This window comes from Rubrivivax albus, from assembly GCF_004016515.1.
Lineage (GTDB): Bacteria > Pseudomonadota > Gammaproteobacteria > Burkholderiales > Burkholderiaceae_C > Rubrivivax > Rubrivivax albus.
This window is the reverse complement of record NZ_SACT01000009.1, coordinates 165,702-257,152: the sequence shown is the minus strand read 5'-3', so window position 1 is coordinate 257,152 and position 91,451 is coordinate 165,702. Positions and strand designations below refer to the sequence as shown.

The 91,451-nt window shown below is 71.0% G+C and carries 77 protein-coding genes and 1 pseudogene (1 of these 78 only partly in view); 41 read left to right on the top strand and 37 right to left on the bottom strand.

What is annotated here, in order from left to right; genetic code table 11:
* The 6 genes from ENE75_RS21910 to ENE75_RS24940 all read right to left on the bottom strand — a co-directional run.
* On the bottom strand, positions 1-1,515 hold a 1,515-nt coding region (locus ENE75_RS21910; RefSeq protein ID WP_158289047.1), incomplete at its 3' end, for a HAMP domain-containing protein.
* Between the two features lie 33 nt (positions 1,516-1,548).
* Positions 1,549-3,762, bottom strand: a complete 2,214-nt coding sequence (locus tag ENE75_RS21905; protein WP_128200674.1) for a chemotaxis protein CheA — start codon at positions 3,760-3,762, stop codon at positions 1,549-1,551.
* A 12-nt stretch (positions 3,763-3,774) separates the two neighbouring features.
* A complete protein-coding gene (locus tag ENE75_RS21900; protein ID WP_128200672.1) occupies positions 3,775-4,047 on the bottom strand; it encodes an STAS domain-containing protein in 273 nt (90 codons plus the stop codon).
* Positions 4,048-4,058: 11 nt separating this feature from the next.
* Positions 4,059-4,427 (bottom strand): response regulator, encoded by a 369-nt coding sequence (locus ENE75_RS21895; protein ID WP_128200670.1) that lies wholly within the window; start codon positions 4,425-4,427, stop codon positions 4,059-4,061.
* Between the two features lie 25 nt (positions 4,428-4,452).
* The gene (locus ENE75_RS21890; protein ID WP_128200668.1) at positions 4,453-4,818 is read right to left on the bottom strand and encodes a response regulator; all 366 of its coding nucleotides are present in this window, start codon (positions 4,816-4,818) and stop codon (positions 4,453-4,455) included.
* 16 nt (positions 4,819-4,834) lie between these two features.
* On the bottom strand, positions 4,835-5,869 hold the full coding sequence (locus ENE75_RS24940; protein WP_158289046.1) for a methyl-accepting chemotaxis protein: 1,035 nt from the start codon (positions 5,867-5,869) through the stop codon (positions 4,835-4,837).
* Between the two features lie 494 nt (positions 5,870-6,363).
* Here ENE75_RS24940 and ENE75_RS21875 point away from each other — a divergent pair, with 494 nt between their 5' ends.
* Complete coding sequence (locus ENE75_RS21875; RefSeq protein ID WP_158289045.1) at positions 6,364-8,232, top strand: methyl-accepting chemotaxis protein; 1,869 nt, start codon at positions 6,364-6,366, stop codon at positions 8,230-8,232.
* A 98-nt stretch (positions 8,233-8,330) separates the two neighbouring features.
* Here the strand turns inward: ENE75_RS21875 and ENE75_RS21870 are convergent, their stop codons facing one another.
* The 13 genes from ENE75_RS21870 to aptA all read right to left on the bottom strand — a co-directional run bounded on the left by ENE75_RS21870 (position 8,331) and on the right by aptA (position 23,005).
* The gene (locus ENE75_RS21870; protein WP_128200660.1) at positions 8,331-8,714 is read right to left on the bottom strand and encodes a hypothetical protein; all 384 of its coding nucleotides are present in this window, start codon (positions 8,712-8,714) and stop codon (positions 8,331-8,333) included.
* A gap of 48 nt (positions 8,715-8,762) precedes the next feature.
* On the bottom strand, positions 8,763-9,626 hold the full coding sequence (locus ENE75_RS21865) for a DMT family transporter (protein ID WP_128200714.1): 864 nt from the start codon (positions 9,624-9,626) through the stop codon (positions 8,763-8,765).
* A 68-nt stretch (positions 9,627-9,694) separates the two neighbouring features.
* Positions 9,695-11,197 (bottom strand): aldehyde dehydrogenase, encoded by a 1,503-nt coding sequence (locus ENE75_RS21860; RefSeq protein ID WP_128200658.1) that lies wholly within the window; start codon positions 11,195-11,197, stop codon positions 9,695-9,697.
* 17 nt (positions 11,198-11,214) lie between these two features.
* Complete coding sequence (locus ENE75_RS21855; protein ID WP_128200656.1) at positions 11,215-12,591, bottom strand: DUF3138 family protein; 1,377 nt, start codon at positions 12,589-12,591, stop codon at positions 11,215-11,217.
* Positions 12,592-12,620: 29 nt separating this feature from the next.
* Complete coding sequence (locus ENE75_RS21850; protein WP_128200655.1) at positions 12,621-13,460, bottom strand: ABC transporter permease; 840 nt, start codon at positions 13,458-13,460, stop codon at positions 12,621-12,623.
* Positions 13,457-14,377, bottom strand: a complete 921-nt coding sequence (locus ENE75_RS21845) for an ABC transporter permease (protein ID WP_128200653.1) — start codon at positions 14,375-14,377, stop codon at positions 13,457-13,459. Before ENE75_RS21845 ends, ENE75_RS21850 begins: the two co-directional genes overlap by 4 nt.
* 13 nt (positions 14,378-14,390) lie before the next feature.
* Complete coding sequence (locus ENE75_RS21840; RefSeq protein WP_128200651.1) at positions 14,391-15,494, bottom strand: ABC transporter ATP-binding protein; 1,104 nt, start codon at positions 15,492-15,494, stop codon at positions 14,391-14,393.
* A 17-nt stretch (positions 15,495-15,511) separates the two neighbouring features.
* Positions 15,512-16,624, bottom strand: a complete 1,113-nt coding sequence (locus tag ENE75_RS21835) for a polyamine ABC transporter substrate-binding protein (RefSeq protein ID WP_128200649.1) — start codon at positions 16,622-16,624, stop codon at positions 15,512-15,514.
* A 59-nt stretch (positions 16,625-16,683) separates the two neighbouring features.
* Positions 16,684-18,066, bottom strand: coding sequence for an aspartate aminotransferase family protein (locus ENE75_RS21830; RefSeq protein ID WP_128200647.1), 1,383 nt, complete (start codon positions 18,064-18,066; stop codon positions 16,684-16,686).
* Between the two features lie 10 nt (positions 18,067-18,076).
* Positions 18,077-19,444 (bottom strand): glutamine synthetase family protein, encoded by a 1,368-nt coding sequence (locus ENE75_RS21825; protein ID WP_128200645.1) that lies wholly within the window; start codon positions 19,442-19,444, stop codon positions 18,077-18,079.
* A gap of 47 nt (positions 19,445-19,491) precedes the next feature.
* On the bottom strand, positions 19,492-20,259 hold the full coding sequence (locus ENE75_RS21820) for a gamma-glutamyl-gamma-aminobutyrate hydrolase family protein (RefSeq protein WP_128200643.1): 768 nt from the start codon (positions 20,257-20,259) through the stop codon (positions 19,492-19,494).
* 12 nt (positions 20,260-20,271) lie between these two features.
* A complete protein-coding gene (locus ENE75_RS21815; protein ID WP_128200641.1) occupies positions 20,272-21,588 on the bottom strand; it encodes an NAD(P)/FAD-dependent oxidoreductase in 1,317 nt (438 codons plus the stop codon).
* 49 nt (positions 21,589-21,637) lie between these two features.
* Positions 21,638-23,005 carry an omega-aminotransferase AptA gene (aptA, locus tag ENE75_RS21810; protein ID WP_128200639.1) on the bottom strand — a complete coding sequence of 456 codons (1,368 nt, stop codon included), beginning with the start codon at positions 23,003-23,005 and terminating at the stop codon, positions 21,638-21,640.
* Positions 23,006-23,152: 147 nt separating this feature from the next.
* Here aptA and ENE75_RS21805 point away from each other — a divergent pair, with 147 nt between their 5' ends.
* Positions 23,153-23,647: an Lrp/AsnC family transcriptional regulator gene (locus ENE75_RS21805; RefSeq protein WP_233259208.1), complete on the top strand. Its 495-nt coding sequence runs from the start codon at positions 23,153-23,155 to the stop codon at positions 23,645-23,647.
* A gap of 36 nt (positions 23,648-23,683) precedes the next feature.
* Here ENE75_RS21805 and ENE75_RS21800 read toward each other — a convergent pair whose 3' ends face one another.
* Both ENE75_RS21800 and ENE75_RS21795 read right to left on the bottom strand, forming a co-directional pair.
* Positions 23,684-24,247 (bottom strand): hemerythrin domain-containing protein, encoded by a 564-nt coding sequence (locus tag ENE75_RS21800; protein WP_128200635.1) that lies wholly within the window; start codon positions 24,245-24,247, stop codon positions 23,684-23,686.
* Between the two features lie 90 nt (positions 24,248-24,337).
* Positions 24,338-25,303 carry an agmatinase gene (locus tag ENE75_RS21795; RefSeq protein WP_259371720.1) on the bottom strand — a complete coding sequence of 322 codons (966 nt, stop codon included), beginning with the start codon at positions 25,301-25,303 and terminating at the stop codon, positions 24,338-24,340.
* On the opposite strand from ENE75_RS21795, the pseudogene ENE75_RS21790 reads away from it, so the two are divergent.
* Positions 25,302-26,645: pseudogene (locus ENE75_RS21790) on the top strand (transaminase). The gene ENE75_RS21795 and the pseudogene ENE75_RS21790 sit on opposite strands and share 2 nt — an antisense overlap.
* Positions 26,646-26,948: 303 nt before the next feature.
* Positions 26,949-28,265 carry an isocitrate lyase gene (aceA, locus tag ENE75_RS21785; RefSeq protein WP_128200632.1) on the top strand — a complete coding sequence of 439 codons (1,317 nt, stop codon included), beginning with the start codon at positions 26,949-26,951 and terminating at the stop codon, positions 28,263-28,265.
* 109 nt (positions 28,266-28,374) lie between these two features.
* Here the strand turns inward: aceA and ENE75_RS21780 are convergent, their stop codons facing one another.
* From ENE75_RS21780 to gbd, 6 genes are all read right to left on the bottom strand, one after another.
* A complete protein-coding gene (locus ENE75_RS21780) occupies positions 28,375-28,947 on the bottom strand; it encodes a PEP-CTERM sorting domain-containing protein (RefSeq protein WP_128200629.1) in 573 nt (190 codons plus the stop codon).
* A gap of 201 nt (positions 28,948-29,148) precedes the next feature.
* Positions 29,149-30,054 carry a hypothetical protein gene (locus ENE75_RS21775; RefSeq protein WP_128200628.1) on the bottom strand — a complete coding sequence of 302 codons (906 nt, stop codon included), beginning with the start codon at positions 30,052-30,054 and terminating at the stop codon, positions 29,149-29,151.
* Between the two features lie 16 nt (positions 30,055-30,070).
* On the bottom strand, positions 30,071-30,961 hold the full coding sequence (locus tag ENE75_RS21770; protein WP_128200626.1) for an ABC transporter ATP-binding protein: 891 nt from the start codon (positions 30,959-30,961) through the stop codon (positions 30,071-30,073).
* The gene (locus ENE75_RS21765) at positions 30,958-31,311 is read right to left on the bottom strand and encodes a GntR family transcriptional regulator (RefSeq protein ID WP_128200624.1); all 354 of its coding nucleotides are present in this window, start codon (positions 31,309-31,311) and stop codon (positions 30,958-30,960) included. Before ENE75_RS21765 ends, ENE75_RS21770 begins: the two co-directional genes overlap by 4 nt.
* 160 nt (positions 31,312-31,471) lie before the next feature.
* The gene (locus ENE75_RS21760; protein ID WP_128200622.1) at positions 31,472-32,008 is read right to left on the bottom strand and encodes a PEP-CTERM sorting domain-containing protein; all 537 of its coding nucleotides are present in this window, start codon (positions 32,006-32,008) and stop codon (positions 31,472-31,474) included.
* 124 nt (positions 32,009-32,132) lie between these two features.
* Positions 32,133-33,281 (bottom strand): 4-hydroxybutyrate dehydrogenase, encoded by a 1,149-nt coding sequence (gene gbd / locus ENE75_RS21755; RefSeq protein WP_128200620.1) that lies wholly within the window; start codon positions 33,279-33,281, stop codon positions 32,133-32,135.
* Positions 33,282-33,411: 130 nt separating this feature from the next.
* Here gbd and ENE75_RS21750 point away from each other — a divergent pair, with 130 nt between their 5' ends.
* Both ENE75_RS21750 and ENE75_RS21745 read left to right on the top strand, forming a co-directional pair.
* Positions 33,412-34,320: an alpha/beta hydrolase gene (locus tag ENE75_RS21750; protein WP_128200712.1), complete on the top strand. Its 909-nt coding sequence runs from the start codon at positions 33,412-33,414 to the stop codon at positions 34,318-34,320.
* Positions 34,307-35,164 carry a YbgC/FadM family acyl-CoA thioesterase gene (locus tag ENE75_RS21745; RefSeq protein ID WP_128200618.1) on the top strand — a complete coding sequence of 286 codons (858 nt, stop codon included), beginning with the start codon at positions 34,307-34,309 and terminating at the stop codon, positions 35,162-35,164. The genes ENE75_RS21750 and ENE75_RS21745 overlap by 14 nt, the downstream gene beginning before the upstream one ends.
* Here the strand turns inward: ENE75_RS21745 and ENE75_RS21740 are convergent.
* Both ENE75_RS21740 and ygfZ read right to left on the bottom strand, forming a co-directional pair.
* Entirely contained in the window at positions 35,154-35,450 is a 297-nt protein-coding gene (locus ENE75_RS21740; protein WP_158289044.1) for a DUF4936 family protein, read from the bottom strand. The two genes, ENE75_RS21745 and ENE75_RS21740, sit on opposite strands and share 11 nt — an antisense overlap.
* A gap of 37 nt (positions 35,451-35,487) precedes the next feature.
* Entirely contained in the window at positions 35,488-36,384 is an 897-nt protein-coding gene (gene ygfZ / locus ENE75_RS21735) for a CAF17-like 4Fe-4S cluster assembly/insertion protein YgfZ (RefSeq protein ID WP_233259205.1), read from the bottom strand.
* A 22-nt stretch (positions 36,385-36,406) separates the two neighbouring features.
* On the opposite strand from ygfZ, the gene mltG reads away from it, so the two are divergent.
* From mltG to ENE75_RS21660, 16 genes are all read left to right on the top strand, one after another.
* Positions 36,407-37,444, top strand: a complete 1,038-nt coding sequence (mltG, locus tag ENE75_RS25505; RefSeq protein WP_233259204.1) for an endolytic transglycosylase MltG — start codon at positions 36,407-36,409, stop codon at positions 37,442-37,444.
* Positions 37,441-38,064 carry a dTMP kinase gene (gene tmk, locus ENE75_RS25500; RefSeq protein WP_233259203.1) on the top strand — a complete coding sequence of 208 codons (624 nt, stop codon included), beginning with the start codon at positions 37,441-37,443 and terminating at the stop codon, positions 38,062-38,064. Before mltG ends, tmk begins: the two co-directional genes overlap by 4 nt.
* A complete protein-coding gene (locus ENE75_RS21725) occupies positions 38,048-39,073 on the top strand; it encodes a DNA polymerase III delta subunit-related protein (RefSeq protein WP_128200614.1) in 1,026 nt (341 codons plus the stop codon). Before tmk ends, ENE75_RS21725 begins: the two co-directional genes overlap by 17 nt.
* A complete protein-coding gene (locus ENE75_RS21720) occupies positions 39,070-39,438 on the top strand; it encodes a PilZ domain-containing protein (protein ID WP_128200612.1) in 369 nt (122 codons plus the stop codon). Before ENE75_RS21725 ends, ENE75_RS21720 begins: the two co-directional genes overlap by 4 nt.
* A 50-nt stretch (positions 39,439-39,488) precedes the next feature.
* Positions 39,489-40,283, top strand: coding sequence for a TatD family hydrolase (locus tag ENE75_RS21715; RefSeq protein WP_128200610.1), 795 nt, complete (start codon positions 39,489-39,491; stop codon positions 40,281-40,283).
* The gene (locus tag ENE75_RS21710; protein WP_128200608.1) at positions 40,280-40,909 is read left to right on the top strand and encodes an ankyrin repeat domain-containing protein; all 630 of its coding nucleotides are present in this window, start codon (positions 40,280-40,282) and stop codon (positions 40,907-40,909) included. Before ENE75_RS21715 ends, ENE75_RS21710 begins: the two co-directional genes overlap by 4 nt.
* Before the next feature lie 108 nt (positions 40,910-41,017).
* Complete coding sequence (locus ENE75_RS21705; RefSeq protein ID WP_128200606.1) at positions 41,018-41,215, top strand: hypothetical protein; 198 nt, start codon at positions 41,018-41,020, stop codon at positions 41,213-41,215.
* A 77-nt stretch (positions 41,216-41,292) separates the two neighbouring features.
* Positions 41,293-42,060, top strand: a complete 768-nt coding sequence (locus ENE75_RS21700; protein WP_128200604.1) for a winged helix-turn-helix domain-containing protein — start codon at positions 41,293-41,295, stop codon at positions 42,058-42,060.
* A gap of 175 nt (positions 42,061-42,235) precedes the next feature.
* Positions 42,236-43,021, top strand: a complete 786-nt coding sequence (locus tag ENE75_RS21695; RefSeq protein ID WP_128200602.1) for a hypothetical protein — start codon at positions 42,236-42,238, stop codon at positions 43,019-43,021.
* Positions 43,022-43,040: 19 nt separating this feature from the next.
* On the top strand, positions 43,041-44,843 hold the full coding sequence (locus ENE75_RS21690) for a cytochrome c3 family protein (protein WP_128200600.1): 1,803 nt from the start codon (positions 43,041-43,043) through the stop codon (positions 44,841-44,843).
* Entirely contained in the window at positions 44,840-47,788 is a 2,949-nt protein-coding gene (locus ENE75_RS21685) for a cytochrome c3 family protein (protein WP_128200598.1), read from the top strand. The genes ENE75_RS21690 and ENE75_RS21685 overlap by 4 nt, the downstream gene beginning before the upstream one ends.
* A gap of 9 nt (positions 47,789-47,797) precedes the next feature.
* A complete protein-coding gene (locus ENE75_RS21680) occupies positions 47,798-50,026 on the top strand; it encodes an outer membrane protein assembly factor BamD (RefSeq protein WP_158289043.1) in 2,229 nt (742 codons plus the stop codon).
* Between the two features lie 16 nt (positions 50,027-50,042).
* Positions 50,043-52,025, top strand: coding sequence for a heme lyase CcmF/NrfE family subunit (locus ENE75_RS21675; protein ID WP_128200594.1), 1,983 nt, complete (start codon positions 50,043-50,045; stop codon positions 52,023-52,025).
* Positions 52,022-52,483, top strand: coding sequence for a cytochrome c-type biogenesis protein (locus tag ENE75_RS21670; protein WP_128200592.1), 462 nt, complete (start codon positions 52,022-52,024; stop codon positions 52,481-52,483). Before ENE75_RS21675 ends, ENE75_RS21670 begins: the two co-directional genes overlap by 4 nt.
* Positions 52,480-53,754: a c-type cytochrome biogenesis protein CcmI gene (gene ccmI, locus ENE75_RS21665; RefSeq protein ID WP_128200590.1), complete on the top strand. Its 1,275-nt coding sequence runs from the start codon at positions 52,480-52,482 to the stop codon at positions 53,752-53,754. Before ENE75_RS21670 ends, ccmI begins: the two co-directional genes overlap by 4 nt.
* Positions 53,755-53,826: 72 nt before the next feature.
* Positions 53,827-55,116, top strand: a complete 1,290-nt coding sequence (locus ENE75_RS21660; RefSeq protein ID WP_128200588.1) for an NAD(P)-binding domain-containing protein — start codon at positions 53,827-53,829, stop codon at positions 55,114-55,116.
* Between the two features lie 123 nt (positions 55,117-55,239).
* Here the strand turns inward: ENE75_RS21660 and ENE75_RS24935 are convergent, their stop codons facing one another.
* Positions 55,240-55,389, bottom strand: a complete 150-nt coding sequence (locus ENE75_RS24935) for a hypothetical protein (protein WP_158289042.1) — start codon at positions 55,387-55,389, stop codon at positions 55,240-55,242.
* 269 nt (positions 55,390-55,658) lie between these two features.
* Here ENE75_RS24935 and ENE75_RS21655 point away from each other — a divergent pair, with 269 nt between their 5' ends.
* Both ENE75_RS21655 and ENE75_RS21650 read left to right on the top strand, forming a co-directional pair.
* Positions 55,659-56,831 (top strand): saccharopine dehydrogenase family protein, encoded by a 1,173-nt coding sequence (locus ENE75_RS21655; protein WP_128200586.1) that lies wholly within the window; start codon positions 55,659-55,661, stop codon positions 56,829-56,831.
* A gap of 156 nt (positions 56,832-56,987) precedes the next feature.
* Positions 56,988-58,730 (top strand): PHA/PHB synthase family protein, encoded by a 1,743-nt coding sequence (locus ENE75_RS21650; protein WP_233259202.1) that lies wholly within the window; start codon positions 56,988-56,990, stop codon positions 58,728-58,730.
* 82 nt (positions 58,731-58,812) lie between these two features.
* Here the strand turns inward: ENE75_RS21650 and ENE75_RS21645 are convergent, their stop codons facing one another.
* The 5 genes from ENE75_RS21645 to ENE75_RS21625 all read right to left on the bottom strand — a co-directional run bounded on the left by ENE75_RS21645 (position 58,813) and on the right by ENE75_RS21625 (position 66,406).
* Positions 58,813-59,019, bottom strand: coding sequence for a hypothetical protein (locus ENE75_RS21645; protein ID WP_128200582.1), 207 nt, complete (start codon positions 59,017-59,019; stop codon positions 58,813-58,815).
* A gap of 342 nt (positions 59,020-59,361) precedes the next feature.
* Entirely contained in the window at positions 59,362-60,609 is a 1,248-nt protein-coding gene (locus tag ENE75_RS21640) for an MFS transporter (protein ID WP_128200581.1), read from the bottom strand.
* A gap of 7 nt (positions 60,610-60,616) precedes the next feature.
* Positions 60,617-62,020, bottom strand: coding sequence for an efflux transporter outer membrane subunit (locus ENE75_RS21635; protein ID WP_128200579.1), 1,404 nt, complete (start codon positions 62,018-62,020; stop codon positions 60,617-60,619).
* A complete protein-coding gene (locus ENE75_RS21630; RefSeq protein WP_128200577.1) occupies positions 62,017-65,181 on the bottom strand; it encodes an efflux RND transporter permease subunit in 3,165 nt (1,054 codons plus the stop codon). The genes ENE75_RS21635 and ENE75_RS21630 overlap by 4 nt, the downstream gene beginning before the upstream one ends.
* Positions 65,182-65,194: 13 nt before the next feature.
* Positions 65,195-66,406 carry an efflux RND transporter periplasmic adaptor subunit gene (locus tag ENE75_RS21625; protein WP_128200575.1) on the bottom strand — a complete coding sequence of 404 codons (1,212 nt, stop codon included), beginning with the start codon at positions 66,404-66,406 and terminating at the stop codon, positions 65,195-65,197.
* Positions 66,407-66,527: 121 nt separating this feature from the next.
* Between ENE75_RS21625 and ENE75_RS21620 the strand changes: the two genes are divergently transcribed.
* Positions 66,528-67,163, top strand: a complete 636-nt coding sequence (locus tag ENE75_RS21620) for a TetR family transcriptional regulator (protein WP_310733648.1) — start codon at positions 66,528-66,530, stop codon at positions 67,161-67,163.
* Here ENE75_RS21620 and ENE75_RS21615 read toward each other — a convergent pair.
* Entirely contained in the window at positions 67,144-68,025 is an 882-nt protein-coding gene (locus ENE75_RS21615; protein ID WP_233259201.1) for a DMT family transporter, read from the bottom strand. The genes ENE75_RS21620 and ENE75_RS21615 overlap by 20 nt on opposite strands.
* Positions 68,026-68,216: 191 nt before the next feature.
* Between ENE75_RS21615 and ENE75_RS21610 the strand changes: the two genes are divergently transcribed.
* Both ENE75_RS21610 and ENE75_RS21605 read left to right on the top strand, forming a co-directional pair.
* A complete protein-coding gene (locus tag ENE75_RS21610; protein WP_158289041.1) occupies positions 68,217-69,206 on the top strand; it encodes an efflux RND transporter periplasmic adaptor subunit in 990 nt (329 codons plus the stop codon).
* Positions 69,203-72,328, top strand: a complete 3,126-nt coding sequence (locus tag ENE75_RS21605) for an efflux RND transporter permease subunit (protein WP_128200569.1) — start codon at positions 69,203-69,205, stop codon at positions 72,326-72,328. The genes ENE75_RS21610 and ENE75_RS21605 overlap by 4 nt, the downstream gene beginning before the upstream one ends.
* A gap of 13 nt (positions 72,329-72,341) precedes the next feature.
* Here the strand turns inward: ENE75_RS21605 and ENE75_RS21600 are convergent, their stop codons facing one another.
* Complete coding sequence (locus tag ENE75_RS21600; protein WP_128200567.1) at positions 72,342-73,349, bottom strand: metal-dependent hydrolase; 1,008 nt, start codon at positions 73,347-73,349, stop codon at positions 72,342-72,344.
* 140 nt (positions 73,350-73,489) lie between these two features.
* On the opposite strand from ENE75_RS21600, the gene ENE75_RS21595 reads away from it, so the two are divergent.
* The 14 genes in view from ENE75_RS21595 to ENE75_RS21535 are tightly spaced (at most 22 nt apart) and all read left to right on the top strand, a layout consistent with a single transcriptional unit that may run on beyond the window.
* On the top strand, positions 73,490-74,059 hold the full coding sequence (locus tag ENE75_RS21595) for a contractile injection system cap protein (RefSeq protein ID WP_158289040.1): 570 nt from the start codon (positions 73,490-73,492) through the stop codon (positions 74,057-74,059).
* Between the two features lie 10 nt (positions 74,060-74,069).
* Positions 74,070-75,074 (top strand): hypothetical protein, encoded by a 1,005-nt coding sequence (locus tag ENE75_RS21590; protein WP_128200563.1) that lies wholly within the window; start codon positions 74,070-74,072, stop codon positions 75,072-75,074.
* A 19-nt stretch (positions 75,075-75,093) separates the two neighbouring features.
* Entirely contained in the window at positions 75,094-76,494 is a 1,401-nt protein-coding gene (locus ENE75_RS21585; protein WP_128200561.1) for a phage tail sheath family protein, read from the top strand.
* Between the two features lie 22 nt (positions 76,495-76,516).
* Positions 76,517-76,951, top strand: coding sequence for a phage tail protein (locus ENE75_RS21580; protein ID WP_128200559.1), 435 nt, complete (start codon positions 76,517-76,519; stop codon positions 76,949-76,951).
* Positions 76,952-76,961: 10 nt separating this feature from the next.
* Positions 76,962-77,405: a phage tail protein gene (locus ENE75_RS21575; RefSeq protein WP_128200557.1), complete on the top strand. Its 444-nt coding sequence runs from the start codon at positions 76,962-76,964 to the stop codon at positions 77,403-77,405.
* Positions 77,406-77,414: 9 nt separating this feature from the next.
* Complete coding sequence (locus ENE75_RS25135) at positions 77,415-77,576, top strand: DUF5908 family protein (protein ID WP_199232385.1); 162 nt, start codon at positions 77,415-77,417, stop codon at positions 77,574-77,576.
* Between the two features lie 3 nt (positions 77,577-77,579).
* Complete coding sequence (locus ENE75_RS21570; RefSeq protein ID WP_128200555.1) at positions 77,580-78,248, top strand: CIS tube protein; 669 nt, start codon at positions 77,580-77,582, stop codon at positions 78,246-78,248.
* Positions 78,249-78,252: 4 nt separating this feature from the next.
* Positions 78,253-79,947, top strand: coding sequence for a type VI secretion system tip protein VgrG (gene vgrG, locus ENE75_RS21565; protein WP_128200553.1), 1,695 nt, complete (start codon positions 78,253-78,255; stop codon positions 79,945-79,947).
* Positions 79,948-79,969: 22 nt separating this feature from the next.
* Positions 79,970-80,419: a gp25 family contractile injection system sheath assembly initiator gene (locus ENE75_RS21560; RefSeq protein ID WP_128200551.1), complete on the top strand. Its 450-nt coding sequence runs from the start codon at positions 79,970-79,972 to the stop codon at positions 80,417-80,419.
* Positions 80,420-80,421: 2 nt separating this feature from the next.
* Positions 80,422-83,523: a baseplate J/gp47 family protein gene (locus ENE75_RS21555; RefSeq protein WP_128200550.1), complete on the top strand. Its 3,102-nt coding sequence runs from the start codon at positions 80,422-80,424 to the stop codon at positions 83,521-83,523.
* On the top strand, positions 83,516-86,209 hold the full coding sequence (locus ENE75_RS21550) for a contractile injection system baseplate wedge protein (protein WP_128200547.1): 2,694 nt from the start codon (positions 83,516-83,518) through the stop codon (positions 86,207-86,209). Before ENE75_RS21555 ends, ENE75_RS21550 begins: the two co-directional genes overlap by 8 nt.
* 16 nt (positions 86,210-86,225) lie before the next feature.
* A complete protein-coding gene (locus ENE75_RS21545; protein ID WP_128200545.1) occupies positions 86,226-88,952 on the top strand; it encodes a hypothetical protein in 2,727 nt (908 codons plus the stop codon).
* Positions 88,953-88,967: 15 nt separating this feature from the next.
* A complete protein-coding gene (locus ENE75_RS21540; RefSeq protein ID WP_128200543.1) occupies positions 88,968-90,467 on the top strand; it encodes a contractile injection system tape measure protein in 1,500 nt (499 codons plus the stop codon).
* 11 nt (positions 90,468-90,478) lie between these two features.
* A protein-coding gene (locus ENE75_RS21535; protein ID WP_128200705.1) for an ATP-binding protein crosses the window boundary here: on the top strand, positions 90,479-91,451 show its 5' portion. It continues 401 nt past the right edge of the window; only the first 973 of its 1,374 coding nucleotides appear in the window; it begins with the start codon at positions 90,479-90,481; the stop codon falls past the right edge of the window.

Here is a 91,451-nt window from a genome sequence, read left to right as displayed (position 1 = left end):
GTTGTCGGCGTTGCCCTTGACCGAGGCGTTCATCTCCTGCAGCGAGGCGGTGGTCTCCTCCACGCTGGCAGCCTGCTGGCTGGCCGAGTGCGCCAGGCTCTGCGAGGTCTGCGAGACCTGCGCGCTGGCCGCCCCCAGGTGGTCGGCCGCACTGCGCACCTCGCGGATCGTGCCGCTGACGGTCTCGATCAACTCATTGAACTTGCCGCACAGCTCGGCATGGAAGGCTTCCTTGCCCTGCAGGCCGATGCGGCGGCTGAAGTCACCGCCCACGGCGGCGTCCACTGCGCTGCCGATCTCCTGGGCGACCTGCGTGGCCGCAGCGCTGGCGGCTTCGGTGGCGGCCATGCGCTCGCGGTCCTCCTGCTGACGCGTCTGCAGGTTCCGCTGCATGGCCTGCAGGCTGCGCAGCAGCTGCGCGGCCTCGTCCGAGCCGCTGGCGTCGATGACGTGGTTGAGGTCGCCCGAGGCCACGGCGTCGGCGGCGGCCACGGCCTGGCCCAGCGGCCGGGTGACCGAACGCGACAGCAGCACTGCCACGATGCCGCCAAAAAGCAGCAAGGCCGCGCTGAAGGCCAGGAACGCGAACTGGGCTTGCCGTTCTACCGCGACACGTTCGTGCAGCAGTTGCTCCAGGGCCGCGGTGGCCACGGTGTGGAAGGCAACCTGGGCATCCACGGCTTCGTCACCAAGCCGCCGGAATTCAGCGGCCGTCAGTGTTGCGCTGCCTTTGTCGGCCATGTCCTCTGCCAGTTCATGGAGTTCGTCCGCCTTGTCCAGCGCCAGCTTCAGCGGTTCGGCCAGCGCGGTCTTCATTGCGGGCGCGATGTCCAGTGACTTCTCTACCTGCGTCGCCACGCGTCCCTGCAAGTAGTGGATGCGATGCGAAGCCTGGGCCAGGTCGGCGCGCTGGGTCTCGCTCATGCGCTTTGCCGCGATGGCCTCGCTGCCCAGTTCACGCAGACGGTGGACCTCGCCCGACAGGCGCGGCAGATGGTCGACCAGCACCGTCATCAGGTAGTAGCTCTCGGACACCGGATCCAGCGACAGGCCGGAGGCGTCGGCGATCTGATCCATCAGGCTGAACGTGCGTTGGACCAGGTCCTCATGGTGCTGCGCCGAACGCCCTGCGTCGGCAGCGCCGCTGTTGACCTGGGTCTTGATGGACTCCCAATCGGCGCGCCAGGCCTGTGCGTTCTTCACCGCGAGCTCATACTCGAGTGCCTGAACGTCTGCCGTCGTGCCCTGGAACTGTTGTTCCACGCGCTCCTGGGCCGCCTGCCGCGCGGCTGCGTTGGCGGCGCCCACAGACGTGTCGTGCTGTTGCAGTGCCACCTGCAGTGCAAAGGCCTTCTTCAACGGGTCGAGGCCGGCATCCTCGGCCTCGGCCACGTCGATGTTGGCGTTCTGCAGCGCGACGACCTTGTACAGCGGCACCGCGGCCAGCGTGAGGCCGACGCTGCCGAGGATCGCGAACTTCTGCCACAGCTTCAGACGGCGGAGTACGGTGTTCATGGTGGTGATTCCTTGGGCGAAGAGGGGCCGGTTTCAGTGGGCGGCCGAAGACGGGCGAACGGTGGGGCGGCTGCGTGTGGCAGCCATGACCAGCCCCTGGATGTCGAGGACCAGGGCGACGTCGCCCGAGCCCAGGATGGTGGAACCGGCCAGCGCCTGCAGCGGCCGGAACATCGGTGACAGCGGCTTGATCACCGTCTGGTGCTCGCCCAGCAGGCGGTCGACGATCAGGCCGATGCGGGTGGCGCCATCGCGCACCACGATCAGGCTGCGGCGCGAACCCTCGTCGGGCATGCCGCCGTAGAACGGTGCCAGATCCAGCCAGGGCAGGACCTCGCCGCGCAGGTCGAAGGTGCCGGTGACGGCGCCGCCGGCGGCGCGGCACTCGGCCGGCACGTCGATGCATTCGCTGACCACGGCCAGCGGCAGCACGTAGTGCACACCGCCCACGCGGGCCAGGAAGCCGTCGATCATCGCCAGCGTCAACGGCAGACGGATCTGCGTGGTGGTGCCGCGGCCGGGTGTGGTGGCCAGCGAGATGTGGCCGCGCAGCGATTCGATGTTGCGCTTGACGACGTCCATCCCCACGCCACGGCCAGACAGGTCGGTCACCGCTTCCTTGGTGGAGAAGCCGGGGGCGAAGATCAGCTGCCAGACCTCCTGCTCGGTGAGCACCGTGTCGGCGTCGACCAGGCCGCGTTCGCGGGCCTTGGCCAGGATGCGGTCACGGTCCAGGCCGCGGCCGTCGTCGCTGACCTCGATGACGATGCTGCCGGCCTCGTGGTAGGCGTGCAGCGCCAGGCGCCCGGTGCCGGGCTTGCCGGCCTCGGCGCGCTCGGCGGCCGTCTCGATGCCGTGGTCCAGGCTGTTGCGCACCAGGTGCATCAGCGGGTCGCCGATGCGCTCGACCATGGACTTGTCGAGTTCCGTGTCGCCGCCGGTGACCACGAGCTCGATGTCCTTGCCCAGTTGCTTGGCCGTGTCGCGCACCACCCGCTGGAAGCGGGCGAAGGTCTCGCCCACGGGCACCATGCGCAGTGCCAGGGCGCCGTCCCGCGTGGACTGGATCAGGTCCGAGACGCGCTGCGTGGCCTCCAGGATGGCGGCGGCTCCTTCGGCGCTGGCGGCCATCTGGGCGCCCGAGCCGGCGATCACGAGTTCGCCGATCAGGTCGATCAGGTGGTCCAGCTTGTCGGCACGCACCTTGACGTAGCGGGCCTCGTCGGCACGGCGGTCGCGCGGGGCCAGGCGGCGGTCAGGCGTGGCCGCCGCGGTGTCGGACTGTTCGGCCTGCGCCGCCGCGGTGGACGATGTGTCCTTTGCCGGTGCTGCGGACGCTGCCTGTGTCTCGTGCGCGGCCACCGGCGCGGCGCCGGTCTGCCACGGGCCCAGCCCGTCCCAGGCCCTCTGCAGAGTGGTCCGCGCATCCTCATCGCCACCGCAGCGGGCGTCGAGCAGCGCCGCGAACAGTGCCGGGTCGCTGCCCGGCTCGAGAATGGTCAGCTCGCAGTCGTCGATGGCGAACTCGAAGACCTGCTCGATGGCGGCGCGGTCCTGCGCCGTGGACAGGCGCAGTTCGAAGCCCAGGTGGCAGTCTTCGGCGTCGATGTCGGCCAGCGTGGGCACGGCGCCGGCCAGCGTGTGCACCGCGTCGACGCTGCCGACCTGGCGCAGGTAACGCAGGAAAGCCATCGGGTCGAGGCCGTTGCGCAGGGCATCCCGGCCGAAACGCAGCGACAGGTGCCAGCACGGCTCCGCGGCGTCGGCAGACGGCGCCGGCTCGGCAACGTGTCCGGAACTGGAGGCGGCCGAGCCCGCCGGAGTGTCCGAGGTTTCGCCACCGTAGAGGGCGCGGATCTCCGCACCGAGGCTGGCACTGCGCGCGGCCACGTCGGGGTCGGTCTGGCCGGAACGCACCTCGTCGATGAGCGCCTCGATCTGATCGCGCCCCTGGAGCAGGGCGGCGATGATGGTGTCGTTCACCTGCTTCTGCCCGCTGCGCAGGCCTTCGAGCAGCGTCTCGACCTCGTGCGTGAACAGCACCACCGCGTCGCAACCGAACAGCCCGGCGGTGCCCTTGATGGTGTGTGCGGCGCGGAAGGCGGCGTTGAGGTTCTCGGCGTCGTCGGGCGCCGTCTCCATGACCAGCAGCGCCTGTTCGAACTGCGCCAGCATGTCGGCCGCTTCATCGAGGAAGCCGGCACGGGCGGCGGCGATGATCTCCGCGTCGTCGTCGTAGTTGGACATCGGCCGTTCTCCTCAGTCGTCCAGAAGCGATTGCAGGCCGAAGACCTGCAGCCCGTCGCGGACGACCGGCGACGCGGTGGCAACCTGCAACTGCTGGCCACGCTCGGCCAGGCTGCGCCGAGCGGCCAGCAGCAGCTGCACGCCGGCACTGTCGAAGTCGGTGACCTCGCCGAGGTCCAGCGTCAGGTTGCCGCCGGCATTCACCGCATCGGCCAACGTTTCGCGCCAGGTGGCGGCGAAGGCGATGGTGAGTTCGGGGCCCAGGGGGAGGGCAGGGGTGGTCATGGGTGTGGGGCTCAGTGGACGAGGCGCTGCACGGCGGCCACGAGATCGCCAGGCCGGCAGGGCTTGTTGAGGAAGGCCTGCGCGCCTTGCACCCTGGCCTGGTCCTTCACCTGTTGCCGCGATTCGGTCGTCAGCAGCATCAGCGGAACCCTGCGCAGGCTGGGGTGATGGCGCAGGTAGCGCAGGAAGCCCAGGCCGTCCAGGCGGGGCATGGTCAGGTCGCAGACGATGCCGTCGGGTGTGCTGTCGACGAGGCGGTCGATCGCGTCCTGGCCGTCGCAGGCCTCCACGACCCGGTAGCCTGCCTGTTCCAGCGCCATGCGCATGAGCGCGCGAATGGACGCCGAGTCGTCCACCAGCATGATCGTTTGTCCTGGCATGGTCAGGTGCCCCTCTGGCCGGATCTCAGACGCACAGCCGGTTGACGGCGTCGACCAACTGAGAAGGTTGGAACGGCTTGGTGATCCACGCGCGTGCACCCGCGGCACGGCCTTCGGCCTTCTTGGCCTCCTGGCTCTCGGTGGTCAGCATGATCACCGGGGTGAACTTGTAGCCACCGGTCGTCTTCAGGTGCTTCAGGAACGAAAGCCCGTCCATGTTGGGCATGTTCACGTCGCAGACGATCAGGTTGAGCTTGCGCCCGTCGAGCTTGCCGACGGCGTCCTTGCCGTCGACCGCCTCGACGGTCTGGTAGCCGGCCTTCTGCAGCGCCAGCTTGACGACGGTTCGGAAGCTGCCCGAATCGTCCACGATCATCACGGTCTTGCTCATGGGGTCCCCCGGTTCCTCAGAAAAACTCGACGCCGGCGCTCTGCTGCACGTGCACGTTGCCGTGGTGCCCCGAGCGCTGCTCTTCCATCGTGTAGGCCGCTTCCAGTGCTTCCAGCCAGCGCGCGGCGTCGCTCTGCGTGGCCGTCGGGTTGGTGGCCACCCATTGCGCGAAGTTGCCCATGTCGCTGGAGACGATGGCCAGCATCTGGCTGATGCGGTCGCCGAACTGGAAGTGGATGAAGCTCTCGTCCAGTTCGTTGCGCAGCGTGGAAACGGTCTGTGCCACTTCGTCGGAGCCGGCCAGCGCGGCACCCAAGCCGGCGATCAGCGTGTGCAAAGACTGCCGTGCGGCCAGGTCGATTTCCAGGCGAAGCTCCTCGTCGGACGTGTCGCCGGTGGAGCCGCGGCAATGGGCCTGGGCTAGGGGTGCCTCCAGTGCGGAGATCACCTGCTCGATGCGTTCGGCCGCTTCACCGATGCGCGTGGCCAGCATGCGGACTTCGGTCGCCACGGCCTGCTGGCCATCGTCGCGGCCATGGCCGGCCATTGCGCCGTCGCCATGCCGCCGCTGGGCCTCGATGCTGGCGTTGAACGCCACCAGGCGGGTGTGGCGCGCCAGCTCGCGTGCGGTTTTCGCGTGCTGCTTCAGCTCGGCCACGCCTTCGGCACAACTTGCCAGGACGGCAAACGCATCGTCACGCTGGGCGAACGCCCGCTGGCTGGCGACCAGCAGCGGCTCGAGCGCGGCCGACTCGCGGTCCACGGTGGCGGCCACCATGCCGGGCTCCGCTGCGATGCTCTGGGCCTGCAGCTTGTCGGTCAGTTCGTGCAGGGCGCCGGATATCGCCGAGAAGCTGTTGAGGATGCCGCCCACGCCTTCTGCCGAAGCCTCTCGCGTCAGGTCCAGCTGCCGGCTCCAGACCGGCACCACCTGGCTGACCATCACCTCGGCGCCGTGGCGGCCGGCGACCGGCGTTGCACCCGCTGCGCGGGTGGCCGGTTCGGTCGGCCCCGGGCTTGCGCGCAGAATCCAGACAGCGCCGGCCGTCATCAGTCCGAGCCCAAGCAGGCCGAGCCAGCCGCCCGACCACACCATGACGGTTGCGGCCGCACCGGCGGTTCCGGCGAGCAGCGGGCGTGTCCATCGCGAGTGGGCGTGCCGACGCGCCGGGGGCGCGTCCAGGTTCAACACATGGTCTGGCATGGCATTCGTGAACAGGGCGTCAAGGCCTTATCGGCAGTACCCGGACATGCTGAAGCCGCTCGGCAATGCAGAAGTCCTGATGAAAGGGGCGAATAAATCCTTCTTCCTGGGATGACAAGTGATGACATGCCGAAAATCCACTTCACCTGACTCGCCCCGTGCCGATACAGGAACAGCGTCGCGGGCACGGGTATCGATGCACCGTGGCTTGACACGCACCGAGGAGTGCCATGCTGCTGTCTTTGTCTGCTCTGCGTTCCGCCCGCCCCAAGGGCAACGGGTCCGCCGCCCCTCGGGCGTGGCGTGATTTCTTCGCCTATCACGGGATCTGGGCCCTGGGGGTGCGTCCCCTTCGTCGCATCAGCGTGCGCGCCAAGGTGATGCTGTTGCTGGGCATCCTCGGCGTGCCTCTGGCCGCACTGAGCGTCAATCTGCTGCTGCAGTACCAGCAGTCCTATTCATTGGCGCAACAGCGGTTGGCCGGTGTGCGTCTGGTGGCCGCGGTGTCGCAGTTCCGGGTCGAACTTGGCACGGGTGCCCGCGCCGTGGAGACCGGACAGACCCCGGGCAACGACGACCGCGTGGCCGTCCACGGCCGTCTCGTGACGGCCATGGACGATGCGCTGGCCACCGGGCTGGGCCTGGGCGCCAGCTGGGAACGCGCGCGCGCCGCCGTGGAGCGGGCGGTGCAGGCCGCAGATCTGCCGCATGCCGCGCGGCGCCCGGTCGATGCGCAGGCGCTGCTGGCCACCCAGGCGCTGCGCGACGATGCAGTGGCAGCCACCCAGGCCCAGGCCAGCCGTGACAGCGCGCTGAGTGCCACGGCTGACCTGGCGCTGGGCGAACTGCCGACGCTGCAGACCTCGCTGGCGCTGCTGCGCCGTGCGGTGGTGGGGCTGGCCGGCCAGGACGGTGCCGCCTCGGCCGATCGCCTGGTGAAAGCCGCCGTCACCTTCGGCGAGGTGCAGCGCCTGTGGACACAGGTTCAACAACCGATCGATCTGCTCGAAGGCGGCAAGGCGACGACCGGCGCGCTGCGCCTGGAGGCCACGCGCCAGTATCTGGACTGGGCACAACGCGAGGCCCTGGCACAGGCCGGCACCATCGACCTCCAGCGCCACGCCGCGCTCTACGACGCGGCCCGCACGGAGGTCAGCGGCTTGCGCACTGGCCTGACCAACCGGCTGGAGGCCGCGCTGGCGGTGGCAATGGACCGGGCGCGCCAGGCGCGCAACGGCGTGGCCATCGTGGTTGCCGTCTGCCTGGTGACGGCGGCGTTCATCGTCTACAGCTTCTTCCTGGTGATGAACGGTGGGCTGCGCCAGCTGTCAGTGCAGATGGAGCGCATGGCCGACGGGAAGCTGACCGCGCGGCTGCACCCCCGTGGCGACGACGAGGTGGCGCAGACCATGCGGGACATGACACGCGCGCTGGTGCGGCTGTCGGACCTGCTGGCGTCGGTGCGCCAGACCGCGGCGTCGGTGAACCAGTCGGCGCAGACCGTGGCCCACGGCAATGCCGACCTGTCCCGCCGCAACGCCGAGACCGCACAGCATCTGGCCGCCGTGCTGGACGGGGTGGAACGCTATGCGCGCGAACTGACCGCCTGTGGTCGCGACGTGGAGCAGGTGGTCGACCGGGTGCAGAACCTGCGGCTGGCGTCGACACGCAACCGCAAGCACATGGGCCGACTGAGCCAACGGATGGACCAGCTGCGCGTGAGCAGCCGCGAGATCGGCGAGATCGTGCGGGTCATCGACGGCATCGCGTTCCGCACCAACATCCTGGCACTCAATGCGTCGGTGGAGGCCAGCAAGGCCGGTGATGCCGGCCGTGGTTTCGCCATCGTCGCGCAGGAAGTCCGCAGCCTGGCCCTGCGCAGCGCCGACGCGTCGCGCCGGATCGGCGACATCGTCGCCCGGTCAGGGCAGGACGTGGATGCCTGCGGCGCGCTGGTGCAGGAGACCAGCGCGGCACTGGCGGGGAGCGACGAGCAGATCGATGCCATCCACCAGTCGGTCGAGCGTGTGGCCGCGATGTCGCGCGATGGGCAGAGCGAAGCCTCGGCGCTCAAGGGCGGCCTGGTGGAGATCAATGGTGCGTCGGAGGAAAACCTTCGGCTCGTGAAGCAACTGGCCGAGGCGTCCGGGCAGCTGCAGTCGCACGGCGACCGCCTGCTGCACAAGATCGGCCAGTTCGAGCTCTCCTGACCCGACTTGCCGCGGCTACGGGCCACGGCTGGCAGGGGCACCACGGGGGCCGGCGTCGCGCTGCTCGCGCGGTAGCGCTCCAAGCCGCGAGGCGACGGTCAGTACATCGGGTAGGTGTTGGTGCGCAGCACGTCGCGCGGCAGCGGCGGCGCCTTGATGATGCGCGTCTGGGCCGTGATCAGGCCCGGTTCGTCGGCCGACCAGCGTGCCTTGGTGCGCGCGGTGCCCAGGGCGCGCGCGGGGCTGGTGGACGGCTGTGTCTTCAGAAAGGCAGAGGCACCACCGGCGCTGGCGAAATAGCGGACACGGCGGGTGCCGACGGTGGCGCGGTGCAGCCTGCCGGCCGCCACCAGGGCCTGCGCGGCGCGGCGAACCTGTTCCGGGGCATGCCCAGTGACGTCGCTGACGGAGAAGCCCGCAGGCGTCGCGGCTAGGGTTTCGAGGGTGTGGTGCAGTGTGGTGTTCAGGCGTGAATCAGTCATGCACCATTGTGGCACGAAAGCCACAAAAAAGCAATTGCTCAAATGTAATTAAGCTGTTGCACCACTTCCTGGCTTGACACCGGCGGGCCAGACCGCCAGCAACAGGCCCGCCAGCGCCAGGCTGCCGGCCAGGGCCTGCCGCAGCCCGAATGGCTCGCCCAGGGCCAGCACGCCCACGGCCGTGGCCGAAACCGGCAGTAGAACGGAGAACACGCCGGCGCGCGGCGCGGGCACGGTGCGCAAGCCCTGCATCCACAGCCAGACCGACACCACGCTGGCTGCCAGTGCGTAGAACACCATCAGTCCCCACGTGGGCGCATCCACCTTCGAGAAGTCGAAGGACAGGGCCTGCCACAGCCCGAGCGGCGTGACCAGCAACAGACCCCAGCCGTTGATGAGGGCGCTGATACGCCGCGGCGAGACGGCGCCGGTGAGTTGCTTGCCGATGACGACATAGCTGGCCTCGCACAGCACCGCGCCAACGAGCAGGGCGTAGCCCCACCAAGGGCCGGGTGCGGCCGAGCCGCCGCGCAGCAGGGCCAGCACGCCGATGCCGCCAACGGCGCAGGCGATGGCTGCCGCCATCCTGCGGTCCAGCCGATCGCCCAGAAACAGCCACGACAGCAGCGCCACCATCGCCGGCATCGTCGCCATCACGACGCCGGCGGCCACCGCCGAGGTGGCGGCCACGCCGAACAGCATGCAGATGGAGAAGCCGAAGTTGCCGAGAAAGCTTTCCCAGAACAGCAGGCGGCGGTCGCGCGCGGAAAGGGCCGGTTCGCCCGGCGCGCGACGCAGCCAGTGCGGCATGGCCAGCGCGGCGATGCCGAAGCGCAGCCAGGCCAGAAGGAAGACCGGGAACACCCCGACGAGCAGCTTGGAAAGCCCCACGTAGCTGCCCACCAGAACCATGCTGGACGCCAGGGCGGCATAGGCCAAGGGGGCTGCGCCGGACGTGCCCGGGGACGTGCCGCGGGCCGTCACGCCGGGTCGATGCGCAGCCAGGTGGTCTTCAGCTCGGTGTACTTGTCCAGCGCGTGCAGGCTCTTGTCACGCCCGTTGCCGCTTTGCTTGTAGCCGCCGAAGGGCACGGTGATGTCGTCCTCGTCGTACTGGTTCACGTGCACGGTGCCGGCGCGCAGTGCCCGCGCCACGCGGTGGGCCCGGTTGACGTTGTCGCTCCAGACGCTGGCCTGCAGGCCGTAGGCGTTGGCGTTCGCCAGCGCGATGGCTTCGGCCTCGGTCTCGAAGCGGATGATCGACAGCACCGGCCCGAATATCTCCTCGCGGGCGATGGTCATGCCGTTGAGCACACCGTCGAACACCGTGGGTTCGACGTAGCAGCCACCGGTCTCGGCACGCGCCTGGCGCCCGCCGGCCACCAGCCGCGCGCCCTCGGACTGGCCGGCCTCGATGTAGCCGAGCACGGTCTTGAGCTGGGTGCCGTCCACCAGCGCGCCCATCACCGTGGCTGGATCCAGCGGGTCGGCCGGCTGGTACTGCGGCACCTCGGCCCGGACGACGTCGACGAACTGATCGGCGATGCTCGCGTGCACCAGCACGCGTGACGGTGCATTGCAGCTCTCGCCCTGGTTGAAGAAGATGCTGCCGGCCACGGTCTTCGCGGCGCGTTCGACGTCGGCGAAGTCCGGGAAGACGAGGAAGGCCGATTTGCCACCGAGCTCGTTGTAGACCCGCTTGAGGTTGCTGCGCCCTGCGTACTCCAGCATGCGGCGGCCGGTGCGGGTGCTGCCGGTGAAGCCGATGGCGTCGACCTCCATGTGCAGCGCCAACGCTTCGCCGGCTTCATGGCCGTAGCCCGGCACGACGTTGAAGACACCCGGCGGGATGCCGGCCTCCACCGCCAACTCGGCCAGCCGCAGAGCCGTGTAGGGGCTCTTCTCGCTGGGTTTCAGCACCACGGAGTTGCCCGTGGCCAGGGCCGGGCCGAGCTTCCAGGCGGCCATGATCATCGGGTAGTTCCAGGGCACGATGACACCCACGACGCCCATGGGCTCGCGCGTGATCAGCGCCAGGGCGTTCGCCGCGGTGGGCGCGATCTCGTCGTAGACCTTGTCGATGGCCTCGGCGTACCAGCCGATGGTGCGCGCCGCGGCCGGCACGTCCACGCTCAGCGCGTACTGGATGGGCTTGCCCATGTCCAGCGTCTCCAGCAGCGCGAGTTCGTCCTTCGCCGCGAGGATCTTCTCGGCAAAGCGCTGCAGGATCTTCTTGCGTGCCGCTGGTGCCTTGCTCGACCAGCGGCCGTCGTCGAAGGCGGCGCGCGCGCTGCGGACGGCTGCATCGATGTCCGCCGCCTGGCCGCGGGCCACGGCGCCGAGCCGCCGGCCGTCGATGGGCGAGTGCTTGTCGAAGACCTGCCCGTCTGCGGCGTCGATGCGGCGGCCATCGATCACGGCGCGCCCGTCGGGTGCGAGGCCGGACGCGCGGGCGGTCCAGTCGATGCGTTCGTTGGCGCCCATCGCCCGACTCCTTCAGGTCAGAACGTCACGACTACCGAGGTGCCGAGCAGGTGGTTGGTCTTGCGGTAGTTGCCCTGGGCACCGATGAAGGCGTTGCCGCTGGCGCCATCGAGGCGGTACTCGACCTTGAACGTGGTGTTCAGGCCGTAGAGGTAGGACAGGCCCAGCGACAGCGCGTAGCGATTGTTGCCCTTGCCCGATGGGTCGGCGCCCCAAGTGCCGGTGCCGCTGTCGAACACCATCTCCGGGCCGAAGCCGTTGCGGCCATCGGCGACCAGCAGGTTGCAGTCGTCGTCGGCACAGGCCGGTACCGAGCCGAAGATGCCGCCACCGTTCTTGTCGTTCTTGACATAGTCGGCGCGCACGATGCCCTTCAGGCGAGGCGTGAAGTTGTAGGCGGCCAGGCCGGACAGACCCGTCCATTCGGCGTCCCCGTTCGCGGCACCGTCCTCAATGCGGCCCCATGCCAGCTGGCCCTGCAGTGTCCAGTCGCCGCGGATGTAGTAGCCGTCGACCTCCAGTGCGTGGATGCCGGCGCCGAAGCTCTTGCCGTGCACGCCGGCAAAGCCCCAGCCGTCGAATTCGCCCTTGGAATAGTCGACGCGGTAGGCCAGCACCTCGGCCTTGTTGTCGCGGTCGTAGCGGCTGGCGTTCATGTTGCCCAGGAACACCCGCGTCCACCACTTCCCGCGCGTGATGTCGATGGCCGCGCCGGTGTAGAAGCTCGGCAGCGTGAAGTCGAACAGCAGGTTGTGCGTGATCAGCGGCTGCTGGTCGCTCCAGGCGTATTCGTAGCCCGACCAGTCGGGGATCTGGCCCACCCAAAGGCGCGTCTGGTTGTCGGTGAGTTCCATCGAGACGCTGGCCTCGTGCACGATGGAGCCGATGTTGTAGCCGGAGCTGGCGTTCTTCTGCGGCGCCAGGGTCAGCCGCCACTTGGTGCCGTCCTCGGTCTCCTTCTGGAAGTCGAGCCGCACCTGGCCGAAGTAGGAGTTGTCGTAGCCGAAGCCGTCGTCGGGGTAGGAGAAGTCGCTGCCGCTGCCGCCGAAGGCGTTCAGGAAGGCGAAGCTGCCTCCGCGCGTGTTCGTCCAGATGAACGTGGGGTCCATCATCCCGTTGATCACCAGGCCCTTGAATCCCTGGTCGGTGAAGCTGTCCTGCAGCGACTCGGTCTTGATGGCGATGCGGTTGAATTCCTGCACCTGCTCGGGCGTCATGCCCCACTGGGCTTCCTTGGGCTTCTCCTGTGCCGCCTTCAGCTGGGCTTCCAGCTGGTTGACCCGCTCGCGCAGGGCGCGCAGCTCCTGCAGGATCTGGTCGTTGCTGGTCTGCGCCAGCGCCGGGAAGGCGGCGGCCAGGGCCAGCGCCATCAGGGTGGGACGAACGGTGTTCATCAGTCGCTCTCCTCGAAGAATCCTTGGGTTCAGCCGCGCGTGGCAGCCGCCATCTCCTGCGCGCGCCGACGCTCGGCACGTGCGATCAACCAGCTCGCCAGCACCACGCCGACGGCCACGACGGCCACGATGATCGTGGCCACGGCATTGACGCTGGGGTCCAGCCCCAGGCGTGCGCGCGAAAAGATCACCAGCGGCATCGTCGTCGCGCCCGGCCCGGACAGGAAGGCGGAGATGACGACATCGTCCAGCGAGATCGTGAAGGTCAGCAGCCATGCCGAGGCCAGTGCCTGCGCGATCATCGGCAGGGTGACCAGCCAGAAGACCTGCGGCGGCTTCGCGCCGAGATCCATCGCGGCTTCCTCCAGCTGCGGATTCAGATCGCGCAACCTCGCCTGGATGACCACGGTGGCGTAGGCCACGCCCAGCAGCAGGTGGCCGAACCAGATCGTCATCATGCCGCGGTCGGGCCAGCCGACTGCGCGCTGCACGCTCACCAGCATCAGCAGCAGCGACAGGCCCACCACCACTTCGGGCATCACCAGCGGCGCGTTGACCATGCCGGAGAACACCGTGCGACCGAAGAAGCGCTTGTACTTGACGAGCGAGAACGCGGCCAGCGTGCCCAGCACCACCGCGCCGCAGGCGGTGAAGAAGGCGATCTTCAGGCTCAGCCACAGGCCGGCGATGATCTCGCCGTCGGTGGCGAGATCGCGGTACCACTTGAGCGTGAAGCCGCGCCAGGCATTGGGCACCGGCGAGTCGTTGAACGAAAAGACCACCAGCGCCACGATGGGCAGGTACAGGAACACGAAGCCCGCGGCCAGCCAGCCGCGCGCGAACCAGCGGTTGATGTCCGCGGTCCTCATCGCTGCGACTCCTGGCTTTCCGCCTGGTACTTGTTGAACAGCGCCAGCGGCACGATGATGAGCAGGATCATCACCACGGCGACGCTGGACGCCATCGGCCAGTCGTTGTTGGCGAAGAACTCGTCCCACATCACGCGGCCGATCATCAGCGTCTCCGGCCCGCCCAGCAGTTCCGGGATCACGTACTCGCCGACGCAGGGGATGAACACCAGCATCGAGCCGGCGATGATGCCGGCGCGCGACAGCGGCACCGTCACCTTCCAGAACGCCGTCCACGGGCTGGCACCGAGGTCGGCCGCGGCTTCGAGCAGCCGCAGGTCCAGCTTGGCCAGGTTGCCGTACAGCGGCAGGATCATGAACGGCAGGTAGGTGTAGGCCATGCCCAGCACCAGCGAGAACGGCGTGTTCATCAGCTTGCCCGGTGCCGGGATCAGGCCGAGCGCGAACAGCAGCTGGTCCACGCCGGTGCCTACCAGCGCGTCGTGAACCCAGCCGTTCTCCGACAGCAGGCCCTTCCAGGCGTAGACGCGCAGCAGGAAGCTCGTCCAGAACGGCAGCATCACCAGCATCAGCAGCGCGGGCTGCAGGGTCGGCTTGGCCCGTGCCATGAAGTACGCGAACGGGTAGCCGATGAGCAGGCAAAGCGCCGTGGTGGCGGCCGCGTACTTGACGCTGGACAGGTAGGTGCTGACGTAGAGCGGATCCTCGAGGATGTAGAGGTAGTTGCCGAACTTCAGCGTCAGCTGCAACACGCCTTCTTCCCAGGTCAGCAGGTCCTTGAAGGTCACGACCTCCATCTCGGACACGCTGATCTTCATCACCACCAGGAAGGGCAGCAGGAAGAAGACGAGCAGGAACGCGTACGGCACGCCGATCACCGGCGCGCGGCTGCTGAAGATCGACTTGAGGCGCTCCATGGGCGTCAGGCCGTCATTGGGTCAGCACGATGTGGGCCGAGCGCGACCAGTGCGCCCAGACCTCGTCGCCCCAGGTCAGCTCGTCGTCCTTGTGGCGCTGCACGTTGGCCTGGCTGACCTTGAGCATGGCGCCGCTGGCCAGCTGCAGGTGGTAGACGGTGAAGCTGCCGAAGTACGACATCTCCTTGATCGTGCCGCGCGTGGTGTTGAAGTCGTCGGAAGGCTTCTGCCGCGAGACGTGGATCTTCTCCGGCCGCAGCGCCACCGTCACCGCCATGCCTTCGTTGCCGGTGATGCCGTGGCCCACGTAATGGCGGCAGTCGGCGCTGTCGATGATCACGTGGTCCGGCTCGTCCACCGCCAGCGTGCCGTCCATCAGGTTCACGTTGCCGATGAAGTCGGCCACGAAGCGCGAGCTCGGCGTCTCGTAGATCTCGCCCGGCGGCCCCACCTGCAGGAAGCGGCCTTCGCTCATCACCGCGATGCGCGAGGCCATGGTCATGGCCTCCTCCTGGTCGTGGGTGACCATCACGCAGGTCACGCCCACGCTCTCGATGATGTTGACCAGCTCGATCTGCGTCTGCTCGCGCAGCTTCTTGTCCAGCGCGCCCAGCGGTTCGTCCAGCAGCAGGAGCTGCGGCTGCTTGGCCAGGCTGCGCGCCAACGCCACGCGCTGCTGCTGGCCGCCGGAGAGCTGGTGCGGCTTGCGCTTGGCGAAGCGTTCCAGCTGCACCAGCTTGAGCATGGCCTCCACGCGAGAGCCCACCTCGTCCTTGGGCAGACCCTCGCGCCGCAGGCCGAACGCGATGTTGTCCCACACCGTCAGGTGCGGGAACAGCGCGTAGCTCTGGAACATCATGTTGATCGGCCGCTGGTAGGGCGGCAGATCGGCGAGGTCCCGCCCGTCGAGGATGATCTGCCCGCTGGTCGGTGTCTCGAACCCCGCCAGCATGCGCAGCAGCGTGCTCTTGCCGCAGCCCGAGGACCCCAGCAGCGCAAAGATCTCGCCCTTGGCGATGTCCAGGCTGACGTGGTTGACGGCCTTGAAGCCGCCGAAGTCCTTGACGACGTCGCGGATCTGCAGGTAGCCGGCGCCGGGCGCGGTGGCGGGGGACATCGCGGGCGGGCTCCCGGTCAGAGGCCGGTCTTGAAGGACGTGAAGGTGCGCGTCATCAGACGCCGCAGGTCGTTGTTGATGGCATCGGGCGCCACCATCTTGCCCAGGTCGGCCGGCGACAGGAACACGCTGGGGTTGTTGGCCACATCGGCGCGCACGAACTTCTTGGACGCCGGGTTCGGGTTGGCGTAGAGCACCTTGTTGGTCAGGCCGGCGTGCACCTCGGGTCGCAGGATGTAGTCGATGAACTTCTGCGCGTTGCCGGGGCGCGGCGCATCGGCCGGGATCACCATCACGTCGAAGAACAGGATGCCGCCGGTGGACGGAATCAGCGTCTCGATGTTCTGGCCGGTCTTGCCGTCGATGGCGCGCTGGCGGGCCTGGCTGATGTCTCCCGACCAGCCGATGGCCACGCAGATCGAGCCGCCGGCCATGTCGTTGATGTAGCCCGACGAGCTGAACAGCGTGACGTAGGGCCGCACCTTCTTGAGCATCTGAGCGGCCGCAGCGTAGTCCGACGCCGTCTTGCTGTAGGCCGGCTTGCCGATGTAGTGCAGTGCCGCGGGCAGGATCTCGGTGGCGGAATCGAGGAACGACACGCCGCAGCTGCGCAGCTTGCTGACGTACTCCGGGTTGAAGACCAGGTCCCAGGCGTTGGCCGGCATCGGCGTGCTGCCCAGTGCAGCCTTGACCTTGTCGACGTTGATGCCCACCGTGGTGTAGCCCCACAGCCAGTTCACCATGTACTGGTTGCCCGGGTCCATCTTGGCCAGCTGGGCCTGCAGCGCCGGATCCAGGTTCTTCAGGTTGGGGATCTTGTCCTTGTCCAGCTTGCGCAGCAGGCCGCCGTCGATCTGCAGCTTGGCCCAGTTCGACGAAGGCACGATCAGGTCGTAGCCGGTCTTTCCGGCCACGAGTTTGGCGTGAACGATCTCGTTGTTGTCGAAGTTGTCGTAGCGGACCTTGATGCCGGTTTCCTTCTCGAAATTGGCGATCGTGTCTTCGGCGATGTAGTCCGACCAGTTGTAGATGTTGAGGACCTTTTCCTCCTCCTGGGCGACGGCCGGCGCGGACACCAGGGTCAGCGCGGACGCGATGGCACCGAGGGCGAGAAGGGGCTTCAGCGACATGGTGGGAACCTCCAGGGGGAAGGACAGGTCGGGGCGGTTGCCGATGTTGGGGCGGGAGTCTAAGCGAGCCAGCCGTGTGCCCGGGCATCGGCCAGCGTGAGATCGAGGCAGCGGTGGATCAGGTCCATCATGTGGTCGACGTCGGCGCGCGTCATCACCAGCGGCGGCGCCACGATCATGCGGTCGCCCACGGCGCGCATGATCAGGCCTTCGCGGAAGCAGTGGCCGCGGCAGACCATGCCCAAGCCCAGGTCGGGCGTGAACGGCGTGCCATCGGTCTTGTCCTTCACGAGCAGCAGGGCGGCCATCATTCCGCAGGTGTCGACGTCGCCCACGAGCGGGTGCCCGCGCAGCGCTTCGAAGCGTTCAGCAAGATACGGGCCGACGTCGTCTCGCACGTGCTCCACCAGACCCAGCGACTGGATCAGCCGGATGTTGGCCAGGGCCACTGCGCAGGCCACCGGGTGGCCGGAGTAGGTGTAGCCGTGGTTGAACTCACCGCCGTGCTCGATCAGCACCCGGGCCACGCGTTCGCCCACCATCACGCCGCCCAGCGGCAGGTAGCCGCTGGTCACGCCCTTGGCGAAGGTCATCAGGTCAGGTCGAAAGCCCTGGGTCTCGCAGCCGAACCAGTGGCCGGTGCGGCCGAAGCCGGTGATGACCTCGTCGCTCACGAGCAGGATGCCGTGGCGGTCGCAGATGCGCTGGATCTCGGGCCAGTAGGTGGCCGGAGGCACGATGACGCCGCCGGCACCCTGCACCGGCTCGCCGATGAAGGCGGCCACCTTGTCGGGGCCGACCTCCAGGATCTTGTCTTCCAGCCAGCGTGCGGCGACGAACCCGAACTCGTCCTTCGACAGGTGTCGGCCATGCTCATGCCAGTACGGTTGCTGGATGTGCACGATGCCGGGAATCGGCAACCCACCCTGGGCGTGCATGCCGCTCATGCCGCCCAGCGAGGCGCCGGCCATGGTGCTGCCGTGGTAGGCGTTGACGCGACTGATGATGACCTGGCGTTGCGGCTGGCCCATCAGGTCCCAGTAGCGGCGCACCATGCGCACCACCGTGTCGTTGCCTTCGCTGCCGCTGCCGGCGAAGAACACGTGCCTGAACTGCGGCGGCGTCACCTCGGCCAGCAGCGCGGCCAGTTCGATGGCCGGCGGCGTGGCGGTCTGGAAGAAGGCGTTGTAGAACGGCAGTTCGCGCAGCTGCTGCGTGGCCGCGTCAACCAGGGCCTGCTGCCCATAGCCGACGTTGACGCACCACAGGCCCGACATCGCGTCCAGGATGCGCTGCCCGTCGCTGTCGGTCAGCCAGATGCCGTCTGCCTTGGTGATCACGCGGCTGCCGCGTGCGGCCAGCGACTGGAAGTCGGTGAACGGGTGCAGGAAGTGAGCGGCGTCAAGCGCCTGCCACTCCGCCGTGCTGCGGGAGGTCGTCATCGTGTCCAGCTCAAACGTGCAGCAGCAGGTGTTCGCGTTCCCACGGCGAAATCACCTTCATGAATTCTTCGACCTCCGTTTCCTTAATCTCGGTGTAGACGGTGACGAACTCTCGGCCCAGGGCCTCGGCCAGGTCGGCCTCGTCACGCAGAAGGGCCAGGGCCTCCCCCAGGCTGCGAGGGAGCGCGAAGTCGCCCAGGTAGGCGTCGCCGCGGAATTCCGGCTTGGGCTCGATGCGGTTCTGGATGCCGAGCCAGCCGCAGGCCAGCGTGGCCGCCAACGCCACATAGGGGTTGGCGTCGGCGCCGATCACGCGGTTCTCGATGCGCCGCGCGGCGGGTGCGGCCACCGGGCTGCGGAAGCCCACGGTGCGGTTGTCGGTGCCCCACTGGATGTTGATGGGTGCGGCGGCGCGGCGGGCCAGGCGGCGATAGCTGTTGACATAGGGTGCGAACAACGCCATGGCCGCGGGCACGTAGCGCTGCAGGCCCCCGATGTACCAGAAGAACTCCCGGCTGGGCGATCCGTCCTCGTTGCTGAAGATGTTTCGGCCGCTGACCTTGTCGACCACGCTCTGGTGCACGTGCATGGCGCTGCCGGGCTCGCCGGCGATGGGCTTGGCCATGAAGGTGGCGAACATGTCGTGGCGCAGCGCGGCCTCGCGCACCGTGCGCTTGAACATGAAGACCTCATCGGCCAGACCCAGCGGGTGCGCATGGAAGAAGTTGATCTCCATCTGGCCGGCGCCGATCTCGTGGATCAGTGTGTCCACGTTGAGCTCCATCTGGTCGCAGTAGGCGTAGACGTCCTCGAACAGCGGGTCGAACTCGTTCACGGCATCGATGGAATAGGCCTGGCGGCTGGTCTCGCTGCGTCCACTGCGGCCGATGGGCGGCTTCAATGGCACGTCGGGGTCGGTGTTCCGGGCCACGAGATAGAACTCCAGCTCCGGCGCCACGACTGGGCTCCAGCCCGCGGCGTCGAATCGCTCGCAGACGCGACGCAGGACCGAGCGGGGTGCGAACGGGATCAGCTGCCCTTCACGGTCGTAGCAGTCGTGGATCACCTGCGCCGTGGGGTCGCTGGCCCAGGGCACGATGCGTGCGGTGCCCGGGTCGGGGCGCAGGTGCATGTCGCGGTCGGTGGAGTCGATGACATCGAAGTAAGGCCCCTCGGTCGGGAACTCGCCTGTCACGCCCATGGCCACCACGCCCTCGGGCAAGCGCATGCCGCGGTCCTCGGTGAACTTCTGGCGCGGCAGGATCTTGCCCCGTGCGACGCCGGTGAGGTCGGGCACGAGGCACTCGATCTCGGTGACTCGGTTCTGGTCGAGCCATTGCTCGAGCTGGTTGAAGTTGTGGGGTTCGCGGTCGATCATGAGGTACCTGTGGCGGCTGTGTTCGGTTCGTGGTTCGGCGGCTCTGGTCATGCCCCAGGCAAGGGACCACGCACCCGGTCGCGGTAGGCGCGTACGGCGCGCCCGAAGGCCTCGAAGATCTGCACCGACACCGGGTTGTCGGCTGCTCGCCATTCCGGGTGCCACTGGACGCAGAGGTTGAAGCCGGGCGCAGCAGGCTGTGTGAAGGCCTCGACGAGGCCGTCCGGCGCATGAGCTTCGGCACGCAGGCCCGGTGCCAGCGATGCCACGGCCTGGCCATGGACCGAGTTCACCTCGAAGCGATCACGGCCGACGATGTCGTGCAGAACCCCCCCGGGCACCACGTGCAACACGTGCGCCGGACCGTACTGCACGGCTGCGGGCTCGGCATCGTCGGCGCGATGGTCGGCATAGGGCCCGACCTCGTGCACCGCCTGGTGCAGCGTACCGCCCAGCGCCACGTTGACCTCCTGCGTGCCGCGGCAGATGGCCAGCAGCGGGATGCCGCGCGCCAGCAGTTGCGGGATCAGCGGCAGCGTCCAGTCGTCTCGCACCGGGTCCAGCGGCAGTGACGGGTCGCGCACGTCCTCGTCGAAGTGGCGCGGGTGCACGTTGGACGGCGAGCCCGTCAGCAGCACGCCGTCGGCGATCTGCAGCAGCGTCTCGACCTCGGCAGGCTCGGCGCGCGGCACGACCAGGGGCAGCGCGCCCGCCAGGCGCACGGCGTCGACGTACTTGCGGCCCGCGATGTGGAAGGGGTGCTCGCCGAGCATGCGGTTGCAGGCGGGCACGAGGACGATGGGCAGTTGGGGCATGCTCGGGCGGTGTCAGCCGATCAGGTCGCGCAGACGGTACCAGGCCATGCCCAGCACCAGGGCCGGCGTGCGCAGGGCCCGCCCGCCCGGGAACGGGCGGTGCTTCAAGCGGCCGAGGAGATCGAAGCGGCCCGCGTCGCCGGCCATGGCCTCGGACACCAGACGCCCAGCCAGGCCGGTGAGCGCCAGCCCGTGGCCGGAGAAGCCCTGCAGGTAGTAGACCTGCGGCGCTGCGGCCAGCCGGCCGAAGTCCGGCGCCCGGTTCATCGTGATGTCGACGAAGCCGCCCCAGGCGTAGTCCACCTTCACGCCGGCCAGCTGCGGGAAGGTGGTCAGCATGCGCTGGCGCATGCTCTCGGGCAGGTCGGCCGGCGTCATGGTGCTGTAGCTGACGCGGCCGCCGTAGAGCACGCGGTGGTCGGCGGTGGTGCGGAAGTAGTCGAGCACGAAGTCGGTGTCGCAGACGGCGGAGCGGCTGGGCACCAGTGCGGTGGCGCGGGCCTCGCCCAGCGGTTCTGAACACGCAATGTACGTGCCGACCGGCATGATGCGCGGCCCGAGCTCCGGCGCGAGGCCGGGGGCGATGTCCTGCAGGTAGACGTTGCCGGCCAGCAGCACCTGCCGGGCCTGCAAATCACCCTGCGGCGTGCGCAGCACGGCGCCGTCGCGATGGGTCTGCAGCCCGAGCACCGGTGTCCCTTCGTGCAGGCGTACGCCTGCACGCTGCGCCGCCTCGGCCAGGCCGTAGGTGTACTTCAGCGGGTGCAGATGGCCCGACTGCGGGTCGTGCACGCCGCTGTGGAAGCGCTCGCTGGCGATCCAGTCCGGCACCTCGGCCGGCGTGATGCGGGTCAGCGGGTACCCATACACCGCTTCGATGCGGTCGGCCCAGCCGGCCAGCGCGCGACCCTTGCGTGCGCTGGTGGCCAGGCCCAGGTAGCCGTCGCGCCAGTCGCAGGCGATGCGATGATCGCTGATGCGCGCGCGCAGCAGGTCCAGCGCCTCGATGGACATGGCCCAGACGCGGCGCGCCTCGTCCAGCCCGAGCTGGGCCTCGATCACGTCCTGATCGCAGGCCAGGCCGTGGATGGCCTGGCCGCCGTTGCGGCCGCTGGCGCCGAAACCGATCTCGCGCGCCTCGAGCAGGGCGACGTCGAATCCTCGCGCCTTCAGGTCCAGCGCGGCGCTGAGCCCCGCCAGGCCACCGCCGACCACCGCCACGTCGCAGGTGGCGGACCCCGACAGTGGCGGGTGGGCGGCTCCGCGCGCCGCGGTGGCGGCGTAGTAGGAGTTCCGCGTCAGCGCACGGTCGGTGTCCAGCCACGGCATACGATAGGCAGTGTCCTTGTCTGGCCCGTAGGAATCGGCGTCGGCGGGTTCAGGCCACGCGGCCGAGCGCTGCGCGCACGGTGTCGACGATCTGGTCGATCTGCGCCGGCTCGATGATCAGCGGCGGCGACATCGCGATCGTGTCCCCGGTGGTGCGGATCAGCACGCCATTCGCATAGCAGTCCAGGAACACCTCGAAGCCGCGCTTGCCCGGCTCGCCGGGGCGCGGTGCCAGTTCCACGCCGCCGACCAGGCCGTAATTGCGCACGTCGATCACGTTGGGCGCGTCACGCAGGGCGTGCAGCCGCTCGGCGAGCTGCCCCTGCAACTGCTGCGCGCGCGTGAGCAGGCCTTCTTCGGCATAGGTCTGCAGCGTGGCCAGGCCGGCGGCGCAGGCCAGCGGGTGGGCGCTGTAGGTGTAGCCGTGGAAGAACTCGATCAGGTGCTCCGGACCATCCATGAAGGCGTCGTGGATCATGTCCTTCGCGATCACCGCGCCCATCGGCACCGCGCCGTTGGTCAGCCCCTTGGCGACCGTCATCAGGTCGGGCGTGACGCCGAAGGTCTGGGCCGCGAACGGTTGGCCCGTGCGGCCGAAGCCGGTGATGACCTCGTCGAAGATCAGCAGGATGCCGTGACGGTCGCAGATCTCGCGCAGGCGCTGAAGATAGCCCTGCGGCGGGATCAGCACGCCGGTGGAGCCGGCAATGGGCTCGACGATGACCGCCGCGATGGTGCTCGGGTCGTGCAGCGCGCACAGGCGCTCGAGGTCGTCGGCAAAGTCTGCGCCGTGGGCCGGCTGGCCCACCGAGAAGGCATTGCGCGCAGGGTCGTGGGTGTGGCGGATGTGGTCCACGCCGGCCAGCATGGCGCCGAACATCTTGCGGTTGGCAACGATGCCGCCCACCGAGATGCCGCCGAAGTTCACGCCGTGGTAGCCGCGCTCGCGGCCGATGAGCCGGGTGCGCTGGCCCTCGCCGCGCACGCGGTGGTAGGCCAGGGCCATCTTCAGCGCCGTCTCCACCGATTCCGAGCCGGAGTTGGTGAAGAAGACCTTGCCCATGCCCGCCGGTGCGATCCTGGTGATCTGGCCGGCCAGTTCGAAGGCCAGCGGGTGGCCCATCTGAAAGGTCGGCGCAAAGTCCAGTTCGGCCGCCTGGGCCTGGATGGCGGCGACGATTTTCGGCCGGGTGTGGCCGGCGTTGACGCACCACAGCCCCGCGCAGCCGTCGAGGATCTCGCGGCCGTCGGCGTCCCAGTAGTGCATGCCCGAGGCCTTGGCCAGCAGGCGTGGCGATTTCTTGAACTGCCGGTTCGCCGTGAACGGCATCCAGAACGCGTCGAGGGCGGCATCGCCGCCGGTGGTCGCCGCAGCAGCCGCAGCAGCGGCCAGGGGGAGGTCTTGGGGCTTGTTCATGAGGGCTCCTCGAGCAGTCGCACGCCAAGGCATGGCGAAGCCTTCGCAGTCTATGCTGGCGGCTGCGCAATGTGCGTGCGTCCGGAGGGTGGGCTTGCCCGTACTGGCGCACAATCCTGCGATCACCAGCCGCCTTCGCGCCACTTCGTGCCCTCGGCAACACCCCTCACGCAACTCGATGCGATCGACGTCGAGATCCTGAACCTGCTGCAGGCCGAAGGCCGGTTGTCGAACGTGGAACTCGCGCAGCGCGTGCACCTGTCGCCGTCGGCCTGCCTGAGGCGCGTGAAGGCGCTGGAGGAGGCCGGCGTCATCGCCCGCTACGTGGCGCTGCTGAACCCGCGCAGCCTGGGCCGGCATGGCACCAGCTACACCATCATCAACCTGGAAAGCACCCAGCCCAGGCGGCTCGAGGCCTTCGAGCAGGCCGTGCGCGACCAGCCGGCGATCCTGGACTGCTTCTACGTGGCCGGCACGAACGACTACCTGGTGCGCTTCATGTACCGGGACGCGGCTGACCTGGAGCGCTTCCACGCCGAGGTGCTGCCGCGCCTGCCGGGCGTGGTGCGCTCCAACTCGATGCTGGTGCTGCGCACGGTCAAGCAGACGACGGCACTGCCACTGGACGACCTGGAAGGCTGACCGACCGCCGACCGCCCACGGGGTTGCCCCCGGTCGTCAACTGCCGGTACGGGCCGAAACCCCTGCGGCCAGGGCCTGCTGGTGGCCCTTGGCGGCGGGGTAGACCACGGTTTCCTCGAGCACGATGTGCTCGTCGTACAACGCGGCGAACACTGGCAGCGCGTGGCGCAGCATGGGCAGGTCGTACCAGTTGTAGCCGCGCTCGATGGCCTCGATCTGCGGCGCCAGTTCCAGCCAGTCCTCCTCCAGCCAGCCGTGGTCCTGCTGCAGGCGCTTGACGTGGTGCACCAGGTCGGCGTTCCCGCTGTTCAGCAGCGACGGGAACACCAGGCGCTCCTCGTCGGCGTGATGCTGGCGGGCATGACCGTCGAAGAAGGCACGGATCTCGGCCGCCATGCGGCGGGCCTCCTCGTCGGGGCCGTTGTCGTCGACGTGGTCCAACAATGCGGAGAAGCGCCCCAGCATGGCCTGAACCTCGCGGTGGGTGCGGTCCAGGGCCTCGAAGCCCTCGGGCGCCGGCACATGCACCCGTTCGGGGCGGGTCGGTCGGGCGGCCCGTGCGGTGGTGGGGACGGACGAAACGGCAGCATCGGCAGACATGGCAACACCTCCTGTTGCAGCCGATCTTGGCGGCCGTGACCAGGCAGGTCCTTGAGGCTTGTCAAGGCCGCGGCCGATCCTTGGGCCGTTTCAGCCGCCGGATCGCGGGTCCATGGCCTTCACCCGACCGCAGAGGTAGGTCCAGACGAAGTGGGCCGCGGCCTGGCTGCTGAGTTCGGCGTGGTCGTAGGGCGGCGAGACCTCCACGCAGTCCATGCCCACCCAGGGCAGATCGGCACCATCTTCGAGCAGCGTCAGCACCTGGCTGGTGCTCAGCCCGCCCGGCTCCGGCGTGCCGGTGCCCGGGGCGAAGGCCGGGTCCAGGCAGTCGATGTCCAGTGTCAGGTACAGCGGCGGCTGCCCGGCGGCAGCCAGCCGGGCGCGCAGGTCGTCGAGTACCGGGCGCAGGGCGTCGCTGCCGTCGCGGCCGCGCAGGTCGCGGGCGGTCCACACGCGGCCACCGGCGTGGGTCACGTAGTCTCGGGCCGCGGCTTCGGCCGCCGAGCGGATGCCCACCTGCACCAGGCAGCGCGCGTCCACCAGGCCCTCGCTCACGGCCTCGCTGACCCAGGTGCCATGGCCGCTGGGTTCGCCGAAATGGTCGGTCCAGGTGTCGCAGTGGGCGTCGAAGTGCAGCACGGCCAGCGGCCGGCCCAGCCACGCGCGGTAGGCGCGCAGCAAGGGCAGGGTGATCGAGTGGTCGCCGCCCAGCCAGGCCATGTGGTGGCGGCGGATCAGCGCCGCCACCGGCTCGGCCATGGCGGCGCGCATGCGTTCCAGCGACGTGTTGGGCAGGGCCAGGTCGCCGGCGTCGCCGAGCCGAGCGCCCGGCGCACAACCGAACCAGGGGTGGGTGCCGTCGCAGAGCATGTGGCTGGCCTCGCGGATGCTGCGTGGCGCCATGCGGGCCCCGGGCCGGTTCGTGGTCGAGCCGTCCCAGGCAATGCCGGCCACGGCCAGCGGCTGGCCAGCCGCGGTGTCGGCGCGCAGGAAGGTGGTCTGGGACAGGAACGCGAAGTCGCTCATGGTGTGGGTGCTGGTCGAGAATTCACCCATGATTAGAGCCGACCTGCTGACGCAGCTTCAGCGTGCCGAGGCCGAGCGCTACCGCGAGACCCACCCGCGCAGTGCGGCGTTGGCCGCCGCGGCCCAACCGCACTGGCTGTACGGCCTGCCGACGCACTGGATGCGCGACTGGCCGCTGCCGCACCCGCTGTTCGTGTCCCGGGCCCAGGGCGCCGAGCTCTGATGCGCCGACGGGCATCGCCACGCGGACTTCTGCCTGGGCGATACCGGTGCCATGTTCGGGCACTCGCCGCCGGCCGTGGCCCGTGCGCTGGCTACACAGGCCGCCGCCGGCCTGACGACCATGCTGCCCGGCGAACTGCTGACGGACGTCGGTGCCTTGCTGGCCGGCACCTTCGGCCTGCCGCGCTGGCAGCTGGCGCTGTCGGCCAGCGACGCCAATCGCTTCGCGATCCGCTGGGCGCGTGCCGTCACCGGCCGGCCCAGGCTGCTCGTGTTCGACGGCTGCTACCACGGCACGGTGGACGACACCTTGGTGGACCTGCGTGACGGCCGCACCGTCACCCGGGTCAGCCTGCTGGGGCAGGTGCACGACCTGGCACTGGGAACGGTGGTGGTGCCCTTCAACGACCTCGCGGCGGTGGAACGGGCGTTGGCCAGCGGTGACGTGGCGGCCGTGCTCACCGAACCGGCGCTGACCAACTGCGGCCTGGTGCCGCCGCTGCCCGGTTTCATCGAAGGCGTGCAGGCGGCCTGCCGCCGCCACGGCAGCCTGCTGCTGCTGGACGAGACGCACACGGTGAGCACCGGGCATGGCGGCTGGGCACGGTTGCATGGCGTGGTGCCGGACCTGCTGGTGGTGGGCAAGGCGGTGGCCGGCGGCATGCCCTGCGCCGTCTATGGCTTCTCCGACGAACTGGCCGACCGCATGCAGGCGGCCAAGGGCGCGGCGCCGGAGGGGCACTCGGGCATTGGCACCACGCTGTCGGCCAACCTGCTGGCGCTGGCGGCCCTGAAGGCGACGCTCGCGGAGGTCAACACGCCGGCGGCAGCCCAGGCCATGGCCCGTGGTGCCGAGCGCCTGCAGGCCGGGCTGCAGGCCGCCATCACCGGGCGCAGGCTGCCCTGGACCGTGACCCGGCTGGGCGCGCGGATGGAACTGCAGTTCCGGCCCACCGCGCCGCGCGATGCCGCCGAGGCCCGCGGCGCCATGGCGGGCGATGTGGAAGCGGCGCTGCACCTGTGGTGGCTCAACCGCGGCGTGCTCGTCACGCCCTTCCACGACATGCTGCTGGTGCCGCCGATGGCCACGGACAACGACCTGGCGGCCGTCTGCGCGCACTTCGACGCGTTCCTGGGCGCGTTGATCTGACCGGATTCAGCGCTGCGACCGGCCGGCTGGACACAGGACGGTCCGGGCCGGACCGGGCGCCCGCCATTTCACGGATGACACTTTCATTTCATATCGCGGGATTCGACGCTGTTGCGTCGCAGCACGGCGTTTCAACAGATTGACCACCGTTCCGCATCATGAGATGCAAGGTCTAAGTTGTTGATTTTTATAACTTGCATCTTTTGTCTTATATAAGACATAAGTATTGCGCACTGCAGCATGGACCGGATAGCCTTGAGGCCTGCTTTCGAGCTTTTCCGCAACCTCCCAGGAGCTGTTTCCATGACGCAAGCCACCCGCCAACAACAGATCGCCGCCCTCGAGAAGGACTGGGCCGAGAACCCGCGCTGGAAGGGCGTCAAGCGCGGCTATTCCGCCGAGGACGTGGTCCGCCTGCGCGGCTCGGTGAACATCGAGCACACGCTGGCCAAGCGCGGCGCCGAGAAGCTGTGGTCGCTGGTCAACGGCGGCGCGGCCAAGGGCTATGTCAACGCCTTTGGTGCCATCACCGCCGGCCAGGCCATGCAGCAGGCCAAGGCTGGCCTCGAGGCCGTGTACCTGTCGGGCTGGCAGGTGGCCGCCGACGGCAACACCAGCGAGACCATGTACCCCGACCAGTCGCTGTACGCGTACGACTCGGTGCCGACCATGGTCCGCCGCATCAACAACACCTTCAAGCGCGCCGACGAAATCCAGTGGAGCCGTGGCATCGAGCCGGGCAGCAAGGACTACGTCGACTACTTCCTGCCCATCGTGGCCGACGCCGAAGCCGGCTTCGGCGGCGTGCTTAACGCCTTCGAGCTGATGAAGAACATGATCGCCAGCGGCGCTGCCGGCGTGCACTTCGAAGACCAGCTCGCCGCGGTCAAGAAGTGCGGCCACATGGGCGGCAAGGTGCTGGTGCCGACGCAGGAAGCCTGCGAGAAGCTGATCGCCGCCCGCTTCGCGGCCGACGTGATGGGCGTGCCCACCATCGTGCTGGCGCGCACCGACGCCGAGGCGGCCAACCTGATCACCAGCGACCACGACGCCAACGACAAGCCTTTCCTGACCGGCGAGCGCACGCAGGAAGGCTTCTACCGCGTGAAGAACGGCCTGGAGCAGGCCATCAGCCGCGGCGTGGCCTACGCCGCCTACGCCGACCTGGTGTGGTGCGAGACCGGCACGCCGGACCTGGGCTTCGCCCGCGAGTTCGCGCAGGCCGTGCACGCCGCCCACCCGGGCAAGCTGCTGAGCTACAACTGCTCGCCCAGCTTCAACTGGAAGAAGAACCTGGACGACAAGACCATCGCCGCCTTCCAGGACGAGCTCTCGGCACTGGGCTACAAGTACCAGTTCATCACCCTCGCGGGCATCCACCTCAACTGGTACAACACCTTCAAGTTCGCGCACGACTACGCCCGCGGCGAAGGCATGAAGCACTATGTGGAGCAGGTGCAGGAGCCGGAATTCAAGGCGCGCGACCTGGGCTACACCTTCGTGTCGCACCAGCAGGAGGTCGGCGCCGGCTACTTCGACGACGTGACCACCGTGATCCAGGGCGGTTCGTCCAGCGTCAAGGCGCTGACCGGCTCGACCGAGGAAGAGCAGTTCCACTGATGACGCGCCGGCCAGGCCTTATGGCCTGGCAGCCATCGCGACAGCAGAAAGGCCCGGCAATGCCGGGCCTTCTTTTCGTGGGGTGGTGTGTCGTCGGGCGGTGTCGGCCTCAGTCCTTCAGGCCCTGTGTGCGGCGGCGCACGGCCAGCGACACGGCAAACAGGCCCATCGCCAGCATGGCGTAGGTCTCCGGCTCCGGCACCACCGGCAGGATGTCGCCCGGGCCGCGCACGATGTTCAGGAAGCGGCCGGCGTCGTCGTTGTCGAAGCCGGTGGTGACGAGGTAGTAGGCGGTGCCCGTGGACAGCGACACGTCGAAGCCGCTGCGCCCGATGGTACTGTTGAAGTCGTCGTTCGCGATGACCCCGTTCAGCAGCGGTGCCGACGGATCGAAGCTGCCTTCGTAGAGGAACAGGAACTGGTCCCAGGGGTCCTCGACGCGCAGGCCCTCGGCAAAGCTGCGCACCGTGTAGAGACCGTCGGCCCCCACGGAAAAGGCATAGACGTCGTAGGCGACATCGGTACCGACCCCGGACAGCGCGCTGAAGTCGACCAGTGCGCGGTTGAAGGTCGGGGCATCGGTGGTGTCGTCGACATAGAACGCGGCCGATGCCGGCAGAGCGACACCAAGAGCCAGGGCGGTGGCCGCCAAGGCGGTGCGGACGGGGGCAAGCAGCTTCATGAGCAGTCCTCCAGTTGGTGCGCCGATCGACGCATGCCGTGAGGTTTGCACGATGCGTGCCTGCTTCCCGTGTCGAGCCGTCAGCAGACGTGTGAGGACGGGCTCTGGCTCACATCTGTTGACCAGAGCCCCCTATGCCTAGGGGGGCACGCGGCGATTCGGCCGACTTCTGCGGGCCGGACCGGCCGGCGCCTGCAGGACTCAGCCGCTGTGCTGTGCACCGCGTTGGCGCCACTGCACCAGCATGGCGAAGCAGCCCGTGGCCAGCGCCAGGCCGACCACCAGGACCGGCGACGCGAGCTGGCCCAGCGCCTGGAGGGCGTCGTGCCATGCCCAGGCGGGCACATCGCCGAGCACGCCGGCGAGGTCGCCGGAGGTCTCGACGACCAGGGAGCCCGATCCCGTGTTGGCCACGGCCTGCCCGGCCTCTGTGAAGATGCGCACCAGCCAGGCGGCCGGCCAGTGGATGCCGAACGCGCTGTCCAGCACCGCGCTGCCCACGCCGACGCCGAGCGCCAGGATCACCAGCCCCCAGCGGCCGAACCAGGCGGTCAGCGTCACCATGATCAGCAGCAGTGGTGCCAGCCACAAGGTGGCCAGGACCAGCCCCAGCGCCAGGCGGGTGGCCATGGCCAGCGCTGCGACCAGCAGCGTGCCCCAGGGCAGACTGAACCATGCCCAGGCGCCTTCAACGCGGCTGACCAGCACCAGCGACGCCACCAGTCCACCCACCAGGCCGACCGCCAGCGCCACCATGGGGGCCAGCAGCAGGTGCACCAGAAGCGGCACGGCCAAGCTTTCACCATGCCCGGTGGGCAGGGACAGCCAGAACTCGACCGAGCGGTCGCCATGGTCACGCCGGGCCAGGCCGGCGGTGATGAGCAGGGCCACGATCCACAGGATCAGCATGTGCAGCCCCATGCTGCCGATCAGGCTGGCTGAGGCCAGCGCCACCGGCAGGTGCTCGCCCCGTTCCTCGGTCGACAGGTGGATCTCGCCGAAGCTCAGCAGCAGCACCGCCAGCAGGGTGGGAACGAGTGCCATCAGCATCCAGGCGAAGCGGTGCTGCAGCCATTCGCGCTGCATCAGCGCCAGGGTGTTCTTCATCGTTTGTCTCCGCGGTTCAGAACTGCGTGCGGTCCATCTCGGGCCGGCGGGTGAGGGCGACGAACAGGTCCACCAGACTGGGCCGCACGCGCTGGCCCAGGGCCTGCAGGTCGGCCGGCGGTTCGCCGTCGAAGAGCGCGGCGTGCGTGCGTGCACCGCTGCCCTGCAGCCGGTAGCGCAGCAGCGGGTGCGCCGCGGCCATCTGTTCGGCGGCACCCGCGTCGTGGCTCAGCGCCACGAAGCGCCGGTCCATGGCCTCCAGGCTGATGTCGAGCACGACCTTGCCCTCGTTGAGCATGATCACGTCCGACAGCAGGCTCTCGATCTCCTCGACCTGGTGGGTGCTGATCAGCACACTGCGCTCGCCGTCGCACCACTCGTCGATCAGCATCTCGTAGAAGCTCTTGCGCGACAGCACGTCCAGGCCGAGCGTGGGTTCGTCCAGGATCATCAGCCGCGCGTCGATGCTGGCGACCAGCGCCAGGTGGGCCTGCACCACCATGCCCTTGGACAGGTTCTTCACCTTGTCCGACGGGTTCACGCTGGTGCGGCGCAGCAGGGCACGGGCGCGCTCGGCCGAGAAACGCGGGTGCAGCGCAGCCATCAGCGTGATCAACTCCGACACCCGCGCCCAGCGCGGCAGGATGGCCACGTCGGGGATGTAGCAGGCCGACTGCAGCAGGGCCACGCGGTCGCGCACCGGGTCCATGCCCAGGACTGTCAGCGTGCCCTCGGCGCGCTTGAGGCCCACGAGGGCCTTCATCAGCGTGGTCTTGCCGGCGCCGTTGTGGCCCAGCAGGCCGACCACCCGGCCCTTGGGGATCGTGAAGTTCAGGTCGTCGAGCGCGGTCTTGGCGCCGTAGCGCACGCTCAGGCCGCTCGCCTGGACCAGCAGGTCCGTGCTCATCGGGGGTCCTCCCATGAGAGTTGTTCGGGTTGGATGTCCAGGCGCTTCAGGCGCTCGCGCAGCCGTGGCCACTCGTGATGCAGGAAACGTTCGCGTTCCAGGGCCCGCAGCTGTTCGCGCGCACCTTCACGCACGAACATGCCCAGGCCGCGTCGGCTTTCCACCAGGCCGGCATCGGCCAGCGCCTGCAGCGCACGGTTCACGGTCAGCGGGTTCAGCAGGTGTTCGCTGGCCAGCGTGCGCACCGAGGGCATGGCTTCGCCGTCGCCCGGCTGGCCGTCCAGCAGGCGCGCGGCCAGCAGGTCGGCGAGCTGCTGGTAGATCGGTTGTCGGTCGTCCCAGGTGGTCATCGGGTAGCGCCGGTGTGTTGGTGAGGTAGCACACCATATCGGCCCGCCCGGCAGCAAACCAGCGGCGTGCGACAGGCTGCATCGCCGCGCGACGAACTGCAGCGGCGCCCGCCCACGAAAAAGCCCGGCCTCGGCCGGGCTGTCGCTGGCGCGATGACGGTCAGCCCGCGCGACGCTGTCGGCGGGCCAGGCCGCCAACGGCCAGCAGGCCCAGGGCCATCAAGGCGTAGGTGCCCGGCTCGGGCACGGCCACCACGTTGCCGATGCCGCTGATGGTGTTGGTGTAGTCACCGAAGTCACTGTTGCCGAAGCCGGTGGTGACCAGCACGTAGGACACGCCGGCCGTCAGGGCCACGTTGTCGAAGCCGGACACACCGACGTTAGGGAAGTCGTCGTTGCCGGCCACGCCATTGCTCAGCGCAGCGCCCGGGTCGAAGCTGGGCGAGTACAGGAACAGGAAGTTGTCCCAGCCCGACGCCACGCTCAGGAAGGCGTAGTCACCGCTGTCGGTGACGGTGAACGCCAAGGTGTCGTAGGCCACGTTGGACCCGATGCCGGACAGCCCCGAAAAGTCCGAGAAGGCCCGGTTGTAGGTTGGTGCGCCGGTGGTGTCCCCACCATAGACGTAGTCCGCGGCCTGTGCGCCGGCAGCCACGAATGCGGCTGCCACGGCCAGCCCCAGTTTCTTCAATTGCATGCTTACTCCTCCAGGAATCGCTCGGCAGCATTGCCAGGGCGATCGACGCAATTTATGGACCGGGCTGTCCGGCGTCACGGGTCTGCCACCGTGAACCCCCGTGACCCAGGGGGCGGTCTAACCCTCAAAGGCTGGCCACCAGCATCGCCCGATAGTCGTCCCGTGTGGCCAGGCGCGGGTTGGTCTTGTGGCAGTGGTCGGCCATGGCACCGTCGATGATGCGCTCGAACGCGTCCTCGCCCACGCCCATCTCGCGCAGGCTGCGTGGCAGGCCCAGGCGGGCGTTCATGGCCTGCAGCGCTTCGGCCAGTTCCGTACCCCGGGCATCGCAGCCGGGCAGGCCGATGGCCTGCGCCATGCGCTGCAGGCGCTGGTCGCGCTGGATGGAGTCTGCCTCGGCGTTGAAGCGCACCACCGCCGGCAGGAACACGGCGTTGAGCGTGCCGTGGTGCAGCCGCGGGTTCACGCCCCCCAGGCTGTGGCTGAGCGAATGCACGCAGCCCAGGCCCTTCTGGAAGGCCAGCGCGCCCTGGGCGCTGGCGCTCATCATGTGCCAGCGCGCGTCGCGGTCGCTGCCGTCGCGGGTGGCGCGCTCGATGTGGGCCCACCCGCGCCACAGGCCATCCAGCGCGATGCCATCGGCCGGCGGATTGGTCGCCGGCGCCATGAAGGTCTCCATGCAGTGGGCGATGGCGTCCATGCCCGTGGCCGCGGTCATGATCGGCGGCAGGCCCAGCGTGAGTTCCGGGTCCAGGATGGCGGTCTTGGGCACCAGGTACCAGCTGTGGAAGCCGAGCTTTCGGCCGTCGTCGACGATGACGATGGCGCCGCGCGCCACCTCGCTGCCGGTGCCGGCGGTGGTGGGCACGGCGATCAGCGGCAGTACGCGGTCGGTGATCTTCGGGCTGCCGCCTTCGATGGTGGCGTAGGTCTTCAGCGGCCCCTCGTGCGTGGCGGCGATGGCCACGCCCTTGGCCAGGTCGATGCTGGAGCCGCCGCCCACGGCCACCAGGCCGTCGCAGCCTTCGCGTTGGAGCACGTCCACCGCGGCGCGCACGCCGGCTTCGGTGGGATTGGACGGCGTGCCGTCGAACACGGCGTGCGGCAGGTCACCGAGCGCGTCGCGTGCGCGCTGCAGCACACCGGCGTCACGCACGCCGGGGTCGGTGACGATCAACGGGCGGCGCATGCCATGGGCGGCGCATTCGGCCGGCAACGTGCGCACGGCGCCGAAGTCGATCTCGATCTGGGTGATGTAGAGGATGCGGCTCATGGTTCGAGTATCGGTCGCTCGTGGTGCTGGCGGCCAGCGCGACAACCCGGGCCGGGCCGTCACGGGCGCGACAACGCGATGCCTGCCGATAATCCCGGCGGTGACCCGGACCGCTTTGCTCACGCCTGCCATGCAGGCCCTGCTGGAACGCATCGCGCGCGCCAAGCGCCGCCCCTGGCATGCGATGACGCCGGCCGATGCGCGCGCGGCCTACCTCGCCGCCGCCGAGGTGCTGGAGCCGCCGCGGGCGCCCTTGCCGCGGGTCGAGGACCTGACGCTCGCCGGCCGGCCGGCGCGCATGTATGCCGCGTCAACCGCCGGTCCGTTGCCCACACTGCTGTACCTGCACGGCGGCGGCTTCGTGATCGGTAGCCTCGAAACCCACGACAGCCTGTGCCGGCAGCTGGCACGGCGCAGCGGCGGTGCTGTGGTGGCACTGGACTACCGGCTGGCGCCTGAGCATCCGTTCCCGGCCGCGGTGGACGACACCTGGGCGGCGCTGGCCGAACTGGCTGCGCGAGGAGACCGGTTGGGCCTGGACCCGACGCGCCTGGCCATCGGCGGCGACAGCGCCGGCGGCACGCTGGCCGCCGTCGGTGCGATCCATGCGCGCGACCAGGGTCTGCCGCTGGCGCTGCAGCTGCTGATCACGCCCGGCACCACGGCAAATGCCGACACGGCATCGCACCGCCTGTACGCCCAGGGTGTCCTGCTCGATGCGGCCGACATCGCGTGGTTCTTCGACCACTACGTGCCGCACCACCACCGCCGCGACTGGCGTTTCGCCCCGCTGGAGGCGGCCGACCTCGAAGGCGTGGCGCCGGCGTGCCTGCTGCTGGCCGAGTGCGACCCGCTCGTCGACGAAGGCCTGGCCTATGGCGACCGCCTGCGCGCGGCAGGCGTGCCGGTGCAGCTGGAGATCGGCCATGGCCTGACCCACGACTTCATCAAGATGGGCCGCGCGCTGAAGGAAGCCGCGGCCTTCCAGCAACTGGCGGCCGACGCCCTGAAGAAAGCCTGGCAGCATGAACCGCACTGATTTCCGATTTGCCGAGCGCCTGCGCGTGCGCTGGGTCGAGGTGGACCTGCAGAAGATCGTCTTCAACGGCCACTACCTGATGTACTTCGACACCGCCGTGGCCGGCTGGTGGCGGGCCATGGCGCTACCCTACGAGGCCACCATGCACGACCTGGGCGGCGACTTCTTCGTGCGCAAGGCCAGTGTGGAATACGAGGACTCGGCGCGCTACGACGACCAGCTCGAGGTCGGCATCCGCTGCGAGCGCATCGGCAACAGCTCGATGCTGCTGCGTGGTGGCGTGTTCCGCGACGGCCGGCTGCTGGTCAGCGGCGAACTCGTCTACGTGTATGCCGACCCGACCACGAAGCGCTCGATGCCGGTGCCGGGGCCGTTGCGCGAGCTGTTCCTGGGCTACGAGTCGGGCGAGCCGGTGCTCGACGTGCAGGTCGGCACCTGGGACACGCTGGGCCGGCAGGCTCAGCCGATCCGGCAGGCGGTGTTCGTCGACGAGCAGGGCATCCCGGCCGACCTGGAGTACGACGCCGCCGACGCGACCGCGGTGCATGCCGTGGCGGTCAACCGGCTCGGCCGCGCGGTGGCCACCGGGAGGCTGCTGGAGCACGCGCCAAAGGTGTCGAAGATCGGGCGCATGGCCGTGATCCGCGCCCTGCGTGGCGGTGGCGCCGGAGCCACGGTACTGCAGGCGCTGGTGGACACGGCCTGCGCGCGCGGCGACCGCGAGGTGCTGCTGCACGCGCAGGCGTCGGCCGTGGGCTTCTACCTGCGGCGCGGGTTCCGGCCGGTGGGCGAGGCCTTCGAGGAGGCCGGCATCCCGCACCAGGCGATGGCGGTCAGTCTCTGAATCCGCTGTCGGCGGGCAGGAAGGCCTCCACGTGCCGCTGCGCCGGCACGTGGCCGGCCACGGCGGCGTCGATGCGCGCCTGGGCCGCGGCGTCGATGCCGTCGGGGGCGGCGTAGGTCTCCATCACCGTGGCCGGCACGCCCGGGTCGCTGCGCTGCCACAGGCGCGCCTGCAGGCCGGGCCAGGCTGAGGCAAGCTGCGCCTGGGCGGCGCGCACCGCGGCCACGGTCGCCGGCAGGTCGCCGGCGTCGATGCGCCAGTAGACGAACAGCGCGCGCCCTGTCATGGCGTGTGCCCGATGACCGGTGGTCGCCGCCCCGTCGTCATTCGGCGGCAGGCAGCGCGTAGGGCTGGTCACCCAACCGCAGCAAGGGGCCATCGGGGCTGCCGGCGTGCAACCGTTCGTCGGTGGCGGCGATCTTCAGCTCCACCAGCGCCGCCGGTGCCATGCCCGCCGGCGCCGCCGCCAGGACCACGCGGCCAGCCGGCTGGTCGGCATCCGAAGCAGCGAACACGTCCTGTCCCGCCGCCAGCGCGCCATCGGCCTGCACCACATAGGCCCTGCGCTTGGTCGTGCCGCGGTACTGGCTGCGGGCAACGACCTCCTGGCCGGGGTAGCAGCCCTTCTGGAAGTTCACGCCGCCCACCAGTTCCCAGTTCACCATCTGCGGCACGAACTGCTCGCTGTTGGCGGCCACCACGCGTGCAATGCCGCTGCGCGCCTCCAGCCAGCGCCAGAGCTCCGGGTCCAGCGCAGCCGCCGCGGGCGAAGCGCCCGCCACCAGCGCGCGCCGCACACCGTTGACGGCCGGCAGGATCACGACGCGGTGGTCAACCACCTGCCAGTCGTCACCCGCCGGCACGGCGCTGCCGACCAGGCCATGCAGCGGCAGTTCGGCCGTGGCGTCGGTGAGCTTGCACTTGGCGCGCAGCACGAACATCGACAGCCGCTTCAGCGTGGCCGGCAGCACGTCGGCACTGCAGGCCAGCAGCAGGTCGCCACCGGCGTCGGCCCAGACCACGAAACTGGCCAGCAGGCGGCCCTTGGCGCTGCAGTAGCCGGCCAGGCGGGCGCGCCCGGGCTGCAGGCCCTGGATGTCCTGGGTCAGCTGGCCGTGCAGGAAGCTGCGGGCATCGTCGCCGCTGGCGCGGATCAGGCCCCAGTCGGTCAGAGGCATCGAGCCTTCGAGGGCGGAGAGGGCGGCAGGGGTCGTCGACATGCCCTGATTATCATTTCGTCCCATGGGCCGACGCGCGTCATGGATTCGCCGCACCGCCTGGGCCCTGGGGCTCGGCGTGTTGCTGGCCGCATTGCTGGCCGCCGCCGCGAGCTGGTGGGCCTGGCGCTGGCTGGATCAGCCGCTGCCGCTGCGCCAGCCGGTGGTCGAACTCTCCGTGGAGCCCGGCACGGCACCGCGCGCGGTGGCCGAGGCCTGGGTGCGTGCCGGCATCGACACCGACCCGCGCCTGCTGTTCGCCTGGTTCCGCCTGTCCGGCCAGGCTGCGCGCATCCGCGCTGGCAGCTACGAAGTCGAACCCGGCGTCACCCCGCGAACGCTGCTGGACATGCTGGTGCAGGGGCGCGAAGCGCTGCTCACCCTGCGCCTGCCCGAGGGCGCCACACTGCGCGAGTGGCGCGCTGTGCTGGCCGCGGCGCCGGACCTGACGTCGGCCAGCGCCGGCCTCGACGACGCGGCGCTGCTGGCCGCCGTGGGCGCGGCGGCCGACGGCCCGCGCTGGGCCGAGGGCCGGTTCTTCCCGGACACCTACGCCTACAGCCGGCGCGTCAGCGATCTGACCGTGCTGCGCCGTGCCTTCGCCGCCATGCAGCGCCACCTTCAGGCAGCCTGGGCCACCCGCGCGCCCGACCTGCCGCTGAAGACCCCCGAGGACGCGCTGATCCTGGCCTCCATCATCGAGAAGGAGACCGGCCGTGCCGACGAGCGCGCACTCGTGTCGGCGGTCTTCATCAACCGCCTGCGCATCGGCATGCCGCTGCAGACCGACCCGACCATCATCTACGGGCTCGGGGAGGCCTTCGACGGCAACCTGCGCAAGCGCGACCTGACCACCGACGGCCCCTACAACACCTACCTGCGTGGTGGCCTGCCACCGAGCCCGATCGCGATGCCCAGCCTGGCGTCGATCCAGGCGGCCCTGAACCCGGCCGCGAGCAAGGCGCTGTACTTCGTGGCCCGCGGCGACGGCAGCAGCCAGTTCAGCGAAACGCTGGACGCGCACAATCGGGCGGTGAACAAGTACCAGCGGGGCGGCCGGTGAACGCGCCGGGCCGATTCATCACCGCCGAGGGCATCGACGGGGCGGGCAAGACCACCCACCTCGACGCCGTGGAAGCCTGGCTGCGACAGCGTGGCCATGGCGTGCTGCGCACGCGCGAGCCCGGCGGCACGGCCCTGGCCGAGACCCTGCGCGAATTGGTGCTGCACCGCCCGATGGACGCGCTGACCGAGGCGCTGCTGGTCTTCGCCGCCCGGCGCGACCATCTCCAGCAGACCATCGAGCCGGCACTGGCGGCCGGCACCTGGGTGCTGTGCGACCGGTTCACCGACGCCACCTTCGCCTACCAGGGGCACGGCCGCGGATTCGACACCGGCGTGCTGGCCGCGCTGGAAACCTGGGTGCAGCAGGGCAGGCAGCCCGACCTGACGCTGTGGTTCGACGTCGACCCGGCCGTCGCCGCCGCCCGCCGCAGCGCCGTGCGCACCGCCGACCGTTTCGAAGCGGAGGACCTGGCCTTCTTCCGCCGCGTGCGCGACGGCTATGCGGCGCGGGCCGGCGCCGCGCCGGCCCGGTTCGTGCGCATCGACGCCGCCGGCGCCCCCGACACCGTGCGCCAGGCGGTGCTGGCTGCCCTGGAGACGCATGCCGCCACGGCCTGACACCCTGGTCGGGCCCGACGGCGCGCTGCCGCTGCCCTGGCTGGCGCCCGCCCTGGGCGCCGCCACCGGCCAGCGCGGCCATGCGCTGCTGATCGTGGCCGCGCCGGGTGACGGCGCGCTGGCCCTGTTGCGCACGCTGGCCCAGGGCTGGCTTTGCGAAGGCCCGGTGGTCGACGGCCGACCCTGCGGCCAGTGCGCCGCCTGCCGGCTGGTGCAGGCTGGCGCCCACCCGGACCTGAAGCAGCTGCTGCCCGGCGCACAGGCGCTGGCCCACGGTCTGGCCAGCGAAGAGGAGGTCACCAACGGCGGCAAGCGCAAGCCCAGCAAGTGGATCCTGATCGACGACGTGCGCGACACCCTGGCCTGGGTGGCCACCACGCGCTCGCGCGAACGCGGCAAGGTGATCGTGCTCCACCCTGCGGAGGCATTGCAGGGTCCCTCGGCGAACGCCCTGCTCAAGGCGCTGGAGGAACCGCCGGCCGGCGTGCGCTGGCTGTTGTCCTGCAGCGACCCGGAGCGCCTGCTGCCCACGGTGCGCAGCCGCTGCCAGCGTCTGGTGATGCCTTCGCCGGACACGCCCACCGCCGAGGCCTGGCTGAAGGGGCAGGGCGTGGCGGAGCCCGCGGCGCTGCTGGCGGCCTGTGCCGGCCGGCCGCTGGATGCGCTGGCGCTGCAGGTCGATGGCGTGGACGCCAGGGCCTGGGCCGCGTTGCCTGCCGCCCTGGCCCGTGGCCAGGTCGCCGCCTGGGCCGGCTGGCCGTTGACGCGCACGCTGGACGCGCTGCAGAAGCTCTGCCACGACCTTCTGGCGCAGGCCGCCGGTGCGCCACCGCGCTACTTCCCGGCATCGGCCCTTCCGGCCGCGCGGGGCGGCGTGGCGCCGCTGCTGGCCTGGGCCGCGGAACTCAACCGCGTCGTGCGGCAGGCGGAACATCCGTGGAACGAGTCGCTGCTGGTCGAGGCCCTGGTCGGTCGCGGACGTGACGCCTTGGCTACACTGAAATCATGAGCACCGCGCCCACGCCCGCCGCCGGCGGCCGCCCCAGCGTCATCCAGTTGGTCTTCCGCGAGAAGGGGGCGCTGTACGCCGCCTACATCCCGGCGCTGACCGACGGTGGCCTGTTCGTGCCGTCCACCCGCGACTACCGCCTGGGCGACGACATTTACCTGCTGCTGTCGCTGCCCGACGACCCGCAGCGCTACCCGGTGGCCGGCAAGGTGGCCTGGATCACGCCGGCCAATGCGTCCGGCGGCCGCACCCAGGGCGTGGGTGTGCGGTTTCCGAACGACGAGAAGACCCGCCAGCTCAAGATCAAGATCGAGGAGATCCTGGGCACGTCGATCTCCTCGGCCAAGCCGACCCAGACGATCTGACCGCGGTGGTGGCCTTGTGCCACCGCGGCCCGCCCCGGTTTCCCCGCCCGATGTACGTCGATTCCCACTGCCACCTCAGCTTCCCCGACTTCGCCGGCCGCATGCCGGAGATTCGCGCGGCGATGCACGCCGCCGGCGTGACCCGTGCGCTGACCATCTGCACCACGCTCGAGGAGTTCGAGCAGGTGCACGCCCTTGCCATGGCGCACGACGACCTCTGGTGCAGCGTGGGCGTGCACCCCGACAACGAAGGCGTGGCCGAACCGTCGCTGGACGACCTGCTCAGGCGCGCCGCGCGCCCGCGGGTGGTGGCCATCGGCGAGACCGGGCTCGACTACTACCGGCTCGACGGCCGCAGCGTGGCCGACATGGCCTGGCAGCGCGAACGCTTCCGCGTGCACATCCGCGCCGCGCGGGCCACCGGCCTGCCACTGGTGGTGCACACGCGCAGCGCCAGCGACGACACCGTGGCCATCCTGCGCGAGGAAGGCGAGGGCGCCGTGCGCGGCGTCTTCCACTGCTTCACCGAAACCCAGGCCGTGGCCGAGGCGGCCCTGGCCCTGGGCTTTCACATCTCGTTTTCAGGCATCCTGACCTTCCGCAACGCCGAGGCGCTGCGCGAGGTGGCACGCCAGGTGCCTTTGGAGCGCTGCCTGATCGAGACCGACAGCCCCTACCTGGCGCCCGTGCCCTACCGGGGCAAGACCAACCAGCCGGCCTATGTGCCCCACGTGGCCGCCGAACTCGCGCGGCTGAAGGGGCTGCCGGTGGACACGGTGGCCGCGGCGACCACGCGCAACTTCGAGCAGTTGTTCAGCCTGCCGGTCGTCGAGCACGCATCATGAGAATTCACTTCAAAAGTGCTGTCTATCTCGTTCTGGCTATTGGCATTTCTGTCGCCAGAGCCGACACGCCGGCGGACCTGTTCAAGGCCGTCGAGATCGATGCGCCGCATCTGGTGACCCAGGCGCTGGTGGCAGGCGTCGACCCCAACGTGCGCGACGACAAGGGCCAGGTCGCGCTCTTCGTGGCGCTGCGTGGCGAGTCGCTGCAGGCCGCCGAAGCCCTGCTGGCCCACCCGGGCACCGATGTCGACGCGGCCAATGCCAACGGCGAGACCCCGCTGATGATGGCCGCCCTGCGTGGGCAGTTGCCCTGGATGCAGCGTCTCATCGAGCGCGGCGCTGCCATCAACAAGAGCGGGTGGACGCCGCTGCACTACGCGGCCAGCGGGCCGTCGGTGCCCGCGGTGGAACTGCTGGTCGGCCGTGGCGCCGTGCTGGACGCGCGCTCGCCCAACGGCACCACGCCGCTGATGATGGCCGCGCGCTATGGCGCCATCGACGCCGCCGACCTGCTGCTGGCCAAGGGCGCCGACCCGGCGCTGCGCAACGAACGCGACCTCACGGCGGCCGACTTCGCCACCGCCGCCGGCCGCGAACCGTTGGCCCAGCGCCTCAAGCCACGCTGACAAGCGTGTCGGATTTCCGCTGACACGCAGGATGGCGGGGGGACGACTACACGGTCCCGTGTTGCTTGCCTACATTGGGCCATCACGTTCCTTGCAGGAGTGAGGCCCATGAAGACCGAAACGCTCGCCCACAACCCGTTCATGCTCATGCTCAGCCCGGAAGCCGTGCTGGCGGCCGTGGAGCGGTCCGAAAAACTGGGTCGACTGAACCGGCGCCTGTGTCACCCGCTGGACCGCCCGCAGCCGCTGACGCCTGATGGCCAGCCGCGCAGCGCCGCAGCCGACGCCGCCTCGCAGAACGACTGAATCCCCGCGCGCCAGCCGCGCTGGCTCGCCTGACATCTTCAGGTGGGCCTCATGCTGGCGTCGACCATCCGTAGGCGATGGTCGATCTCGAAGCCTTCCCCACCGAGCCCGCGTCGGACGGCCTGCGTGCCGCGCCTGGCGCGTGCCACCCGATCACGGACCCCGTCACGCTGGCGGGCGACGACCGTGCCTTGGCCGAGCGGCTGGCCGGTGAACTTCTGCCCTGCGGGATAGCCCTGGCACAGGTCCCACTGACCGGGCAGGCCGACGTTGGCCCCCTGCGCCTGACGGGCGGCGAGCCGGTCCTGGTCGACCTGGGGCGGCGCGCGGACCGGGCCCTGACCGCCATCGAACGCGCCCGCCTCGGCAGCGGCCAACGTGTGGTGCTGGCCCTGTGCGACCCCCATGACGTGGCGTCCGCGCAACAGGCGCTGGACGCCGGCGCCGATGACTTCTGCCTGCGCAGCGCCCCGGGGTGGGAGGTGCGCACTCGCCTGACGCGCCTGATTGCCCAGCGGGCGCCATCGGCGGACGCGGCGGTGCTGGTCGTGGGCGACCTCGAACTCGACACGCAGAGCCGCTCGGTGCGCCGACGTGGTCAGCGGCTCACGCTGTCCAGCCGACAGTTCGAGCTGCTGCGTGTGCTGATGCGCCATGCCGGCGAGATCCTCAGCCAGGCGCGGCTGATGGCCGAACTCGGGATCCCACAGGACGGGCAGCCGCGGGCGAGCAATCTCATCGAGGTGCATGTCTATCACCTGCGTCGCCAGATTGGCGACGGTCGCCTGAGCACCGTGCGGGGCCGCGGTTACGTGCTGCACGCCACAGGCAGCTCAGGCAACTGAACGTACATGAAGGGAAGTTCTTCCCAAAGTTTGGAAGATCGTTCCCGAAGTGAAGACACTTTCAACCCACCCCCCTGCGTCGACAGCGACCATGCCGAACGCATCGGCCACGGCGAGGTCCGCCGTCCGAAGCGCCGCATCGCCGTGGCGCGCCGATGTCGCCGTCCTGGCCTTGATGGTCAGCGCGATCGGTGCGGCGTGGTTCATCGCGCGCCAAGGCTGGCTCCGCCCGGCCGACGACGTCAGCTACCGCATCGCCATCGCGGGCGGCCTGATGATGCTGGCCGTCTTTCTCTACCCCCTGCGCAAGCACATCCGGGCGCTGGACATGCTGGGCGCCACCCGCTGGTGGCTGTGGGGGCACATCAGCCTCGGGCTGCTGGGCCCCTGGCTGATCCTGGTCCATTCCAGCTTCCACATCGGATCGCTCAACGCCGGCGTGGCGCTGTGGAGCATGGTGATCGTGGTGCTCAGCGGCGTCGTCGGCCGCTTCCTGCATGCCCGCGTGCACCGCGGGTTGCGTGGCGAGCGGACGACCCTGGATGACCTGCGCCGGCGCGCCGGTCTCGTCGAGGCCGAGGCGGTGGGCCGCCTGGACTTCGCCCCTGCCGTCGCGGCGGCCCTGCGCCGCTTCGAGCAGCAGGAACTGGCGGCGCCGACGCACGTGCTGGACATGTTCCGCCGCCTGATGTGGCTGCCCGTGCGGCAGACGGGCGTCGCCTGGCGCTGCCGCCGCCTGCTGCGCGACGCGACAGCACAGGAGCCCGACCTGGCACGCCGGCAGAAACTGCGCCTCGGCGGCGGCCGTCTCGTCGACCGCTACCTGGGTGCCGTGGTGCGCGTTTCGCAGTACGCGGCCTACGAGCGCGTCTTCGCGCTGTGGCACGTGGCCCACGTGCCCTTCGTGGTGCTGCTCGTCGTCAGCGCGGTGGTCCACGTGATCGCCGTGCATGCCTACTGAGCGCGAATCGAGCGCGACGGTGACCCGCACATGGCGATGCTTCCTCATCCTCTGCCTGAGCCTGCTCACGTCAGCGGCCCAAGCGCAGTCGCTCGAATCGGTGCTGCGCCCGGGCGACGTGATCGCCGGGCACGCCAAGTGGGAGGACGACTGCGCCGCCTGCCATGTGCGCTTCGACCGCCAGGCGCAGGACCGGCTGTGCATGGACTGTCACAAGGACGTCGGGGCTGACATGCGCGCGCGCAAGGGCTTCCATGGTCGTCTGGATCCCCAGGCCTGCCGCAGTTGCCACACCGACCACAGGGGCCGGACGGCGCGCATCGTCGTGCTGGACACCGCCACCTTCGACCACGCGAAGACCGACTACGCCCTGCGCGGACTGCACCGCGACGTGAAATGCGCCGCCTGCCACACGCCGGGTCGCAAGTGGCGCGAGGCACCCCAGACCTGCCAGGCCTGCCACACCCAGGACGACGTGCACAAGGGCAGCCTGGGCCCCACCTGCGCCGACTGCCACACCGAGACCGGCTGGCGCGACACCACGCTCGACCACGACAAGACCCGCTTTCCCTTGCGCGGCAAGCACGTCGACGCCAAGTGCGACAGCTGCCACAAGACCGCGGTGTTCACCGATGCGCCGGAAACCTGCGTGGCCTGCCACCGTGCCGACGACCAGTCGCCCAAGGGCCACCAGGGCCGTTTCGGCGAGAAGTGCGAGACCTGCCACGACGCCCAGGCCTGGAAGCCCAGCCGTTTCCGGCACGAGCGCGACACGCGTTTCGAGCTGCGTGGTGCGCACCGGCAGGCCCCTTGCGCCAGCTGCCACAAGACGCCGCTGTACACCACGAAGACGCCCACCGCGTGCGTCGACTGCCACCGCGCCGACGACAAGCACGAGGGCAGCCTGGGCCGCGAGTGCGGCGCCTGCCACCAGGAACAGCGTTGGACCGACGTGGCGCGTTTCGACCACGACCGCACCCGCTATCCGCTGCGTGGCCTGCACCGTGACGCACGCTGCAGCGGCTGCCACACCAAACCCGGCCAGTACCAGGTGGCCGACCAGCGCTGCGTGGCCTGCCATCGTGCGGACGACCATCACGAACCCACGCTGGGCGAGCGCTGCGACAGCTGTCACGTGGAGGTGGGCTGGAAGAAGGTCGACCGCTTCGACCACGCGACCGCGCGCTTTGCCCTGCGCGGCGCGCACCGCGACGTCGCCTGCAGTGACTGCCACCGCGACACCCGCTACCGCAAGACGCCCTCGCAGTGCATCGCCTGCCACAGGGCCGACGACCAGCACGAGGGCCAGCTCGGCGAGCGCTGCGAAAGCTGCCACACCGAAACCCGCTGGACCGGCGTGCGCTACGACCACGCCCAGGCCCGCTTTGCACTCACGGGCCGTCATGTCGGCGTGGCCTGCAGCGACTGCCACCGCACGCCGCGCTATCGCGATGCGCCGCGGGACTGCCTGTCCTGCCACCGCGCCGACGACACGCACCGCGGCACGCTGGGTGCGGCCTGCGAAAGCTGCCACAACACGCGCGACTGGCGCCTGTGGCGCTTCGACCACGACCGTCGCACTCGCTTCGCGCTCGACGGTGCGCACCAGCCGCTGGCCTGCACCGCCTGCCACCGTGCGCCGGCACCGGTCGGCCAGGCGATCGCACCCGTGGGCGGCGATTGTGTCGCCTGCCATCGCACCGACGACCGGCACGACGGCGCCTTCGGCGCGCGCTGCGACCAGTGCCACGTGACGTCCGACTGGCAGCGTCTGCATCGACGGGCCGGCACCGTGCAGCGCACAGGGGAGGGGACACGATGACGACCCGGATACGCCCGACCTTCACGCTGTGGCGGTGGATCCTCGTGCTGATCCTGCTGTCGACGAGCGGAGTGGCCATGCCAGCCCTGGCCCAGACCGGCGCCACGAGCAGCTTCGACCACCTGGCCACCGGTTTCCCCCTGCAGGACGCGCATGCGCGCGCCCGCTGCGAGTCCTGCCACCAGGGCGGCGTGCTGCGTGGCACGCCGCGCGACTGTGCCTCCTGCCATGCGCCCGGCCGTCGCCTGTCGGCAGGCAACACGGTGATGCCGCCCACGCACCTGCCCACGCAGCAGACCTGCGACAGCTGCCACGGCACCAGCACGTTCAGCGGCGCGCGCTTCCGCCACATCGGCGTGGTGCCGGGCACCTGCCAGACCTGCCACAACGGCGTGATCACCGAAGGCAAGACCGCGCAGCACATCCCGACTACCGCATCCTGCGACAGCTGCCACCGCAGCAACGCCTGGCTGCCGGCGCGTGGCTTCGACCATGCCGGCGTCGTGCCCGGCACCTGCCAGACCTGCCACAACGGCTCGCGCGCCACCGGCAAGAACGCGCAGCACATCCCCACCGGCACCGCCAGCAGCTGCGACAGCTGCCACGGCTCGACGAGCCGCTGGACGCCGACGCGCTTCGACCACACCCAGACCCTGGTCAGCGGCCAGTGCGCCAGCTGCCACAACGGCGCCTTCCCGCCAGCCGACGGCAAGCCGGGCAACCACGTGCCCTACACCGCGGTGCCGGTCACTGCCGCGGCCAACTGCGACGGCTGCCACAAGAACGGCACCACCAGCTGGACCGGCGCGCGCGTGCACGCCAACTACAGCATCGGCAACAGCTGCGCGAGCTGCCACAGCGGTGCGTATCCCGACGCCGTGGGCAAGCCCACCGATGCGCTGCATGCCGGCGTCACCGGCAACTGCGAGAGCTGCCACAAGAGCACCAGCAACTGGGGCTCGGCGCGGGTGGACCACAGCACGTTCAACGCCGCGACCAACTGCGCCAGCTGCCACAACGGCAGCGCTGCCACCGGCAAGCCGGGCACGCACATCCCCACCGGCGCGGCCAGCTGCTACAGCTGCCACGGCACCACCGGCTGGACGCCCACGACCTGGAACCACACCCAGGTGCCGGTGACGGCGCAGTGCGCCAGCTGCCACAACGGCGCGTTCCCGCCGGCCGACGGCAAGCCGGCCACGCACGTGCCGTACACCGCGGTGCCGGTCACCGCTGCGGCCAACTGCGACGGCTGCCACAAGAACGGCACCACCAGCTGGACCGGCGCGCGCGTGCACGCCAACTACAGCATCGGCAACAGCTGCGCGAGCTGCCACAGCGGTGCGTATCCCGACGCCGTGGGCAAGCCCACCGATGCGCTGCACGCCGGCGTCACCGGCAACTGCGAGAGCTGCCACAAGAGCACCAGCAACTGGAGCTCCGCGCGTGTGGACCACAGCACCTTCAACGCCGCGACCAACTGCGCCAGCTGCCACAACGGCAGCGCGGCCACCGGCAAGCCGGGCACGCACATCCCCACCGGCGCGGCCAGCTGCTACAGCTGCCACGGCACCACCGGCTGGACACCCACGACCTGGAACCACACCCAGGTGCCGGTGACGGCGCAGTGCGCCAGCTGCCACAACGGCGCGTTCCCGCCGGCCGACGGCAAGCCGGCCACGCACGTGCCGTACACCGCGGTGCCGGTCACCGCCGCGGCCAACTGCGACGGCTGCCACAAGAACGGCACCACCAGCTGGACCGGCGCGCGCGTGCACGCCAACTACAGCATCGGCAACAGCTGCGCGAGCTGCCACAGCGGTGCGTATCCCGACGCCGTGGGCAAGCCCACCGATGCGCTGCATGCCGGTGTCACCGGCAACTGCGAGAGCTGCCACAAGAGCACCAGCAACTGGAGCTCCGTGCGCGTGGACCACAGCACCTTCAACGCCGCGACGAACTGCGCCAGCTGCCACAACGGCAGCGCTGCCACCGGCAAGCCGGGCACGCACATCCCCACCGGCGCGGCCAGCTGCTACAGCTGCCACGGCACCACTGGCTGGACGCCCACGACCTGGAACCACACCCAGGTGCCGGTGACGGCGCAGTGCGCCAGCTGCCACAGCGGCGCCTTCCCGCCGGCCGACGGCAAGCCGGCCACGCACGTGCCCTACACCGCGGTGCCGGTCACTGCCGCGGCCAACTGCGACGGTTGCCACAAGAACGGCACCACCAGCTGGACCGGCGCGCGCGTGCACGCCAACTACAGCATCGGCAACAGCTGTGCCACATGCCACAGCGGCGCCTACCCGGATGCAACCGGCAAGCCCAACAACGCCTTGCACGCCACGGTCACCGGGAACTGCGAGAGCTGCCACAAGAGCACCAGCAGCTGGTCGAACGTCAACTTCGCCCACTCGCCGGCCAACGCCGTGGGCACCGGCACCTGCGACACCTGCCACAACGGCAGCACCGCCACCGGCAAGCCGGCCAACCACATCCCGGTGCCGGTGGGCACGGCACGATGCGACAGCTGCCACCGCTCGCAGACGTCGTGGACCGCCTCGGTGACCATGAACCACGGCGTCGTGACGACCGCCAGCTGCAAGTCCTGCCACGGTGGGGCTTTCGCAGGGGCCGGCGCCACCGCCAAGCCGTCGAACCACATCCCCGAGGTGCAGCTGCTGGCTGGCGCCAGCATGGACTGCAAGGCCTGCCACACCAGCACCACCAGCTGGGGCGGCATGCGCATGAACCACAACAACAGCCAGGGCAACGGCGCCGGCTGGTGCAAGGCCTGCCACGACCGCTCGACCGCATGGCTCGGCGACATGGAGAAGAAGTCGCTGACGCACGAGCGTTCCACCGGCGTCACCGACTGTTCGCAATCCGGGTGCCACCGGCCATTGGGCCGCGAGGGCACGCCGTACTCCCGCTGGGAGTGACCTGCTGCTATGCCCACACGTCGCCATGCCTTGCCCCTGATGCCCAGGGCGCTCACCGTCGCCGCCTGTCTGGTCGCCGCCGCGCTGCCTGCGCAGGCTGCCTTCGTCGTCGACCAGGTGCAGGTGCGGCGCGAGGGTGATGCCGCCGTGCTGGCGCTGCAGTTCGCCACCGAGGTGCAGTTCCAGCGCCAGATCGCCACCGCCGCCGGCGACACCGTGCTCATCGTCTACCAGCTTGTGAGCACCACCAACCGCGAGATCGGCCCGGGCAGCCAGCTGCTCGCGCTGGATCACCTCAAGGGCCTCGACCGACTGCGCCTGACCGACGAACCCGGGCAGGCCGACCGCGAACGGCGCATCGTGCTGCGCCTGGGCGAACCCGGCACCGTGCGCGTGCGGCAGGGGGCGGACAACCGTGCCATCGAGATCCTGCTGCCCGGCCGCGGCGAACGGCTGGCCGGCGCAGCGTCTGCACCGCCTGCACGGCCCGCGCCGGTGGCATCGGCTGCGGCCAGCGGTGACTCCGAAGTCCAGGCCAAGGCGCTGCTGGACAACGCCACGCAGGCCATGGCAGCAGGTTCTCACCGCCTGGCGCTCGACGGCCTCAACGCCCTGCTGGACCTGCCGCCGAACGCGTCCACCCGGCCGGCGCAGGCTATGGCCGGCGACGCCTGGCTGGCCCTGGGCGACACACGCCGCGCGCGGGCAGAGTACGAGACCTTCCTGCGCCTGTACCCACAGGGCGAGGACAGCGACCGCGTCCGCCAGCGGCTGGCCACGATGCCAGCCGAGGCGGCGAAGCCGGAGACCCCGACCACGGTGGCCGAACCCGAGCGGCGGGACGACACCACGCTCGATGCCTCCGTGGCCCTGAACTGGTACGGCGGCAACGGCCAACTGCGCAGCCAGGACTTCCAGGACTCTCCCATCGCCGGCCTGCCGCCGACCGTGGGCGAGGCGCAGTTCACCAGCGACCGTGCCAGCCAGGTGGTCGGCGCCGCGGACCTGTCGTGGCGCCGCCGCACCGACGATCAGGACCAGCGCGTCGTCTTCCGCAACGCCTACACGCGCGACCTGGAACGGCCCGAGAAGAGCCGCAACAGGCTCTCGGCTGCCTACGTCGACCACCGGGCACTGAAGGCGGGTTGGGGCGTCCGGCTGGGCCGGCAGTCGCCCACCGGCGGCGGCGTGATGGGGCGCTTCGACGGGGTGCAGGGCTACGTCACGCCGATCGGCAAGCTGCGCCTGGGCGCGGTCGCCGGCGTGCCGGCCGAGCAGCTGTTCGACACGCAACGCCACTTCTACGGCCTGCGCCTCGAGCAGGACCGCGTGGTCGGCGCGCTGGGCGGTTCGCTCTACGCCATCGAGCAGCGCATCGACGGCGAAGTCGACCGGCGCGCCGTGGGCCTGGACCTGCGCTGGTTCTCCGGCGGCACGTCGGTGTTCTCGCAGTTCGACTACGACGTCGCCTTCGGTGCCACCAACGCCGTGAGCGTGCAGGGCACGCACGTGGCCGAGGACAACACCGTCTACACGCTGCTCTACGACCGGCGCGCCCTGGCCCCGCTGTCCTTGGGCAACGCACTGACCTTCGAGGACCCCGCGCAGCCCGGCGTGATCTTCACGCGCATCGCGCCGCGGCTGGCCAACACGACGGTGGCCGTGCTGCGCGAGCAGATCGTCGCGCTGACGCCCATGGTCACGCAGGCCCAGGCCGGCGTGACCCGGCCGCTGAGCCCGCACTGGACAGTGGGCGCCAGCCTGGGCCTGACGAACACCGGCGCCATCCCGCCGGTGCCGGACGTGCCCGGTTTCGAGACGGGCCGGCCGGCCACCGGCGACATCGTCAGCGCCACCGCGCAGCTCATCGGCCTGAACCTGCTGTCCGACCGCGACACCCATGTCGGCGTGATCACCACCATCCGCAGCCCGCAGCTCGACGGCCTGCTGCTGGCGTACAACCAGTCGGCCTGGTGGTGGAGCGACTGGCAGGTGGAACCGTCGCTGCAGTACTACCGCGACCGCACGCCCGAAGGCAGCCGCAGCGAGCGCTGGACACCCGGCCTGCGCGTGACCTACCGCGGCTGGAAGAAGGTGGCGCTGGAGACGGCGCTGACCTACGAGATCGGCAGCGCCACCCGCGTGCTGACCGACCCGTCGGGCAACATGCCGCCCACGTCCACCCGCGAAAGCTCCCGCCGCGCCAGCTACGCGCTGGGTGCGCGCGTCGAGTTCTGAGCGGGCAGGGGAGACCATGCTCGCCGAACTGGGACAGGTGGCGCTGTTGTGCGCGCTGGTGGCCGCCCTGGTGCAGGGCACGCTGCCGCTGTGGGGCGCCGCACGCGGCCATGGGCTGGCCATGCGCTTCGGCGCCAGCGCCGCGCAGGCGCAGGCGCTCGCGATTGGCCTGGCGCTGGCGCTGCTGGCCGCGGCCTTCGTCGGCCACGACTTCTCGCTGGTCTACGTGGCCGAGAACTCGAATCGGGCCTTGCCGCTGGCCTACCGCATCGCCGGTGTCTGGGGCGGGCACGAAGGCTCGCTGCTGCTGTGGGTGGCCATGCTGGCGGGCTGGACGGTGGCGGTGACGGTCTTCGGCGGTGGCCTGCCCAAGGTGCTGCGCGCACGCATCCTGGCGGTGATGGGCTGGATCACGGTGGGCTTTCTGCTGTTCATGCTCACCACGTCCAACCCCTTCGACCGCCTGCTGCCAGCGCCGCTGGACGGGCGCGACCTGAACCCGCTGCTGCAGGACCCCGGCATGGTGGCGCACCCGCCCATGCTGTACATGGGCTACGTGGGCTTCTCGGTGGCCTTCGCCTTTGCCATCGCGGCGCTGATCGGTGGCGACCTCGACGCCCGCTGGGCCCGCTGGGCGCGGCCCTGGACGACCGCGGCCTGGTGCTGCCTGACGATCGGCATCGCGCTGGGCAGCACCTGGGCCTACTATGAACTGGGCTGGGGCGGCTGGTGGTTCTGGGACCCGGTGGAGAACGCGTCCTTCATGCCCTGGCTGCTGGGCACGGCGCTGATCCATTCGCTGGCGGTGACGGAGAAGCGAGGCGCGTTCAAGTCCTGGACCGTGCTGCTGGCCATCCTGGCCTTCTCGCTGTCGCTGCTGGGCACCTTCCTCGTGCGCTCCGGCGTGCTGTCGTCGGTGCACGCCTTCGCCACCGACCCGCGGCGCGGCCTGTTCATCCTGGGGTTCCTGGTGGTGGTGACCGGCAGCGCCCTGGCGCTGTACGCCTGGCGCGCGCCCCGCATCGGGCTGGGGGCGCGGTTTGCGCCGGTGTCACGCGAGTCGACCCTGCTGCTGAACAACGTGCTGCTGGCCGCGGCCACGGGCACCGTGCTGCTGGGCACGCTGTACCCGCTGATGCTCGACGCATTGGGCCTGGGCAAGATCTCCGTGGGCCCGCCGTACTTCGAGGCGGTCTTCGTGCCGCTGATGCTGCCGCTGCTGCTGCTGGCGGGTTTCGGGCCGTTGCTGCGCTGGCGTGAGGCCGATCTGTCGGCCTTGCGCAAGCCGGCGCTGGTGTCGGCGGTGTTGGCCTTGGCTGGCAGTGGCGCGATCAACGCCGCCCTGGGCAGCCTGCGCCCGCTGCCGCTGCTGGGCGTGGCCGTGGTGCTGTGGATAGTGGCCGGCATCGCACTGGACCTGGCCGGCTGGTGGCGCCGTGGCCAGATGAGGCAGCTGCCGCGCGCCGTGGCCGGCATGATGCTGGCGCACCTGGGGGTGGCGGTCTTCGCCTTCGGCGTCACCGGCGTGCGCAGCGGCGAACTCGAGATCGACCAGCGCGTGCGCCCCGGCCAGGTCGTGGCCCTGGCCGGCCTGGACTTCCGCTTCGACGGCGTGCGCGAGCGCACCGGGCCGAACTACGACGCCCTGCAGGCCACCGTGACCGTGCTGCGCGATGGTCAGACCGTGCGGGTGATGCACCCGGAGAAGCGCGTCTACCGCGTGCAGCGCAACCCGATGACCGAGGCGGCCATCGCGCCCGGTCTGCTGCGCGATCTCTACGTGTCGCTGGGCGAGGAGGTCGCACCTGGCGCGTGGGCGCTGCGCGTGCACGTCAAGCCCTTCGTCGACTGGATCTGGGGTGGCTGCCTGCTGATGGCGCTGGGCGGCGCCGTGGCGGCCAGCGACCGGCGTTACCGCCGCATGCGCCCGGCAATGGCACCAGAGATCGCGCCGCCACCGCGCGGCGTGCCCGTGCTGGCGGGGGAGGGTGCTCGATGAGGCGTTTACCCAGGCCGTGGGCAGCATTGGCGCTATGCGGCCTCGCGCTGCTGACCACGTTGCCGGCGGGTGCGCTGGCGGCCACGGCACCGCTCGACGACGCCACGGTGGAAGCGCGCCTGCGCAAGGTGGCCACCGAACTGCGCTGCCTGGTCTGCCAGAACCAGACCATCGCCGATTCGCAGTCGGGCCTGGCGCAGGACCTGCGGGACGAGGCGAGGGCGCTGATCCGCCGCGGCGCCAGCGACGACGAGGTGCGGCACTACATGACCGAGCGCTACGGCGACTTCGTGCTCTACCGCCCGCCGGTCAAGCCAACGACCTGGCTGCTGTGGGCGGCGCCGGCGCTGCTGGCCGCCGCTGGCGCGGTGCTGCTGGCCCTGACCCTGCGCCGCCGTGCACGGCTGCCGGCCGACGCCTTCGAACCCGACCCCGAACTGCCCGAGGCGTCCCCATGACCGCGTTCCTGGTGTTCGCCGCACTCATCGGCGCCGTGGTGCTCGCCATCCTCCTGCGCCCGCTCTGGTCCGGCAGTGGCCGACGAACCGAGCCCGACCCGCTGGCCGCGCTGCGCGCCCAACTGCAGCAGCTCGACGCCCTGCACGCCGCGGGTGCGCTCGACGATGCGGCGCACGCCGAGGGGAGGGCGCGGCTGGAACGCCGGATCGTCGAAGCCGTGGCCAGTGGCTCGGTCACCACCCCGCGCGATGCCGGGGGCCGCGATGCCCCGCCGGTACCCGGGCTGGTGCCCGTGCTGCTGAGCCTGGCGCTGGCGGTCGTGGCCGGCGGCTACGTCTGGCTGGGTCGACCCGACGCCCTGGACCTGCCCGGTACGACCGCTGCAGGTCCAACGGGCCCTGGCGCAGCGACCCCGGAGGCGGCGCCCCACACCATAGACACGGCGCAGATGCGGCAGATGGTCGACAGTCTGGCGCAGCGCCTGGCGGCCGACCCTGCGGACGCCGAGGGCTGGGCCATGCTGGCGCGCTCCTGGGTCGTGCTGGGCGAACCCGGCCGTGCCGTGCAGGCCTACCGGCAGGCGCTCGATGCCGGCGTGAAGGACGCGGCCCTGCTGGCCGACTTTGCCGATGCACTGGCCGTGGCCGACGGCCACCGCATAGAAGGCGAGGCGCTGCAACGCGTGCAGCAGGCACTGGCACTGGACCCGGACCAGCCCAAGGCCCTGTCCCTGGCCGGCACCGCGGCCTTCGACCGCGGCGACTATGCCGGCGCGGTGACCCACTGGGCGCACCTGCAGGCGGTGGGGTCGCCCGACCACCCGCTGGTCCGGCAGATGGCCGCCGGCCTGTCAGAGGCCAGGCAGCGCCTGGCCGCAGCAGGAGGGCGCGTGGCCAGCACCGCTGTGGCATCGCCACCGTCGGCCGCCGCCTTCGTGGCCGGCACGGTGCAGCTCGATCCGGCGCTGGCCCCCCAGACGCGACCCGACGACACCGTCTTCGTCTTCGCACGCGCTGCCAGCGGCCCGCGCATGCCGCTGGCGGTGATGCGTGCCCAGGTCAGGGACCTGCCGCTGCGCTTCCGGCTGGACGACAGCCTGGCCATGTCGCCGGCCTTTCGCCTGTCGGGCCACGATCGCGTGGTGGTCGGCGCCCGCATCAGCCGCAGCGGGGAAGCGACGGCACAGCCGGGCGAGCCCCGCGTGGAGTCGTCAACCCTGGCGCTGGGGCGCAACGACATCCAGTTGATGCTGGTGCAGGGCACGCGGTGACATGAGCGCCGTGCACTTCCGGGCCGGCCCGCGCCTGTGCGGTGCGGCCCGTCACCCGACACGGTGGCGCCCATGAGCCTCTGGCTGCCCTATGCCCTGGTCCTGATCCTGGCCGTTGGCGGCTACGTGCTCTGGCAAAGCCGCCGGCAGCGGACCCACGCCGAGGCGCTGGCCGTGGCACAAGCGGCCGGCATGGCCGAACCGATGTCGCTGCACCCGGTGGTGGACCCGTTGCGCTGCATCGGCTCTGGCACGTGCGCCCAGGCCTGTCCGGAGCAGGCGCTGGGCGTGATCGGCGGCAAGGCCGTGCTGGTGGATGCGGCTGCCTGCATCGGGCACGGGGCGTGCGCCGCCGCGTGCCCGGTGGACGCCATCCAGCTGGTGTTCGGCACCGAGCGGCGCGGCGTGGACATCCCGCAGGTCAGCCCGCAGTTCGAGACCAACGTGCCCGGCATCTTCATCGCCGGTGAACTCGGCGGGATGGGCCTGATCCGCAAGGCGGCGGAGCAGGGCCGCCAGGCCATCGACGCCATCCGCCACCGGCCGCGTGGCGCCTGGCCGCTGGACGTGGTCATCGTCGGTTGCGGTCCGGCCGGGCTGTCCGCCGGGCTGGCGGCGATGGAGCAGGGCCTGCAGTTCCGCCTGATCGAGCAGGAGGCGTCACTGGGCGGCGCCGTCTTCCACTACCCCCGGCAGAAGGTGGCGATGACGGCACCGGTGACGCTGGCCCTGGTGGGCAAGGTGCAGTTCACCGAGGTGGCCAAGGAACGTCTGCTGGCGTTCTGGCAGGACATCGTCGAACGCACCGGCCTGCCCATCCAGTTCCAGGAGCGCTTCCTCGGCGCCACGCCCGAAGGCGACGGCTTCGTCGTGCGCACCAACCAGGGCGAGTTCCGCTGCCGCAGCGTGTTGCTGGCCCTGGGCCGCCGGGGCACGCCCCGCAAGCTGGGCGTGCCCGGCGAGGAACAGCCGCACGTGGTGTACCGGTTGACCGACCCCGAACAGTACGCGGGCCAGGCGGTGCTGGTGGTGGGTGGCGGCGACAGCGCCGTCGAGGCGGCCGTGGCGGTGGCCGAAGTCCCGGGCACGACCGTCACACTCACCTACCGGGGCGAGGCCTTCGCGCGCGTGAAGCCGCGCAACAGGGAGCGGCTGGACACGCTGCGCAAGCGCGGCCGGCTCGAGGTGCTGCTGCGGACCGAGGTGGCCCAGATCAACACCGGACGCGTGCGGTTGACCACGGGCGATGGGAGCCAGGAGCGCTTGGCCGATGCGGTGGTCGTCTGCGCCGGCGGTGAACTGCCGATGCCCTTGCTGCGCACCATCGGCGTGGCCTTCGAGACGAAGTACGGGACCGCCTGAACGGTCGCAAATGGAGGGTCAGGCTCCGAAGGTCTGGTTCCAGGTGTTCAACGACCACCAGATGTCCGCTATCCAGCGGTTGCTGGCGACCCGGGGTGCGACAGGGGTCAGGCTCAGCCAGCCTCAGCGGCCGCCGCGGCTGGCGTTGGCCTGCATCCAGCGCGCTGCCCAGGCATCTGAACGCGCCTGGTCGCGCGCGCCCATGGACATCACCCAGGCCAGCCCGCCCGTGATGAAGGCGACCGGCACGAAGGCAAGGATCAACGTGGTCATGACAGGGATCATTGAGAGTGGTTGACGGCTGTGGATGCTGAAGCAGATGGCGCACTTGCGCTCCGCGACCGATGGATGACCGGAGTGGACCCACAAGGCCTGGGGGCATGCGGGAAGTCTTGGACATCTAGTACACCACTTTTAATATTGCTAATGTATCTTATGTCAACTTAGAAGGGGCGTTGCCGGAGTTCCCACGACAGCATCTGCCAACCCGTGCCGTCACCTTCCGGACAGGCGCGCCGCTCGCCCGCATCCAGAATGCCCGGATGACCAAGTCCTTCGATCTCGTTATCTTCGGCGCCAGCGGCTACACCGGGCGCCTCGTGGCCGAACACCTGTCGCGCCAGGCACCACCCGACCTGCGCTGGGCGCTCGCCGGACGGGACGCCAGCCGCCTGCTGGCCGTGCACAGTGACCTGCAACTGCCCGACGCCGTGGCTTGCCTCACGGTCGATGCCACCGACGAGTCGAGCCTTCGATCGCTGATGGCGCAGACGCGCCTGGTGATCACCACCGTCGGTCCTTACCAGCTGTATGGAAGTGCTCTGGTTGCAGCCTGCGCACAGGCGGGCGTGGACTACGTTGATCTCTGTGGCGAACCGGCGTGGATGCGTCAGATGATCGATACCCACGAGGTCCAGGCGCGGGGCAGCGGTGGGCGGATCGTGTTCTCGTGCGGCTTCGACTCCATCCCCTTCGACCTGGGCGTGTGGCTGCTGCAGGCGCAGATGCGTCAGCAGCACGGTCAGCCGGCAACGCAGGTGCATGGCCGCGTGCTGCGCATGAAGGGCACGTTCTCCGGTGGCACGGCGGCCAGCCTCCGGGCCACGTTGGCTGCGGCCCGCAGCGATCCCTCGGTGATGGCCTTGCTGCGCGATCCCTTCTCCCTGACGCCTGGATTCCAGGGACCGGCCCAGCCGCCTGGTCACAAGCCGGTCTATGACGAGCGCATGGGGTGTTGGCTGGCGCCCTTCGTGATGGCAGACATCAACACGCGCAACGTGCACCGGAGCAACCTGTTGCAGGGGCATGCCTACGGTGCGGACTTCCGCTACGACGAGATGCTGGTCACCGGGCCGGGCGAGCACGGCCAGGCGCGGGCCCACGCGGTGGCGGCGGACCGTTCGCTCGCGTCGGACGATGGTCCGCGACCGGGTGAAGGCCCGACGCGCGAGGAGCGCGAGGCCGGGCTCTACGAACTGCTGTTCGTCGGCCGCGATGACGCTGGCCACGAGGCCCGTGTCCGCGTCACCGGCGACCGCGATCCGGGCTACGGCTCGACGTCGAGGATGGTCGCCGAGGCGGCCCTGTGCCTGCTGGGCCGCGACGCCGTGGCCACACCAGGCGGCATCTGGACACCGGCCGCGGCCATGGGCCAAGCCCTGATCGACCGCCTGCAGGCGCGTGCGGGGCTGACCTTCGAGGTGCTGCCCGACTGATCACGTGGTCGCGTGCGTGGCGCGGCTTGCGGGTTGTCAAGCCTGGAGGGGCGCGGAGGCGGCATCCTTGACCCCCGTTGTTGCCACTGGTTCATCGCCGAGATGCCCGCAGACACTCGTTCACACCACGGGGCCATGGCCTGCCCTGCCCCGCCCGTGCCAGCAGCCCGCGCCCGCGCGGAAGCCCTGGACGGCCAATTGCACGCCATGATGGCGCCGCTGTGGGGCGGGCTGTCGCCGGTCTCGATGGCCCTGGCGGCTTCTGACTGGGCCTGGCATCTGGGCACGCAGCCCGCGCGCGCAGCCCATTTGGCCGCGCAGGCCTGGCAGCTGGGGCAGGCCGCCGCGATGGACGCGCTGACGCAGGCAACGCTGCCGGCCTCGGCCAGCGAGCGTCCTGACGACCAGCGCTTCACCGCCGATGCCTGGCAGCGTTGGCCCTGGAACGCGCTGGCCCGTCAGCACCTGGCGGCCGAACACTGGTGGCGCGATGCCACCGACCTGCGCGGCATGCAGGCCCACCACCGTGACGTCGTCGGCGCCTTTGCCCGCCAGTGGCTGGACATGCTGTCGCCCACCAACGCCGGTCTCGGCAACCCGGAGGTGCTGGCCGCCACGGTCGAACGCCAGGGCGGGAACCTCGTGGCCGGGCTGGCCCATGCGCAGGACAACTGGCGGGTTCAGCATGGCCTGCCGCGGCACTTCGACCACGGGCGCCATTTCGAACCCGGCCGCGATGTCGCTCTGACACCCGGCCGCGTGGTGCACCGCAACGCCCTGGTGGAACTGATCCAGTACAGCCCGACGACGCCCCGGGTGCAGGCCGAGCCGGTGTTCATCGTTCCCAGCTGGATCATGAAGTACTACATCCTGGACCTGTCGCCCCACGATTCCATGGTGCGCTGGCTGGTGGACCAGGGCCACACGGTGTTCATCCTGTCCTGGCGCAATCCGGACGCCGGCGATGCGTTGCTGGACATGGACGACTACCTGAACCTGGGCGTGTTCGATGCGCTGGCCGCCGTTGGCCGCCGCGTGCCAGGGCAGGCGGTGCACGCCATGGGCTACTGCCTGGGCGGCACGTTGCTGGCCATTGCCGCCGCCGCGCTGGCACGCCAGGGCGCGGCGGCGGGCGCCGACGCCCTGCCCCGGCTGGCGTCGATGAGCCTGCTGGCGGCCGAGACGGATTTCAGCGAGCCGGGCGAGATGGGCGTGCTGATCGACGAGAGCCAGGTCGCGCTGCTCGAGGACATGATGGCCGAGCGCGGCTACCTCAGCGGGCGGCAGATGGCCGGCAGCTTCCAGTTCCTGCATTCACGCGAACTGGTGTGGTCCGCCACCCTGCGGGAGATCTGGATGGGCGAGCCGCTGCGGCCGAACGACCTGATGGCCTGGAACGCGGACACCACGCGCATGCCCGCAGCCATGCACAGCCAGTACCTGCGGCGGCTGTACCTGCACAACGAACTGGCGCTGTCGCGGTATTGCGTGGAAGGCCGGCCGGTGTCGCTGCGCGACCTGCGGCTGCCGGTGTTCCTGGTCGGCACCGAGAAGGACCACGTGGCGCCCTGGCGCAGCGTCTACAAGCTGCATGGCCTGACCGACACCGAACTCACCTTCGTGCTGACCAGCGGCGGCCACAACGCGGGCATCGTCAGTGAGCCGGGCCATGCCGGCCGCCGCTGGCGGCAGGGCACCCGTCGGCCCGGCGACACCTGGCGGGCACCTTCGGACTGGGCGCAGACGGCCGAGTCCCACGACGGTTCCTGGTGGACGGCCTGGGACCACTGGCTCAAGGCGCATGGCACCCGCAAGCGGGTGCCGGCACGCGGGCTGACGGCGCGGGAAGGTCTGGGGCCGGCCCCGGGCCGCTACGTGCACCAGCGGTACGACGACTGAACGACCGTGGCAGCCGCCCTGCCCGCGCCGGTCTGCGCCACGGCGGAGTCCGCTGTGCACGGGCGGCGCGCCACCTGCAATGTCAGCCGCTAGAGCCCGGCATCGGCGCGGCGGGTTCGACGCGCTCCCCATTGACATAGGCTACGCCGTCGCGCACCTCGATCAGCATCGGCCCGAAGCGCGATGCCCACACCACGCGAAGCACACCGGCGGTGGACAGTTCCAGCGCGGGTTCCGGCGATTCGCCGGGCGGGCAGACGAGGCGTTCGGGCAGCAGGGGTGCATTCATGCGGGCGGCGTGTGCAGGTGGGGCCACTGGTGGCGCGGGCGGTGCGGCCCGACCTGCCGGTTCCTGACTGCTCAATGGGCCGACAGCCACGCAGCCATCAACGACCCCAGGGCGGCCAGGCCAACCGCCATGCCGGCCAGACGGGTGGGCAGGCGGTGCCACAGGCTGCGGCGCACGAACAGCGGGCGCATGGTTTGGCGCCGCACGGTTCAGAACCAGGCCCACAGCCGCCACAGCCAGGTAGGCATCATGGGCGCGGACGGGTGATAGTGCTGGCGAAAGACGTGTTTCATGGCAACCTCCTGCCATGAACTGTACAGACACACAGTACTGGATGCAAGCTCAGTCTGGCGGTGTGCGCATCCCCGATGCCCGCGGCAGCACCAGCAGCGCCACGAAGCCGAGCAGACACAGGCCGCTGCTGAGCGCCATGGCGCCGAAGCCCCAGCCTTGCAGCGCCGCGCCGAAGACCAGTGGCGACGCCGCCTGGGCCAGCCGAGTCGGCGCCATCAGCAGCCCCTGCATCTGGCCGTAGCCCCGCGGGCCGAAGATGGCCAGCGGCAGCGTGCCCTTGGCGATGGTCATGATGCCGTTGCCCAGGCCGTGCAGGATGGCGAAGGCCGGTGCCGCCACCGGCCCCACGGTGGCCAGCACCACCACGCCCACCGGGTGGCCCAGGGCGGCCAGACGCGCCGACAGCAGCGGATGCAGACGCCGCAGCCAGCCGGCCTCCAGCAGGCGACCGGCCACCTGTGCCGGACCGATCAGCGTGCCCACGGCCACCGCGGCCGCCGCGCCGGCGCCGGCCAGCTGCAGCACCGCGGGCAGGTGCGACGCCATCGCGGTGCTGACGAACCAGGTGGCGGCGAAGACGAAGGACAGCAGCACGCCAGCGCGCAGCGGGTGGGCCAGTGGCGGCGGGTCGGTGAAGTCGGCGGCCGTGGCGGTGGCAGTCGGTGGCACAGTACTGCCCTCGGATTCCCTCTCGGCTTGCACGTTCGGCGCCGTCGACGGTGGCATCGGCGGTGCTTTCGGCAGGCTGGCGTTCAGCGGCACGCCCAGCCCGAGGTGCAGCAGCGCCCACACGCCGCAGGCCACGCGCCAGCCGAACTCCGCCTCCAGCCACGCGCTCAGCGGCCAGCCCACGGTGCTGGCGAAGCCGGCGATCAGTGTGATGCCGGTGATGCCGCCCCGCGCCCCATGGCCCCACAGGCGCACCAGGGTCGCGAAGCCAGCCTCGTACAGGCCAGCGCCCATGGCCGCGCCAATGAGCAGCCAGGCGGCGAACAGCGTCCACGGCCCCTGGGCCAGCGCCAGGCCGCCCAGGCCGGCGGCAAAGACCAGGTTGCTGGCGATCAGCACCGGCCGGCCGCCGCGCTGGTCGATGGCGCGCCCCGCAGCCGGCCCAACGGCCGCGGCCAGCAGCATGGCCAGCGAGAACGCGCCGAACACCGTGGTCGGCGCCACGCCCAGGTCGCGCGCCATCGGCACGGCCAGCAGCGCCGGCAGGTAGTAGCTCGACGCCCAGGCCAGCGTCTGCGCCACGCCGAGGCGGGCGACGACGGGCCAGCGGCGCGCCGGGGCGGTCAGGATGGCCTCAGGACGCGGTGGCGGCGCGGGCCGGCATGGCGGCCGGTGCGGAGTCGGCCAGCGCCGTGCCGCCGGCCAGCACGCGGTAGAGCAGCAGCGCGTTCTGCCGCTGCGCCAGCTCCAGCTGGATCACGGCCTGGCGGGCGGCAAGCGCCGAGCGCTCGGCGTCCAGGCGGTCCAGCAGGCTGGCGGCGCCGGCGGCCAGCAGCCGTTCGGCCAGGGCCAGGCGGCGCTGTTCGGCCTCGGCCTGCGCGCGCTGTGCGGCCAGCTGGTCGCCCAGCGTGGCGCGGGCGGCCAGGGCGTCGGCCACCTCGCGGAAGGCGGTCTGGATGCTCTTCTCGTACTGCGCCACCGCCAGCTCGCGCGCGACCTTGGCGGCCGCCAAGTTGGCTTCGTTGCGGCCGGCGTCGAACAGCGGCATCAGCAGCTGCGGCGCGAAGCTCCAGGCGCTCTGGTCGAACAGCGACTGCAGGTCGGTGCTGGCGAAGCCCAGGCTGCCGGTGAGCGCGATGCGCGGGAAGAAGGCCGCCCGCGCGACCCCGATGTTGGCGTTGGCCGCCACCAGCAGCTGCTCGGCCTGGCGCACGTCCGGCCGCTGCAGCAAGACCTCCGACGGCAGGCCCGCCGGCAGGTCGGCGTAGGCCACGGCCTGCAGCGGCGCGGCGGCCGGCAGGTCGGCCGGCAGCGGCCCGCCCAGCAGCAGCACCAGGGCATTGAGGTGCTGCTGGCGCTGGCGCTCCAGCGCCGCGGCGCTGGCCCGCGCCGCAGCGACCAGCGACTCGCTGGCGCGCAGTTCCGGCTCGCCGGCGGCACCTGCGTCGAACTTCAGCTTCACGAGCTTCAGCGAGGCCTCGCGCGACGCCAGCACCTGCTGGGTCAGGGCGATCAGCGCATCGTCGGCACGCAGCACGAGGTCCGCGTCGGCCACCGCGGTGACCAGGCTCAGCTGCACGGCGCGGCGGGCCTCGTCGCTGGCCAGCAGGCGGGCGGCGGCGGCTTCGCTGAGGCTCTTCACTCGGCCGAACAGGTCGAGCTCGAAACTCGTCACCTGCAGGCCGACGCTGTAGCTGCTGCTGGCGCTGCTGCGGTTGGCTGCGGCACCGGCGTTCAGCGTGGGCAGGCGGTCGGCCTGCTGCACGCCCAGCGCCGCGCGCGCCTGCTCGACGTTGAGCACGGCGATGCGCAGGTCGCGGTTGTTCGCCAGCGCGGCACGCACCAGGGCCTGGCTGCGCGCATCGGCGATGAAATCGGCCCAGGACAGCTGCGCGGCCGGCACGCCGGCGTCTGCCGCCGGTGCCGGGAAGGCGGCCGCCACCGGTGCGGCCGGGCGCTCGTAGGCCGGTGTCAGGGCGCAGCCGGCCAGCGCGGCGGCCAGGCCCAGAGCGCTCAGGGAAGATACACGGCGGGTCATCGGTCCTCCTGCGGCACGTGCAGGTTCTGGTTCTCGGTCTCGTGGCGGTCGAAGCGCTGCTGGCGCGCACTGGGCGGGAAGAAGCGCCGCACCACGGCGAAGAACAGCGGCACGAAGATCACGGCCAGCAGCGTTCCGCTGATCATGCCGCCCACCACGCCGGTGCCGATGGCGCGCTGGCTGGCCGACCCGGCCCCGGTAGCCAGGAACAGCGGCAGCACACCCAGCGTGAAGGCCATCGAGGTCATGATGATGGGCCGGAAGCGCAGCCTGGCCGCTTCCAGTGCGGCGTCGAACACCGCCCTGCCCTGCGCCTGCAGATCCTTGGCGAACTCGATGATCAGGATCGCGTTCTTCGCCGACAGACCGATGATGGTGATCAGGCCGACCTGGAAATACACGTCGTTGGACAGCCCGCGCCCCAGCGTGGCCAGCACCACGCCAAGCACGCCCAGCGGCACCACCAGGATCACCGCCAGCGGGATGGCCCAGCTCTCGTACAGCGCCGCCAGGCACAGGAAGACGGCCAGCACCGCGAACCCGTACAGGATCACGGCCTGGCTGCCGGCGATCTTCTCCTCGCGGCTGATGCCGGTCCACTCGTAGCCGAAGCCCGCGGGCAGCTGCGCCACCAGGCGTTCCATCTCGGCCATGGCGTCGCCGGTGCTGTAGCCCGGCGCCGCGGAGCCACCGACACGCATGGCCGGGTAGCCGTTGTAGCGGATGGTCTGCATCGCGCCGGTGACCCACTGCGTGCTCGCGAAGGCCGACAGCGGCACCAGGCCCCCGCGGCTGCTCGGGGCCGACAACTTCAGCAGGTCCTCCGGCTGCATGCGTGCCGGCGCGTCGGCCTGCACGACCACGCGCTGCAGGCGGCCGGCACTGGGGAAGTCGTTGACGTAGCTCGACCCCAGTGCGGTGGAGAGCGTCGCATTGATGGCGTCGAAGCTCACGCCCAGCGCGGCGGCCTTCTCGCGGTCAACGGTCAGCTGCAGCTGTGGTGCGTCCTCCAGGCCATCGGGGCGCACCTGGGTCACGACCTGGCTCTGGCGCGTCATGCCGATGAGCTGGTTGCGCGCGGCCACCAGCGCCTCGTGGCCGAGGCCGGCGCGGTCCTGCAGGCGCAGGTTGAAGCCGCTGGCCTGGCCCAGCTCGGGGATCGGCGGCGGGCTGAGCGGGAAGATGAAGGCGTCGCGGATGCCGGACAGCGCGCCGAAGGCCCGCCCGGCCAGCGCCTGCGCGCTCTGGCCCGGGCCGGTGCGTTCGTCCCAGGGCTTGAGCGTGACGAAGGCCAGCGCCGCGTTCTGCCCCTGGCCGCTGAAGCTGAAGCCCAGCACGCCGACCATGCTCTCGACCTCGGGCTGCTTGAGCATGAAGGCCTCGACCTGCTGCACCACGTCGCGGGCGCGCTCCTGCGTGGCGCCCGGCGGCAGCTGGATGCTCACGATCAGGTTGCCCTGGTCCTCGGCCGGCAGGAAGCTGCCGGGCAGGCGCATGTAGGCATAGCCCAGCACGCCCACCAGCACGGCGTAGATCACCATCAGCCGGCCGGCGCGCGGCAGCATGGCCTTCACACCCCGGCCGTAGCCGTCGGACGTGCGCGTGAAGGCCCGGTTGAACCAGGCGAAGGGCCCGCGGCGGGCGTGTTCATGCCCGGGTTCGATGGGCTTGAGCAGCGTGGCGCACAGCGCCGGCGTCAGACTCAGCGCCAGGAAGGCGGAGAAGGCGATCGCCGTGACCATCACCGCGGCAAACTGGCGGTAGATGTTGCCCACCGCGCCGGCGAAGAAGGCCAGCGGCACGAACACCGAGATCAGCACCACGGTGATGCCGACGATGGCGCCCTGGATCTGCCCCATGGCCTTGCGCGTGGCCTCGTAGGGCCCCAGGTGCTCGGTGGCCATGATGCGCTCGACGTTCTCCACCACCACGATGGCGTCGTCGACCACGATGCCGATCACCAGCACCATGCCGAACATCGTGAGCACGTTGATCGAGAAGCCCAGCGCCAGCAGCACGGCAAAGGTGCCCAGCAGGGCCACCGGCACCACGATGGTCGGGATGACGGTGTAGCGGATCTTCTGCAGGAACAGCAGCATCACCAGGAACACCAGGCCCACGGCCTCCACCAGGGTGATGGCCACCTGCTCGATCGAGATGCGGATGAAGCGCGAGCTGTCGTAGGGGATGGCGTAGCTCATCCCGGCCGGGAAGTAGCCCTTCAGATCTTCCATCTTGGCGCGCACGGCGGCCGCGGTCTCCAGCGCATTGCCGGTGGGCGAGAGCTGGATGCCGATGCCGGTGGACGGTTTCCCGTTCAGCCGCGCCGTGGTGGCGTAGGCCTGGGCGCCGAGCTCGATGCGGGCCACGTCGCGCAGGCGCACGCTGGAGCCGTCGGCATTGGCGCGCAGCACGATGGCGCCGAACTGCGCCGGCGACTTCAGCTGGCCGTCGACGGTGACCGTGGCCGAGATCCGCTGGCCGTCGACGATGGGCAGCTCGCCGATGCCACCCGCCGAAACCTGCGCGTTCTGCGCGCGGATGGCGGCCAGCACCTCGGCGCTGGACAGGGTGTAGCTGCGCAGCTTGGCCGGGTCAAGCCAGATGCGCATCGCGCGTTCGGTGCCGAACAGCTGCGCCTGGCCCACGCCGGGCACACGCTGCAGTTCCGGCAGCACGTTGCGCGACGCGTAGTCGCCCAGGGCCACCGGGTCCCAGGCCGGGTCGCTGGACGTCAGAATGGTGAAGAGCAGGAAGTTCGAGCGCGCCTTGTCCACGCGCACGCCCTGCTGCGTCACCGCGCTGGGCAGGCGCGGCGTGGCCCGCGAGACGCGGTTCTGCACCTCCACCTGCGCCAGGTCGGCGTTGGTGCCCGGCTCGAAGCTCAGTGTGATGCTGCCGCTGCCGTTGGCCTGGGCCACGGTCTCCATGTAGATCAGGCCGGGCGCGCCGTTCATCTCGCGCTCGATGACGGCCAGCACGGCGTCTTCCAGCGTCTGCGCCGAGGCGCCCGGATAGGCCGCGCTGACGACGATGGACGGCGGCGCCACCGGCGGGTACTGCGCGATCGGCAGCTGCTTGATCGCCACGCCGCCCATCACCATGATGAACAGCGCGATCACCCACGCGAAGATGGGGCGGTCGATGAAGAACTTCGACATGGCGGGTCCCGGCTCAGCGGCTGGCGGCCGAAGCCGGTGCCGCTGCTGCTGCGGACGCCGCCGACGGCGGCGTCCACGGCACCGGGTTCACCGGCGCGCCGGGCACGAACATCTTCTGGAAGCCATCGACGATCACGCGTTCGCCCGGCTGCAGGCCGCCGGTGACGATCCACTGGCCGTCCTGCGCGCCGGCCACGCTGATCTTGCGTGGGGCCGGCTTGTTGCCCTCGCCCACCACCAGCACCGTGTCGCCCTGCTGGGTGCGCGTGACGGCCTGCTGCGGCAGCAGCATGGCCTGGGGCAGCGTGGCCTGTGCCAGGCGCACGCGCACGAACTGGCCCGGCAGCAGCAGACCCTGCGAGTTGGGCACCTCGGCGCGCAGCGTCACCTGGCCGGAACTGGCGTCCACGCTCAGATCGCTGAACAGCAGCCGCCCAGGCTGAGGCAGCACGCTGCCGTCGTCCAGCACCACCTGAACAGGCACACTGTCGCCGCTGCTGCGCTGCATGCGGCCGGCGGCCAGCGCCTGGCGCAGCGCCAGCAACTCGTTGGCCGACTGCGTGAAGTTGACGTACACGCGGTCCACCTGCTGGATCACCGCCAGCGGCGTGGCCTCGGCCGCGCTGACCAATGCGCCTTCGGTGACCAGGGCACGACCGATGCGCCCGGCGATCGGCGCCGTCACCTGCGCGTAGCCGAGGTTCAGGCGCGCCGTCTGCACGGCCGCCTTCGCGGCGGCCACGTCGGCTTCGGCGGTCTTCTGCGCCGCCAGCGCGGCCGCGTAGTCCTGGGCGCTGATGGCCCTGGCCTCGGCCAGCGGGGCGTAGCGTTCGGCCGTCAGCCGCGCCTGGGCGGCGCCGGCCTCCGCGCGCTGCTGCTGCGCCTGGGCGCTGGCCAGGGCTGCCTCGTAGGGGGCGGGGTCGATGCGGTAGAGCGCCTGCCCGGCCTTGACGTCGCTGCCTTCGCTGAACTGGCGTGCGGTGACGATGCCGGTCACGCGTGCGCGCACCTGCGCCGTGCGCCGGGCCTCGACGCGGCCCGGCAGCTCCTGTTGCAAGGCGACGCCCTGGGGCTGCACCGCCAGCACACCCACCGGTGCCGGTGGTGGCGCCCCACCGCCCGCCGTGGGCGCACCACCGCCGCCGCAGGCGGCCAGCAGGGCCGCCATGGCGGCCAGGGTGATCAGGGTCAGTGAGCGCGGGGCTCGAACGGGCGACGAGGCCATCGGAAATCCTTGTGGGGTCCGGTCTGGAAATGAGGCGCATCAAGCGCTGGACGTGACATCAGTATACATACAGTCTAGAATGTATGAATTACGTTCCTGTCATCTGCTGCACTGCCGCAAGGTGACGCTGTCGCTGCTCAATCACTCGATGGTCCGCCGCACCAAGGCCGAAGCCGAAGCCACCCGCACCGCGATCCTGGACGCCGCCGAGCGCCTGTTCGAGGCGCGTGGGGTCTCGCGCACCTCGCTGCAGCACATCGCGGCCGAAGCAGGCGTGACCCGTGGCGCGGTCTACCACCACTTCGCAGACAAGGCCCAGCTGTTCGACGCGATGATGAAGCGCGTCAAGCTGCCGATCGAGCAGGCGCGCGCCGCGCTGGAGGCCTGCCCCGGCCACGAACCCCTGGTGCGTCTGCGCACGCTGCTGTGCGACACGCTCCGCCGCGTTGCCGACGACGCGCAGACCCAGCGCGTGTTCGAGATCGCGCTGCACAAGGTGGAGACGGTGGACGAACTCAGCAGCGTGCGCACGCGGCACCGCGAGGCGGTGGCCGAGCACATCGCCACCATCGCGCGCTGCCTGGAGCATGCGGACCTGCCAGCGCAGGATGCCATCGCGGTACACGCCCTGGTGGTAGGTCTGATGCAGACCTGGCTGCTGGACCGCGGCAGCTTCGACCTCGTGGCCGTGGGGACCGATGCCGTCGATGCGCTGCTGGATGGGCTGGCCGGCCGGGTCAACGCGCCCGCAGGTTGAGGACGTTGGCGGCCACGATCACCGCCATGCCGGCCAGTGCCAGCGCGTCCACCCGTTCGCCATAGAGCCACCAGCCCAGCAGCGCCACCAGCGGCAGGCGCAGGAAGTCCACCGGCATCACAGCCGCCAGTTCCGCCAGCTTGAGCGCACGCGCGATGCAGTAGTGCGCACTGAGCGCGGTCAGGCCCACGAGCAGGATCCAGGGCCACTGGCCCCAATCCGGCGGCTGCCACGTCCACAGCGCCCCAGCGGTGGCCAGTGGCAGCTGCACCACGGTCATGTAGAACAGGATCGCCAGCGGCGCGTCGGTCGGCGCCAGCCGCTTGGTGGCCAGGTAGCTCAGCGCGTAGGCCACCGCGCCGCCCAGCGCCGCCAGCGACGCCCACTGCAACAGGCCGGCCCCGGGCCGCAGGATCATCAGCACGCCGGCCAGGCCCAGGACGATCAGGCCTGCGCGCTGTGCCGTCAACCGTTCGCGCAGGAGCAGTGCAGCCAGCAGCGCGGTCCACAGCGGAATGGTGAACTCGATGGCGAACACGCTGGCCAGCGGCAGTGCGCCGATGGCGAAGAACCAGCCGAACTGCCCGCCCAGGTGGGCCAGGTTGCGCCCCACGTGCAAGCCCAGGCGCCGCGTGTGCAGCACCCGCCAGCCGGCATGCCACGCCAGCGTGCCCACGATCACCAGACCGACCACGCTGCGGAAGCACAGGATCTGGAACGTGCTCAGCGTGGCCGACAGTTCCCGCCCGGAGAGCGCCATGAGCAGGAAGGACAGCACGGCGCCGCCCATCCATGCCACGCCACGCCAGCGAGCAGCCAAAGCCTGGGATCCGCTCTTCGGTCCGGTCGCGGTCATCGACATCGCCCGATTGTGAAGGCGGCGCCGTTGAAACCCGGTGCGGCCGAACGCCCACACGCCGGCGCCCGTGGCCAGGCTCTGGCACGATCGGAGGCGATTCCCCCTTCCCGCCCGGCGCGGTCCGCCGCGCCTGCCACTCTGTCTCGATGCCCCATCTGCTTCTCCGCCGCGCCTTGCCCTCGATGCTGCTTGCGATGGCCCTGCCGGTCCTGGCACAGAAGGCGCCGCCGGCAGCGCCGGTCATCACCGCCGCCGTGCGCAGCGTGGCCGACGACGTGGCGCTGGAACTGGTGGGCAGCGGCCTCGCACGCCGTGCGGCCACGCTGCAGGCGGCTGCCGCCGGCGAGGTGACGCGGGTGGCGTTCCGCGCCGGTGACCGGGTGCGCGCCGGCCAACTGCTGTTGACCCTGGACGACCGCGCCGAACGGCTGGCGGTCCAGCAAGCGGAAACCCGCCTGGCCGCGGCGCAGCGGCTGCGCGACCGCTATGCACCGCTGGACGGCACCGGCGCCCTGCCCCAGACGCAGATCGACGACGCCGAGTTGGCGCTGCGCGAAGCCGAGCTGGCGTTGTCCCAGGCGCGCGAGGCGCTCCGCGACCGCCGCGTGCTGGCGCCGTTCGACGGCATCGTGGGCCTGGCCGCGCTGCAGCCGGGCGATCGTGCCGAAGCCGGTGCCACGCTGACAACCATCGACGACCGGCGCGTGCTGCGCGTGCGGTTTGCCGTGCCGGAGCAGCACCTGGCGCGAGTCAGGCCAGGGCAGCCGGTGGCGGTGACGACGCCGGCACACGGCGCGCAGCGCTTTGCCGGCAAGCTGGTGCAGATCGACAGCCGCGTGGACGCGTTGGCCCGCACCGTGTCGCTGGAGGCCGAGGTGCCCAACCCCGACGACCGCTTGCGCCCCGGCATGTCCTTCGCTGTGCAGCTGGCCTTGCCGGGCACGCCCCGGCCGGCCGTGCCGGAGCTGGCCCTGCAGTGGGACCGCGACGGTGCCTTCGTCTGGCAAGTGCGGGACGGCAAGGCAGCGCGGGTGCCCGTGCGGCCGCTGCGGCGGCAGGATGGCATCGTGCTGCTGGAAGGCCAGCTGCGCGACGGTGACCTCGTCGTGGTCGAAGGCGTGCAGCGGTTGCGCGACGGGCGCGCGGTGGAGGTCGTCGGCCGCAACGGCGGGGCGCCGGCGTGAGCCCGGGTGACAACGCCCCGCCGGCCGCCGACCGCGCCACCGACCTGCCCGCGCTGAGCATCCGCCGCCCCTGGCTGGTGGTGGTGCTGAACCTGCTGATCGTCATCGCCGGCCTGGGTGCGCTGCGCGGCGTGGAGCTGCGCGAGCTGCCCAACGTCGACCGCCCCATCGTCGCCGTGCGCGCCGACTTCCCCGGGGCGGCGCCGGAGACGCTGGACGCCGAGGTCACGCGCGTGCTCGAAGGCGCGGCCGCCCGCGTGCCCGGCGTGGTGCAGGTGCGCGCCGGCAGCGAGGAAGGCAACCTGCGCGTCATCCTCGAGTTCAGCCCCGACGTGAACCTGGTGGACGCCGCCAACGATGTGCGCGACGCCATCTCGCGCGTCGAGTCGCAGCTGCCCGCGGGCGTGCAGAACCTCAGCATCGTCAAGGCCGACGCCGACGCCGAGCCGGTCATCCAGCTGGCCGTGGCCAGCCGCGTGCTGTCGGTGGACCAGCTCACGCGGGCGGTGGAGGAACAACTCGAACCGGAACTGGTGGCCGTGCCCGGCGTGGCCGACGTGACCCTGTTCGGCGGCCGCGAGACGGTGATGCGCGTGCGCCTGGACCCGGCCCGCCTGGCGGCGCGCAACGTGGCCGTGGACGAGGTCGTGGCCGCGCTGCGCAGCGCGCGCGCCGATGTGCCGGCCGGCAGCCTGCAGGGCGGCGAGTTGCAGGTGCTGGTGCGCGCCAACGCGTCGCTCACCGAACCCGGGCAGCTGGGCGCGCTGCAGCTGCGGCCCGGCGTGTACCTGCGCGACCTGGCCGACATCGTGCTGGCGCCGGCCGACGCCACGGCCTACGTGCGGCTGGACGGGCGCAACGTCATCAACGTGGGCGTCGTGCGCCAGGCGCAGTCCAACAGCGTGGCCATCTCCGAAGGCGTGCGGCGCGTGGTGGAGCGCATCAATGCGCGTGGCGAGGCGCTGCAGGTCAGCGTGGTGGCCGACGAGGCCATCTTCATCGAAGGTGCGCTCAGCGAGGTGGTGGCCAGCCTGCTGATCGCCGCGGTGGTGGTGGTGGCCGTGGTGGGCCTGTTCCTGGGCCGCTGGCGGCCCACGCTGGTGCCGGCGGTGGCGATCCCGATCTCGCTGATCGGCACCCTGGCGGCCATCTGGCTGCTGGGCTTCTCGCTGAACCTGCTGACCCTGCTGGCCCTGGTGCTGGCCAGCGGCCTGGTGGTGGACGACGCCATCGTGGTGCTGGAGAACATCCAGCGCCGGCGCGCCGCCGGCCTGGGGCCGCGCGCGGCGGCGGTGCTGGGCACACGGGAGGTCTTCTTCGCCATCATGGCCACCACGGCCACGCTGGTGGCGGTGTTCGTGCCCATCTCCTTCCTGCCGTCCACCACCGGGCGGCTGTTCACCGAGTTCGGCTGGGTGATGGCCATCGCGGTGATGCTGTCCAGTTTCGCGGCCCTCTCGCTGGGGCCGATGCTGGCCGCGCGCATCCCGCCCGACGGGCCGCCCGGGCCGGTGCAACGATCGCTGGCGCGCATCGGCCGTCCGGTCGCGGCGGGCTACACGCGGGCGCTGGCCTGGGCGCTGCGGCGGGCCTGGGCCGTGTTCGCGCTGTGCCTGGCGTTGGGCGCCGGTGCACTGTGGCTGCACCAGAGCCTGCCGAGTGAACTGGCCCCAGCCGAGGACCGCGGCGTGCTGCGCATCCGCCTGGACGGCCCCGACGGTGCCGCGCTGGCCTACGCCGACCGCCAGCTGGACCTGGCCCTGCCGCTGCTGCAGCCGCTGGTGGACGAGGGCCTGGTCACGCAGGTGTTCACCATCACCGGACGCTGGGACCCGCACCGCGCCGAGATCATCGCGCCGCTGGCCGACTGGGCCGACCGTGAGGTCACGCAGCAGCAGGTGGCCGCGCGTCTGCAGCCGCTGCTCGACCGCCTGCCAGGGGCCCGCGTGCGGGTGTTTGGCGGTGGCAGCAGCCTGGGCGGTGGCGGGCCCAGCGACGGCAGTGTGCGCATGGCGATCACCGGCGACACGCACGCGGCGATCGCCGAGCAGGCCTTCGCCTTTGCCGCGGCCATCGAACGCGAGATCCCGGCACTGCAGGACCTGCGCGTGGACTGGAACGTGTCACAGCCGCAGCTGGGCCTGCAGGTGGACCGCGAGCGCGCCGCGGCGCTGGGTGTGCCGGTGGCGGGGCTGGACGCCGCGCTGCGCGCGCTGGTGCAGGGCTACGAGGTCGACGAACTCAGTCGAGGCGACCGCGCGGTGCCGGTGTTCGTGGAGTCGGCCCGGCGCGCCGCCACCGACCCCAGCGACCTGCTGATGTTCCAGGTGCGCGCCGCCGACGGCCGCCTGGTGCCGCTGGCGCAGTTCGTACGTTTCGAGGAAGGTGCCATCGCCGCCGAGCTCAACCGCTTCGGTCAGCGCCGAGCGGTGGAGATCGACGCCGCCGTGGCCGCCGGCGTACCGCTGCAGCAGGTGGTGGACCAGCTGCGCGCGCTGGCCACGCGCGAGCTGCCGCCGGAAATGGGCCTGCTGTTCCGTGGCGATGCGGCCACGCTGGAGGAAACGGCCCGTGATGTGCAGCTGACCTTCGCCATCGCGCTGCTGGTGGTCTTCCTGGTGCTGGTGGCGCAGTTCGAGAGCGTGACCAGCGCCACCGTGGTGCTGTCCACCGTGCCGTTCGGGCTGGCGGCGGCCGTCTACGCGATGACCTTCGGCGGCGTGTCGCTGAACCTCTACAGCCAGATCGGCCTGCTGCTGCTGGTAGGGGTGATGGCCAAGAACAGCATCCTGATGGTGGAGTTCGCCGACCAGCTGCGCGACCAGGGCCGCAGCGTGCGCGACGCGGCCTTCGAGGCCGCCACCACGCGGCTGCGGCCGATCATGATGACCATGGTCTCTACCGTGCTGGGCGCGCTGCCGCTGCTGCTGTCGGCCGGGCCGGGGGCGGAGGCGCGCGTGTCCATCGGCGCGGTGATCTTCGGGGGCCTGTCGCTGGCGGCGCTGTTCACGCTCTTCCTGACGCCGGTGCTGTACCTGGGCATCGCGCGCTGGTCGGCGCCGCGGGCGCGACAGGGTGAGCAGCTTGCGCAGGAGATGCAGGCCGCCAGCGGCGGCGACTGACGGGCCGGTGCGCTCAGCGTGGCGGCGGCAGCGGTTCGCCGCCGGCACGCCGCCACAGCCAGGACAGGCCGCGCTTCACGTCGGGCCGGCTGCCGATCTGTCGCGATTCGGCCAGCGGCACCACCGGGCTGCGCCGCTCGGCCACGGCAAAGCGGAAGATGTAGGCCGGCTCCTGGCCCATGCGCAGGTCGGTGATGCCCAGCTGGCCGCTCTGCTCCCACATCGCCCAGAAGCCCTTGCTGAAGGCCTGGATGCGCTGCACGCCATCCTGAGCGCCGATGTCGGCGGCCAGCGCGGTGCCGCGGTCGAAACGGTCGAAGCGGATGGCGTCGCCCTCGTCCAGCAGCGAATGGAAGCCCTCGTGGTAGTGCGCACCGTCCACGGCCACCACGCGCCAGAGCACGGTGTTGAAGGCGGTGGGCGTCACCAGCAGGTGCTCGGCACGGATGCCCTGTACCGCCAAGGCCTTCTGCGCCGTGTCGGTCACGGCTGCCTGGGCCGCCACTGTCCATCCCAGGTAGGCGGTGCTGAGCATCAAGCCGACAGCGTTGGCCCGCCGCCCCTGCCCCGCCGATGAACTCAGCGCCCACACCACGCCCACGAGCAACGGCAGCGTGTACAGCGGGTCGATGATGAAGATGCTGCCGACGCCGAAGGGGTGGTCGCTGAACGGCAGCGCCAGCTGGGTGCCGTAGACCGTCATCGCGTCGAGCAGCGGGTGCGTCACCAGCACCAGCCACATCGCCCACCACCAGCGTCGCCAGCGGTCCCACTCGCCGCTCAGCCGAGCGACCACCATCGCAAAGGGCAGCGAAAACAGCGTCAGCCAGAACGGCGCATGCGTCTCTGCGCGATGCAGCACCATGTTCAGGATCGGGTCGCCGTGGTCGATCAGCACGTCCAGGTCGGGCAAGGTGCCGGCCACGGCGCCCCAGGCGGCGGCCTTCCAGGGTGCCGTGCGGCGACCCATGGCTGCGACGCCGACGGCGGCACCCAGCGCGATCTGCGAGAGGGAATCCATGGCCGGATTCTGTCGCCCCACTCCTTCCACCGCTGGCAGAGGCTCATTCCCGGGCCGCTCGAATGCGGTGCTGCAGCATCGTCACCCGCCCCTAGCCCTAGGGTTTGCCGGCCCGGCGAGCGAGGCATAGAACCCGGCAGGTGATCGACACCGCGCTGCAATTCCTGGCCGACGAGGCCAACGCCCACCTGTTGCGGCGGACGGGCAGCGAGCTCGGTGCGGTGACGCCGGGCACGGTGGTGGACGACGCCGGCCGCTGGACGGGGCCGATGGACACGACCCGGCTGCTGATGTTCCAGGTCGAGGAGGAACGCGCACTGCGCAGCCAGCTGCCGGAGCGCACCCTCGTCGGTGGCCGCGAGGTCAGCCTGCCGCCGCCGCTGCGGCTGAACCTGGTGCTGTTGTTCGCCGGCCGCTTCCAGCAGTACGGCACCGCGATGCGCACCCTGTCGCACCTGATGGCCTTCTTCCAGGCCCGCCCGGTGTTCAGCGCCGCCGAGTCGCCGGATCTGCCGCCGGGCGTGGAGCGGCTGACGATGGAACTGCTGAGCTGGGGGCCGGAGCAGGTCAGCCAGATGTGGTCGGCCATCGGCGCGCGGCAGCTGCCGTCGGTGCTGTACCGGTTGCGCATGGTGGTGCTGCAGGACAGCGAGCCGCAGGGCACGGGCTTGCCGATCACGGTGATCCAGGCCTCGGTCGGCGGACGCTAGGGGCATCGGCATGGCCCGCATCGCGTTCCGCACCCTCTGGACCCTGGAAGTGCGGCATGCGTTCTGGGGCGGGATCACCGATGCACTGCGCTTCGTCGTGCCGCCAGCCACGCAGCAGCGCCTGGCGGGTGTGCACGCGATGGCGCGGGAGCGCGGTGGTCGGCTCCATGTCCTGATGGAGGTGGACGAGGCCGATGCACCCCGGGCACCGCTGACCGGCGTGAACCTGAGCTTCGGGCTCGTGCCGAGCAGCACGGCGTTTGCCGGTGTGACCGCGGACGACGGCATCGCGCCCGGTCTGGTGCGCGCCTGGGACAACAGTGCCGACCCGGACACGCTCGCCGGCCCGCAGGGCCTGCAGGTCACCGGCCACCGGCCGCGCCTGTCGGCCGAGGACACCGCCCGTCCGTTGGCGATGCGGCTGTTCGACGCCGCCGGCGCGCTCGTCATGCAGACCGAACTGCAGGCCGCTGACGACGGCTGGACCCTGCCGATGGCGCTGCCACGGGGCGACTGGTTCGTCGAGGAACAGGGCCTGGGGCCGCCGGTGCGGCGCCGCCTGCGCGTCGATCCCGACCTGCAGGGCCTGTGGGGCCTGCTCGACCTCAACGTGGCCGCCAGTCACGTTGCAGCGGGCCACACCTTCACGCTGGACTTCGCCGCGGCGAGCGACACACTGCGCTACTACGTGGTGGCCTCGCACTTCGACGAAGCGCAGTTCGCGCAGGTCAACGTGGTCGATGCCGGTGCGGTGGCCGACGCACGGCCGGTGATCGAGTTCGACCGCATCGCCGCCGCCGGCTTCGGTGCCAGCCACCTGGGCACCGACCTGCTCGACCCCGCGGGCGACGCCCGCATCGCGCTGTTCCAGTCGCGCGCGGCGGTGGCGCGGCGCGCCAGCGGCCCGCGCGGCCTGCAACTGCAACGCAACGGCGACGTGCTGGTGGGCCACCTGCCCCAGCCCGGCGCAGACCGTCACGACGCGCAGTTCGTCGTTCACCTCAGCCAGCCCTGAACCCGAGGAGTCGCACGCCATGCCGACCTACAGAACCCCGGACGTCTATGTCGAGGAGATCTCGGTCTTTCCACCGTCGGTGGCCGAGGTCGAGTCGGCCATTCCCGCCTTCGTCGGCTACACGTCCACGGCCACCAGGGTGCTCGACGGCGACCTGTTGAACCGCCCGACCAAGATCTACAGCTTCGCGGAGTTCGAGCAGCACTACGGCCCGCCGGCCGGGCCAGCCATCGGCGTGGCCCTCACCGGCCCGGCGGCCGATGGCTACACCGCGGTGGTCACGCCGCCGGCCACGCCGCACCTGCTGTGGTACGCGGTCAAGATGTTCTTCGACAACGGTGGTGGCAAGTGCTACGTGGTGTCGGTCGGCGACTACAGCGCAGCGCCGGACGCCGTGGCCCTGGAAGCCGGCATGGACCTGGTGGCGCTCGAAGACGAGCCCACCCTGCTCGTCTGCCCCGAGGCCGCGGGCCTCGGCGGCACGGGCTACGACGACGTGGCGCAGAACATGCTGGCCCAGTGCGGCCGCCTGGGCGACCGCTTCGCCATCCTCGACCTCTTCGGTGGTGCGGGTGCGCAGGACAACGCAGCCCTGCTGGCCAACCGCGCGCGTGTGGGCAACCAGCACCTCAAGCATGGCGCGCTGTACTACCCGCACCTGCGCACGTCCTACAACCACCATGTGCTGCCGGACGAAAGCAACGTCTCGGTCACCATCACCGAGCCGCCCGGCCCGGCCGGCGCCCCGGTGACGCTGGCCGAACTGGGCGACCCCACCGATGCGGCCTGGAACACGGCGGCCTACAACGCCGCCAAGGCCGCGCTGGCCGATCACTACGTCGTCGTGCCGCCCAGCGGTGCCGTGGCGGGCGTCTACGCCGCCACCGATACCGCGCGCGGCGTCTGGAAGGCGCCGGCCAACGTCGGCCTCATGAACGTCGTCGAGCCCATGGTGCGGCTGGACAACGCGCGCCAGGACGAACTCAACGTCGACCCGACCACCGGCAAGTCCATCAACGCCATCCGCGCCTTCGCCGGCAAGGGCACGCTCGTCTGGGGTGCGCGCACGCTGGCCGGCAACGACAACGAATGGCGCTACGTGCCGGTGCGGCGCTTCTTCACGATGGTCGAGGAGTCGATCAAGAAGAGCACCTACTGGGCGGTGTTCGAGACCAACGACGCGAACACCTGGGTCAAGGTGCGCGGGATGATCGAGAACTACCTGACGCAGAAGTGGCGCGAAGGCGCGCTGGCCGGCGCCACCACCAAGGACGCCTTCTTCGTGCGCTGCGGCCTGGGCACGACGATGAACGCGCAGGACATCCTCGAAGGCCGCATGAACGTCGAGATCGGCATGGCCGTGGTGCGGCCGGCCGAATTCATCATCCTGAAGTTCTCGCACAAGCTGCAGACCAGCTGACCCGCGAAGGAAGGACACTGTCATGCCCCAGCAATATCCGCTGCCCGCCTTCCACTTCTCCGTCCAGTGGGGCGGCACGCGCATCGGCTTCACCGAGGTGGCCGGCCTCACCCAGGAGAACCAGGCCATCGAGTACCGCGACGGCTCGTTCCCCGAGTACTCGTCGATCAAGATGCCCGGCCTGCGCAAGTTCAGCAACCTCACACTCAAGCGCGGCATCGTCAAGGCGGACAACGAGTTCTTCCAGTGGCTGTCCACCGTGAAGCTCAACACCGTCGAGCGGCGCGACATCGTCGTCGCGCTGCTCAACGAGAACCACGAGCCGGTCATGGTCTGGAAGGCGCACAACGCCTTCCCGGTGAAGGTGGAAGGGCCGGCGCTGAAGGCCACCGGCAACGAGGTGGCCATCGAGTCCATCGAGCTCGCGCACGAAGGCCTCGAACTCCAGAACGAGTGACGGCACGCCGATGTACACGCCGCCGGTCGGCTTTCACTTCCGCGTCGAGGTGCTCGGGCTGGACGCCCCGAAGTCCGACGACCTGCGTTTCGTCGAGGTCGGCGGGCTGTCGGTGGAAAGCGGCACCGAGGAGGTGCCCGAAGGCGGCGAGAACCGTTTCACGCAGCGCTACCCGGGCCGCATGAAGTACGGCGATCTGGTGCTCAAGCGCGGCCTGCTCAGCGCCAGCAGCGTCTGGGAGTGGGCGCGCAAGGCGATCGACGACTTCGACATCGAACCGCGGGACGTCGACGTCACGTTGCTCGACGCCGAGCACAACCCGCTCGTGACCTGGCATGTCGTCGGTGCCTACCCCGTCAAGTGGGCGCTGTCGGAGCTCAACGCCACCGCGAACGCCTTCGTCGTCGAGACGCTGACGCTCGCCTACCGCCATTTCCGCGTCGATCGCGGATGAAGGTTGCCCATGCCTGTCGAGATCACCGAAGTCGTCATCCAGGTCAGCGTGGACAACGCCACCGGCGGCGGCGCCGCATCGCCCCCGGCACCGGCTGACGACCGGCAGGCGCTGGTGGCCGAATGCGTCGAGCGCGTGCTGGAAGTGCTGCGCCAGCGCCAGGAGCCCTGAACCATGGCGGGTGGGCGGCTCGAGAAACTGGTCGTGCGGGCGTACAGCACGCCCGACCATGCCGAGTCATCCCTGGTCGGCACCTTCACCGCCTACGTCAACCCGTCGGAGCTGACGCTGGCCTGGGAGATGGAATACGACAGCGGCCAGGGCTCCGGCACCACCGGCGCGCGCATGGACTTCAGCAAGGTCAAGCCCGGCGAACTGCAACTGGCCTTCTTCCTCGACGGCACGGGCGCCAATGGCGTGAAGATCGACGTGCAGGAACAGGTCGACGCCTTCACCACCCTCACCGGCTACAACGGAGACATCCACCGCCCGAACTACCTGCTGGTGGCGTGGGGCACGATCCAGGTCAAGCGCTGCGTGCTCAAGAGTGCCTCGGTGGCCTACAAGCTGTTCAAGCCCGACGGCACGCCGCTGCGGGCCACCATCAGCGCCACCTTCGTCGACGCGGTGGAGGACCAGACCCGTGTCGCCCTGGCGCAGGACAGTTCACCCGACCTGACGCATGTGCGTGTGCTGCGCGCCGGCCAGACACTCGCCGGCCTGTGCCACGAGATCTACGGCGACGCCACGTTGGGCGTGAAGGTGGCGCGGGTCAACGGCCTGGACGGCCTGCGCCGGCTGCCCGCCGGCACACGGCTGCGTTTCCCGCCACTGGACCGGTAGCACCATGCCGGTGGCCGAGCGCACCCTGCCGATTGCGGCCACGCACCGCGAGTTCAGAGTGCTCGTCGGCGGCGAGCCCGTGCCGCGCGAGCACGCGTTGCAGGCGGTGTCCATCGTGGCGCTGGCCAACCGGGTCGCCAGCGCGCAGCTGAGCTACGTCGACGGCAGTGCCGCGGCCGGCAGCTTCGCCCTGGCCGACAGCGCGCTGTTCGACCCCGGCGCGGCGGTCGAGATCCGTGCCGGCAGCGGGCGCGACCTGACCACGCTCTTCGTCGGCCAGGTCACCGGTGTGCGGCTGCGCATGCGCGAGTCTGCTCCGCCGCTGCTGCAGGTGGACTGCCGGCATGCGGCCACGGGCCTGACCGTGGCCCGCCGCAGCGCCGTCTTCCAGGACCAGACGGACAGCGACGTCATCGAGTCGCTGCTCTCGGCGGCCGGCGTGTCGGCCGAGGTGACCACCACGACGGTGCGGCACCCGCAGCTCGTGCAGCACGACTGCAGCGACTGGGACTTCATCGTCGCCCGCGCCCGCGCCTGCGGTCTGAACCTCTGCACCCGCGCCGACCGCCTGGTGGTCGTCGGGCCCGAGCTTGGCGGCGCCGTGGCCGAGCTGCGCTTCGGCGCCACGCTGCTGGCCTTCGACGGCGAGGTCGACGCCCGCCTGCAGGCGCAGGCGCTGCAGGTGGCCAGCTGGCAGCCGGACCAGCAGGCGGTGGACCTGGCCGACGCCGCCGACCCGGGTTTCGACGCCCCGGGCAGCTTCGCACCCGACACCCTGGCCGAGGCCGCCGGCGCCGCGGAGCGTGTGCTGCGGCACGCGGCCCTGCACACCGACGAGGCGGCCCTGCTGGCGGGCAGCACCTGGCTGCAGGCCCAGGCCAGCCTGCTGCGCGGCCGCGCCAAGTGCGCCGGCCTGGGCACCGTGCAGCCGGGCGACACGGTCACGCTGGCCGGCCTGGGCCAGCGCTTCGACGGCGACGCCCTGGTCACCGGCGTGCGCCACGACATGGACACGCAGCAGGGCTGGAAGACGCACCTCCAGCTCGGCCAGCCAGCGCCCGACGAGGCCCACGCGCAGCGCCTGCAACAGCGTCGTGCGGCCAGCCTGCTGGCGCCCGTCTCGGGCCTGCAGTGCGGCGTGGTCACCGAGATCGACGACCCCGACGGCGAATTCCGCGTGCGCGTGCGGCTGCCGCTGGTGGATGCCGGCGGTGCCGGCCTGTGGGCGCGGCTGCTGGCCACGGACGCCGGCGACGAACGCGGCTGGGTCTTCCGGCCGGAGGTCGGCGACGAGGTGCTGGTGGGCTTCCTGGACGAGGACCCGCGCCATCCGGTGGTGCTGGGCATGTTGCACTCCAGTGCCCATCCGGCACCGATGCCGCCCGACACGGCCAATGACCACAAGGGCTATCGCAGCCGCAGCGGCATCGAGTTGCTGTTCGACGACGGCACCGGTGCGCTGACGCTGCGCACGCCGCGGGGCAACACCCTGGTGCTCGACGACGGCGCCGGCGGCATCACGCTGGAGGACCAGCACGGCAACCGCATCGTGCTCGACGCCGGTGGCGTGCAGATCCGCAGCGCGTCCGCGCTGTCCATCGAGGCCACGAGCACCGGCGCGCTGGAAGCCGGCGCCACGCTGGACCTCAAGGGCGGCGCCACGGTCACCGTGGCCGGTGCGCAGGTGCAGCTGGGCTGACGGGACTGACGAACTGAACGCCATGGCCAGCCGCGACGACGTCCCCCATTTCCTCGGCCGTGGCTGGGCCTTCCCGCCGTCCTTCGACGGCGGCGGGGTGGCCATGGTCGACGACGAGGCCGACATCCGGCAGAGCCTGCAGATCCTCTTCGGCACCCTGCCTGGCGAGCGCCCGCTGGCGCCGGACTTCGGCCTGGACCTGTCGGCCCTGCTGTTCGAGCCGCTGTCCACCACCTTGCGCACCCTGCTCGAGGACCGCATCCGCACCACGCTGCTGGTGCACGAGGCGCGCATCCGGGTGTTGGCGCTGTCGGTGGACGACAGCCAGGCCCGCGAAGGCGTGCTGCACATCCGCCTGGACTACGCGGTGCGCAGCACGAATTCGCGCTTCAACCTCGTCCACCCGTACTACCTGGGTGACGCCAACGAGCTGCGCGAGACCCGGGCCCCCGGTGCCGCAGGTGCAGGCTGACCATGGCTGACACGCCCGCCTCGTCCCCGCCGACCGCCGCCTTCCTGGCGCAGGTCGCCGCGCCCGGCACGTCGCGCCCGGACCGCGACGACCCACGGCGCAACCCAGCCTATGCGCCGCTGGACGGGCGCGACACCGACGGGCTGCTGGCCGCGCTGCGCGCGCTGGCGGCTCGGCTGCACCACGTGCCGTCGGACCCCGCCGCGCCCGCCGGCAACTGGCTGCCTTTCCTGCCCGCCGGTACCGTGGCCGACCTGCAGGCCGCCGGCGGCGGTGCCGCCCCGCACCATGCCCTGCTGCTGGCGTTCCTGCGCCTGCTCGCCCGCCCGCAGGCGCTGCTCGACGGCTTCACGGGCGAGCACCTGCAGCACCAGATGCAGCAGGTGCTCGGCTTCAGGCCCATGCCGGCCCGCCCCGATCGCGTGCACCTGGTGCTGGAGTCGAAGAAGGGCGTGGCGCCGTGGGCCGTGGCGCCGGATCACCGGTTCAGCGCCGGCAAGGACGAGGCCGGCATCGAACAGCTCTATGCCCCGGTGCGCGAGACCGTCGTCGGCGCCGGGCATGTGGAGCGCCTCGCCAGCCTGTGGCACGACGGGCCGCGTCTGCGGTTTGCGCCTGAAGCGGATTCCGCGGACGGCCTGGGCGAGGCGCTGCCGCCGGAGCGACCGCGTTGGGCGCCCTTCGGCCACGCGGACCTTCCCGCGGCACCTCAGGGTTTTGCCGTGGCATCGACGCTGCTGCGGCTGTCCGAGGGCGAGCGCAGCGTGCAGCTGAAGCTCCGGCTCGGCGCCTGGCCGGCCGGTCAGACGGCGGCGGGCATCGCCGCGGCCTTCGACGCCTGGGCCACAGGGCCGGAAGGCTGGATCGGCCCGCTGGCGGTGTCCGGCCGCCGTGAAGGCGACCTGCTGACGTTGACGGTGCCCCTCGGCGCCGAGCAGGCTGCCGTGATCGACCACGATCCGGCGCTGCACCAGCACGGCTACCCGGCTGCCCTGCCCGTGCTGCAACTGCTGCTGCGGGATGACGCCGATGGCCGCGTGCTTTCCGGTCTGTCGTTGCGCAGCGTGCAGGTCGTGGTGCAGGCGCAGGGGCTGCGCGCCTTGCTGCTCGAGAACGACGAGGCCGTGCTTGACGCCCGCAAGGCCTTCCTGCCCTTCGGCCCGCAGCCGGTGCGCGGTTCTCGCCTGCACGTGGGCTGCGCCGAGGCCCTGGGCAAGCCGCTGACGGCCTTGACGCTGCACCTGGACTGGCTGGGCGCGCCCGCGGACCTGTACGCCTGGTACGACGGCTACGCACGCCGCGGCAGCCTGACTGGCGGGGTGGCCGCGCGCCTGACCTGGCAGGACAGCGAAGGCCATGTGCACGCCGCCGGCACGCACACACTGCTGCCACGCCATGCAGCGCCGGTCACGCTGCAGGTGGACCCGGCCAGCCCGGCGCCGTCGGCCACACCGCAACAGCGCACCGCGGCACTGCACTGGAGCGGCAGCAGCGCCGGGCGCAAGACCTCGGCCGCCGCCGTGGCTGCACGGCCGATGGCGGCCATATCGCCGCGCGTCGCGCCGCGCCTGGCTGGCCGACTGGGGGATCGCGCCGGCTTGCGCCCGGGCACCCCTCTGCCCTCTGGCGGCGGCCGTGCCGGCTTCCTGACGCTGACCCTGGAAGACGACCTGCTGCATGCGGACCACCTGCGCGACGCGATGGCCGCGGTCACCCCGCCGGCCGATCCTGCGGGCTTCGTGCCCAAGGTGCTGAATCCGCCCTACACGCCCAAACTCCAGTCCCTGGTGCTGGACTACAGCGCGCAGAGTGACGCCAGCGCGCTGGCCGAGGCCACCGAGGCGGCGTTCACCGACACCGCGGTGCAGTTCTTCCATGTCGACGCCCTCGGTGTGGCACGCGAGCACGCCTGGCTCACGCAGCAGCGGCCCTGGGCGCCGCCCGGCCCTATCACGCTGCTGCCCGCGCACATCGAGGCCGGGGCTTTGATGGTGGGGCTGTCCGGCGTCGGCCCGGGGGATGCCGTCTCGCTGCTGCTGCAGGCCGCCGAAGGCAGTGCCGACCCGCTGGCGCCGGCGCAAGCCGTGACCTGGTCGGTGCTCGCCGACGACGCCTGGCGCACGCTGGGCACCGCCGAGGGCCTGCTGGACACCACCAACGGCCTGCGCACCAGCGGCCTGTTGGCGGTGGCCCTGCCGCGCGAGACCAGCACCGAGCACCTGCGCTGCCCCGCGGGCCTGGTGTGGCTTCGGGCCACGGTCGCTGCGGCACCGCGCGCCGCCTGCGACCTGCTGGGCGTGCACGCCAACGCGGTGGAGGCCGTCTTCGTCGACCAGGGCAACGACCCGGCGCGCCTGGCGGCCCCGCTGCCGCCAGCGTCGGTCACCAAGGCCAGGTCCGCGATGCCGGGGTTGCAGCGCGTGAGCCAGCCCTACGCGTCCTTCGGCGGCGCGCTGGCCGAGGACCCGGCCGCGCTGGCGCGCCGGGCCGCCGAGCGCCTGCGCCACCGCAACCGCGCCGTCAGCAGCTGGGACCTGGAGCACCTGGTGCTGCAGGCCTTTCCGCAGGTCTGGCGCGCCAAGTGCGTGCCGCATGCCAGCGACACGTCCTGGCTGGCACCGGGCCATGTCAGCGTCATCGTGCTGCCCGACCTGCACGGCACCGAGACGCCCGATCCGCTGCAGCCGCGCGTGGACCTGGACACGCTGACGCGCATCACCGCCCACCTGCAGGCCCGCAGCGCACCGCAGACGCAGGTGCACGTGCGCAATCCGCGCTACCGTCCGGTGCAGCTGGCCTTCAAGCTGCGGGTGCGACCCGGCCACGGCTTCAACTTCGCCGCCGCGCAGGTCGATCTGGCGCTGCGGCGCGCGCTGTCGCCCTGGGCCTTCGACGCCCCGGCCAGCCTGAATTTCGGCGGCCGGGTGCTGCGCTCGGCGCTGCTGGCGTTCGTGGAATCGCTGCCCGAGGTGGACTTCGTCAGCGACTTCCGCCTCGTGCACGAAGGCCAGCACGACGACCGGTACGAGATCCTGCCCGAGGCGCCGGACGAGATCCTGGTCTCCGCGCCCGCCCACCGCATCGAGGAACTGCACGATGCCTGAGCCGGTGCCGCAGCGGATCTCCCGCACGCCGGATCCGAATCCGGCTTTCGAGGCGCGTGCACTGTTCGACGAGGGCCTGGCGCAGCTGCGTGAGCTCTCGGCGTCGAACTGGACCGACCACAACGCCCACGACCCCGGCATCACGATGCTGGAGATGGCCTGCCACGCGCTGGTGGACCTGTCCTACCGGCACACCCTGCCGCTGGCCGACCGGCTCGTCGGTGGCGGGGCGGCGGCCTTCCATGCCCCCACCGAGGTGCTGCCCTGCCGGGCGTTCACGGTGGCCGACTGGCGACGGCGGCTGATCGACATCGACGGCGTGCGCAACGCCTGGATCGAGGCGGTGACCGACGAACGTCTCGTCGTCGACCTGCGGCGCCAGGAACTGCGCCGCACGCCGCCAGCCCACGACCAGTGGCGCGAAGTGGTGCTCGGTGGCCTGTACCGCGTGCGCATCGAATTGACCGACGACATCGGCACCGTGGCCGCCCGTGACGCCGTGCTCGCCGACGTGCGTCGCGCGGTGGACACCACGCGCAACCTCGGCGAGGACGTCATCGAGGTGCGCACCGTGCGCGCCGAGTTCTTCGCGCTGTGCGGCGAGGTGGACCTGGCCGCTGGCACCGACGTCACCGAGGCGGCGGCACGGCTGCTGCTGGCCGTGTCCGACGTGCTGTCGCCGCCACTGGCGGTGCACGGTTCTGCCGAACGGCTGGCCGCCGGGGTCGCGATGCCGGACCTGCTGGACGGCCCGCTGCCCGCGGCCGGCTTCGTCGATGCCGCGGCACTCGAGGCCAGCACGCTGCCGGCGGAGATCCACCTGTCCGACGTGATGCGTGCGGCCGCTGCCGTGCCCGGCGTGGTGTCGTTGCGAACGATCACGCTGAACCCGATCGCGCGCGCCGACGAGGATGCGCCGGACGACGTGGCCACGCCCGACCCCGATCCCACCGCCGTCGTCGGTGACGCGGTGCCGGTCGCCAACCCGTGGCGCATTCCCGTGCGCCCGGGCCGGCTGCCACGCCTGTCGCTCGCCCAGGGCCGGCTGGTGTTCACGCAGCGCGGGCTGCCGGTGGCCGGCTGGCCGCTGGCGGCCATGCCAGCGGCCGTGGCGGCACGGCTGGCGGCACTGCGCCAGGCGGCGCGCGACGCGACCGAGACCCCGCGCCCCCTCGACCTTCCGACCCCGCCCGCCGGGCGTGCGCGCCCGTTGGAAGACTGGCCCTCGTTCCAGCTCGACTTCCCGGCCGTCTACGGCATCGGTGCGCAGGGCCTGCCGTCGCGCGCCGATGCGCGCCGGCGCGCCCAGGCCCTGCAGCTGCAGGGCTGGCTGCTGCTGTTCGACCAGCTGATGGCCGACCAGACGGCGCTGCTGTCGGTGGCGGCGCAGCGGCTGTCGGTGGACCCGGCGGTGCTGGAAGCCGTCGCCGGCCGCTTTGCGCCGGGGGCGGTGACACGCCCGCACGTGCTCGCCAGCCAGATCGTGCAGCTGGCCAGCGCCGAGGCCGGCGAGGCCCTGTACGGCCCCGGGGCCAGCCCGCAGGCCCTGCTGGACGCCACCGAGCCCGAAGCCGACGCGCAGGCCCGCCAGCAGCACCTGCTGGACCACCTCGTGTCCCGCCTGGCCGACGACTTCAGCGGCTACGCCGCCGCCATGGCGGCAGCCTTCGGCACGCCGCCCGGCGCGGTGATCGGTGACGCCTGCCGCTTCCTGCGTGACGTGGCACCGGCCGTGACCCACCGCGCCGGTGCCATGGACACGCGGCCGCCGACGGCCGAGGATGTGTGGAACACACCCAATGTCAGCGGGCTGGAGCGCCGCGTCGCCGGCCTGCTGGGCATTGCCGACTGGTCGCGCCGCAACCTGGGCCTGACCAGCTACGACCTCTACGACGAGGTCGATGCGGTACCCGATGCCACCGACGAGTACCGCTTCCGCGTGCGCCACGCGGTCACGCACACCATCCTGCTCAGCTCCAGCACGCGCTACCCCACGCCGGAGGCGGCGCGCGCCGAGATGGTGCAGGCCATTGCCCGCGCCCAGCTGCCCGAGGGCTACCGCCGGCTGCGCACCAGCGATGGCCGGCACTACTTCAACATCATCGATGCGGCCGGGGAGGTGCTGGCGCGCCGCATCCACTACTTCGACACCGCCGAGGCGATGGACGCGGCCATCGCCGAGACCCTGGCCTACCTGCGCAGCCACTACAGCGGGGAAGGCATGTACCTCGTCGAGCACATCCTGCTGCGCCCGCGCGAGGCCGACGACCCGCTGATGCCGCTGTGCGTCGACCCGGACTGTGCCGACTGCCTGGACGCCGACCCCTACAGCCACCGCGTGCACGTGGTGCTGCCGGCCTATGCCGGGCGCTTCCAGGACGCCGGCTTCCGCCGCTTCGTCGAGGAGACCCTCCGCCGCGAGATGCCAGTGCACCTGCTGCCCGTGGTGTGCTGGATCGGCGCCGACGACATGGCGCGCTTCGAGTCGGCCTGGCGCGATTGGCTGATGCTGGCTGCCGGCTTCAGCACCAGCGGCCGGCGCGAGAAGCTGCAGGCCCTGATCGACGCCCTGGTCGGCGTCAAGAACATCCACCCGGTGCGCGCGCTGTTCGACTGCACCGGCGACCCAACACGCCTGCCGTTCATCGTGGGCAGGACGTCCCTCGGCCGCGGGCCGACGGGCTGACGAAGGAGCACACGCCATGGCCGATCCGCTGCAGGTGGTCCAAAGCCTGGACCGACTCGCCGAGCGCTACACCGTCTTCGAGCCCGACCAGGTGCTCACGCACGGTCAGCTCAATGGCGTCACCGACTACCTCGACGACCAGACGCGGCTGTCGCGCGTGTGCCTGCACGGCGTGGGCCTGGTCGCCGGTCTGCAGGTACAGCGCACGGGGGCCGGCGTGCGCGTGGGCCGCGGCCTGGGCGTCACGACCGACGGCGACCTGCTGCGCCTGGGCACCGACACCGTCTACGACCGCTGGCGGGCCTACGACAGCAGCTACCCGGTCTATCCGCCGCTGTGGACAGGCGGCGCAGAACCGCAGCCGCTGGACGCCGCGGAACTGGTGCCCGTGGGCGAGAGTGACGTGCTGGCCCGGCCGCTGGCGGAGCTGCCGGGTGGCATCGACGGGCGCGTGGTGCTGCTGCTGATGGAAAGCATCGTGCAGGACCCGGACATGTGCAGCGGCACCGACTGCGACAACCTCGGCCGCGACGCCCGCCACCGCCTGCGCGTGATGGCCGTGCCCGCGCCACTGGCGCAGCAGCTGATGGACGCCGTGGGCCTGATGCCGGCCAGCGAGCGCGCCCGCAGCCTGCCAGCGCTGGCGATGCGACGGCCGGCGCTGTCCACCGACATCGGCACCACGGGCACACTGGCCACGCGCTACCGCGATGCCGCCGGGGCCACGCTGGCGGAGCTGCGTCGCGCGCTGCAGGCCCTGGCCCGTGCCTTCCCTGATCTGTTGCAGGAGGTCTTCGGCGGCGATCCCACCGCGCGGTGGCTGGCGCGGCTGGATGCGCTGGTCGCCACCTTTGCCGGCACCAGCAGCGGCCTGCAGGTGTGGTGGAGCTTCGTCAAGGACACCGTGGACCAATGGGCCACGCTGCGCGACGCGTTGCTGGCCGACGATTCCGTGCTGCTGCCGGCGGTGGACGCCTTCCCCAAGCACCTGCTGCTGGGCACCGTGGGCGCGCCGCGCGAACTGCGCATGGGCCTGTACCCGTCGCCGCTGGACGCGGCCAGCCGCCATGGCCGTGCGCACGCCCGGTTTGCGCTGTGGAAGCTCGACGCCATGCTGGCGGCCTTTGCGATGCCGGCCGACACCACACTGCGCGTCACGCCCAGCCGTGGCGATGCGCAGCCACTGGCCGGCCGCGCCATCCCCTGGCACTACCGCGTGCTGGAGGCGTCGCCTATCCACGTGGCCTGGGACTTCCAGCGCGCGGCACGCGGCCAGGAAGGCGAGCACCTGGGCTACCGTGCCGCGTCCTGGGCCAGCACGGAGCAGGCGCGCAGCCCGCTGCAGTTCGCCATCGGCGGGCACGACTTCTTCCGCGTCGAGGGCCACCTCGGCCGCCCGGTGGAGCAGGTCGGCAACGAACTTCGTGCGTTGATCGCCCGCCACAACCTGCCGTTCCAGGTGCAGGAGGTGCTGCTGCACAACGACCGCCGGCAGCTGCGGCGCCGGCCGCCGCTGCGCTACACGCCACTGCATTCTCTGCACTACCTGCTGCGACAGGACGTGGCGCTGCGCATCGACGAAAGCCGCAGCGTGGCGGCGCGCTTCGCCACCGACGTGGCCGGCGGCGTGGCCGCGGGCATCGTGCCGGCGGCCACCGACAGCGGCGCGCAGACCGTCACGCTGGCGCGCAGCGCGCAGGATGCGGTGGCCCGCGTGCAGGAGGTGTCGGCCCCGGTGCTGGCCAGCCGCAGCTACACCAGCTACCAGGCGCAGACCACGCAGAACCCGACCTGGAAGTCCGCCTACGCCACCGGGCTCGAGACCGTGAGCCAGAGCAAGGCCAGCCTCGGCCACCTGTCGCGGGCCGACCATGCGTCGCCGTTCGACGCGCTGATCTCCAGCAACCAGCCGCACTGGATCGACTGGCTCGACGTGCTGATCCAGGCCCAGGACGACCGCGCCGACGACCGCCTGCTGTTCACCCGCTACCTGCAGGACCATCCGGCGCTGGACCATGCCGGCGGCGCCTGGCGTGGCGGCACTTTCGTGCTCGTCTACGACGACAGCGGCCGTGTGGTGGCCGACTTCACGCTGCCCTACCCCGCCGCCGAGGAAGACCAACCCGAACCGGAGGAACCGCCGTTGACGCGCCCGCCCTACCGTCCGCCGGTGGCCGTGGACGGCGGCATCCGCATCACCCGCCCGGTGCCGATGCTGGTCGACGACTCGGTGCTGCGCCAGCGCGAGCTGTTCCGCTTCGACCTCGAGAAGACCACCGCCAACATCGAGGGCCTGGTGCAGGGGGCCTTCGTGCCGAACAACGCGGTCGACAACCCCAAGGTGGTGGCCCCGGGGCGGGCCACCGGCAACGCCTGGCTCGACTACAACGCCGGCGTGCTGGACGCGCAGATGAAACGCGTGCGCGAGCTGGAGCAGCTGGTGTCCACGCCCAGTGTCGGCGACCCGGTGCGCGAAGCGGCGCAACGCGAACTGGTGCGCACGCAGGGCGAGATGGCGCAAACCGTCGGCGTGCTGGCCGGCGAGGTGGCTGCCAGCGGCCTGGACGTGTCCAGCACTGCCGGTGCAGCCGTCACGCAGCGCATCGCCAGCGGCGCAGCGCAGGTCAAGGACGGCAACGCCCGCGGCGTGATGCTGCAGCAGCTCGATGCGGTGCAGACCCCCGCCGGCAGTGCCACGGCACGCTTCGTCGACGGGCTGAAGGCCCTGGGCCGCGTGGGCTGAAGGAGCTGATGGTCCATGTCTGCACCGGCCGTGCACCGGGTGCGGCGCCTGTCCTGGCAGGTGCGCGCGGCCACGCCGGCGCAGGCCTTCGCCCTGCGCAGCCGGCTGCAGGCGCAGACCGACACCCTGCCAGCGCTTCTGGACGGCGTGCTGGAGGAGGTGTGCGGCGCGCACGTGCCCGGGACGGTGGTCTGGAAGATCCCGCGCTTGTCGCTGCAACTGGACCTGGCCGGCGCAGACCTGCCGGACGCCGAGTTGCGACCACGGCTGGCAGCTGCCCTGCGCCAGGCCCTGACCGCTGCCCTGGACACGGTGCCAGCAGGCCTGGCCAGCGGCAACGCGGCCGTTCCCGCTGTCTTGCATGCCACCGCGGCGGTCGACGCCGACACCGCGGCATCGCCGTGGCGTTCGGCGTCTTCCGAGGCCCACGCGGCGTTCGCGCATTACCTGTGGCACGGCAGCCTGCCCTGGCCGCAGCAGACCTTGCCACCTGAACAGCAGCTGGCACTGCTGCGCAGCGTGGCGCTGGCCCAGTTCGACGACCTTGTCGCCGGGGCCAAGGGCGCCGAAGCGCTGCACCGGCTGCAGGCATTGGTACCAGGCTCGCGAGCCGGCCGCGACGGCGCGCTGTCTCGTTGGCTGGCGCTGCTGCCGGCGTCACAGGCCCGCGGCCGGGTCGAAGCGGTGCTGCGGCGTGGGCCCGGCGACGATGCCGCCGGCCGCTCGCTCGACACGACCAAGGCCCAGGTTCAGGCGCTGGCATCGGCGCTCGGGCGCGCTGCCGACGCGTCGCACCCCGAGCTGGCGCGACGGCGCCAAGCGACGATGCGTGACCATGGCCTTGGCCACGCAGCAGCATCGGCCAGCCCAGACCTCGCCGGGCCAGCGGCCCCCAGTGCCCCTGCTTCTGGGCTTGGCCCCGACCTGCAACCGGTGTCGCACGCGCCTGCCGAGCGGTCGGCCGCGCCCCGCCCGGTCAACCCTGCCGAGCGCGATACCGCAGCGTCGCAACTCGTGCCACTTGCCGGCCTCGTGCTGCTGCACCCTTACCTGCCGCGGTTGCTGCAAGGCTGCGGCCTGGTCGACGAACGCGCGCGCCAGATCGACGACGCCGCACTGCCCCGAGCCTGCGCGCTGCTGCACGCGCTGGCCATGGGCTCGGCGCCGGCACACGAGTTCACCCTGCCCCTCGTCAAGCTGCTGCTGGGTCATGAGCCCGACGCGCCACTGGCCACGGGGCTGCCGACAATCGAGGCCGACGACGTGGCCGAGGTCGACGCCTTGCTCTCGGCGGTCCGCACGCACTGGCCGGCGCTGGCCGGCACGGGCGACGAGGGGCTGCGCGTGTCCTTCCTGCAGCGGCGCGGGCTGCTCTCGCGCGGGGACGGCACCTGGCAGCTGCGGATGTCGCGCGAGCCCTTCGACCTGCTGCTCGGCCTGCTGCCCTGGGGCATCGGCTTCGTGCGCACGCCGTGGATGCCGGTACCACTGACCGTGGAGTGGCCCGGCACATGAGGCCCCGCGAGATGCCTGCCCTGGCGGCGGTGGACGTGGCCACGCTGGACGCCGAACTGGCCTGGCTGGCCCGGGTGGTGGAACTGCGGCTGGCGCACTACTTTGCCGAAGGCGCCCCGGCATCGCCGGCGTTGCCGGGTGCGCTGGCCCCGACGCCACCGCTCCAGGGCGATGGCCCCTACGCCGCAGCGCTGCAACGCCACGCGCTGGACGACACCGAACGCCTCTTGATGGCGCTGGCGCTGGCGCCGGCGCTGCGGCCGGCGCTGCTGGACGTGCTGGCGGTTCACAACCCCACCACGCAACGCCCGTACACGGAGTTCGGCGGCGTGCACGGTGGCCCCTTCCTGCCGACCGGTGAGACCGCCTGCTTCCTGCTGGCGGGCGACGATCTGGCCCTGCGCCTGTCTGCCTTGCAGCGTCTGTCGCCGCAAGGCCGGCTGGCGCAACAGGACCTGCTGCACGTGGTGTCGCTGCCCGCCCAGGCCCCCGGCGCGGCCAGCGCCCTGGGCCAGGGCGTGCAGCACGGCCTGCTGACGCCTGGGGCCGGCTTCGTCGCCACGGCGCTGCCCGGCCCGGCGCTGCCCCCGCTGGCCGAGCCTGGCGGCCTGGCCACGCGCGTGCACAGCGGGCTGGACTGGGCCGACCTGGTGCTGCCGGCCGCCACGCTGGCGCAGCTGGAGGACATCGGCCTGTGGCTGCAGCATGGCCGCACGCTGCTGGACGACTGGGGCTTCGGCCGCCGCACCAGCCGCGGGCATGTGGCGCTGTTCCATGGCCCGCCGGGCACCGGCAAGACACTGTCGGCCTGCCTGCTGGGCCAGCGCTGCGGCCGCGAGGTGCACCGGGTGGATCTGTCCCTGGTGGTCAGCAAGTACATCGGCGAGACGGAGAAGAACCTCGGCCGGCTCTTCGACGCCGCCGAGCGCGACGGCTGGATCCTGTTCTTCGACGAGGCCGATGCGCTGTTCGGCAAGCGCACCG

Coding starts and splice junctions, on each gene's coding strand:
- ENE75_RS21905 (WP_128200674.1), bottom strand. CDS start 3,762: ATGTCCAACTACGACGACGACGCGGAGATCATCGCCGCCGCCCGTGCC.
- ENE75_RS21900 (WP_128200672.1), bottom strand. CDS start 4,047: ATGACCACCCCTGCCCTCCCCCTGGGCCCCGAACTCACCATCGCCTTC.
- ENE75_RS21895 (WP_128200670.1), bottom strand. CDS start 4,427: ATGCCAGGACAAACGATCATGCTGGTGGACGACTCGGCGTCCATTCGC.
- ENE75_RS21890 (WP_128200668.1), bottom strand. CDS start 4,818: ATGAGCAAGACCGTGATGATCGTGGACGATTCGGGCAGCTTCCGAACC.
- ENE75_RS24940 (WP_158289046.1), bottom strand. CDS start 5,869: ATGACGGCCGGCGCTGTCTGGATTCTGCGCGCAAGCCCGGGGCCGACC.
- ENE75_RS21870 (WP_128200660.1), bottom strand. CDS start 8,714: ATGACTGATTCACGCCTGAACACCACACTGCACCACACCCTCGAAACC.
- ENE75_RS21865 (WP_128200714.1), bottom strand. CDS start 9,626: ATGGTTCTGGTGGGCAGCTACGTGGGGCTTTCCAAGCTGCTCGTCGGG.
- ENE75_RS21860 (WP_128200658.1), bottom strand. CDS start 11,197: ATGGGCGCCAACGAACGCATCGACTGGACCGCCCGCGCGTCCGGCCTC.
- ENE75_RS21855 (WP_128200656.1), bottom strand. CDS start 12,591: ATGAACACCGTTCGTCCCACCCTGATGGCGCTGGCCCTGGCCGCCGCC.
- ENE75_RS21850 (WP_128200655.1), bottom strand. CDS start 13,460: ATGAGGACCGCGGACATCAACCGCTGGTTCGCGCGCGGCTGGCTGGCC.
- ENE75_RS21845 (WP_128200653.1), bottom strand. CDS start 14,377: ATGGAGCGCCTCAAGTCGATCTTCAGCAGCCGCGCGCCGGTGATCGGC.
- ENE75_RS21840 (WP_128200651.1), bottom strand. CDS start 15,494: ATGTCCCCCGCCACCGCGCCCGGCGCCGGCTACCTGCAGATCCGCGAC.
- ENE75_RS21835 (WP_128200649.1), bottom strand. CDS start 16,624: ATGTCGCTGAAGCCCCTTCTCGCCCTCGGTGCCATCGCGTCCGCGCTG.
- ENE75_RS21830 (WP_128200647.1), bottom strand. CDS start 18,066: ATGACGACCTCCCGCAGCACGGCGGAGTGGCAGGCGCTTGACGCCGCT.
- ENE75_RS21825 (WP_128200645.1), bottom strand. CDS start 19,444: ATGATCGACCGCGAACCCCACAACTTCAACCAGCTCGAGCAATGGCTC.
- ENE75_RS21820 (WP_128200643.1), bottom strand. CDS start 20,259: ATGCCCCAACTGCCCATCGTCCTCGTGCCCGCCTGCAACCGCATGCTC.
- ENE75_RS21815 (WP_128200641.1), bottom strand. CDS start 21,588: ATGCCGTGGCTGGACACCGACCGTGCGCTGACGCGGAACTCCTACTAC.
- aptA (WP_128200639.1), bottom strand. CDS start 23,005: ATGAACAAGCCCCAAGACCTCCCCCTGGCCGCTGCTGCGGCTGCTGCG.
- ENE75_RS21800 (WP_128200635.1), bottom strand. CDS start 24,247: ATGTCTGCCGATGCTGCCGTTTCGTCCGTCCCCACCACCGCACGGGCC.
- ENE75_RS21795 (WP_259371720.1), bottom strand. CDS start 25,303: ATGGGTGAATTCTCGACCAGCACCCACACCATGAGCGACTTCGCGTTC.
- aceA (WP_128200632.1), top strand. CDS start 26,949: ATGACGCAAGCCACCCGCCAACAACAGATCGCCGCCCTCGAGAAGGAC.
- ENE75_RS21780 (WP_128200629.1), bottom strand. CDS start 28,947: ATGAAGCTGCTTGCCCCCGTCCGCACCGCCTTGGCGGCCACCGCCCTG.
- ENE75_RS21775 (WP_128200628.1), bottom strand. CDS start 30,054: ATGAAGAACACCCTGGCGCTGATGCAGCGCGAATGGCTGCAGCACCGC.
- ENE75_RS21770 (WP_128200626.1), bottom strand. CDS start 30,961: ATGAGCACGGACCTGCTGGTCCAGGCGAGCGGCCTGAGCGTGCGCTAC.
- ENE75_RS21765 (WP_128200624.1), bottom strand. CDS start 31,311: ATGACCACCTGGGACGACCGACAACCGATCTACCAGCAGCTCGCCGAC.
- ENE75_RS21760 (WP_128200622.1), bottom strand. CDS start 32,008: ATGCAATTGAAGAAACTGGGGCTGGCCGTGGCAGCCGCATTCGTGGCT.
- gbd (WP_128200620.1), bottom strand. CDS start 33,281: ATGAGCCGCATCCTCTACATCACCCAGATCGAGATCGACTTCGGCGCC.
- ENE75_RS21750 (WP_128200712.1), top strand. CDS start 33,412: ATGCAGGCCCTGCTGGAACGCATCGCGCGCGCCAAGCGCCGCCCCTGG.
- ENE75_RS21745 (WP_128200618.1), top strand. CDS start 34,307: ATGAACCGCACTGATTTCCGATTTGCCGAGCGCCTGCGCGTGCGCTGG.
- ENE75_RS21740 (WP_158289044.1), bottom strand. CDS start 35,450: ATGACAGGGCGCGCGCTGTTCGTCTACTGGCGCATCGACGCCGGCGAC.
- ygfZ (WP_233259205.1), bottom strand. CDS start 36,384: ATGTCGACGACCCCTGCCGCCCTCTCCGCCCTCGAAGGCTCGATGCCT.
- mltG (WP_233259204.1), top strand. CDS start 36,407: ATGGGCCGACGCGCGTCATGGATTCGCCGCACCGCCTGGGCCCTGGGG.
- ENE75_RS21725 (WP_128200614.1), top strand. CDS start 38,048: ATGCCGCCACGGCCTGACACCCTGGTCGGGCCCGACGGCGCGCTGCCG.
- ENE75_RS21720 (WP_128200612.1), top strand. CDS start 39,070: ATGAGCACCGCGCCCACGCCCGCCGCCGGCGGCCGCCCCAGCGTCATC.
- ENE75_RS21715 (WP_128200610.1), top strand. CDS start 39,489: ATGTACGTCGATTCCCACTGCCACCTCAGCTTCCCCGACTTCGCCGGC.
- ENE75_RS21710 (WP_128200608.1), top strand. CDS start 40,280: ATGAGAATTCACTTCAAAAGTGCTGTCTATCTCGTTCTGGCTATTGGC.
- ENE75_RS21705 (WP_128200606.1), top strand. CDS start 41,018: ATGAAGACCGAAACGCTCGCCCACAACCCGTTCATGCTCATGCTCAGC.
- ENE75_RS21700 (WP_128200604.1), top strand. CDS start 41,293: ATGGTCGATCTCGAAGCCTTCCCCACCGAGCCCGCGTCGGACGGCCTG.
- ENE75_RS21695 (WP_128200602.1), top strand. CDS start 42,236: ATGGTCAGCGCGATCGGTGCGGCGTGGTTCATCGCGCGCCAAGGCTGG.
- ENE75_RS21685 (WP_128200598.1), top strand. CDS start 44,840: ATGACGACCCGGATACGCCCGACCTTCACGCTGTGGCGGTGGATCCTC.
- ENE75_RS21680 (WP_158289043.1), top strand. CDS start 47,798: ATGCCCACACGTCGCCATGCCTTGCCCCTGATGCCCAGGGCGCTCACC.
- ENE75_RS21675 (WP_128200594.1), top strand. CDS start 50,043: ATGCTCGCCGAACTGGGACAGGTGGCGCTGTTGTGCGCGCTGGTGGCC.
- ENE75_RS21670 (WP_128200592.1), top strand. CDS start 52,022: ATGAGGCGTTTACCCAGGCCGTGGGCAGCATTGGCGCTATGCGGCCTC.
- ccmI (WP_128200590.1), top strand. CDS start 52,480: ATGACCGCGTTCCTGGTGTTCGCCGCACTCATCGGCGCCGTGGTGCTC.
- ENE75_RS21660 (WP_128200588.1), top strand. CDS start 53,827: ATGAGCCTCTGGCTGCCCTATGCCCTGGTCCTGATCCTGGCCGTTGGC.
- ENE75_RS24935 (WP_158289042.1), bottom strand. CDS start 55,389: ATGACCACGTTGATCCTTGCCTTCGTGCCGGTCGCCTTCATCACGGGC.
- ENE75_RS21655 (WP_128200586.1), top strand. CDS start 55,659: ATGACCAAGTCCTTCGATCTCGTTATCTTCGGCGCCAGCGGCTACACC.
- ENE75_RS21645 (WP_128200582.1), bottom strand. CDS start 59,019: ATGAATGCACCCCTGCTGCCCGAACGCCTCGTCTGCCCGCCCGGCGAA.
- ENE75_RS21635 (WP_128200579.1), bottom strand. CDS start 62,020: ATGACCCGCCGTGTATCTTCCCTGAGCGCTCTGGGCCTGGCCGCCGCG.
- ENE75_RS21630 (WP_128200577.1), bottom strand. CDS start 65,181: ATGTCGAAGTTCTTCATCGACCGCCCCATCTTCGCGTGGGTGATCGCG.
- ENE75_RS21625 (WP_128200575.1), bottom strand. CDS start 66,406: ATGGCCTCGTCGCCCGTTCGAGCCCCGCGCTCACTGACCCTGATCACC.
- ENE75_RS21615 (WP_233259201.1), bottom strand. CDS start 68,025: ATGTCGATGACCGCGACCGGACCGAAGAGCGGATCCCAGGCTTTGGCT.
- ENE75_RS21610 (WP_158289041.1), top strand. CDS start 68,217: ATGGCCCTGCCGGTCCTGGCACAGAAGGCGCCGCCGGCAGCGCCGGTC.
- ENE75_RS21600 (WP_128200567.1), bottom strand. CDS start 73,349: ATGGATTCCCTCTCGCAGATCGCGCTGGGTGCCGCCGTCGGCGTCGCA.
- ENE75_RS21590 (WP_128200563.1), top strand. CDS start 74,070: ATGGCCCGCATCGCGTTCCGCACCCTCTGGACCCTGGAAGTGCGGCAT.
- ENE75_RS21585 (WP_128200561.1), top strand. CDS start 75,094: ATGCCGACCTACAGAACCCCGGACGTCTATGTCGAGGAGATCTCGGTC.
- ENE75_RS21580 (WP_128200559.1), top strand. CDS start 76,517: ATGCCCCAGCAATATCCGCTGCCCGCCTTCCACTTCTCCGTCCAGTGG.
- ENE75_RS21575 (WP_128200557.1), top strand. CDS start 76,962: ATGTACACGCCGCCGGTCGGCTTTCACTTCCGCGTCGAGGTGCTCGGG.
- ENE75_RS25135 (WP_199232385.1), top strand. CDS start 77,415: ATGCCTGTCGAGATCACCGAAGTCGTCATCCAGGTCAGCGTGGACAAC.
- ENE75_RS21570 (WP_128200555.1), top strand. CDS start 77,580: ATGGCGGGTGGGCGGCTCGAGAAACTGGTCGTGCGGGCGTACAGCACG.
- vgrG (WP_128200553.1), top strand. CDS start 78,253: ATGCCGGTGGCCGAGCGCACCCTGCCGATTGCGGCCACGCACCGCGAG.
- ENE75_RS21560 (WP_128200551.1), top strand. CDS start 79,970: ATGGCCAGCCGCGACGACGTCCCCCATTTCCTCGGCCGTGGCTGGGCC.
- ENE75_RS21555 (WP_128200550.1), top strand. CDS start 80,422: ATGGCTGACACGCCCGCCTCGTCCCCGCCGACCGCCGCCTTCCTGGCG.
- ENE75_RS21550 (WP_128200547.1), top strand. CDS start 83,516: ATGCCTGAGCCGGTGCCGCAGCGGATCTCCCGCACGCCGGATCCGAAT.
- ENE75_RS21545 (WP_128200545.1), top strand. CDS start 86,226: ATGGCCGATCCGCTGCAGGTGGTCCAAAGCCTGGACCGACTCGCCGAG.
- ENE75_RS21540 (WP_128200543.1), top strand. CDS start 88,968: ATGTCTGCACCGGCCGTGCACCGGGTGCGGCGCCTGTCCTGGCAGGTG.